The organism is Nocardia sp. NBC_01388 (genome assembly GCF_045040085.1).
Classification (GTDB): Bacteria; Actinomycetota; Actinomycetes; order Mycobacteriales; family Mycobacteriaceae; genus Nocardia.
In genome coordinates this window covers 170,009-285,351 of record NZ_CP109553.1, presented here as the reverse complement: position 1 = coordinate 285,351, position 115,343 = coordinate 170,009, and the positions used below count along the sequence as shown (strand labels likewise).

Genomic DNA, 115,343 nt, shown 5'->3' with positions numbered 1-115,343 from the left:
AGGTCCAGATCATCATTCGGGACTTCCATATCGCGGTGAACCAGTGCACCGGACCAGTGGCGATCCGCCAATACACCTATCTCTACGCCAAGTCCGCCGAAGTGGACGACAGCGGCGCGGTTTTCGGAGATCCCACCTGGTTGTGACACCGAATCGGTTGCCGCACTGGATGAATCGAGGCCCCTCACAAAGGTGAGGGGCCTCGATTCATTCTGCGGTCGCTCAGCCCGCGAGGCAGCCCGGGCCGAGCAGGGCCTTGAGGTCGCCCATCAAGGCCGATGACGGCGAAACTCGCAGGTTGTCAGCCACTTTCAGGAGTGTGGTGCGTTCCCGGGAGCCGACGTGGCGGATGTGGACGTCGGCGGTGCCCGGATGGCTGCTCAGGACCCGCTTGAGCGCGCCGATCTTGTCCGGGGTGCACAGCCGGGTCGGGATGATCACCGACATCGGCTTGTCCACGCCGATGGACGAAAGATCCGGCACGATAAGGTCGTTCGCGATCAGCGAGATGCGGTCGTCGCGCGCGGAGACGCGGGCCTTCACCAGAACGATGGCGTCCTCGGTGACATCCATGCCGTAGACCGAATAGGACTGCGGGAAGAACAGCACCTCGATACCACCGCTGAGGTCCTCCAGCTGCGCCGAGGCCCAGGCCAGGCCGTTCTTATTGACGCGGCGGGTGACGCTGGCGAAGATGCCGCCGATAGTGACCTGCTGGCCGTCCTTGACGTCGCCTTCCAGAATGGTCGGGATCTGCGTATCCGACTGTGCCGCAAGCACATGCTCGACGCCGTTGAGCGGATGCCCGGAGACGTACAGGCCCAGCATTTCGCGCTCGAGGGCCAGCTTGTGCTTGGTCTCCCATTCCTCGTCGGGCACCTTCACATTGAAGACGCTGGCCATCGAATCGTCGTCGTCCAGACCGCCGAAGAGGTCGAACTGGCCGATGGCCTCGGCCTTCTTGGTGGACATGACCGCGTCGATGGCATCGGAGTGAATCAGCAGCAGACCCTTGCGCGGATGCCCGAGCGAATCGAAAGCGCCTGCCTTGATGAGAGATTCGATGACCTTCTTGGAACAGGCGGCGGCGTCGACCTTGTTCAGGTAGTCGGAGAAGTCGGTGAACTTCCCCTTCTCCTTGCGCGCGGTGATGATCGAACCCACCACGGCCGCACCGACATTGCGCACCGCGCCCATACCGAAGCGGATATCGCCACCGACGGAAGCGAATTCGACCTGGGATTCATTGACGTCCGGCGGCAGCACCTGAATGCCCAGACGGCGGCAGTCGGCCAGATAGATCGCGGCCTTGTCCTTGTCGTCACCGACGGAGGTGAGCAGACCGGCCATGTACTCGGCCGGATAGTTGGCCTTGAGGTACGCGGTCCAGAAGGAGACCAGGCCGTAGCCGGCGGCATGCGATTTGTTGAACGCGTAACCGGCGAACGGAAGAATGGTGTCCCACAGCGCCTTGATGGCCGGCTTGGAGAAGCCGTTGGCCATCATGCCCGCTTCGAAGCCCTCGAATTCGGCCTCCAGGACCGAGGCCTTCTTCTTACCCATGGCGCGGCGCAGAATATCGGCTCGGCCGAGCGAGTACCCGGCGACCTTCTGCGCGATCTGCATGATCTGTTCCTGATACACGATCAGGCCGTAGGTATCGCCCAGGATGACCTTCAGGGGCTCTTCGAGCTCCGGATGGATGGGTTTGACCTCTTGCCGCCCGTTCTTGCGGTCGGCGTAATCATTGTGGGCGTTCATGCCCATGGGGCCGGGGCGGTACAGCGCGAGCACGGCGACGATATCGTCGAAGCCGGTGGGCTGCATGCGGCGCAGCAGATCGCGCATGGCGCCACCGTCGAGCTGGAAGACGCCGAGAGTGTCTCCGCGCGCGAGCAATTCGTAGGTGGCGGCGTCTTCCAGGGGCAGCGTGTCCAGGTCGAGATCGATGCCGCGGTTGTTCTTCATATTGACCAGCGCGTCACCGATGACGGTGAGGTTGCGCAGGCCCAGGAAGTCCATTTTCAGCAGGCCGATGGCCTCACACGACGGGTAGTCCCAGCCGGTGATGATGGCGCCGTCCTGCGCGCGCTTCCAGACCGGGATCGCGTCGGTGAGCGGCTCGCTGGACATAATGACCGCGCAGGCGTGCACGCCGGCATTGCGGATCAGGCCCTCGAGACCGCGCGCCGTCTCGTAGATCTTGGCGACGTCCGGATTGGTATTGATGAGCTCCCGGACCTCGGCGGCCTCTTTGTACCGCTCATGCTCTGGATCCATGATGCCGGAGACCGAGATGTCCTTGGCCATGATCGGCGGCGGCAGCGCCTTGGTGATCTGGTCGGCGATCGCGAAACCGGGCTGGCCGAACTGCACACGGGCCGAGTCCTTCAGCGCCGCTTTGGTTTTAATGGTGCCGAAGGTGATGACCTGGGCGACCCGGTCGCTGCCCCACTTCTCGGTGGCGTAGCGGACCATCTCACCGCGGCGGCGATCATCGAAGTCGATATCGATATCGGGCATGGACACGCGCTCGGGGTTGAGGAAGCGCTCGAAGAGCAGCCCGTGCGGGATGGGGTCGATATTGGTGATGCCCATGGAGTAGGCGACCAGCGAACCGGCGGCCGAGCCACGGCCCGGTCCGACGTGGATGCCGACCGAGCGGGCATAGGTGATGAGGTCGGCGACGATGAGGAAGTAGGCCGGGAAGCCCATTTCGATAATGACGTCGAGCTCGAAGTCGGCGCGCGGCATGTACTCCGGCGGAATGCCTCTCGGGAACCGGCGCTCCAGGCCCTTCATGACCTCGTGCCGCAGCCAGCTGCCCTGGGTCTCCCCCTCGGGCACCGGGAAGATGGGCATCCGGTCGCGGTGCTCCCACACCTCGTCGTAGGACTGCACGCGCTCGCCGATGAGTTCCGTATTGTCGCAGGCCCCAGGGACTTCCGCGTCCCAGATGGCGCGCATCTCCGCGGCGGACTTGAGGTAGTAGCCGCTGCCGTCGAATTTGAAGCGCGTGGGATCCGACAGCGTCTTACCGGTCTGGATGCACAGCAGCGCTTCGTGATTGGCGGAATCGGTCTCGTGCACGTAATGGCAGTCATTGGTGGCGAGCGGCGGAATGCCCAGCTCGCGGCCGACCATGAGCAGGCCCTCACGGACCCGGGTCTCGATGGAGAGGCCGTGGTCCATGAGTTCGAGGAAGAAGTTCTCCGGGCCGAAGATCTCCTGCCACTTCGCCGCGGCCTCCAGCGCCTCGCGCTCCTGGCCCAGGCGCAGCCGGGTCTGCACCTCGCCGGAGGGGCAGCCGGTGGTCGCGATGATGCCCGCCGCGTGCTCGGCGATGATGTCGGCGTCCATACGCGCCCACTTGCCGAGCTGGCCCTCGATGGAGGCCAATGAGGACAGCTTGAAGAGGTTCCGCAGACCGGTCGCGTTCTCCGCGACCATGGTCATATGGGTGTAGGCACCCGAGCCGGAGATGTCATCGCTCTTCTGCGACGGGTCGCCCCAGCGCACACGCTTGGTGTTGAACCGCGACTCCGGCGCGATGTAGGCCTCGATGCCGATGATCGGTTTGATGCCCTGCTTCTTGGCGGAGTTGTAGAACTCCGAAGCGCCGTACATGTTTCCGTGGTCGGTCATGCCGACGGCGGTCATGTCCAGCCGCTGCGCCTCTTTGAACAGTGGCGTGATCTTCGCCGCGCCATCGAGCATCGAGTACTCGGTGTGGTTATGGAGGTGAACGAATGATCCCGACACGAAGACACATGTTAGGTCCTGGCACCGACAACAGCTTCCGCGGGCGGCGTGGCGACTTTGCGTGTCGTGGTGGACTTCACTGCGAGCGCTGGGAAACCGGCTCCGGATCGAGGTTTTCGAGCGGGTCGCCCACTTGAGCGCGGGACAGTACCACAGCGGCGACACACATGGTGACCACGGAGATCAGGACGAAGACGGTGCCGATCGGTCCGCTTCGCAGCCGCTCATCGAGCACGGTGATGCCGACAAAGGCCGCGACCAGAGGTTCGGCGACTGTAAAGGCGGGCAGGCAGGCCGCCAGCGAACCGGCCTGATAGCCGACCTGCTGGAGGTAGACGCCGCAGAGTCCGGTCGCGATCAGCAGGTACAGCTCCCAACTGGTGAGGGCATGGCCGATGTTGCGCTCGAACAGCTGGGTCACGTACTCGGTCAGCGCCGCCGAGACGCCGACCAGGGTGCCGCCCGCCGCGCCGAGCATAAGTGCGCGCAGCGCAGAGGTTTTCGCCATGCGGGAGACCACCAGCCCCGCCGCGACCAGCAGGAAGATCACCAGCAGCGGCAGCACCCAGCGGTGCAGTCGCGCATGGGTGAGGCCCGGGGTGGGATCACCCACAATGAGGAACACCGCCAGCGCCATCGACAGCGCCAGTGCCGTCAGCCACATGGCCGGGGTGGTCTTGCGGCCGCTGTAGCGGGCGGCCAGCGGCAGCGCGAAAACCAGGGCGCTCACCAGGATCGGCTGCACGATGAGCACCGAACCCATGGCCAGCGCGGCCACCTGGAAGGCGAATCCGCCTCCGTCGCCGATCATTCCGGCCCACCACCGCGGGCTGCGAATGAGCGAGCGCATGAGGGCATCGCCGTCGGGCACTTCGGAGGCGGCCCGCTGCTGCGCCACGGCCGAGACCGCGAACAACAGGGCCGCCACGAAGGCACAGATCACAGCACCGAGAGGTAGTCCAGACACGACCCCAGTCTGCCGCGCCTCCGGCTCAGGCCGCGCGGCGGCTCGGTACTGCGGTGGTGCGGCGTGTCGCGCGGGCGCCCCGGACCGCCAGCGGCAGCACCCAGGCCGAGGCGATCTGATCGGAGGTGAGAGCGGCCAGCGAGAGCCGATTATGGACGAATCCGACGGAAAGTCCCTGCTGAGGGTCGGCCCAGCCGAAGGATCCGCCCAGGCCGATATGGCCGAAACCGGCGCGGGCGCCCGGCATCGGCAGCGAGTGGTAGCCCATATGCCAGAGCATGGGGAAATAGAAGAGCGCGTGATCGAGGCGGTAGGTCTCGATATGCCGCATGGTCTTGATGGTCTGCGGCGACAGGAAGCGGTGGCCGTTGCTCATACCGCCATTGGCGAGCGCACCGTAGAGGGTGGCCAGACCGCTGGCGGTGCAGACGCCATTGCCCGCGGGGAGCTCGGTCTCCAGGATCGGCGGATTGTCACCGTCGACGAACTCCTCCAGGCCGGGCAGGAACAGGGCGCGGGTCGCCGCACCCAGTGCGCCCGGAAGACCGTAGGCACGGCCCAGGAACAGCGAGACGTAGGTGGTGCCCACGGCGGCGAGGCGGCTGCCCTGCAATTCGGCCGCTGTGGTGGCGGCTCCGGCCGGCGGACGGCCCAGGTGGATGCCGTCGGTGCCGAGCGGTTCGGCGATCTCGGTGCGAAACAGCTCGGCCATGCCGCGACCGGTGACGGCGCGGGCCAGACCCGCCAGCAGCCAGCCGAAGGTCAGAGCGTGATAGGTCGGAATGTTCAGCAGGTGATCGGGTTTCGCGGCGGCGAGGCGCTGCTCCATCAGGCGGTGGTCGAGAATATCGTCCAGGCCGCGGGCGATCTCGGGCAGGCCGGACAGGCCGGCGCGATGGGACAGCAGCTGCCGCACCGTGATTCGCTCCTTGCCATTGGCCGCGAATTCGGGCCAGTAGGCGGCGACCGGGGTGTCGTAGTCGAGCAGGCCGCGGTCGGCGAGACGGTGAATCACCGTGGCCGCAATGCCTTTGGTGGCGGAGAAGACCACGGCGCCGGTATCGGCGCCCCACGCGGTGGCGGGCGCGGCGTCACCGATCCAGGCATCGACCAGAGGCTCGCCGTGCAGGTGCACCGAGAGCGCGCCGCCGGCGCCCGGGTGACCGCCCATCATTCGCGCGAAAGTACGTACCAGGGGCCCGAATTCGGGGGTCGCGAACCCGCCCACACCGGTGGGTAGATCCGCGAGCGCCGGGGCGGTAGCGACATTGCTCACTGATCCAAGGTACGAGGCGCGCAGCACCGAGGGCAATGGGATGACCACGAGAGTTACCGGCCGGGGCCCAGAGGTTATTTACGGTGTCGAATCGGTAATGACGGTGTTACCCGCGCGTACGCTCGGAGAATGCGCGTGCTGCGGTCGCTTTCGCTGGGCCTGTTCGTTGTGGTCGTGCTCGCGGTGGCGGGCTGTTCGAGTACGCAGCCCGCGCAGACGTACGTGACCGGGGACTGGCACGGAAATGTCGAAGTGCCTGGTCAGCCGCTCGCGATCGGCGTCAACTTCACCACCGACGGCAAGGGTTCGATCGAGATTCCGGCGCAGAACGTCTCGCACAGGCAGTTGAGCGCGGTGCGCAATGATGTGGATCAGGTCGAGTTCTCGATCCCGGAATTCCCCGGGCAGCCGGCCTTCAAGGGGAAGTACGACAAGGCCTCGGACAGCATCAAGGGCGATTTCACGCAATCCGGGAAAACCTTGCCGCTGACGCTGGCCCGGGGGCAGGTGGCCGGGGTGGCGCGGCCGCAGGAGCCGAAGCCGCCGTGGCCGTACAAGTCCGAGGATGTCAGCTACCGCAGCGGGAGCATCACCATCGCGGGCACGCTGACCGAGCCGCAGACCGGCGGGCCGCATCCGGCGGTGCTGCTCATCACCGGCAGCGGGGCGCAGGATCGCAATGAGGAAATCCTGGGGCACAAGCCGTTCCTGCTGTGGGCGGACACCCTGACCCGGGCCGGATACGCGGTGCTGCGCACCGACGATCGCGGGGTCGGCGGCACCGGCGGGGATCTCGCCGCCGCCAGCTATCAGGATCTGACCGACGATATCGGCGCGGGTGTGGCGTTCCTGCACGGGCGCTCGGACATCGACGGCAAACGCATCGGTTTGCTGGGACACAGTGAGGGCGGATACCTTGCGCCGCTGTATGCCTCGCGACCCGGCAGCGGTGTGGCCTTCGCGATTCTGCAGGCCGGGCCGGCGGTGTCCGGCGCGGATGTCCTGCTCGAACAGAATCGGCTGATCCTGACCGCCTCGGGCGCCTCGCCCGAAGCCGTGGCCGCGCAGGTCGGCTATATCTCGGGGCTGACCAGCATCATTCGCAATGGTGATCTGGGCGCCGCGAAAATCTATGCGCAGCAGCACAATGACAGCCTGCCCGCCGATCAGCGGGCTTCGGGCGAGACCATCGACACCCTGGTGACGCCATATATGGCCGCGCTCATCAATTACGATCCGGCACCGGCGCTTTCGGCGCTGCGCGTTCCGGTGCTCGCCATGTACGGCACCAAGGATCTGCAGGTTCCGGCGGCGCAGAGCGAAGGGCCCATGCGCAGTCTGCTGGCCGCCGATCCGGATGCCACCGTGCAGGTCTTCGACGGGCTCAATCACCTCATGCAGCCCGCGAATACGGGGCTGCCCAGTGAGTACGCCACCATCGAGACGACCATCGATCCGCAGGTGCTCGGTTATGTCACCGCATGGCTGACCAAACGTTTCCCGCCGCAGTAGCCGCCGGCGCACACGACAATTCATGGAAAGAGTGGTGACGTGGGAATCTACGAGAACCAGGTGCTGCCCCGGATCATCGATCTGTCCTGCGGGGCGAAGTTCCTGGATCCGGTGCGCAAACGCGTCTGCGCCGGGCTCAGCGGGCGCGTGGTCGAGATCGGATTCGGATCCGGGCGCAATGTGCCGTTCTATCCCGCCGTGGTGAAGTCGGTGAGCGCGGTCGAACCGGTGGGACTCGGCTGGAAAATGGCGAGCGGGCGGATCGCGGCGTCCGCCGTTCCGGTGGAGCGGGCGGGATTGGACGGGCAGGCATTGCCGTTCGAGGACAATAGTTTCGAATCCGCGCTGTCCACCTGGACGCTGTGCACCATTCCCGATGTGCACGCGGCGCTGTCGGAGATTCGCCGAGTACTGGTGCCGGGCGGGACATTGCATTTCGTCGAGCACGGGCTGGCGCCGGATCCCGGGGTGCAGGTGTGGCAGCACCGGTTGAATCCGGTGCAGCAGACACTGTTCGGCGGCTGCCAGCTGGATCGCGATATTCGCGGGCTGATCGAGGATGCCGGTTTCGAGGTGCGCGCGGTCGATCAGTTCTACGAGAAGGGCTCGCCGAAGTTCATCGGTGCGCTGTCACTGGGCGTGGCCGCTTCGGCGTGAAAGGCCCACGCCCAGTGCAGCATCAGATGATTACCGCTGCGGCCGGCCACCGTACGGAACGGTGATCAGCTCCATATAGTGGCCGTTGGGATCCTGGAAGTAGATACCGCGGCCACCGTCGTTATGGTTGATCTCACCTTCGGCCCGGCCGTGCGGATCGGCCCAATAGGTGATCTGGTGATCGGTGATCTTCTTATAGGCCGAATCGAATTCGTCCTCGGAGACCAGGAAGGCGTAGTGCGTGGGGTGAATGCCACCGGGCAGATCCGGCGGAACATTCGCGAAATCGAAGGTGACGCCGTTCCCGGCTTGCAGCGGAATGAACGGTCCCCACTCGGCCCCCACCTCCAATCCGAGGATCTCCGCCCAGAATTCGGCGGTTTCCCGATTGGCCTTGCATCCGACAATGGTGTGGTTGAACTGGATAGTTATGGGAATTCTCCTGTGTGAGTGACGATCCCGACCCTGGACCGGTGCAAGTCGGCCGACAGGAGCATCGCCACCCCTCGACGCTAACCACATATCCCCCGATTCGCCAATGTTCCAGTGGCAGGGGTCACAGCGACGCCTGACGGTCGGCGGTACAGATAGTGGCGCTCAGCGGGTCGGTCCGGCGGAGTACTCCTGTTCGGGGCGGCCGGTGCTGCCGTAGCGCAATTGCATGCGCAGGCCGCCGGCGCCGACCAGGGCGGCGAGGTAGCGCTGGGCGGTGGCGCGGGAAATGCCGATGGCGAGGGCTACCTGGGCGGCTGACATGGGGGCGTCGGCGCGTCGAACGGCCTGCAGCACCAGATCTTTCGTGGGTGAGGCGAGTGCGGCAGGCTGCGCCGCGGCGCCGGTGGTGGTCTGGCGCAGGGCCAGCAGGGCGGCGTCCACATCCGCGGACGCGATCTCCGGCGCCGACAGAATTCGCCGGTAGCGGGCGTATCCGGCCAGGCGGGCCGCCAGGGCGGCGTGATCGAAGGGTTTCACCAGGTAGCCGAGAGCGCCTGCGGACAGTGCCGCGCGGACGGTCTCGGATTCGATTGCGGCGGTGAGCATCATGGCATCGAAGCGAATCTCACGGACCAGATCGACACCGGAGCCGTCGGGGAGATAGACATCGACCAGCGCCAGATCGAACGCCGTCGCGGCAATGGCCGCGCGCGCGGCAGCGAGCGTATTCGCGACCGTGCCGACGGTGAAACCCGGTAGCGCCGAAACGATTCCGGCATGCAGGTTGGCCACCCGGAAGTCGTCGTCGACCACCAGTACATTCAGCTCTCCAGCGCCCACGCGGGCTCTCCCTCTGTCAGCACACCCGGCAACCGGGCAATGAATTCCGCTCCCCGCAACGCCTTCTCGGCGGGCACGCCCGGTCCCGCCGGACGGCCCGCACCTCCTGGATCAGCCAGCCGGACATCACCGCCGCGCGCTCTCGCCACCTGCCGCGACAATGCCAGTCCGACCCCGCGACCACCCGGCACACCGTCCTCGGCACGGGTCGAAACCCCTTCGGAGAACACTGAATCCACCAGTTCGGCAGCCACCCCGCCCCCACTGTCGGCGACCGCGATATGCAGCGTCTCCCCCTCCTGAACCAACTCCAGCTCCACTACAGCGAATGCAGCATCGCCGCCAGTAGCGGACTCAAACCCACCGCGCGCGGGCTCGGCATCACGGTGTGCAGCGGGCTCGCCATCACCGGGCGCAACGGGCTCGCCACCACCGGGCGCAACGGGCTCGCCACCACCGGGCGCAACGGGCTCGCCACCACCGGGCGCAACGGGCTCGCCACCACCGGGCGCAACGGGCTCGCCATCACCGGGTGCAACGGGCTCTACGCTCGCGGCAGTCGTGGGGTTCGCGCCCCCGGCGGCGACATGCCCGGCCGCACCGAGGCGGGCGGCTTCGATGGCATTGTCGAGGAGGTTGCCGAGGACGGTCGTGACATCCACGGGGGCTGCGAGATTCGCGTGCACCCAGGTGTTGGGGCCGAGGCGGAGGCGGACGCCCTGTTCGCGGGCGTGCGCGGCCTTGGCGGCGAGGAAGGCTTGCAGGTAGGGGTCGGTCACGGCGTCGATGCCGGGCAGGACTGCGCCGAGGGGGCCGGTGCCCAGGAGTTCGGCGAGGTAGAGGGATGCCTCGTCGGCGCGGCCGGTGTGCAGCAGGCCGTTCAGCAGGTGCAGGCGATTGGCGAATTCGTGGCGCTGGGCGCGCAGCACGGTGCTCAGGGAGCGGACCGCATCCAGTTGGCGGGTAAGGGATTCCACATCGGTGCGGTCGCGGACGCTCAGTACCGCGCCGAGGGGGCGGCCGTCGCGGAGCACGCTGCGGGCGGTCACCACCACGATGCGCTCGCCTACCGCCGCCTGTACCAGTTGGCCGTCGGCGGCGCGGAACGCCTCCAGCACACGCGGAGTCAGTCCGAGATCGTCGATATCGTGTCCGGGGGCGGCCTCGATGCCGAGCAGCCGGCGGGCTTCGTCATTGACGACGGTGACGCGCCAGGCGGTATCGGCGGCGACCACGCCCTCGCCGATGCCGTGCAGTACGGCATCCTGTTCGCGCACCAGTTCCGCCAACTCGGCGGGTTCCAGGCCGAGGGTCAAACCATGCCAGCGACGTGCCAGCAACACCGATCCGGCAATGCCCGCGCACAGCGCCCCGGCGATCAGCAGCCCGGATCGGCGGAGGTCGCGCAGCAGCTGTTCGCGCACCGCCGTCGTCGAGATGCCGACACTGACCTCACCGACCACGCGTCCGGTACCCGGTTGCAGCACCGGCACTTTGGCGCGCACCGATTCGCCGAGGGTGCCGTGTTCGCGAATGACCACCTCACCGCCCGCCAGCGCCTTGGAGGGATCGGTGCTGACCATTTCGCCGAGCCGGGCACGCTCCGGATGCGCCAGGCGCAGGCCCGCGTCATCGGTGATGACCACGAACAATGCGCTCGTGCGCAGCCGGGCGTCAGCGGCGATGCGCTGCAGTGGGCCGTCGGCGAGATCGCTCTGCAGCTGCGGCCCGGGTTGCAACGAGAAGTCGGCATAGTGCTCGACCTCGGCGCGCACATCGGGTTCGGAGGCGACGGTGCGGGCGATGGCGAGGGCGCGCTCACCGTATTCGCCGGACAATCGCTGATTGCCGATATAGGCGAACACGCCGAAAGCCAGGCCGACGGTCACACCCACCACCGCGACCTGCAACAGCACGATCTGGGTCCGGAGGCGAACCGAGCGGGGGCCGAGCGAGAACACGGGCCACAGTGTAGAGAACGGCCCGCAAACGCCTGAGCAGAATGCGCAAAACGGTCGAATCGCCGCTTGTGCGGGTAGCGCGCACAACCACACGCGGTGTGACCCGGGCCACGTAGCTTCTGTCCCATGCCGCAGCACACACCCCGAGCGGCACGAAAGCAGGAGCAAGCGATGACCCCACCGCCCCTCGACCGCGGCGAGCCATTGATCGAACTGCGAGGCGCGACCAAGCGCTTTCCGGGCGCCAATGGCGGCATTCACACCGCGGTGCGCGACCTGAACTTCACGGTCGCCCCCGGCGAATTCGTCGCCGTGGTCGGACCGACCGGCTGCGGCAAGTCGACCACCCTCTCACTGGTCTCCGGACTCGAACCCGCCTCGGCCGGACGCACTCTGGTGCGCGGCGCGGATGTGCGCGGCATTCCGGACGGCGTCGGCTACATGTTCCAGCAGGATGCCGTACTGCCGTGGAAGAGCGTGCTCGACAATGTGGCGCTGGGCCCGCACTTCCGGGGCGCATCGAAGAAACAGGCGCGGGCGCAGGCCGCCGAATGGGTGCGCACGGTCGGCCTCGGCGGGTTCGAGGGTTACTACCCGCATCAGCTCTCCGGCGGTATGCGCAAACGGGTTTCGCTGGCGCAGACGCTGGTGAACAATCCCGAGATCATTCTCATGGACGAGCCGTTCAGTGCGCTCGATGTGCAGACCCGGCAGCTCATGCAGGACGAGCTGCTGCGGGTGTGGTCCGGGACCGATGCGGCGGTCATCTTCGTGACTCATGATCTGGAAGAGGCGATTTCGCTCGCCGATCGGGTGGTTGTCATGACCGCCTCCCCCGCCACGGTGTGCGGCGATTTCACCGTCACGCTGGAGCGGCCGCGCAATGTCGAACAGGTGCGGCTCACCGAGGAGTTCCGCGACCTCTACAGGGAAATTTGGGAAACGCTGCGCGATCAGGTCGAGGCAGCTCGCAGTCAGGGAGCCTCCCGTGTCGCTTGATGTCGTAGCGCAAACCGCCACCTTCACACCGGAATTCGAGACCGAGGCGCAGATTCTCGCGCGGGTCCGCACGCAGGCGCGCAAGGAGAAGATCCGCACCTGGGGGCTGCGGGTACTGCTGATCGCGCTGTGGCTGGGTTCATGGGAGTTGACCGCTTCGCTGTGGATCGACCCGTTCTTCTACTCCAAGCCCTCGCTCATCTGGGATCGGCTCTACGAATGGTTCACCGACGGAACACAATTCGGTTCCATCTGGCTGCAGCTCTACACCACCGTGCAGGAGGCCGTGCTCGGCTTCGTCATCGGCACCGTAGCGGGTGTGGTGCTGGGTGTACTGCTGGGTCGTAGCCGGTACTGGGCGGAGGTGCTGGCGCCGTTCATCAAGGCGCTCAATGCCGTTCCGCGCATTGTGCTGGCATCGCTGTTCATCATCTGGTTCGGGCTGGGGCTCAGCTCCAAGGTGGCGACCGTGGTGGTGCTGGTGTTCTTCGCGGTGTTCTTCAATGCCTTCACCGGCGCCCGTGAGGTGGACGGCAATGTCATCGACAACGCACGAATCCTGGGCGCGTCCAAGTGGCAGGTGCTGACCTCCATCGTGCTGCCGAGCGCCACCACCTGGATTCTGTCCAGCCTGCACACCGCCTTCGGTTTCGCGCTCATCGGCGCGGTGGTCGGTGAATACGCCGGCGCCAGCAGGGGTTTGGGGCTGCTCATCTCCAATGCGCAGGGCACCTTCGACGCGGCCGGGATCTATGCGGGCATGATCGTCATCACCGTGGTGGCGCTGGTGGCCGAATGGCTGATCGGGCTGGCCGAGAACCGGCTGCTGAAATGGCGTCCGTCGCAGGCTGCTTCGGGTCACGGGGTGTGAGCATGAGACATCGCAGAACTCTCGCGCTCGTACTGCTCGCCGTCTCCTCGCTGCTGCTGGTGACCGGCTGCCGTGACTCCCGGTCCATTCCCGTCGCGAACGGGCGGCCGCAGCTCACCATCATGGTCGGCGGACTGGAGAAGGTGATCTACCTGCCCGCCATGCTCACTCAGAAGCTGGGCAATTTCGAACGCAATGACATCGATGTGCAGCTGCTCGGCGAACAGTCCGGGGCGACCGCCGAAACCGCGCTGCTCACCGGCGATGTGCAGGCCGTGGTCGGGTTCTACGACCACACCATCGATTTGCAGGCCAAGGACCAGTGCCTGCGCACCGTAGTGCAATTCGCCGATGTTCCCGGCGAGGTGGAGCTGGTCTCCACGTCGGATGCGGCAACCATCCGCTCCCCCGGGGACTTCAAGGGCCGCAATCTCGGCGTCACCTCACTGGGTTCGTCCACCGACTTCCTGACCCAGGCCCTGGCCGGGCAGGAAGGGCTGGGCACCTCCGACTACACCCGGGTGAAAGTCGGTGCGGGACAGACCTTCATCGCCGGAATGAACCACAACGGCATCGACGCCGGCATGACCACCGATCCGACGGTCGCCAAAATGGTCAGCTCGGGTGACGCTCGGGTACTCGTCGATATGCGCAATGAACAGGGCACCCGCGCCGCACTCGGCGGCCTGTATCCCGCTGCCTCCCTGTACATGCGGTGCCAGACCGTGGACAGCCACCCCGACATCGTCCAGAAGCTGGTCACCTCGTTCGTGCAGACCCTGCAGTGGATCAAAACCCACAGCCCCGAGGAGATCGCCGCCGAAATGCCCTCGCAGTACGCCGGCGGCGACCCCAAGCTCTACGTCCAATCGGTCCGCGATTCCATCAGCATGTTCAACGGCGACGGACTCATGAAACGCGAAGGCGCCGAAAATGTCCTGCGGATCCTGGGCCGGTACTCCCGCAATGTGCAGCCGGTGCGCGACCGCATCGACCTGAACGCCACCTATACGAATCAGTTCGTCGAACGGGCCCTGAAGCCGGGAACGCAGTAGCCGGGTTCGTGGCATTCCGCATTCGTGAGGGGATGCGGAATGCCACCGGCGGTCACACGGTGGAGTCGGAGGCGCTGGTATACCAATCGGTGTGTCGGCTACTTTGTGGCGAATGGGCAGGAATAATTCGGCGGATGGCGGTTAGTCGAAGATTCGTGCTGGCTTTGGCCGGGAGTGTGCCGCTGTACGGGCTGGCCGCGGGGCGGGCGGTGGGTGATCCGGGGCTCACGCAGCCGGGGCGGGCTACCGTGCGGTACACGATGACGGCGTTCACGAATGCGAGTGAATCCGATCTGTATGTGTACGAATCCACCGATGCGACCAATTTTCAGTTGCTGCGGGGATCGGCGTATCAGCCGCCGAGCGGGCTGCTGCGGGATCCGAGTCTGATCCGGCATACCGACGGGCGCTATTACCTCACCTATACGACGGGGTGGGAGGGGCAGACCATCGGATTCGCGCGTAGCGATGATCGGGTCACCTGGACGCACCTCGACGACTACCAGGTCGATGTGGCGGGCGTGACCTCGACGTGGGCGCCGGAGTGGTTCATCGACTCGAATGGCGAAGTCAATGTGCTGGTCTCGCTCTCGGACGGGGTTCGCTTCACTCCGCATCTGATGACCGCCACCGATCCGGGGCTGCGATCGTGGACGCCGCTGACCCCGATGGTGGGACTCGGTCCGAAGGCCGATACCGGATACGGCTATATCGACACCACCGTGGTGCTGCATCGCGGTCAGTACTACGCCTTCACCAAGGACGAGCAGACCAAGTTCGTCGAACTCGCCGTTTCGGATCAGCTGCGCGGGCGGTATTCCTTTGTGCAGACCGGGGATTGGGCGGGGTGGGGATCGCCGCGGGAAGGCCAGTGCGTCATTCCGCTGCCCGGTGGCGGCTGGCGGATCTACTTCGACGCCTATGACGACGGCGAATATCTCTACAGCGACAGCCATGACAACTTCCGCACCTGGACGCCGACTGCCGAACTTCCCGGGCTGTCGGGCACCGTCCGGCATTTCACGGTGCTGCCCGAACACGGCTGACCGTCGATGCGGCCCACGCCGCGTCAGTGCGCGCAGGTGTCAGTGGGTATCGGTAGCGTCTGTGCTGTGGAAACCGGTGAACACATCCAAGAGCTCGCGGACCGCATCGTGGCGCTGCGCGACGGCTATTACCAGGGCGCACCACTGCTCGCGGACGCCGAGTACGACGCGATCGAGGACGAGCTACGCGGTCTGATCGAGGCGCACCCGGACCTCGCACCGGATCCGAATCCGCTGGAGCAGGTCGGCGCGCCCGCGGTGCTGCACGCGCCGATCCGGCATTCGCGCCCGATGCTGTCGCTCGAGAAGTCGACCAAGCCGGAGCAGGTCGCGGCGTTCTTCGGCCGCTTCCCCGGACAGTCGGTGGTGGTGATGCCGAAGCTCGACGGCCTGTCCCTGGCCCTGGTCTACGAGGACGGGCGGCTGGTGCGTGCCATCACCCGGGGCGACGGCACCACCGGTGACGATGTGACCATGCTGGTCCGCGCCCTGGTGGACGGTGTGCCCGAGCGGATCGACGTCCCGGAGCGGGTGGAGGTGCGCGGTGAGGCGGTGATGCTGCGTTCGACCTTCGTCGCCTACAACACGGCGCATCCGGACAAACCGCTGATCAATCCGCGCAATGCCGCGGCGGGCACGCTGCGGGCGAAGGATCCGGCCACGGTCTCCGAGCGCCGGTTGCAGTTCTTCGGCTTCGACCTGGATACCTCGGACGACGGAGCTGCGGTCGATCTCGGCGAGGGTCTGCGGGCGCTGGGGGTCGCGGGCGCGCAGATGCGGCTCTGCGCCGATGCCGAGCAGGCGCAGGCGGCGATCACCGCGATCGAGCAGGGTCGCAATGATCTGGACTACGACCTCGATGGCGCGGTGCTGCGGCTGGCCGATCGAGATGCCTACGCGGCGGCCGGGATTCGGTCGAACTCCCCGCGTGGTGCGCTGGCATTCAAATTCGCCGCCGAGGAGAAGACCACACTGCTGGCCGATGTGGTCTGGGATGTCGGCAAGACGGGCAAGATCGTCCCGGTCGCCTGGCTGGAGCCGGTGTTCGTGGGCGGCACCACGGTCACCAAGGCGACGCTGGCCAATCAGGAGGTGATCCGCGCTCGCGATGTCAGAGTCGGTGACACCGTGCTGGTACGCCGCGCGGGTGATGTGATCCCGTTCGTCGCGGGTGTGCTGGACGCCTCCAAGCGCACCGGCGAGGAGCGCGAGATCGTGCCGCCGACCGTCTGCCCCTCCTGCGGGCAGCCGGTCACCGAGCAGGGCAATAGCCGAGAACTGTTCTGCACCAACGTCGCCTGCCCCGCGCAGACGGTGCGGCGGCTGATTCACTGGGCCTCGCGCGCGGCGGCGGATATCGATGCCATCGGCGGGGTGTGGATCGAACGTCTTGCCGAAGCGGGCATCCTGGAGAACCCCTCGGACTTCTACACGCTGACCAAGGAGCGCCTGCTCGAATTCGACCGCATGGGCGAGGTCTCGGCCGCGCGCATGATCGATTCGATCGACGCCAGCCGCGAGGTCGGCCTGCGCCGCGCGCTGATCGGCCTGGCGATCCCGATGGCCTCCGACGGCACCGCCGCCCGCCTGGCTCGCGCCGGATTCGGCTCCCTCGAGGAGGTCGCCGACGCGGGCGAGGAAAAGCTTGTGGCCGTGGAGGATATCGGCCCGAAGGTCGCCGCCTCCCTGGTCGCCCACCTCACCCGCCTGCGCCCGGAACTCGAGCGCCTCCGCGAGGCAGGCGTCTCCCTGGACGTGCGCGCGGAGGATCTCCCCCCGGTCATCGCCGCCGGCGCGCCGCTGGAGGGCAAGTCGGTGGTGATCACCGGAGCCATCAGCGACCCCCGCTCCGGCGAGAAGGTCGCCCGCCCGACCTTCCAGCGCCTGTGCGAAAAGGCCGGCGCCACAGCGGCATCCTCGGTTTCGGCGAACACCGACATGCTCATCACCGGCGCGGGAGTCGGCGAAAGCAAACTGACCAAGGCGGAAAAGCTCGGCGTCCAGGTCGTCGACCAGGGCGAGATCTGGGACCTGTTGATAGCCGCCATGATCATCTGACGCCGGGGCCCGGATCAGCCTGTGACAGAGGCTGACCGGCGCTCCTCGACCGTCACGCCCACAGCTATTGAGCGCCGTATTCACCCTGCTCGGCCAGTATCGGATCCGGACGAACCCGGCTGCTCGGAGGTTTGCAGCGATTGCCGCTGTTCTGTGAGGTCGGTATAACGGGCGGGCGTGAATGTGCCGAAGTACTCGGTGACGACGTTGCGGGTGCGCCGGGTCGATACGCCCATATCGGTGAGTAGTTCATCGATGTGGTGGATCAGGTGCGGGCCGACGTAGAAACCCTGTGCGCGGCCCGGGAATTCCTCGGCCAGCCAGGACTGCACCCGGTCGATTTCGATGCTCATCGCGTCGGCGCCGGGGAGGGTCAGCCCACCGCCGAACACCTGTGAGAGCCAGTGTGCGGAGACCTCGGAGGTGAGCTGACACGCCGTGGAGGAGGCGTAGCCGACAAAGCCGAGGCGAGGTTCGGTGGGCGGCAGAATGTGCCGATAGAGTCGAAATTGACTGTCTTGCAGCACCGTTGCCAGGAGTTCGGCGGTCAGGAACGGCAGCGTCTGGCGCCACCCGGTGGCGAACAGGACGATATCGGCCTCCAGCCGGTCGCCACCGGTCAATCGCACCGCGGCGTCGTCCCCGAACTCCGCAATGGTGTCGCGGCGCAGGTCGATTCGGCCATGGCGGACCAGATCGTAGAACTCCGAGGTGAAGCCGGCATTCTCCAGCCCGTGTGGCAATCGCTGATCAGGGACGAGAACCGGCGGCATGCGCAGCAGCACGCGCAGGAGCAGTTCGACTGTCCGCCAGAAGATTCGAGTGAGGACTCGACCGCGTCCGTGCAGGAACCGCTCGACCCGATCGCGTCGATGGTAAGGCAGAAACAGCTCGGTCACCCGGCCCAACAGCACCTGATCGGCCGGGACCCGGCCCGGAAACCAGCGCGGCGCCATCCAGTGTGGGGTGCGGAATACGAGTGTGCATCGTTGTGCGTGTTCGGCGGCCCACGCGGCGCAGTCCAGCGCCGACTTTCCGGCACCCACCACAACGACTCTCTTACCCGTGAAGAGAGCGGGACCGGTCGCCTCGCTCGAATGCACTACGGTCCCGGCGAACCTGTCGATGCCTGCGATCCGCGGTATTTCCGGTTCGGAGTACGTACCGGCGCATACCACCACAAAATCGCACGAAAGGTGTTCCCGCCCTTGCGGGCCGACAACGGCCACCGCAAACGCCTGCCCGTGCCGTGCCACCTCGATCACCTCGGTGGATAGCCGGATCAGCGGGTCCAGCTCGAATCGGGCGACGTACGACGCCAGGTAGGCACGCACCTGCTCGGCCGTCGGAAATACGTCCGCGCCGTGTTCGTAGGGATGGTCGGAGAACGCATACGTCTCACGAGAGTTGTTGGTACGCAAACCTGGATAGGTCCGCGACGGCGCCCACACCCCGCCGATCGCCGACTCCTTCTCCACCACCGTCACGTCGAATCCATCGTCGCGCAACACCTTTGCCGTCACCAGCCCCGCAATGCCCGCCCCGACCACGACAACCCGTTTGCACTCGACCGTCACACCAGCCCCCTCGCGTCGAAAGACCCCCGATGCTAACCCGCCGGCGGCGCAAGTTCAGCCGGTTCCCCGGTGGGCTACTCAGAACGTCCGGGCCACGGTGCGGCCGGAGGCGGTCATGGTAGGTGTTGAGCGGCTGAATGTTCTCGACGCGGAGGGCTAGGAGCCCGCTCTGCGATTGGTTTTCGGCGCGCTGGCCAGAGGTTGGTTCATCGGGACGTAGCGCCGACGGTAGACCCGCAACACGACCTCCAGCAGCACTGTCGCCACGACGGTTGCGACGACGCCGGCTACGACCACAAGACGTAGCAGCGGCGAGTGCCATCCGTATACCGACACAATGATCAACACGACAACATACGCGGCAAGAATTCCCGTGTACGACGAAAATCGTCGCCGCCCTGATTGACGCCACCCCATGGGCACCCCACCCGATTTCAGCGAAAGCCTTTGGCGCTCTCGATCTTCGGCAAGAATAAGCCGGCCCACCGACACCGAGGCGCGAATCTCCCACCCCAGACGTTTGCCATCTGCCGGCAGATCCGCAGCCCCCACCATCATCCAAGGCCTCATCCTGCCTGCTGGCCGATTCGACCGCGCCCGCTACCGCCATGAACTACTCGGTCATCGGCGTGTGCGTGCACTGGAACAGCCCGAGTTCACCTCGGCAGTTGATCCTCTGGATGGCGGTACCGGCCGCGTCGAAACGCGCGAGTCGCGGCAGTATGGTGCGTTCGGATGGCCACGAACTGGCTGATCGGTGCTTCTTGGGCCGGCATCGGTGACCTATTTGGCGTCGGTGACTACGGCGATCTGACGGATGAAGGTGTCTTCCACGGCGGAATGGAGGAGGAAGTCGGCGACATTGGCGCGAGAGGTTGAGGGGAAGATCGGCAACTTCGTGGCGTCCGCGAGCGCAACGGTGTTGTAGCGGGTGCTGTCACCGTTGTTCAATGCCCCGGGGTATTCGAGGGTCCACTTCAGATCGCTGGCTCTCAGGAGCACTTCCGATGCGGCTTTGTCTGCGTAGGTTTTCCGAAGCACGGTTCGGAAAATGGGGCCGACGAGGAATGAGGCTTTGGCGAGGGAGTCGCCGACTCCGAACGCAGACAGGATGACGAAACGGTCCACGCCTGATGTTTTCGCGGATGCGATGACTGCGCGGACGGTATCGGTGATCAGCGTCGGGGTCTCACGGGCGTTCTTCACTCCGAGCGTGCTGATGATCGCGTCGTGGCCTCGGGCTGCCGTTGCGATCACAGTGGCGTCGGTGACGTCGCCGGCGACGATTTGAGCGCGCGGATCAATGCCGGCGCCGGCCCGCCGAACCAGGGCGGTGACCTGGTGTCCCTGGTCCAATGCTTTTTTCACGAAGAGGACGCCGGTGCGACCGGTTGCTCCAAGAACAAGAAACTTCACGATACTTCGCTCTCTGCTGAAGGAATGAATGGACGTGCTTGTGTTGCGCCCCAGCGGCATGGGGCCGATTCCCGCCCATGCCGTGCCGGACCCTTCAGGCCGCTGTCGGCGGCGGCCTGTGCGGCAATGATCGGCTCACGTCTGGGCGCCGCGCACTGCGGCGATCGGCCGCGCATCACCGGAACATCGTCAGGATCATCACCCAATTTAGTAACCAAACCTGACTATGTCAAGGCGGCGTCGAAGCCCGTCGGCCGCCGGGTCCCGGAGGCTCGGGGCCAGCGGGAATCGGTGCGAACAGTCGATATGGACGGGCCTACCGCGCGTAGGGGTCGGTGATCTCGCGGAGTTGATCCAGGATCTGCTGCAGCAATGCGAAGTTGCGGGTGCCCAGGTATTCCTTCCACTCCGCGAGGATCTCGTCGCGTGTCGCCTTGGCCACCTGGATCGCCCGCCGGCCACGTCGCTCGATCACGATCAGCCGGGCGCGGCCATCCGCGGGGTCGGGGATCCTGCGGACGTAGCCCAGACTTTCCAGCTGGTCGACCATCGCACTGGCGCTTTGCTTGGTCATTTGTGCCTGTTCAGCGAGGTCCGTGAGGCGCGAACCGTCCTGAGCGATGCGCTGGAACACCCGGCACTGAGTCAGGGTCCAATCGTCGAACCCGGCATCGTGCAGGGCCCGGAAAATCCGGTCCTCGGTGTACCGGTACGGAATGAACAACGACGTCCCCAGATCAACCCACTGCTCGTCGTCCACGTCGCTCCCCAGCTCCATCGCCCGCCTGATTCCGCGAGGTTCACACCCTACGCCGCCGTCGATTCGACGACGGCGCAGGCGTGTGCCGCGGCGCTGTGCACGCTGCGTTCCGCATGTGCCACCCACCCCCCCGGCGACCTCATGCCTGTCACTCTTGTCATCGGTTCGGACATATGACTATATTAGTAATGAAAGCTGACAAATTAGAGAACTGGTGATCTGGTGCTCGCAGACTGGCCGAGGATGATCAGCCGCCGGGTGAGCGGGATCGCGCTCATGCCGTGCTTGCCGACCGCCAGTTCACCCGCGAAACCACCGCGCTCCGCGGCTCACCCAGCTCGCGACCCGCCGTCACAGCCCAGACTCATCCTTTTCAGGGCCAGGGTCAGGTGGTCCGAGCTGGTGCGGCTGGGTCGGACGAATTCGACGTCTCACCAACACCATCACAACCCGCAGTGCGGGCGTTGTGTACCGATAGGGACGGGCTGCGAAGTCGGCGTTATCGTGCATTGCCGGTGACCGAGCAGCGCTCCGCCCGTTGATATTCCACATGCTAGCGCTGGCGGGTTCGAAACGCGCGGGTCGCGGCACTGCAGTCCGTTCGTCCGATCAGGTGAGTAATCACCGATGCGCATCGCCGTCGAGACTCGACCTCGCGGCGGGTGTCGGCCAGCCCCTGAAATTGAGGGCTCGGGAAGGCATAACGTCATCCATGCGCAGGGCGACAGACGGGCATGAGATTGAAAAACGTTTCCCTGCAACAGTTCACGTTCCGTACGGGTGTGGTCGCGGCGGCGATGGTGGCCGCGTGGAGCGCGTTCACCGGGACTGCCGGTGCCAACTCCACCGATCCGGTTGCCCAGTTCACCTCGACCCTCACACGGGTTCCGGGTCCCGACTGTGCCGCGATCATCAAAGCCGAGACCGTGCCGCAGCCGCAGTCCGGCGTGTTCGGTGTCCGGTTGAAGATCACGCAGACCGGGGAGTTCTGCGGGGCATACCAAGTCACTGTGCATTGGCGGAATGACGACACCGGCCAGACCGGTGGGCAGTCACAGCGCGTCGAAGGCACCACGGTGGTCGGCATGCCGGACAATGTGATCACCGGTATGGGTATGGGGCCGGGCGCCGGGAAGGTCGAGGCGACGATCGACACGTACTCCGAGGTCTATCCGCAGAATGTGGATCTCGAGCACATCGCGGGCCACGCGACATTCACGCTGGGCTGAGCGCACTCTGCAGCTGTTGACGCTGGCATGTGCCGCATCAATCGGTGTGGCCGTCTACCTCACCTGAGCAGACCACCCGGCGCCTGGCCGCACCACGAGCAGACCTCCATGTCACCGACTCCGCAATGACATCCTGGAATCGGCAGATGGTGCGTTGCGAAGGCCGAGTGTGGATCAGGCGGATTCGACTGTTTTCTTGAAGATGATCAGGGCTTGATCCATGGTGGCCGTGAAGGCGGTGGCCATGGCGTCGGGCAGGATGTCGCGGCTCCACACGAAACGGGTGGTGTTGTCGCCGTTGGTGTACACCTGCATGACCGCGTTGTCGTGCAGTGGCGTCACGGTCCCGCCCACGACCGAGTAGACGAAGCGACGGGCTTCGTGGTCGACAGTGATAAGTCGTTCGCGGACTACGGTGCCGTGGGCGAAGGTCACCTCGCGGACGCCGTCACTCAGGTCGGTGCTAGCGGTGACCAGGCCGGGGGCCATCAGGAGTGGACCGTCGACGAAATCGGCGACCACCGCCCACACCTCCCGCGACGAAGCATCGATGAGGATCTCTCGGGAGATCGAAGCCATGGCACTGCTCCTTCCACATTCGGAACCGTGATGCGATCATCGCACCCGCGCCAGGGAAGGAGCAGTGCCATAGGAACTTTCGATCAGATGCCTCTCGTTGCGATGTTCTGACGGTCCACTCGAGGTCAGGTGGCTCGTTTTATCCGGCTGCGGGCATCGGCCCAGGAGAGCGGAAGGTCGGCGGAAATTGCTGTGGAGTCGGCGAAGTGCGGATTGCCGAGACGACCGGCCATGTCCTTCAACATGTCCGCGTGCGCACCGCTGTACACGAACCTTTCCATGGCCTGCCTGTCGGACCAGGCGGACAGGGTCCAGAAAGTCTTGGTGAACGGCTTCGCGTCCATTGTGTAACCGGCACAGCCCGGGGCGGACTTCAGTTGGGTACGGATCTTCACCGTCCAACGCAGGAACCGTGGGACATCTCGGTAACGGGTCAGCGGCAAATTGGTGGTCAGAACATGTAACTGGTGTCCGTCAGCGGGTTTGTAGACTCCGGCAGACCAGGGCAGGGCGGGCATCGACGGCCCCTTCCGATCGATATAGGCGGCCATCCGAGCATCCTCGAGTAACGTCGCCAAAATCTCAGAATACTCAGGCGCTCTTCACTCTTCGACTCGAATTCGATGCCGACGCGGTCAGGAAAGCCGCGGCGCGAGCTCCAGGTACACCGTGTCCTCCGGTACGCCGCCGAAGAAGACCCTGTCATAGAGTTGAGGCCACACGCGGTATATCGAGTTGCGAGCCTGCTCGGCACGTGGCCAGTCGGATTCGCCGAGCACGCGCACCGTAGCCCTCACCGCCGGACCGAGCGGCTTCCCCCGCACATTGCAGGGCGCGATCAGCGCATGCGGATTGTTCCGGATCCGCTTGACCTTCCCCGACTTCCGCTCGGTGAAGACATAGGCGAGCCCTTCACCATCGATCCCGAACCAGACCGGCGACGGCACCGGCTCGCCGCTACGCCGGAACGTCACCAGCACCGCGTGCCGGTGCCCGCGCAAACCTTCGAAATCCCCGGCCATCGCGCCCGATTCGGTGATCGAAAACGCGCGCCGATCCCGCAGTCTGTCGTACACCAGATTCATCCCGCTGCCGAAATTCGCCAAGATGCCCATGACTACCACCCTCCGGCACCGTACGTCGTGGCCAGGAACCACGATACGCACGCCGCGCAGTCCCCGGTCGAGTACCGGCCCGCCTTACAGGCGAAGCCGAAGAGTTCGCACTGAGAAATCGCTTGCGACAAACTGCCATTCGGATTGCTGACCGTACGGACCGCAGGGTGCGGCGGAAGATCAACTGCCAGTGTCCATCCGAAGTCGGAGTATCCGCTCATCGGTATGAGCGCGCAACCGGAAGCGCTGTCGGCCAACCAGTTTGGATAACCGACCAGCGCGCGGGTCGCGGCAGTTCCGGATACGCTCGTTTGGGTCTGATAGATCACGTTCAGCAAGGGGGCCGAATGAGCCGGTTGCCGATGTTGTCTGTGGACAGGATTACAGCGGAGCGAGTTCTGCTGCGCAAGGCACAGAACACCGACCGGGACAGACTCATCGAGCTCCGCACCGACCCGCAGGTCGGAGCCTATATCGGGGGCCCGCTCCCACGGCAGCGTGTCGAGCAGTACCTCGACGAGATCGGCGGCGCAGCCAACGCGACGACCACGCCCGGCACCTTCATCATCGCCGACAAGGCCACCGACGACCTGCTCGGGACATTCGAACTCAAACGGCGACCAGCCGACTGGCCAGGCCACGTCACCGTTACCGGTGAAGAACTGGAACTGGGTTACCTGATGCGCCCCGACGCCTGGGGAGCCGGACTGGCGCGCGAGGCCGCCACTGCGGTGTTATGCGCTGCGGCGGAGGAGCTTCAGAACCAGCCTGTCCTTATCTCGACACAGACAGCCAACGAACGCTCGCTCATACTCGCGATTCGTCTGGGCTTCCAGCCGGTCGGCACGTTCGAATGGTTCGACGCCGAGCAGACCCTGTGCCTGGCCAACCTCCACTCGTTCATAGCGTGATCAGTCGATTGCTCCCGCTCGTCGGACTTCTGCCGACCGGTTCGATCAGCGCATTATGCGCGACAGAGTGTGTTGGGTATGCCCTTCCGCTGGAAGCGCACTACTCGTAGAACCGCCGCGGCAGTCAGCGCGCGAGCGAAGAAGGTCCAGTCACCCTTTCGGGGCAGGTCTTTACCGTGGTTCTGATATCAGCCAACGGGCTATGACTGCAAAGTGCTGTCGCACTTGCGATCTCGTGCGTGACTGTCAGGGAGAGACCGAAGTCGACTCGTCAGGGCCGGCGGATTGATCTGTTCGCCCGGGGCGCATTGTTGGGTATCGCTGTACGTTCGGGGTATGGGGAGTTCGACCGGCGTGGGGCGCCGATCACTGAGGTTTCGGCGGTTGTTCGCGATCTTGGTTGGGGTGGTGGTGGCGGGGTTGGTTGTGGGGTTGTTGCCGAGGTGGTGGTGTGGGCGGGAGGCCGGCGAGTGGTTCGACGGGGATGCGGGGCGGGTGCATGGGCTGGCTGAGGAGTTGGTGGCGTTCGAGGCTGACGATGATCAGCGGCGGGCTACCGGGCCGGGGGCGGAATTCGATGGCATGTGGGGGTTGCTCGCGCATCAGATGACGGCGCTGGGGTTGGCGCAGGTGTGTTTGGCGCATCCGGAGTGGCGGCAACGATACGCGCCCATTGTGACTCGGGCGGCGGCGAAGAGTCTGCTGCCGGAGATGCGTGCCGAGTTCACTGCGGCTTGGAAGGGGGATGACGGGTCAGCGGATTTGAGCACTCCGCATGCGCATGCCTATCTCTCGTATCCTGCGCTCGCGCTCGGGATGGCGCGCTTGGTTGATCCGGCGTTTCCGCCCCAGCTGGCCGCACAACAGGACGCCATGATCGCCGCTTTCGAGCGGCAGCTGCTCGCCTCGCCGACCGGGTTGCTGGAAACCCTTCCTGGAGAGGCTTATCCGACCGATGTGGCAGCGGTCGCCGCGGCGATAGCGGTGCACGGCCGCGCGACGGGCGTCGACCACTCGGCGGTGCTCGCGCACTGGGCTCGGCAGGTGCGCGCGGTACAGATCGATCCGGGTACGGGGCTGGTGGTGCAGCGCATGGGTATCGACGCGCATGCGCACGACGCACCACGCGCCTCGGGGACCGGATTGGCGGCCTACTTCGCCGGATTCGCCGATCGGGCGCTCGCCGGTGAGCTGGCGACCGGGTTGTTTCACCAGGAGCGCGGCATCCTCGGCTTCAGTGCGATCCACGAGTACGGGGGCGGCCACAGCGGTGCCGGGGATATCGACAGCGGTCCGGTCATTCTCGGAATCTCCGTCTCCGCCACCAGCTTCGCACTCGCCCCGGCCCGCGCGTTCGGCCACCGCGACCTCTTCACCCGCCTGTTCCGCACCGCCGGCCTTGTCGGCCTGCCCCTGCGCAGCGGCTCCCGCCTGCGCTTCGCCACCGGCGGCGTCATCGGCAACGCCCTCCTGCTCGCCTTCCTCACCTCCGGACCGGAGCTGGCACGATGAAACGCCCCGACACCACCCAACTCCGCACCGTATGGCGACTGATCCGCATCCCGACGCTCCTGGTCGCGCTCTACCTCGCTCTCCGCCTGATCTTGGCGGCACTGTCGCAGCGACACGGATTCGGTTCGCCCGACGGTATGGGCCTGAGTTACCTGACCGTCGCCGGTCTGGCGCTGGCACTGCGCATTGCGCTCCTGGTCATCGTGCCCGCCGTCATCACCTATCGAATTGCGGCATGGGCGGTTACGCGCGTGGCACGCTGGATCGAGGGCGGAGGATTCCGACGGTCAGGCGCGGGCTCGAAGTTGCTGGGCCACAGTCGATTCACTACTTGATCGACTTCATCACCAGATGAAGGGTGGCGAGAACTCCCACTGCGACAACAAGGGGGTAGTGGCCCGAGGACCTGGCGTAGTCGTAGGTCGAGGCGATGACGAGGATCGCCAGGATCAGGAACAGAAAGTGTTTCACCGGTCGCTCCCTTGACTGGACTCAAGGGTACGAGGGGCAGATTCTCTTGTGCCACAGTCGAACTCACCGGAGGGCAGTGGGAGGTAGGCAGAGGGGCAGTGGATTGGCGGCGAATGTCCGAGAAGAGCAGGGGCCGGGCCTGTCGACCTCGGCCTAGCCGGTCGGCTTCGGGCGGGAGCGGCGGAGGGCATCGACGGTGAAGATGGCCAGGGCCAGCCAGATCAGGGCGAAGCCGGCCCAGCGGGAGGCGGGCATGGGTTCGTGGCCTACCGCCACACCCCAGGTGAGCTGGAGGGCGGGGGTGAGGTACTGGAGGATTCCCATGGTGGACAGCGGAACTCGGGGCGCGGCCAGGGCGAAGAAGAGCAGCGGAACGAGGGTGACGGGGCCGGTGATCATGAGCAGGGCGGAGTGGGCGGGGGTGGAACCGAAGGTGGCGCGGCCGGTGACGCCCAGGATGACGACGGCGATTATCGCGAAGGGGGCGGCGGAGATGCCTTCGGCGGCCAGACCGGGGAGTGCGTCGAGGCGGATGACCTTTTTGATCAGGCCGTAGGTCGCGAAGGAGCAGGCCAGGATGAGGGCGATCCAGGGTGGGCGGCCGTAGTCGATGGTCAGGACGATGACGGCGGTCGCGCCCAAACCCAGTGCGAGCCACTGCACTCGGCGCAGCCGCTCACGAAAGATGAGGACGCCGAAGGCAACTGTGACCAGCGGGTTGATGAAGTAGCCCAGGGCGCACTGCACCACCTGCTCGGACATGACGCCGTAGACGTAGACGCCCCAGTTGATGGACAGCGCCAGCGAGGCCGCCGCGGCCAGTCGCCAGGTGCGGGCGTCGATACCGCGCAGTTCGCGGATTCTGCCGGTCACCACCAGAAGCAGCAGGGAGACGACCAGGGTCCAGAGAATTCGCTCGGCCAGCACCTCGGCGGGGGTGGCGAAGGTCAGCAGACCGAAGAAGGCGGGGAACATGCCCCAGACGAAGAAGGCGCCCGCACCGAAGGCCACACCCACTTCCCTGCCGGAGCGGCGCCGCCCGATTCGAGAAGTCACGGCGGCGGGTGTGTCTGACACCGTTCAACGTTAGCTTGCGCAACGACCAGGCGACTATCGGATCGGCCTGCAAGTTCGTGGCCCGCCCGGGTCTGGACTGGCGGAGCGGAGGAGGGAAGAACCGGGTAACAGGGCCACGAACCGCCGGAGCGCAGCGGAGGCAAATTGGACACAGCAAACATCTAGGCTGTGAATCATGTCGATCACCGCGCAGGATGAGAAACCCGCGACCGGACTCACCTCGGCAGAGGTGGAGCAGCGGCGCCGCGACGGGCTCACCAATGACGTCCCGGAGCGGGCCAGCCGTTCGGTGCGAGACATCGTCAAGGCCAATATCTTCACGCGCATCAATGCCCTGCTCGGTGTGCTGTTCATTCTGGTGATCGCGACCGGGTCGCTCATCGACGGCATGTTCGGCCTGCTGATCATCGCCAACAGCGGAATCGGCATCATCCAGGAGCTGCGCGCCAAGAAGACCCTCGACGAACTCGCGATCGTCGGACAGGCGCGGCCGGTGGTGCGCCGGGAGGGCAGAACGCAGGCGATCGCACCGCAGGAGATCGTGCTCGACGACATTATCGAGCTCGGACCCGGAGACCAGATCGTGGTGGACGGCGAGGCGGTGGAGTGCGAACTGCTCGAGGTGGACGAGTCGCTGCTCACCGGTGAGGCCGACCCGATCGACAAAATCGTTGGCGCACAGATCATGTCGGGCAGCTTCGTGGTCTCCGGCAGCGGCGCGTACCGGGCCACCAAGGTCGGCAAGGATGCCTACGCCGCCAAGCTCGCCGATGAGGCCAGCAAGTTCACCCTGGTCAAATCCGAACTGCGCACCGGTATCGACACCATTCTGCGGGTCATCACCTACCTGCTGATTCCGGCGGGCCTGCTGTCCATCTACAACCAGCTGGTCTCCAGCAAGGAGTCCTGGCGGCCCGCGGTCAACGGCATGGTGGCGGCGCTGGTGCCGATGGTGCCCGAGGGCCTGGTGCTGATGACCTCCATCGCCTTCGCGGTCGGTGTGGTGCGGCTGGGGCGGCGGCAATGCCTGGTGCAGGAGCTGCCCGCCATCGAGGGACTGGCGCGGGTGGATGTGGTGTGCGCGGACAAGACCGGCACACTCACCGAAAACGGTATGCGGCTGAGCGAGATTCGCGCCGTCGGCGACGAATCCGCCGACCGTGAAGTGGAATTGAAGCAGGTGCTGGCGGCGCTGGCGGGCGGCGATCCGCGGCCGAATGCCAGCGTCGCGGCCATTGCCGAGGCGCTGCCGGACACCCCCGGCTGGAAGCAGACCGGACTCGCACCGTTCTCCTCCGCCAAGAAGTGGAGCGGCGCGTCCTACGGCGAGCACGGCAACTGGCTGCTCGGCGCACCCGATGTGCTGCTGGATCCGAACTCCGAAACCGCCGCTGTCGCACAGGAAATCGGCGCGAAGGGCCTGCGGGTGCTGTTGCTGGCCAGCGGCGACCGGCCGGTGGACGCCGCCGATGCGCCCGGTGAGGTGACACCCGCGGCGCTGGTGGTGCTGGAGCAGCGGGTGCGCCCCGATGCCAAGGAGACCATCGAGTACTTCGAATCGCAGCATGTCGCCACCAAGGTCATCTCCGGTGACAATGCCGTCTCCGTCGGCGCGGTAGCCGCCTCGCTGGGGCTGGCCGGTGGCGACGATGCCGTGGACGCGCGCACGCTGCCCTCCGATCAGAACGAGCTCGCCGATGTGCTGGAGAGCAAAACCGTCTTCGGCCGCGTGCGCCCGGATCAGAAGCGCGCCATGGTCTCCGCGCTGCAGTCGCGCGGGCACACCGTCGCCATGACCGGTGACGGCGTGAACGATGTGCTCGCGCTGAAGGATGCCGATATCGGTGTCGCCATGGGCTCGGGCAGCCCGGCCACCCGCTCGGTGGCGCAGATCGTGCTGCTGGACAACAGGTTCGCGACCCTGCCGTACGTGGTCGGCGAGGGCCGGCGGGTGATCGGCAATATCGAGCGGGTCTCCAATCTGTTTCTGACCAAGACCGTGTACTCGGTGGTGCTGGCCTTCCTGGTCGGCATCGCGGGCATCGGCTCGCAGATCTTCCACTACAAAGCGATCGGATATCCGTTCCTGCCACGGCATGTGACGATCGCGGCCTGGTTCACCATCGGCATTCCGGCCTTCATCCTGTCGCTGGCGCCGAACAATGAACGCGCGCGCACCGGATTCGTCGGGCGCGTCATGCGATTGGCGATTCCGTCCGGTCTGGTGATCGGCGTGATGACCTTCATCGCGTACCTGATCGCCTATAAGGGACCGGATGCCGGCGACACCGCGAAGGTGCAGGCGGGCACCACCGCGCTCATCACGCTGCTGATCATCGCGGTGTGGGTGCTGGCCATCGTGGCGCGGCCGTGGAACTGGTGGAAGCTGCTGCTGATCGCGGGTTCCGTTGCCGGCTACCTGATTCTGTTCGCGGTGCCGTTCACGCGTCACTTCTTCAAGCTCGATCCGAGCAATATCGCGCTCACCACCTCGGCCATTATCTGCGGTGCGATCGGTGTGGTACTGGTCGAGGTGGCGTGGTGGCTCAGCGCCAAGTTCTACGGCGGTGAGGCGCATCTGCTGCGCGCCTCGGCTCGCGAAAACGACTGATCCCAGCGGTATTCCGCACTTCGGCGGCGGCGCACCCTCAGGTGCGCCGCCGCCGCTGTCAAATCCAAACTGGTCGCATGGTTTGGCTCGCCGGTGAACTACCTTGTCCCGGACGTTCTTTGACCGAAGGGGTACCTTGGCCCCCATGGAGGTCCTGCTGCACCAGATCGACGCGTTCGCCGACGCACCGTTCTCGGGCAATCCGGCGGCCGTGATGCCGCTGCTGTCATGGCTGCCGGATGAACTGCTGCAACACCTGGCCGAGGAGAACAATCTCGCCGAGACCGCCTTCTACACCTCCGCGCTACCGCCGGACGCCGGTGCGCCGCCGGACAACTCGCCCGCCTTCCATCTGCGCTGGTTCACCCCGGCCACCGAGGTGGCACTGTGCGGGCATGCCACCCTCGCGGCCGCCGCGCAGATTCTGGACGATATGCATCCGGGCGCGGATCGCGTGCACTTCTTCACCCGCAGTGGCTGGTTGCGCGTCGACCGGGACCGCGATGATCTGGTGCTGGATCTGCCGGCCGTCCCCTCGGCCGAAATCGACGTGCACGGCGAAGTACCGCACGCCCTCGCCGCGGCCCTCGGCGTGCGGCCGCTGCGCGCCTTCGAGGGCACCGATGTGGTGCTGATACTCACCTCGGAAGCGGAAGTGCGAGAAGTACATCCGAACTTCTCGGCCTTCCCGAAGCTCAACAGAGCCGCCATCGTCACCGCGACGGGTGACGAGGCCGACTTCGTCTCGCGCGTCTTCGCACCGGGCGTGGGCATTCCCGAGGATCCCGTAACCGGTTCCGCCCATGCGCAACTGACACCACTGTGGAGTCGCGAGCTCGGTCGCAACGCCATGTCGGCCCGGCAGCTGTCCGCACGCGGCGGTGCGCTGCGATGCACGCTGGCGGGCAGCCGCGTCCGGTTGGCCGGACGCTGCCGCCGCTATCTCGACGGCGTAGTTCGCCTGCCCGACTGAGGGTTTCGGCGACCGCTCCGCTCAGCGATCGACACCGTCCGCTTCAGCGATCGACACCGTCCGCTTCAGCGATCGACAATGCGCTCGGTGAGCGCCGTCAGATCCTCGGCCCGGTAGCCCGGATACCCGTGCAGCATGGCCCGCCACTGCTCCGGAACGGCCGAGGCGCCCCAGCGCGCACCGAGCAGACCACCGGCGATGGCGGCCGTGGTATCGGTATCACCACCGGCGCGCACCGCGAGTTCCAGTGCGGCGGGCAGGGAATCGGTGTGGGTGATGGCCCACCAGGCCGTCTGCAGGGCGTGCACCACCCAGCCGTTCTTGGGGAAATCCTCGGGCGCACCGGTTTCGGCCTTGTCCAGCAGCGGTCCCCAGAATCCGGCGTCCACCATCGAAAGCGATTGCCGCACACCGTCATAGGTGCCGTACAGCACCGCGTGCCGGATGGCCAGGGTCCACAGCTTGCAAGCCTGCATGGCCTGCATGTCGTAGTGGGTGAGGGAGCTGACCACCGCCGCGGCCTTACCGCAGTGCGCCTCGTCGTCGAGGTACGCCAGCGCCACCGGGGCGGTGCGCATGAGCGACCCGTTACCGGCCTTGAGGCCACCGAGTTCGTGCGCGTGGATCTGCATCTGGCGGCCGGTCGGGCTGCGCCACTGCAGCACCTGGCTGGTCTGCGCACCGACATCGGCAGGCTTGGAATCCCACCAGGTGATGAACTCGGCGGCCACCGCGTCGAGTCCGGGCTCCTCGTGCAGATTCACCGATTCGGCGGCCGCCCGCGCCACCGCGACGGCCATGGAGGTGTCATCGGTCCACTCCCCCGGCGCCCAGTCGAAGGCCCCGCCGCCCTTCATCTCGATCACCACATTCGGACTGGGATGGGTGAACTCGTAGCCCGCGCCGAGCGCATCGCCCGCCGCCGTTCCCAGCAGCACCCCCGCCGCCCGATCCGCCTGCTCCGCCGTCAGTTCCATCCGAGCTCAGCCCCTCTCGATCCGCACGCCTGAAGACCATCCTCCACGACGTTACGACAGCGCGTAGGAGCCCGCCGCTGGCCCCCGGTGTGTCCGGGGACCGCCGGCCGCGCTGCTAGACCTCCAGCTCCTCCTCGATGCCCTTGAGGCGGTGCCGGGCCATGGCGAGATTGGCGCGGCCGCGATCGAGGGCGAGATAGAGGAACAGGCCCTTGGATTTACGACCGGTCATGGGCCGGATGATGTGGTATTGAGCGGAGAGCGTGATGAGAATGTCCTCGACCTCCTCATTGAGACCGAGCTGTTCGATGGTGCGCATCTTGGCGCGCACCACTTCGGTATTGCCGGCGGCGGCGACCTGCAGATCCAGGGCCTTGGAGCTGCCGAGCATGCCGAGCGCCATCCCGCTGTTGTAGTCGACCACGGCTGCGCCGAGCGCACCATCGACAACCATCATGTCCTTCAGCGCAATATCCATGTTGGACATGGCCGTTCCTTTCAATCGGTGTTCTTCTTCGGGGCTTTCCTGGCCTCGTCGGCCAGAGCCGTCAATTGGTCCGCGATGGCGCGCGCCACCGGACGCGACTCCAGGTGCAGGCGGCCCACATTCACCTCCGGGCCCGCCAGCACCGTCAGCGAGGCCGTCCATCCGGCCGCGTAGATCACCACGTATCCGCCGGAGCCGTGCACCACGACCTCGTGGAAGCCGCCGCCGTGCGCCGTGGTTGCCAGCCGGTGCGACAGCGACAGTTGTGACGCGGTGAGCGCGGCCATGCCACTGGGCTCTATGTGCGCCGGTAGATCGTGCGCGATCAGCAGCCCGTCGGTGGATGCGATCAGCGCGCCGGTCAGTCGGGGGACGCTGTCCCGCAACGATTTCAGCTGCGCCAGTAGCATCGTGTTCGGTTCCGGTCCGGACATCGCCACCTTTGTCGACCTTCTTCCCATCAGTTCGCCGAGCCGCTTCTTTCGCGCGCTCACACCAGCTCCTCCAAGGCCGCCTCCCACTTCGTCCGCCGAGCCGTTTCTTTCGTGAAATCGGCTTTCGCGCGCTCACGCCAGCTCCTCCAGTGCCGTCCGGACTCGGACGAGCACTTCGCGGTCGATGGGTTTCCAGCGGTCCGGGGCGGACGTCATGGCAGCCGAACGCACCCGGCGGCGCGGGAGCGGCGCCGGGGGCAGTACCACCCGGCGCTCGGTCCGCACCTCGGAGGACGGCTGGGATTGCGCTGCCGTGGGCGGCTGGAGCTGCCCCTGCGGAGGCGGCTGGAGTTGCAGGAGGGCAGGCCGTTCGGGTGGGGCCTGCGGTGCGGCCGGGGCTTCGATGAGCCCGGCCGCGGTGAGTTCACGCACCGCCGTGAGGCAGCCGAAAGTGGTGCGGCCCAGCTCCCGAGCAATACCGGTGATGCTGCGCTGCGCATCGGCGGCGGCGAGCACCTCGGCCTGACCGCCGGTGAGCACCACCCGCTGCCGCCGGATCCGGCGGGCCGGGATCACCGGCGCGCGGTCGATGAGCGCAATGGGCCACGGGCCCGCCTGCGGATCGCCGCGGCGGGCGCACTCCTGAACCAGGGCGCGGGGCGCGATCCGGCAGACCGGGGCCAGCCAGTGCGCGGGCGCGGGCCGGAATTCGAGGACCTCGGGTGCGGACAGCAGGAAGTAGGCGGCATCGAAAACCGCGATCGCGGCGAGGATTTCGAGTTGCGGGCAGGCCAGCAGCGGACTCGGATCACCGCCGGCGGCGAGCTGCCACTGTTCGGCGGTCGCCACACCCGCCTCGACCACCAGCCGATCGAGCCCAGTAGTCCGGTGGCAATCGGCGCAGGCGATGGCGCCTTCGGTGAAGTGGAACGCGCCATCCCCTGCGCGCAGCACTCCCGTCGAGCCTTCGTCTTCCAATCTCCGCAATTCACTTGCGACTTCAGCGTTCATGCCCGCCCTCGCCCAATTCCGCGAGTATTCCCCGCAGCCGGAATCGGGCCATACCAAGATTGCCGGTCTCATCATCGAAGAGCACGTGCACGAACAGCCGGCCCTCGAAGTCGCCCTTGATCAAATTCAGCAGGTGGTACCCGCCGGTCCCGCAGACGATGATCTCGGAGATGTCATCGTCCTCGCGGCCACTGGCCAGCGCCGGGCAGCCGAGCACCGCGCGCACCACATCGGTGCTAGCTGCGGCGTCTTCATGTTGATCGAGTGGATCCTGCCGTCCCGCACCGGCAATCGCCAAGCCGCTCGCACCATCCACCAGCGTCACACTGCGCGCACCGGGGATATCCATGATGCGCTGCAGGCAGCCGTCAATACCGATCACCGCGCCACCGCTTTATCTAATAAGCCTTTACAAATTCAAGACGCTACACACGCCCGCGACCCGCTGTACGCCGAATGCGCGAGAATTCGGATGGCACACAGCATTTCCCCCGGCTACCGGCCAAGAATACCTTTCGGTATTCAATACCTTTTGGTACAAACAACTTTCGGAATGCAATACTCACCCGCAAAAGATAGCCAGAATGGTCATCCCAGCAAACATGATGCGGGGCGATAGCCGAGACCGCGCGGACTCAGTTGTCCGGCACCGGACCGTCATCCGTGCCGAAGTCGGCGCGGTCCCGCTGCTCGGGCAGCAGCGGGGACAGCGCGAAGACTCCGGCGGCCGCATCGGCGGGCAGCGCCTCGATGGCGCGAACTCCGGCCAGGGCAGCCAGGTTTCGCAGCTGCGGCAGCGTGGCCTGCACCACCAGACCGACCAGACACGAGCAATTGGCCGAGAGCCGCGCATAGGTCACCTGCTGGACGCGCTCGGCTCGGTCGCCGTCGGCGTTCATGGCCCGGACCGTGGCGGCAGCCGCCCGCTGCGAGGCCACGGCGACCGGACCGCCCGCGGGTAGCGGGATCTGCACGATCGGGGTCGCCACCCGATCGATCGGCACATGGTAGAGCGCCTCGGAAACACGCAGATCCCCGGCGAATTCGGGGATGTGATCGGAGCTGACGCCCGCGGTGAAGGAGATCAATGCCCAGTGCGCATCGGTATCGGTGGCCGCCAGCGTATTTCGCGCACGCGCCAGGTACTCGGCAACAGGCTCACTGTTCTCCGGCCCGAGACGATCAGAGGAAATGACCGCCGGGCGGGGCGGAATCGCCCAGCCGAGCAGCACCATCAAGATCACCAAAGCCGTTGCCGCGACCCCGATTCCGAGCCGCCGCCGAGTGGAGTCGCGCGGCGGAATGGTATCGCGCGGCGGAATGGAGCCAACCGCACCCTCCACCTCGCGCTTCGGTGCGGCGTCCGGTCCGTTGTCCACCTCGGTGGCCGACCAACGGTCCGCTGCGGAGTCCGGCCCGAGCGCAGCCCCAGCGCCCGGCCCGTGCGCAGGTTCCGGCCCGCGTTCCGCCGCACTGTCCTGCACGTACTCCTCCTCGTACGGCGACGCCGACTCTGTATTGCTCGTGCCGCTCGCGGCTAGGCGCGCAGGACTTCCAGGGCGTGGGCGAGGTCGGCGGGGTATTCGCTGGTGATCTCGATCCAGCGGCCGTCGGCGGGGTGATTGAAGCCGAGCTGTTTGGCGTGCAGCCACTGGCGTTCCAGGCCCAGGCGTTCCGCGATACGCGGGTCCGCGCCGTAGGTGAGGTCACCGCAGCAGGGGTGGCGGACAGCGGAGAAGTGCACGCGAATCTGGTGTGTGCGACCGGTTTCCAGATGCACGTCGAGCAGGCTCGCGGACTGGAAGGCCTCGATGGTGTCATAGTGGGTGACGCTGGGGCGGCCGTCCGCGGTGACCGCGAACTTCCAGGCATTGCCGCGGGCCCGGCCGATCGGCGCGTCGATGGTGCCGCTGCTGGGATCCGGATGTCCCTGCACCAGAGCGTGATAGCGCTTGTCCACGGTGCGCTCCTTGAAGGCGCGCTTGAGCACCGTGTACGCCCGCTCGGACTGCGCGACCACCATGACCCCGGAGGTGCCGACATCCAGGCGGTGCACGATGCCCTGGCGCTCATGGGCGCCGGAGGTGGAGATGCGGTAGCCCATGGCGACGAGCCCGCCCACCACGGTGGGTCCGGTCCAGCCGACGCCGGTGTGCGCGGCCACGCCGACCGGCTTGTCCACGGCCACGATGTCGTCATCGGCGTAAAGGATCTTCATACCGTCGACGGGAGTCGCCTCGATGGTGAGTTCCCGCTTGGGCTCGGGGAATTCGACCTCGAGCCAGGAGCCCGCGTTCAGCCGGTCGGATTTGCCTGCCGCCACCCCGTCGAGCTGGACCGAGCCGTCCTCGGTCATGGCGACCACGGCCGTGCGCGACAGGCCGAGCAGCCGGGACAGTCCGGAATCGACACGCATTCCGTCCAGTCCGTCCGGCACCGGCATACTGCGGGTTTCCTTCATACGCTCTTCTCCTCCGCGTTGTCGTCCTCCAGGTGCCGGTGCATGCGCGTCCCGTCCGGTTCGAAACCGAACACCGTCAACGCCACCAGTAACACCGCGCCGCAGACGATCGCCGAATCGGCGACATTGAACACCGGCCACCAGCCGACCGCCACAAAATCCACCACATGCCCCTGCAGCGGCCCCGGCGTCCGGAACAACCGGTCGATCAGATTGCCGAGTGCACCGCCGAGCACCAGACCCAGGCCCACGGCCCACGGCAGCGAGCGCATGGTGCGGCCGATCCGGACCACGCCGATCACCACCGCGGCGGCCACCAGCGTCAGCAGCCAGGTCATACCGGTCGCCATCGAGAACGCGGCGCCCGGATTGCGCACCAGCGCGAAGCGCACCGAATGGCCGATCAGATAGACCGGATCGCCCGGGGTCAGCTTCGCGACCACAATCGTCTTGGTCAGCAGATCCAGTCCGAGCGCGACCACGGCCACGAGCAGCAGGGTGCGCAGACGCAGCGGTCGCGCGGTCGCCTCCGGCTCGGCCGAGGCGTCCGGATCAGCGGCGGGGGCCGGCTCCGGCGGGGCGCCGGCGGGTGCGCTGTCGGCGTGCGACTCGTCTGGTTCCTCAATGCCGGATTCGCGCGGCCGGTCGGTACTCACGGGTCACATCATTCCCTATGACTATCCAGCGCCCGATGGCCGGACGGCGCGGCCGCTTCCCAAGCTGATTATCAGGAAGTGGTCGTAACCTGTTCGACGTGACGGTGTTGTCTTCATCCCCCAGCTCGGCGAACGCCACCGCACCCTGTTCCGGCTCACCCGGCCGGCCTCGACCGGGACTGCGCAGCACCCGATCCGGTGTTCTGCTGCTCGTGCTCGCGGTGACGCTCTCCGCCTTCGGAGTCGGCTGCAGCGACCACACCGAGGGCGCCGCCGAATCCGACAGCGCGGAACCGCTCGGCATCGGCAAAGAGGTCACCATGCCCATCGCGGCGGTGACCACCACCATCGTCGATCCGGGCGCCGAACCGCGCTCCGCACTGCGGCCCGCACTCGAACAGGGCACCACCCAGCAGGTGACGCTGCGTACCGACCATCACATCGAACAGCAGATCAATGCGCAGGCGGTGCGTGATTTCTCCCCGCCCGCCGTGACCATTCCGCTCACCGCGCAGGCGGGCAGCGACGGTGTGGAGCTGACCCTCGGCACCGTCACCTCTCCCGATCCGGCGCTGGCCAAGGCGCTGCTGCCCGCGGACGGGTCGCACGCCGGTTTCGATATCAGTGATGTGGGGGCGATCACCGCGCTGCGAATGGCGCCCAAGCCCGCCACCTCCGATGCCGCCCGCGCGGCGCTGGAGCAGGCGTTCTATCAGGCGGTGTACCAGTCCATCGCGTTCCCGGACGATCCGGTCGGAGTGGGCGCGGTGTGGACGGTGCGCCAGCAGGTTTCCGGCAGCGTGCCGCTCGAGCAGGTGACCACCGCGACGCTCACCCGCCGCGACGGCAATCTGCTCACCATCGAGCTCGATGTGGTGCAGACGCCCGAGACCACCGTGTGGCGACTGCCCAATCAGGCCGGGCAGCTGGAGATCGTGGACTACCTCATGCACGGCACCGGGACCATCGATGTGGATCTCGGTCTGCCGCTGCCCGTTTCGGGGCAGGTCGAAGTCGGCGGCAATCAGACCTATCGCGATCCCAGCAGCTCGGTCACGCTGAGCCAGACGCTGCGCACCCAGGTGCAGTGGGGATCCTGACCCGCGTGGCGGCGACGACCGCCGCACGAGCTGCCGGGCATGATGGCGCGGTGATCGCATCCACCACTACACCCCGGCGGCCGCGCGGGCGGACCGCACTCGTTCTGCTGCTCAGTACCGTTGCCGTATCCGCCTGTGGTTCCCACGATTCCGCCGCACCCGCACTGCCGACGCTGGGGCCGACCGTGCAGCCCAAGGCGACGGTCGCGCCCGCGATACCGGATGTGATCACGCTGCGCGCCCAGCTGCTCGATGTACCGCAGCTGCCCAGCGGGTACTCCTCGCTCGGTGATCCGGCGCCGGGCAGCACCACCGGCGCGGGCGCGCGCACTACGCCCGCGCAGTGCGCGAAAGTGCTGGCGCCGATTGCCGAACAGGCGCCGAACGCCGTCACCCGGGCGGCCGCGCAGTACGGCGGACCGGACTTCGACAGTATCGATATCGATTCCGCGGCCTATGCGAACGACGGAGCGGCGCAGGCGTTCTCGGCGGCCCAGACGCTGCTGCGGCAGTGCGGAACGTATTCCAGCACCGATACCGACGGGTCGAAGGTGCAATTCCAGGTCGGCGGATTGAATCAGCCGACCGCCGGGGACGGATCGTTCGGGTTCCGGGTGCACACCACCAGCCAGGGGCTCACGCTCTACACGGCGGTGAGCATCACCGTGGTGGGATCCACCGTCGTACAGCTCGCCATGTCCGGCACGAACGAGCCTGACCCGCAACAGCTCAGCGCGCTGACCGATGCGCAGGTGCACAAGCTGCGCGGCGACGCCGGACCGTAACGTCCGCAGCGGACTGCGCCCGCCGGGGAGCGAAACGTCCGCATACGATCGCGCCTCCGCCATCCGGATACGACCGCGCCCCTGCCATCCGGATACGGCCACACACCGCCATCCTGATACGACCGCGCCCCTGCCATCCGGATACGCCCACACACCGCCATCCTGATACGACCGCGCCCCTGCCATCCGGATACGGCCACGCACCGCCGGCCGGATACGACTGCGCCCCCGCTTCGAAGCGGGGGCGCGGTGTTCCGGACTACTGCCAGCCGGTCACATTGATCGGACCGGGACTGGACAGGGCCGAGCGGGTTTCCGGGGTGACCACCGGGAGCGCGCGGATGGCGGTGTCGTCGATGCGCGAGAACTGTTGCAGCTCACCCCAATCCCGGCGCCAATCCTGGTTCAGATACGTCGCCAGGGTGTGCGGGCGCAGCAGCATGGAGCTCCAGCCCAGCGGGCCGCCGCCCTCATGGCTCTCCCAGGCGTTCGTATCCTTCGCGCCGCCCCGGTCGGGCAGGATCCGGTAGCTCGGCACCTCGGCGATGCCGACCTTGTGGTCGAACGGGCGCTGGCACGGGAATTGCAGGCCGACAGCCCAATCCAGCAGCACCGGCTGCGTGGAACCGATCAGATCCTGCAGGATGCGGGTCTGCGGGACGCGCGGCGGGGTCAGGGCGATCCACTGCTTGGGATCACGGTCCCGATCGGTGGCGACCAGACGGACCACGGTGGCATCGGCCGGAATATCGGTGAACGGCACCCGCAGATTGCGCCAGGTCGGCGACGGGCCGATATCGATCGGCGTGACCCGGCCCTGCGGCTGCGCCTCACCCGCGGGATCGGCTGTGCCGTATTCGATTTCGACGGACTGGCCCGGGGTGACGATGCCGTCCTTGTCGACGGAGCGAATGCGACCGGCGGCGGCGATGGAGATGATGCCGCCGCGGTGGGCGGCATCGGGGAGCCGGTACCAGCCGGTGGTGAGGGAGGCGATGGATTCGCCGGTCCCACTCGAACCCAGCACCGGTACCCGGGCCGGGTCCAGGCCGAACGGCAGTGCGGCAGTGGTGGTTCCGGTTTCACCGGCGGTGGACTTGTTGTTCAGCGCGGTGGTGATGGCGCTGGTGTCGACCTCGTCGTCGGCGGTCATATCGCCGGCGACGCCGGTGGGGGTGAAGCCCTTCGCATCGGCCGAGAAGGTGCTGAAGGCGTCTCCTGTCAGCGGCGCCAGCAGGCCCGCGTTCGGGTCGGTCTCCACCAGGACGTCTCGGGCCAGTCCGCACGGTTCACCCAGTGCCGCAGCCACATTCGAGCGGGCCAGGGAGAAGGCCGGGCCCTGTGCGGCGGCGGCCTTGGCGAACGAGGCGACCTCGAACAGCACCATGAACGCGGCCACCACGGTCAGGGGCGGAATGGCCGTCAGCCGCCAGGCCTGCCGGGAAATGCGATGCGGGGCGGTCGCCGGATCCGGCGCGCGCACATGCCACCAGCCGGCCAGCGCGAGCAGGGCCAGCGCGGCGAGCAGGAAGACCTCGTTCAGGCCGATACCGGCGATCACCACCGGCTTGTCGTTCCACGGAATGCCGTAGTTCGAGACGTACCACCAGCCGTTGATGCTGGAGAAGGTGATGGCCAGCGCGAAGGCGACCACCGCGGCGAAGAGCGCGCGATTGCGGGGTGAGCGCATGACCTTCGGACCCAGCGCCACCGCCGCCAGCACCGCGATCACACCGGCCAGTCCGGCGTAGATGCCGTTGTGGTGTGTCCATTTGGTGGGCGTGGTCATCATCAGCAGGATCACCCCGACGGTGCTGCCGAGCACGCGCCGTGCCGGACCCGAGGCGACGGTGGGAATCCGGCCGCCCTTGCGCAGCAGCACAAGTGCGACGGCCGCGATGCCCAGCCAGAGCATGAACATGCCGAAGCGGCGGGCCACCGAACCGTCGATGGTGTCCATGAACAGGTACTGGTAGCGCAGATATTCGTCCGGCCACTTCACATCCGGGCCGACGATGGAGTGCACCCGCTGCATCTGGAACATGGACGAGAGCGGCTGCACGCCGAACATGGCGACCAGCACCACGGTTCCGGCGGCGACCAGCGGCGCGGCCAAGGTGAGGTACGCGATGAAGCGGGCGCGCACCACGGTGAACACCCCGGCGTTCTCGGCTGTCGGCCTACTCAGTGCGGCGGCCCGGGTATCGAGCACCCGCCACACCGGGCGGATACCGGCCAGCAGTGGTGCGAAACAGATCACGCCCGACGGGCCGACGGTACAGGCGAACGCGCCGATGGCGATGGCGACGCCGTAGGGCAGCAGTCGCCGGGTGGCGATCGAGCGCTCCACCGAGACCCAGGTCAGCAGGACGGCCAGGCCCACCATGGCCTCGGGGCGCAGGCCGTTGTTGTACGGCATCCAGACCGCCAGGAAGCCCAGCGCACCGGTCCACACCGCGACACGATTGCGGCTGATGCGCGCGCCCAGGCGGGGAATGACCTCTTTGCTGATCGCCAGCCAGCAGACGAAACCGGCCAGCAGGGCGGGTAGCCGGACGAACGGGCTCGCGACACTGATCTCGGCGAGGCGGCCGATCAGGTCGTAATACGGTGTGCCGACCGGGTTCTCGGGGACGCCGAAGTAGGCGAAGTAGTTGGCCATATAGCCGGCGCCGATGGAGGTGCGGGCCATGCCGAACTGGTAGCCGTCATCGGAGGTGGTGGAGCCGATGAAATGCCACAGCACCAGGGTGCCCAGCACCGTGGCGTCCACGGCGGTGAAGCTCCACCAGCGCTGCGGGAGGAAGCGGCGGGCGCGGCGGCCGTCGCGGCGATCGAGGCGGTAGAGGGCGAACAGTGCGAGCAGGGTGCCCAGCACGGCCGTCCACATGGCTGCACGCTTCACCAGCGTCGGATGTGCGGAGAAGCGACTGTCGACCCGGGCGGTGACCGTGGTGCCGTCCGGCGCGGTCAGATCGCTGAAAATGCCGACCAGCTGCGGGCGGTAATCACCGGCGAGAGTGACCGGGGTCACGCTGGAACCGGTGAGAGCCAGTGTGGCCTTGGTCATTTCGGTGTGCACGGTGAGCGCGCAACCGGCCGGGAGTTCATCCACCGGGACGCTCAGCAGGGACTGATTGTGCAGTACCGCTTCGAGTTTGCTGGGCGTGGTCGTTCCATCGGCAGCGGTGGTGACCGCGGTCACTCGCGCGACAAAACCGTATCGCTCCAGATTGGGGGCGCCATTGGGACCGGTCGCGATCAGAGTCCCACCGTGCGAACCGAGCTGCGCCACAGCCGAACACGGAATGGTGGCGTCGAAAGTCAAGGGCGCGTACGAGACCAGCGGAGCCTCCACGCTGCGCGCCGAATCACCTTGCGGCCAAGAGAGTGTCGCGGCATCCACCCGCACCGGCAAGAGCGGCACGGCCACCGCGCACACTACGGCGATCAGACCTGCGATCAGGGCGAGCGGCCGTTCCCATCCCCCGGGTCTGCCTCGCACGGTTTCGGGTCCAGCTCGTCCGGCGGAATCCTGCCCCGCCTTCTCCATCACGTCGGTCACGATCGCCGATCCTAAGCGGCGCCCCGCACCTTCCGCTCCACGGTCACCGAACCACCCAAACCTCCCAGGTCACGAGCGGGGCAATCACCCCGCACAGGCGAACGGGCCCGGCACTCCAGTGGAGTGCCGGGCCCGTTCGGGAAGAGTCAGCTGCAGGCCGGGGAGGTCTGGTTCGCGAGCGACAGCGTATTGCAGATCCACTCCTTCTGGACCTTCCACTTGCCGTCTTCGGCCACGAACGGCACCACCATCTGCTGCGGCGCGCCGCCATTGATGGACGCCTGGGCATCGGCGGTGATGGTGCCGTTGCCGAGGTCGGTCACATTGGTGACCGTGATGGTGGCGTTGTTCTGCTTGTAGGCATCGGCCAGCCGGCTCGGGAGGCTCGGGTCCGCCTGCACGCCCTGCATCATGTCCAGCTTCTCGGAATCCGGGATGGACGGATCGAGGGCCTTCTGCAGCTGGGTGTTGAGGTCCGCCGCGGTCGGGGCCGGCGGGAAGTTCTGGGCGGCCGAGGTGCTCGCGGCGCTGGTGGTGTGGGTGACCTTGGTCCCCGGCTTGTCACCGCTGCCACACGCCGACAGCCCGAGTACGGTGACGACGGCCAGTGCGGCGACCGTGATGCGTCCAGTCTTCTGAAGCTTCAACTGCTCGTCCTTTGCGTTCGAGTAGGTCCGTTCGACAACGTGACAGCTACACCCGACCGGCGACGCTGCACGACGACACAGAGGCTACCAACGACATCCGTGCGAAGCCGCCTCCGAACACGCCACGGGGGCACTTTCAGTCCGAATCCTCATAATCGCCGCATTCGTCCCTTACTTCCGGGCCGAAAACCCTTGGTAAGCCTCAGCGCAGACTGTCGAGCGGATCGGCGCGGGTCAGCGCGGTATCGGTGGCCGCGAAGGTGCGCGCCGGACCCGTTCCGGTGGAACGGGTCTCGAATCGGACCGTCACCACCCCGTGCCCGGCGCCCTGCACCCAGCCGTGCCCGAATTCGGTGTGCACCACATCCAATCCGGGATACCAGCTCGCGGTGCCGTAGGAGCGAGCGGCGGGCGGCACCACCGGATCCGGTGCGACGGCCAGTCCGAGCGTGGGCTCCTCGGACACCGATTCGGCAATGGTGTCGACGGTCTGGTCCAGCTCCGGGAACAGCGATTCCTGCCGAATCTCCGACAGTCCGGCGAAACCCACACCCACCAGGCGGATGGACCCCAGTTCCGCCGGATCGATGGCCGAGCGCTGCGCCGCCGCGGTGAGCGTGGCCAGCTCCTCGGTGGCATAGGGCAGCGTGGACGAGCGGGTCACAATGCTCATATCGGCCCTTTTCAGCTTGAGCACCACCGTGCGGGCCGCGCGGCCGTCCGCGATGAGCCGCCGGTGCGCGGACACCGCCATGGCCTCGATGGCCGGGCGCAGCTGAGCCAGCGTGACGATATCGGTCTCGTAGGTGGTCTCGGCGCTGATCTGCTTGGCCTCCGCACGCTCGGCGACGGGCCGGTCGTCGATGCCGCGCGCCAGCCGGTGCAGCGCAATGCCCACGGCGCTACCGAGAATCGAGGCCGCCTCGGTTTCGGGCAGTGCGGCGAATGCCCCGACGGTCTCGATTCCCATTGAGCGCAAACGACTTTCGGCTACCGGGCCGATACCCCAGAGCCGCCGCACCGGGAGCGCGGCGAGGAACTGCAACTGCTCGGCGGGCGAAACCACCCGCACCCCATCGGGTTTCGCCATATCGGAGGCGATCTTGGCGAGCTGCTTCCCGCTGCCCGCACCCACGGAGGCCACCAGACCGGTGCGTTCGCGCACCAGAGTGCGCAACCCTTCGCAGAATTCGAGCACCTCGGCGGCGGTGGCCCCGGCCAATTCGGCGGGCTCCCCGAACGCCTCGTCGAACGAGAGCGTCTCCAGCACCGGAATCCGTGATCGCAGAGCCTCGAACACCTGCCCGCTGAGTTCGGCGTAGACGACACCGCGCGGGGGCACCACCACCCCGTTCGCACCCACCAGGCGGCGGGCCTGATGCATGGGCATGGCCGAGCGCGCCCCGAACACGCGCGCCTCATAACTCGCGCCCGCCACCACCCCGCGGCCGCCCATTCCGCCGACGAGCACCGGCCGCCCGCGCAGCGTCGGGCGGGTCAGCTGTTCGACCGAGGCGTAAAACGCGTCCATATCTATGTGCAGCACCCAGCGGCGAGCACCAGTCCGCTGAACAGGCAGTATTGGCCTGCCCAGCGGGCCGATACGCGTATCCATGATCGGCAATCTACGCTTGACTACCGACAAATCAGATCAGTGTGATGATCGGTCTTTGACGCCGCCCCTCCCAGGGGAGACGGATTCCCGTCACCCATTGATCGGGGCTTTCTGCTTCACTGAGGGCCGCCCGCGCGGAGTAAGCACCGACGAGGACTTACGACTTCTCCGCAGACTGTCACCGTCACGCCCTACGGTCGAAAAGCACGTTAGCGCACTTGTTCGAAGATTCTCAGACTTTCCTGGAATATGGTCTTCACCCCATACCATCCAGGGGACCCCTAGAGGAGTGGTAATGACGATTCGCAAGGCCGTGATCCCCGCCGCCGGCATCGGTTCCCGCCTGCTGCCACTGACCAAAGCGATTCCGAAGGAGATGCTCCCGGTCGGCGACAAGCCGGTCATCGAGCACACCGTCCGCGAGCTGGTGGCCTCCGGGATCACCGATATCACCATTGTGGTGAGCAACGGAAAGTCATTGATCCAGGACCACTTCCGGCCCAACCCGCAACTGGTGGCGCAATTGCGCGCCGACGGCAAGGCCGCCTACGCCGATGTGGTCGAGGAGGTCGGCGAACTGAGCCGCCGCGGCCACATCACCTATCTGGACCAGCACGGGCCCTACGGCAACGGCACTCCCGTGCTGAATGCCGCCCGCAATCTGGGCGACGAACCGATGCTGGTGCTGTGGCCGGACGACGTCTTCGTCGCCGCCGTGCCGCGCGCACAGCAGTTGATCGACGCCTATGAGAAGACCGGCGCACCGGTGCTGGCGCTCATGCCCATGGACCCGTCCGATTCGCAGCGCTACGGCGTCCCGGTGGTCGAGGAGACCGCCGGGGACGGCCTCATGCGCATCAGCGGATTGAAGGAGAAGCCGAAGCCCGCGGACGCGCCGTCGAGCTTCGCCGCCGTCGGTGGCTATGTGGTGACACCCGGCATCATCGCGGAACTGCGGTCCCAGGTGGACAACTGGTACACCCACCGCACCGGCGAGGTGTACCTGACCGATGCCATCAATATCTTCGCCGCCTCGAACCCGGTGTACGGCCAGGTGATTCAGGGGCACTGGTACGACACCGGCAACCCGGCCGACTACCTGGTGGCCCAGTTCGCCTCGGCGCTGGCGCATCCCGAGTACGGCCCGCTGCTGCGGCAACTCGTCGCGGAGTAGGCCCCACCAGCAAAAAGTCACAAATGCGTCAAACAGGCTCCAGCACGCCACGAGCTATTTCGTCAAAACCCGAAACACAGGGGCAACATTTGGCGATCATCCGTGCGGGAGATACTGGCTAGTACGGGAGTTCGGTTTTGCTTTGCGACAGTGCCAATCGGTACAGAGTTGGCACACGGGCGATGGCGCTCGCGGCCACAGCCACCTTCTTCATCGGGTCACTCACTACTCTCACGGCGACGGGTACGGCGCTGGCAGCGCCACCCGACCCCATCACCAGCACCGCAACCCTCGCCGGCACACCGGTTTCCGATGACGGATCCAAGATCTCCGCCTTCGAGGTGCGCGATAAGCACAATCTCACCCTGCACGTGCACTCCGCGGCCATGAACGACGACGTCACCGTGGACGTACAGCGCCCGGCCGACGCCTCCGTGGCCCGGCCGGTGCTGTATCTGCTCAACGGCGCCGGCGGCGGCGAGGATACAGCCACCTGGAAGCGCAATACCAATGCCACACAGTTCTTCTCCGATAAGAACGTGAACGTGGTCATGCCCATCGGCGGCGCCTTCAGCTACTACACCGACTGGCGCGCAGTCGATCCCAAGCTCGGTCTCAATATGTGGAAGACCTTCCTCACCGAGGAGCTACCGCCGCTCATCGACGGCGCGTTGAACACCAATGGATTACGCGCCATCGTCGGCATGTCCATGTCGGGCACCTCGGTGCTGCAGCTGCCGATCGCCAAGCCGGGACTGTACAGGGCGGTCGCCTCCTACAGCGGCTGTGCGCAGATCAGCGATCCGATCGGACGCAATTTCGCGCAGATCGTGGTCTCCATCGGCGGCGGCAATCCGGTCAATATGTATGGGCCGGTGGACGATCCGGAGTGGGCCGAGAACGACCCGTATCTGCACGCCGACGCACTGCGCGGGCTCGACCTGTACATCTCCAACGGCAGCGGGCTGCCCGGGCGGCACGACAATGTCGCCGATACCCGCAGCCTGGGGCCTGCCGACGGCGGCATCATGCAGCAGCTGCTGGTCGGCGGCATTCTGGAGGCGGCCAGCGACTGGTGCGCGCGGAATCTGCAGACCAAGCTGGAGCAGTTGCACATCCCCGCCACCTTCGATATCAATCAGGCGGGCACCCACTCGTGGGGCTACTGGGAGGACGCGCTGCGCGCCTCGTGGCCGGTGCTGGCCAAGGGCCTGCAGCTGTAATCCCTGACAGCAGTGGGGTTCTCACCTACTCGTCGGCGGCGTTGTACCTGACCAAATAGTCCGCCATGCGACCGATGTCCTCATCATCCCAGTCGCGCAACCGCTCCGCGAAGGCCTCGGCCCGGCGGCGCGCGGCATCCCCGGCAACCCTGCGGCCCGCGGCGGTCGCCCGCAGCACATGATTGCGCCGATTGGCCGGGTCCACCTCCCGGGTGAGATAGCCGAGATGTTCCAGGGCCGCCACCTGGCGGCTGACCGTGGACTTGTCGAGATGGAAGTGCCCGGCCAGATCACTGGCGAGGCAGCCCTCGCGTTCGATGACCAGATCCAGAATGCTCGACGCCACCAGCGACAGCTCCGGATGCAGTTCGGCGGCCCGGCCGCGTGCGCGGCGCGAGAAGGCGGTGAGCTCGCGCTGTATGACCTCGATCGCGTCCGCACGCCCCGGGAATGCCGATTCACTCTTCATAGTTGTATAGTACAACCTAGATAGTTGCATTTACCAACCATTTGGAGAGAGATCATGACCTCGGCCCAGATCCGGCATATCGCCACCCACCTGCTGACCCCGCTGCTCATGTGCCTGGGCATGGGGCTGGCCTATCTGGGCGCCTTCCACCAGCCCGCGCCGAATCATCTGGCGATTGCGGTGGTCGGCGATTCGGCGCAGGTCAAGGTGCTGGCGCAGACGCTGAAAGACACCGGCGGCAACGCGCTCGACGTCATCACGCTGCCCAGCCGCGACGCGGCCATCACTCAGCTGCGCAATCGCGATCTCGCGGGCGCCTACGTCCCCGACGCCCAGCATCCCGAGGCACTGGTCGCCAAGGCCGGGTCCGACACCACGGCCATGGCCGCCGAGGCGGTCTTCGGACAGATCGCCGCGAAACAGGGCGCGGTGATGACCACCACCGATATCACCACCGCCGCCTCCGGCGATCCCACCGGACAGGGCATCTTCTTCCTGCTGGTGGCACTGAGCATCGGTTCCTACGGCAGTGTGGCGGCCATCGGCGCGGCCGGCGCGGGCATGTCCATGTGGGCCAAAGGCCTTATCGGACTGGTCACTTCACTACTGGTCAGCCTCATCGGCCTGGCGCTCGCGGGCCCGGTCTTCCATATCGTCGACCATGACAATGCCGCCGTCTGGGCCATGTCGTGGCTCTACTCGGCGGGCATTCTGGCCGTGGGCATCGGTGCGCACACGTTCCTGAAGCGCTGGACCACCCTGGCCATGATGGTGCTGTTCGTGATGCTCAACTTCACCACTTCCGGCGGCGTGTACACCCCGTGGCTGCAGAACGACTTCTTCGGCGCCCTGCACTCCTTCTGGAACGGCGCGGGCTTCGTCGAGGGCGCGCGCAGCCTGCTCTACTTCGACAGCGCGAGTTTCGGCCCCCGGCTCACCAGCCTGTTCGTCTGGTTCGGCGCGGGTCTGCTGGTCATGATCGCCGCCGCCGTCGCCGAGAAGCGCCAGGCAGCGAGCGCGCCCCGGCACGCGGCGGTCGCCGAACCGGTCGCCGAGGCCGAGGAGGAGATGGAGGAGACGGTCGGCGTCTGAGCGGTCAGGGGTGGGTCACCAACTGCGCCAGCGCAATTCGAATCCCCGCCTGCACCGTCTCGTCATCGCCCAGACCCCCGCTGAGGGCCACACCGTCCCGAGTCAGCAATAGTGCGCGCGCCGCGCGGTCCGGATCATCGTGACCGGCGGCGCGCAGCCGTGTGGCCATGAGATCGCGGAACCAGCCGCGGTAGTCGTCGACGACCTTGCGCACCGCATGCTCGGGATTCGGAAACTCCACGGCCGCATTGAGAAATGGGCAGCCCCGGAAGCCGGGACCGCAGCTGAGCTCGCCGAGCCGTTCGAAAATGGTGACGATTCCCTCGGCGCCCGCACCGGGCACCGACTCCAGAACATCGCGCTGCCGGTCGTATTCGCGCACCAGATAGGCCACGACCAGGTCTTCCTTGGTTTTGAAGTGGCGGTAGAAGGTGGCCTTGGCGACGCCGGCCTCCGCGATGATCCGGTCGATTCCCACGGTGTGAATGCCCTCGGCATAGAACAGCCGAGTGGCCGTATCGAGGAGACGTTCGCGGGCTTCGCTCATACCCTTGACTCTAGCAGACAGATCTGTCTACTCTTAGCTCGCAAGTACAGACAAGTCTGTCTAGGAGGACGCAATGCCCGCTCTCTACACCGCAGTAGCCACCTCGGTCGGCCGCGACGGCCGTTCGCTCAGCGACGACGGCGTGCTCGATCTGAAGCTGGCCCGGCCGAAGGCCATGGGCGGCGTCGGCGACGGCACCAATCCCGAGCAGCTCTTCGCCGCCGGCTACTCCGCCTGCTTCGCCAGCGCGCTCCAGGTGGTCGCCAAGCGCAAGAACATCGAGGCCAGCGAGGCCGCGGTCACCGCCGAGGTCACCCTGAACACCCAGGAGGGCGGCGGTTTCGGGCTCTCGGTCGTGCTGCGCGTCGAACTGCCCGAGCACCTGCAGAACGAGCAGGGCCGTGAACTCGTCGAGGCCGCACACCAGGTGTGCCCGTACTCCAATGCCACCCGGGGCAATATCCCGGTGGAACTGGTTGTGGAGTAACAGGATTCAGTAGAACCGGCGGATGGTGTAGATGTCGAACTGCGACAGCGGGGTCAGGCCCACCGGCACGCCCCAGTCGTAGGCATTGAGTACATTGCCGCCGCCGGCATAGATGCCCACATGCGAGGCATCGTCGTTCAGAATGATCACATCGCCGGGCTGCAGCGCGCCGAAGGGGACCTCCAGGCCCACTTCGGCCTGCTGCCAGGTGGTGCGCGGCATATCGATGCCGACGCTGCGGAACGCCCACTGCACCAGGCCGGAGCAATCCCAGGCGTCCGGGCCGACCCCGCCCCACAGGTAGGGCTTGCCGGTCTGGGTTTGCGCCAGGCTCAGCGCGATCATGGCGCGGGGGCTGGCCATGGGCATTTGCGCGGAGCCGCTGGCACTTCCGGAGGCGGAGCCGCTCGCACTGCCGGAGGCCGAACCCGAGGCCGCGGACCCGGTGTCGGCGTGGACGGTTCCCGCCCAGAGCGCTCCCGCCAGCAGCAAAGCCGCCGCTGTCGTCAGAGACGACGCGAACCGTCGTAGCAGCCTTCGTGTCATGCACTCGCCCTTCAGCTCAACGGCGCTGACCGAGGGGAGGACACATAGTTCTAGCAACCATTCCGCATTCAGAACGATCACCAGGGAGACTGCACAGAAACTCTGTAGCCGGTACTACATGTCGTGACGTTCAGCGCTTTTCGTCTGGAACTAGCGAAACAACTCGAAATGGCCGTAAAGCTATACGTTAGCTCTACAGTTGCTGTTCTATCCCATCCGAAACACGCTTCACAAGGGGTTCGCTCCGGGCGAGTCGCGAGACCCACATCACTCCGCCCTCTTCCGAGGGCCCGGAATCAGCGCTCGCCGCGAGCGGCGAAGACTTCCCGGGCGGCGGTGATGGCATTGAGCGCGGCCGGAAATCCGCCGTAGCCCGCCATCTGGGTGATGACCTCCACAGCCTCCTCGCGGGTGCCGCCGACATTCAGCAGCCCGTGCAGGTGCACCCGCAACTGCGGCGCGGCATTGCCCATGACGGTGCAGGCCGCGACGGTCGCCAGTTCGCGGGTCTTCAGATCCAGCCCGCGGCGCGAGTAGACGTCCGCGAAGGCGAATTCGACCAGGTAGCGGGCGAGGTCGGGGGCAATGTCCGCCAGCGTTTCGAAGATGTTATCGGCGGCGTCGCCGTCGACCTCGGCGAGCTTGACCAGGCCGCGCTCGTAGCGCTGCTGCGTGGTCTCTTCGGGGCGAATCTCGCTGTCGCCCAGCGGACTTCCGGCCTCGGGGCGATCGGCGAAGGCGGCGCGGGCGACGGTCAGCCCGTTCAGCGTCGCGGGGAAGCCGGCGTACAGGCCGATATGGACGATGGTCTCCACCACCTCGGCCGGGGTGACACCGACGGTGAGTGCGCCGTCGGTGTGGAAGCGCAGCTGTGGTGCGGCGGTGCCGAGTGCGGTCAGGGCCGCGATATTGATGATCTGCCGCTGCCGCAGGGTCAGGCCCGGGCGCGAGTAGATATCGCCGTAGCCGAATTCGACGACATAGCGGCCGAGATCGGGGGCGATATCGGCGAGGCTGTTCACCACGGCCCGGCCGTTCGGGCCGCCGACCTGATCCAGTACCGCGAGGCCACGGTCGTAGCGGGTGTCGGAGGTCTCGGGAGAGGCGTTCATGCGGGGCTTCTTTCGCAGCATTTGGCGAGACGGTCCGTCTCGTCTCAGTACGCTAGGCGGCGGCCCGGCCCCTGTCAAGACGAGACGTACCGTCTTGTTGTGCGCTACGCTGGGCGCGTGACTCCACCGAATCCGGAACTCCGCAATCCGCGCTCACACCGGGCGATCCTGGATTCGACCTTCGAACTGGCCGTCAGCAAGGGCTACGGCAAGCTGACCGTCGAGGCCATCGCCACCGCCGCCGGGGTGGGCAAGCAGACCATCTACCGGTGGTGGCCGTCCAAGGGCGCCATCGCGCTGGACGCGATCAACGAGCGCATGGGCCACCTCACCGACTTCCCCGATACCGGGGATATCGAGGCGGATCTGCGCAGTCAGACCACCGCGCTGGCCGGACTGCTCAGCAGCGATATCGGCATCGTCTACCGCGGGGTCATCGCCGAGGCGCAGAGCGATCCGCAACTGGCGGCGAATGTGCGCGACGCGATCGTCGGGCCCCGGTCGAAGCTGTGCCGGGACCGGCTCGAAAGAGCCGTCACCGCAGGACAACTGCGCGGCGACATCCCGACCCGCGCCATGGTGCAGCTGCTGTACGGACCGCTGTACTACCGGTTCCTGCTCGGCACCGACGACGTCCAGGACGCCCCGGAGCTGGTGGGCTACATCCTGGCGGGGCTGCGGACGCCTGAGGAGTAAGCCCCCCGTCATCGGAGTAGCACCCCATCATCGGAGTAAGCACCCCGTCATCCCGGCGCGCTTGTGGCCGGGATCCACGGCCGAAGGGTCTCAGCCGATCTCGGTGGATCCCGGCCGAAAGCATGCCGGGATGACGAAGTGCTCCCGCCCGGCACGACGGAGGGTTCCCGCCCGGCACGACGGAGGGTTCCCGCCCGGCACGACGGAGGGTTCCCGCCCGGCACGACGGAGGGTTCCCGCCCGGCACGACGAAGGGGCGAGGCCGGTGTGGCCTCGCCCCTTATGTTCTGATCAGTCGATCAGGCCTTGGTGACGGAAACCTTGACGCCGCCGACGATTTCGGCGGCGTCCGCGCCCGCATCCCCGAAAGTCAGGGTGGTGGCGAGGATTTCACCGGCGATCAGGTCGCGGTGGGTCTGCGCCCACTCCTGGCGGTCGGCGGGGACGTCGAGGACCACGGTGATGCGGTCGGAGACATCGAGGCCATGGGACTTGCGGGTCTCCTGCAGGTCGCGGATGAGGTCGCGGGCCCAGCCCTCGGCCTCCAGCTCCTCGGTGACCACCGAATTCAGCACCACCAGACCGGCATTGCCGGGCAGGGCGGCGGTGGATTCGGGTTCGGCGGCGACCAGGCGCTGGGTGTACTCCTCCGGCAGCAGTGTGATGCCGGCGGCGGTCACGGTGCCGTCGGCGGCCTCGGCCCACTCCCCCGCCTTGACCGCCTTGATGACCGCCTGCACCTGCTTGCCGATGCGCGGACCGGCGGCGCGGGCGTTCACCACGAGTTCGAAGCGGCCGTGCGCGGCCACATCCGTGGTGAGGTCGACCTTCTTGACGTTCACCTCATCGGCGATCAACTCGGCGAAGGGGCGCAGTCGTTCGGCGTCCTCGGCGGCCACCGTCAGCTCCGAAAGCGGCAGGCGCACACGCAGATTCTGCGCCTTGCGCTGACCGAGCACCGTCGAGCAGACCGTGCGCACCTCGTCCATGGCCGAGACCAGTTCGGGATCGGCGGGCAGATCGCTCGCACTCGGCCAATCGGTCAGGTGCACCGAACGCTCACCGGTGAGGCCACGCCAGATGACCTCGGTGAGCAGCGGCAGCAGCGGTGCGGCCAGGCGCGTGGCGACCTCCAGCACGGTGTGCAGGGTGTCGATGGCATCGCGATCCTCCTCCCAGAAGCGCGAACGCGACCGGCGCACATACCAGTTCGTCAGCGCGTCGGCGAAGGAGCGGAATTCCTCTGCCGCGGTGGAGATGTCGTAGACCTCGAACGCGTCGGTCATGACATCGCGGGTGTGCGCCAGCTTGGCCAGGATGTAGCGATCGAGCACATTCGCCGAATCCGTGCGCCACACACCGGGAGTCGAGGCGTACAGCTGCAGGAAGGTCCAGGCGTTCCACAGCGGCCGCAGCGCATGGCTGACACCCTCGCGGATACCGCGCTCGGTGACGATGAGATTACCGCCGCGCAGGATCGGCGAGGCCATCAGGAACCAGCGCATGGCATCGGCGCCGTCACGGTCGAAGACCTCGTTGACGTCCGGATAGTTGCCCTTGGACTTGGACATCTTCAGGCCGTCGTCACCGAGCACGATGCCGTGCGCCACCACCGATTTGACCGCCGGGCGATCGAAGAGCGCGGTGGAGAGCACGTGCAGGTTGTAGAACCAGCCCTTGGTCTGACCGTTGTACTCGACGACGAAATCGCCCGGGCTGTGCGCGGCCACGACGGCTGAGCCGTCAATGGATTCCGTCGCGGTGCCCTCGAACCACTCCTTGTTCTCGAACGGGTAGTGCACCTGCGCGTACGGCATGGAACCGGATTCGAACCAGCAGTCGAGCACCTCGGGCACCCGCCGCATCATCGACTTCCCGGTCGGGTCATCGGGATTCGGGCGGACCAGCTCATCGATGTTCGGCCGGTGCAGATCGGCCGGGCGCGCGCCGAAGTCGCGTTCCAGCGCATCGAGCGAACCGTAGACGTCGACGCGCGGGTACTCCGGATCGTCCGACATCCACACCGGGATCGGCGCGCCCCAGTAGCGATTACGGCTGATGTTCCAGTCGCGCGCGTTCTCCAGCCACTTGCCGAACTGGCCGTCGCGCAGGTGCTCGGGAGTCCAGTCGATCTGCTTGTTGAGCTCGAGCATGCGATCGCGGAACTTGGTGACCGCCACGAACCAGGACGGCACCGCCATATAGATCAGCGGCTGACCGGAGCGCCAGCTGTGCGGGTAGGAGTGCTCGATGGTCTCGTGCCGCAACAGCTTTCCCGCGGCCTTGAGGTCCTTGATGATGACCGGGTTGGCGTCGAAGACCATCAGGCCCTGGTACGGCGGCACCATGGAGGTGAACTTGCCGCCCGCATCGAGGGGCTGCACGATCTGGATGCCGCTGGCGGTGGCGACATCCATATCCTCCTCACCGAAGGCCGGCGCGAGATGCACGATGCCGGTGCCGGAGTCGGTGGTGACGTAGTCGGCATTGAGCACGCGGTGCGCGTTCGGGTGTCCGGCGAAGAAGTCGAACGGCGGGTGGTAGCGCAGATCCGCGAGCGCCGCGCCGGAGTGCTCGGACAGCACCTCGTGCTCCTCGCCGAATTCGCGGGCATAGTGCGAGACCCGTTCGGCGGCAAGCAGGTACCGCTTACCGTCCTGCGCGCGCAGGTGCACGTAGGTGACGTCCGGATGCACGGCGATGGCGAGGTTGGACGGCAGCGTCCACGGCGTGGTGGTCCAGATCAGCGCGTTGGCGCCGTCCAGTACGTGCAGCGGGTGCTCCGCGGGCACCGACAGCAGCATGTCGACGGTGACCGCCGGGTCCTGGCGCATGCGATACGAATCATCGAGGCGCGCCTCCTGATTCGACAGCGGCGTCTGCTCGTACCAGCTGTAGGGCAGCACCCGGAAGCCCTGATAGATCAAACCCTTGTCGTGCAAGGACTTGAACGCCCACATGACCGATTCCATGAAGTCGAGGTCGAGGGTTTTGTAGTCGTTGTCGAAGTCGACCCAACGTGCCTGACGCGTCACATAGGAGCGCCACTCGTTCGTGTAGCGAAGAACCGAAGTTTTGCACGCGGCATTGAATTCCGCGAGACCCATGGCATCGATCTGTGATTTGTCCGTGATACCGAGCTGCTTCTCCGCTTCGATTTCCGCGGGCAAACCATGAGTGTCCCAGCCGAAACGCCGTTCGACCTTCTTCCCGCGCATGGTCTGAAAGCGCGGGATCAAATCCTTGACATATCCGGTCAGCAGATGACCGTAATGCGGCAACCCATTGGCGAAGGGCGGACCGTCGTAGAAGACGAATTCCTCTGCATCGGAACGATTCTCGATGCTGGCCCGGAAGGTGTCATCGGCGGCCCAGTAGTCCAGCACGCGCTGCTCGAGCTCGGGGAAGGACACCTGACCCGAGGAGGCGCCCAGGTCGGCGCGGGGGTAGGCGTTGGGTGTGGGATTCTCGCCGGACATCTCGGCGTCAGCTCCTCCGTGCCAGTGGACCTGCGTGCAGACCCCGGTGGGCACGGGGGCGACGCCGGCGCTGGTGCGCCGAGACCGCGGTACCACCCCGCTTGCCCGGCTGCTGCCCGCTCTCGCGGCAGAGCCGAACCACTCATTGCGAGCTGTGACGGGCTCACCCGTTCGGTTCTACTGGGCGCGAACGCCGTTCTTCCGAAGACTCCCCGGTGATGGCCGGATCGACGCCGTGAAACTACTTCGAGTCTAGCCGGGTAGGTCCAGCGGATATTCCCTGGGCTCGACCACCGGCAAGTAACCGTCAATGCCTGGCGTGCCGCCCACCGGGACGCGATTGCGCGTCATCGGGGTCCTCACGGAAGGAAAGAGCGCTGACCAGCAGCAGCACCGCACCGAGCACGCACACGATAATGCAGGCCCACGCCCAGACCACCGAACCGGTGGTCAGTGCGGTCACCAGCAGGCCGAAACCGACGGCTGCCAGGGCCAATGTCATCACGAGCATGGTCACCACCCCCTCGTATGGAAACGGTGGCGGCGCCGCACAACCCGATCAACGGGCAGCGCAGCACCAGTGGCCGTGCTTACGACTCTACTTGCCGCCCTTGAGCAGTGCTCCGTTGCCCGAGGCGTTGTCGCTGAACTCGCCACCATCGACCGGGACCGCGGAACCACGGTTCTCGAGCTCCTCCAGCTGCGATTCCAGGTAGGACTTCAGGCGCACACGGTATTCGCGCTCGAAGGTCTTGAGCTGCTCGATCCGGCTCTCCAGCACGCTGCGCTGCTGCGTGATGGTGGCCATGATCTCGGTGTGCTTGCGCTCGGCATCGGCCTGCAGGGCGTCGGCCTTCTCCTTGGCCTGGCGCAGCTGGCTGTCCGAACGGGTCTGGGCGTCCGACAGCATGGCTTCGGCCTTCTGACGGGCGTCGGCGACCATGGCCTCGGAACGGGTGCGGGCATCGCCGACCAGTCGCTCCGAATTCGCTCTGGCATTGGCGAGCAGCTGCTCTGCCTCGGTCTTCGCGTCCGAGGTGAGGCGATCGGCCATCTCCTGTGCGAGCGAGAGCACCTTGGCTGCCTGCAGATTCGCGTCCGCACTGGGCGCGACCGGCGGGGCCACCGGCGCGGCGACCGGCATGGGGGCGGGCGGCGGCGGCGCGGCCTTGACCGGCTCCGGCACGACCGGCGCCTTCACGGCATTGACCGGACCGCGATTCTTCTTGGCGTCAGCCAATTCCGCGTCCAACTCAGCAACACGCTGGCGAAGGTCCGCGTTCTCCTCGATGAGGCGTGAGAGCTCCTGCTCGATCAGGTCGAGGAAGGCATCAACTTCATCCTCGTTGTAGCCGCGCTTCCCGATCGGTGGTTTGCTGAACGCGACGTTGTGCACATCGGCAGGGGTCAGCGGCATGGAACGATCCCTTCACGCTTCGTTGGAGATCTAGCGGTAGATCTGGCAAGCATTAGTTCTTCCGGCCATTCTGTCACACCTGAGCTACCGACTGCCCGAGCTGGCCCGTGATCGACATCAAGATGAAGACGATGAAAAGCAGGACCATTATCGACAGATCGAGCCTAATTCCCCCAAGATTCACTGGAGGTATCAAACGCCTCAGTAGTTTCACCGGAGGGTCTGTGATCGTGAAGATCGCCTCGAGGACGATCACAACGAACCCGGTGGGCCGCCAGTCCCGCGCGAAGCTGCGAATGAACTCGACGATGACTCGGCTGATCAGCAGGAGCCAGAAGAGGAACAGCAGTAGGTTCAACACCTGGAACAGGGCCACGACGTTCACTCTGCCTCAGAAACGGTGACGCGCAAAATAGGAACACCGGTCGGACCGGTCACAGTGTGGTTGTGGCAGATCGGACAAGTCGGGCCCGTTATCACGACAAGTCCGGCAAGACACCCTGACAAGTCAGACATAAGAGGCTCCCTCACGGGCAGCGGCACACACTCGGATTGTGTTGGCCCGGAGGCCGTTCCAGCCACAACAGCAGGGCGACGAGAGTCAAGCCCCATGAATTTTGCCGCGACACAGCTCAACTCGCATGTTCGGGGCCCGCCCGGGTCTGGACTGACGTAGCGGGGGAGCGAAGCGGAGGAGCGAAGGAGGGAAGAGCCGGGTAACAGGGCCCCGAACCCGCCGGAGCGGAGCGGAGGCAGAAAATACAGCCTACTTCTGGTTGTAGTAGCCGTTTTCGGCGAGCTTGCGCCGCTCCTCCGCGGAAACGTCCACGTCGGCGGGGGAAAGCAGGAAGACCTTGGTGGCGACCTTGTCGAAGGAACCACGCAGTGCGAAGGCCAGACCGGCGGCGAAATCCACCAGGCGGCGGGCATCGCTGTTGCTCATCTCCACCAGATCCATGATCACCGGGGTCCCGTCGCGGAAACGCTCGCCGATGATGGCGGCTTCGGCATAGGTGCGCGGGCGCAATGTGGTGATCTTGGACAAGGGGCCTCCGTCGTTGAAGATCGCGGACGGACGCGGCGGCTGCTGTTCCAGCCGGCGCTCTTCCATCCGCAGCTCTTCCATGCGCCGCTCGGCCTCCGGGTCCACGGCGAGCGCGCCGCGAGTGGTGCCGCGCACCATGGAGGCGCCACCGCCGCCACCCATGGACGCGCCCATGGACCGAGTACGGCTGGAGGGGGCGGTGTCGATGCGGGTGGGGCGACGCGGCGCGTCGTAACGGTCGCGGTCCTCCGCGTATTCGTCGGAGTACTCGTCACGGCGCGAGGTGGCGCTGTAGGCGGGCTTGTACGGCGCCTTGTAGGGCGGCGGCTCCGCGGCGTACCCGGGCTCGTCGTCGTAGCGCTCGTGCTCGTACCGGTCGTAATCGCGCTCGGTGTAAGGCCGGGGCCGGCGCGGGGCACGTTCGTCGGTGGCGCCGCGGGGACCGCGGTCCTCGACGTAGTCGTCTTCGTAGTCCTCGAGCGGAACCATGCCGAAGTACGCCTTGAACTTGTGCAGCGTGCTCATCTGGTCGACCTTCCTTCGGCCCCGGTTGGCCTGGGGTGTTGTCCTGCTCAGTCCTCGTCCGACACCAAGCATATGTTTCATATGTGACTGATGAGGTTTCTTTGCTACGCCGAGGTTATCGGTCGAGCGCCCATCAAAGCGGTACCGACACGCACGCAGGTGGATCCGTGGCGGATTGCAGCCTCCAAATCACTTGACATGCCCGCCGACAGCTCGCTGGCCTGGGGATGTGCCGACAAAAGTGAAGCGTGCATACGGGCGAGTCGCTCGAACGCGTCGTCCGGATCGGCGTCCAGTGGCGGGATCGCCATCAGGCCTGCCAGCTGCAGTGATGCCGATTTTTCGAGCTGATCGGCGAGGGCGAGCATGGCAGTGTCCGAGACACCTCCCCGGGTGGGGTCGGCGTCCAGGCTGACCTGAATCAGCACGCGCAGCGGGGCACTGCGCTCCCCCGTTTCGAGGGCCGCGCGGACCCCGGCGTCAAGGGTGGTGACCAAGCGGTCGCTATCGACCGAATAGACCGTATTTGCCCAGGTGGCAACGGATTTCGCCTTGTTCCGCTGCAGCCGGCCGATGAAGTCCCAGCGCACTTGCGACAGATGGCGCAGTTGCGCCACTTTGTCCGATGCCTCTTGTTCCCGCGATTCACCGAACTCACGCAGTCCCAGACCATAGAGGATGTCGATATCCGAGGCCGGGTGAAACTTGGTGACCGGGAGCAGCCGGACGGTGTCGCGGGCACGTCCCGCAGCCTCGCACGCTGCATCGATGCGTTCGTTCAGCGTGTTGAGCGCCGCCGACAATTGCGCGATCCGAGCCGAGGATCGGGCGACCGGATCAGGTGCGGATGTGAGTCCGGCCGCACCTGCGGCGGCGGGAAACCCCGCAGAATCGGTTGCCGCACCCAGGTTTTCGGTCATTCTTGGATTCCCTCCGATGACATCCAAATCACACCGGCGAGTCGTCCCGTCGGCGCGCCGCGCCGATGGCTGAACAGTGCTTTGTCCTCGATGGTGCAGCGCGGGTCCATGGCGACACCGCTCACGCCCGCCTCCAGCAGCTGCCGGCGCAGTCCGGCGCGCAGATCCAGACCCGGAGTGCCCCGGACAGTTGTGGTCGCGCTGCCGGGCAGATGCTTCTCCACATCGGCGCGCATGGCGGCGGGCACCTCGTACTGGCGACCGCTCGCCGCCGGCCCCAGGAAGGCGCCGATCCGCTCGACGCGCGCCCCGACGGACACCATCGCCTCGAGCACCTTCGGCACGATTCCGATGCGCGCGCCGATGCGGCCCGCGTGCACGGCGGCGATGACACCCGCCTCGTCATCGGACAGCAGCACCGGCACACAGTCGGCACTCAGCGTCACCAGCGCCAGATCGCGCCGAGTTGTCACCAGCGCATCTGTGGCAGGCACCGCCTCTGCGCGCGGCCCGTCCACGATCTCGACAGTGCGGGAGTGGATCTGCTCCATCCAGACCAGATTCTCCGGCGGCAACCCGAGACTCTCCGCGAGCCGAACCCGATTGCGCCGCACCGCCTCCGGATCGTCCCCCACATGATCACCGAGATTGAACGAGTCGTACGGCGCCTGCGAGAACCCGCCCGCCCGCGACGTCACCACCCGCCTGGTCCGAAAAGTCTGCGCAGTCGAAGTCATGAACCCAAGGGTAGTAGCCACCAACAGGCAACTCCCCGCCCCACCGATCTGGTTCCCGACACTCTCAGCGCACCGCCGCCAGTCCTGCGCGCAGCGTGTCAGCCCTCACCGTTCCGACCCACTACCGGGCGGAATCCACGAAACCTGCTCAAGCACAGCCGGTGTGGATCCCGGCCGAAAACATGCCGGATGACGGGACGACGAGACGGGGAGTGCCCGAAGCTCATCCGATTCGCAATTGCGTCACTGACGATGTGGGCGCAATCACCGGAAGAGGGGCGGTGCGCGAGCTGTAGCCGCGTCGGGTTCGTTTCATCCCAACGCGACAACTGATCTCGTGAGATCGGGGTAACTCACCAGGTACGGGCTAACTCGGCCACCTCAAAAACCGCCGGCCCGCAACGCGAGTCTTCGCGTTGCGGGCCGGTCGGTAAAAGTTCCGGGAGGCGGTACAGCGCTTATTACCTGCGCATGAAGGAGGGGACGTCGACGTCATCGTCGTCGGCATCCGGGGGCTGGATGTGGGTGCGGTTGTTGTGCGCGACCGTCGGATCGACGGAGGGACGCGGGGATTCGTAGGAGGGGGCGGGGCCGCGGCCCGAGGAGGGCGGGGTCTGGGCGACGGGAACCGGGGCCGGCTCCTGGCGCACCGGGGCCGCCGGTTCGGGGGCGCGCGCGCTGGTGAATTCGCTGGCGCGAGTCACCTCTCCCGCGGAGGCACGGGCCGTGCCGAAGGAGGAAGAGGTGGTGCCGGTGCGACCTACCGCGGGCTCGATGCGGCGGGCGGGGCCGCTACCGTCAAAACCCGCGGCGATCACCGTCACTCGTACCTCGTCGCCGAGGGAGTCGTCGATGACCGTTCCGAAAATAATATTGGCCTCGATGTGCGCGGCCTCCTGCACCAGCGAGGCGGCCTCGTTGATCTCGAACAGTCCGAGATCGGAACCGCCCGCGATCGAGAGCAGCACACCGTGCGCACCGTCCATGGATGCCTCGAGCAGTGGCGAATTGATCGCCGACTCGGCGGCCTTCACCGAGCGGCCCTCACCGCGGGCCGAGCCGATGCCCATGAGGGCACTGCCCGCACCGGACATGACGGACTTGACGTCCGCGAAGTCGACATTGATCAGACCCGGGGTGGTGATCAGGTCGGTAATGCCCTGAACACCGTTGAGCAGCACCTCATCCGCCGAGCGGAAGGCATCCATGAGGCTCACCGCCGCATCGCCCAGCTGCAGCAGCCGGTCGTTGGGGATGACGATGAGGGTGTCGCAGGATTCGCGCAGCGCCTGGATGCCCGCCTCGGCCTGATTGCTGCGGCGCTTGCCCTCGAACGAGAAGGGCCGCGTCACCACGCCGATGGTGAGCGCGCCCAGCTTGCGGGCGATCCCGGCCACGACGGGTGCGCCACCGGTTCCGGTGCCACCACCCTCGCCCGCGGTGACGAAGACCATGTCGGCGCCCTTGAGCACCTCTTCGATCTCGTCCTTGTGGTCCTCGGCGGCCTTGCGGCCGACCTCGGGGTCGGCGCCGGCGCCCAGGCCTCGGGTCAGTTCGCGGCCGACGTCGAGCTTGACGTCCGCGTCACTCATCAGCAGAGCCTGCGCGTCGGTGTTGACCGCGATGAACTCGACTCCCTTGAGTCCCTGTTCGATCATCCGGTTGACGGCATTCACGCCGCCGCCGCCGATACCGACGACCTTGATCACCGCAAGGTAGTTGTGCGGGGGCGTCATGGGCTCTCGCCTTCCTTAGATCCAAAAAGCTTGTCGTCTAACAGATGCTCGCCGTACGCCGTGCCGGTGATCTCGAGTTGATAAACTCTCAACCATAGCTTTAGCCTTATGTCAAGTATCCGACTGGGCCGAAACGGTATTCGCAGCCACCGCAATACGTGCGCAGGCGCGCCGAAACGAGAATCAGAATCTTGTGTGATCCACCTCGTTCGACCCACCAGGCATCGTATCTTGGACGGTTGCCCTCCGGAGCCAGGATGGGCTCCGACGGTGACACTCCGGCAAGCCACCCGAAAATTCCGGCGGCCCAATGGGTGTCGCTCACTTTACCGTGGCCAGATTCGGACTCGATACATCGAACACGTTGCCGGGCTGGGTGAGCAGCGGAACGGCCACCGCTGCCTTGCGCTGCGAATCGCCCGCCCCTCCCCACAGCACGGTACGCCCATCCCGCAACTGGAGAGCAATATCCGAAACCGAGCGGGCCACAACCTGTCCCACGCCGAGGCTCGGCGGGACCGCGGACATGACCGCCACCGCCGCCTTGGTCACCGGATCGTTACCGCCGGGATGGTCGGTCACCAGTTTGGGCACGGTGTCCGGAGGCGGTTCGATCGCGAATTCCACACTGTCGGAATCGAGCAGGTGCGGTCCGTCCGGAGCGTCGAAGAAGAGCACGGGCACCCGCTCGACCACGGTCACCTGCACGCTGGACGGGAATTCCCGCTGCACCCGCACGCTGCGCACCTTGGGCAGCTGCGCCACCCGCTCGGCCATGGCGGTGGTGTCCAGGCGCATCATGGACAATCCGTCGGGCACCTGGAGTGCGTCCAGCACTTGGGCTTCCGGCACCGCGTGCAGACCGTCGATGCGCACCGAGCGCACCGCGAAGATCGGGGAGAACCAGGCCGTGAGGGCCAGCGCGATCAGCAGGACGACACCCGCCGCCGCGCCGATGCGGACCCGCCGGGACTGCCAGGCCAGCCGCAGCCGGGAATCGCCGTCCTCGTTGGTGAACCAGCTGCCGCGAGTCCGGCCGCGCCGTAGTCGAGCGCGCCGCGCCGCCGCCCGCGCGGCCGAATCATCGTCGGCGAGAGCGTTATCGGATCGGTCGTCCCCGGTCCGATCGGTGACGCTGCCCTCTCCCCCACCGGAGCGCATCTCCGCTCACCGCCCGTGCGAGGGTCGTGCGCGCAGCCCGTCGAGAATCTGCCCGCCCAGCATGGTCACATCGCCCGCGCCCATGGTGATCACCACATCGCCGGGCCGCGCGAGAGCTGCCACCTGGCGGCCCACTCGCGACATATCCGGCTGGTAGTGCACGGGTTTGGTGACGGCATTGGCCACCAGCGCGCCGTTCACCCCGGGTAGCGGCTCTTCCCGCGCGCCGTACACATCGAGCACCACGACCTCGTCCGCGAGGGACAGGGCGGTGCCGAACTCGGTCGCGAAAGTGGCGGTGCGACTGTACAAGTGCGGCTGGAAGACCACGATGACCCGGCCCGGCCGCGAGCGGGCGCCGTCGCGAGCCTCCTGTGCGACCAGTTCCGCGGCCGCGCTCAGCACCGCGCGCACCTCGGTCGGGTGGTGGGCGTAGTCGTCGAAGACGCGTACACCGTTCTCCCGGCCGGTGAGCTGGAAGCGCCGGTGCACGCCGCCGAAACCCTCCAGGCCCTGGATGATTTCGCCCATATCGGCGCCGGCGGCGCGGGCGGCCAGCAGCGCGCCCAGCGCGTTCAGGGCCATATGGCGACCGGGCACCGAGAGCCGCAGGGTGCGGGCGGCCGGTTCGTCGGAGAGCTGGAAGACCGCGACGCCGCCGACATCGCGCGGCTCCCAGGACAGCAGCTGTGCGCCGATGGTCAGTCCGGGGGTCGTGAAATCGCCCGAGCCGTAACCGATCACCTCGATACCGCGCGGATTGTCGCCGAGCCGCGCGAGGGTGCGCTCGGCCAGGCCGAACGAGCCCGCGTCGTCGAGGCAGACGATCAACCGGCCGCCGGGCTGCAGGCGGTCCGCGAAATCGTCGAAGACCTGGGTGTAGGCCTCATCGGTGCCGAAGTAGTCCAGATGATCGGATTCGATATTGGTGACCACCGCGACATCGGGTGCGTACTGCAGCAGCGAGGCATCGCTCTCATCGGCCTCGGCCACGAAAATGCCGCCGGTGCCGTGGTGGGCATTGGTGCCCGATTCGTTCAGCTCACCGCCGACCGCGAAGGACGGGTCCGCGCCGGTGTGCTGCAGCGCCACCACCAGCATGGAGGTGGTGGAGGTCTTACCGTGGGTGCCGGAGACCAGCAGGGTCTTGTGGCCCTGCATGAGCTCGGCCAGCACCGCCGGGCGCAGCAGCACCGGCAGTCCCCGCCGATGCGCCTCCACCAGTTCGGGATTGGTCTTGGGAATGGCGGCGTAGGTGGTCACCACGGCGGTCGGGCCGCCGGGCAGCAGGTCCAGGGCGCCGGCATCGTGGCCGATGCGCACCTGGGCGCCACGGGCCCGCAGCGCCAGCACGCCCCGGCTCTCCTTGGCGTCCGAACCGGACACCATGCCGCCACGCGAGAGCAGGATCCGCGCGATGCCGGACATTCCGGCGCCGCCGATGCCGATCATGTGCACCCGCTGCAGCAGTTCGGGTAGGTCCGTCTCCTGTTCGACGATCACGTTTCGGTTGTCCGCTGCTTCACTCACGACCTGCCACCTCCCACACAATGCGCGCAACCTCGTCCGCGGCGTCCCGATGCCCGGCGCCGGCCGCCGCGCGGCCCATGGCCGTCAGCCGCTCGGAATCCAGCAGCAGCGGTATCACCTCGTCGATCACGTATTTCGGAGTCAGCTCCGCGTCCGCCACGATTCTGCCACCGCCCGCGGCGACCACCGGCCGCGCATTGAGTTCCTGCTCCCCATTGCCGTGCGGCAGCGGCACATAGAAGGCGGGCAGGCCGACCGCGGACACCTCGGCGACCGTCATGGCGCCGGAGCGGCAGACGACGGCGTCGGCGGCCGCGTAGGCCAGGGCCATCTGCGACAGGTACGGCACCGCAACGTATTTCGCGGGTTCGTGCAGGCCCGCAAGAGTCAGGGTGTTCTTGGGGCCGTGCGCGTGCAGCACCGAGATCCCGGCGGCGGTCAGCGGCGGTGCGGCGGCGGATACCGCCTCGTTCAGACTGCGCGCGCCCTGTGAACCGCCGAACACCAGCAGCACCGGCCCCTCCGCGGGCAGGCCGAAGTGCTCGCGGGCTTCCGCTCGCAGCGCCGCCCGGTTCAGGGTGGTGATGGCCGAACGCACCGGAATGCCCACCACCTCGGCATCGGCGCGGCCGCGCGAGCGCACCCCCGAGTTCGGCGCTGCCGCCAGCACTCTCGTGGCCAGGCGCGCACCGATCTTGTTGGAGATGCCTGCCATGGCATTGGCCTCGTGCACCACCACGGGCACCTTGCGCCGGCCTCGCCTCGTCATTCCGGGGGTGAGTCCGCGGCCGGCGGCCAGGTAGGCGGGCAGCGCGACATATCCGCCGAAGCCCACGATCACGTCGGCTTCGACCGCGTCGATGACCTCGCGGGTGCGGCGCATCGAGGCCAGCACCCGGCCCGGCAGTCGCAGCAGATCGGCGGTGGGCTTGCGCGGCAGGGGAACCGGCGGAATCAACTCCAGCGGATAACCGCGTTCGGGGACCAGCTTGGTCTCCAGGCCGCGCTGGGTGCCCAGCGCCGTCACCCGGATGGCCGGATCCCGCCGCCGCAGCGCGTCGGCCACCGCCAATGCGGGTTCGATATGCCCTGCGGTGCCACCGCCCGCCACGATCACCGAGAGCGGCCGCTCCACTGTCACCTCGAATGTCCCCTGTCCCTATCGTGTTTCGTCGGATAGCTGGGCTCCCAGGCCCGCGTGCTGCGCCACGATTCGGTGGAGCGGCTGGTGCGCCTGGCGGTATCGGAATCTACGGACCGCCGCGCCGCCGCATCACTGCCACCCCGGCCGCGGCCGCTGGGCGGCAGGGCGCGGCGCTGCGGGGCGGCCTTGACGCCCGCCTTGGGCTTGGGTTTCGGCTTGGGCTTCTTGCGCGCCCGGGCGGCCTGCGCCCGTGCGGGCGAATACATTTCGGGCACCGGCAGTCGCAGCAGCCGGCTGAAGCGCCCGTCCTGTCCGGCCTGCAGCGCCGCCACCGCCTCCGGTTCGTGCCGGGCGGCATTGGCGATGATGCCGAACATGAGCAGCGTGATGGCGAGCGAGGAACCGCCCGCCGAGACCAGCGGCAGCTGCAGACCGGTCACCGGCAGCAGGCCCACCACATAGCCGACATTGATGAACGCCTGCCCGGTGATCCAGGTGGTGGCCGAACCGGTCAGCAGCCGGATGAACGGATCCGCCGACCGGGTCGCAATGCGCAGGCCCGCGTAGACGAACAGCGCGAAAAGGCCCAGCACCAAGGCACATCCGAGGAAACCGAGCTCCTCGCCGATGATCGCGAAGATGAAGTCGTTGTGCGCGTTGGGCAGATAGCTCCACTTGGCGCGGGACTGACCGAGGCCGCGCCCCCAGATACCGCCGTCGGCAAGGGAGTACTTGGCCTGGCGGGCCTGATAGCCGATGCCCTGCGGATCGCTGCCGGGGCTGAAGAACGCCCGCATGCGGTCCGAGCGGTAACCGGCCGACAGCGCCAGCACACCGGCCGCCACAGCGCCCGACACCGCGATGGTGACGAACATGCGCAGCGGCAGCCCGCCGAACCACAGCAGCGAGGTGAGCACGATGCCCAGTGCGATGGTGGTCGACAGGTTCGGCTCCAGCACGACCAGGAAGCACACCAGCAGGCCCGCGGGCACCAGCGGCATGAGCAGGTCCTTGTACCCGGCCTTCTCGGTCTGCCGCGAGGCCAGCAGATGCGAACCCCACACCACCAGGGTCACCTTGGCGATCTCGGACGGCTGCACCGAAACGAAGCCGAGGTCGAACCAGCGCTGCGAACCCTGCACCTTGGTACCGACGCCGGGAATCAGCACCAGCACCAGCAGCAGCACCGACAGCGCGAAGACCGGGAACGACAGCCGCCGCATCACCCGCATCGGAATCCGCAGCGCGATATAGAACAGCACCGCGCCGAAGGCCGCCATCGCCACCTGCAGCATGAACAGCGAATACGCGGATTTGCCGTCGGCATAGGACTCGACGCTGGAGGCGGAGAGCACCATAACGAGGCCGAGCAGGGTGAGTAGGACCGCGATCGCGACCACCAGGTGGAACGAAGCGAGCGGGCGGGCCAGCCAGGCCACGAACCACGCGGCCCGCGGTGCGTCCTTGGCCCGCCGCGGTGACTCTTTCGCGGCCCGCCGCGGTGACTCTTTCGCGGCCCGCCGCGGTGACTCTTTCGCGGCCCGCCGCGGTGACTCTTTCGCGGCCCGCCGCGGTGCCGTCATTCCGTTCTCCCGATGTCCTTTTCGTCCAGGGCCTGCACCGCTGCCGCGAAACTTCGCCCACGATGCGTGTAGTCGGCGAACATATCCAGAGAAGCTGCCGCCGGAGCCAGCAGCACGGTGTCGCCGCGGGTGGCATACCCTGCGGCCACTCGAACCGCGCGGGCCATCACCGCTTCGGGTTCGACTTCGGCGAAGGGGTCACCCATCCCTGCATCGTCCCCCGAATTCAGCTCCACGACGGGGACATCCGGGGCGTGTCGCGCCAGTGCGGCGGCGATCACCGCGGCGTCCGCGCCGAAAACCACGGCGGCGACAAGCAGTTCGCGCACCTCTTCGACGAGGTCCTCGACGCTGGCGCCCTTGAGCTGACCGCCCGCCACCCAGATCACCGACTGGTGCGCCATGATCGAGGAGCGCGCGGCATGCGGGTTGGTGGCCTTGGAGTCGTCGACGAATTCGACGCCGCACAGTTCCCGCACGAAGGCAGCGCGATGCGGGCCCACCTTGTGCTCCTGCAGGCCCTCCTTCACGAACTGCGGAGCCACATCGATGGATCGGGTGAGCGCGGCCGCCGCGAGGGCGTCGGCCACGCCGGCCGGGCCCTGCGGGCTGATATCGCCCACCTCGGCCAGGATGGCGGCCTTGGTGAAGGCGCGGTCCAGGAGTTTGCCGTCCACCACGCCGAGTTCACCGTCGGCGGGAACGCCGATGCGGAACCCGACGGTGCGGCGCGCCTTGGACTTTCGCGCCAGCGCGGCGGCGACCTGATCGTCCAGGCCGACCACGCCGACCCGTCCGGTCAGCGCGCGCGCCTTGGCCGCCGCATAGGCGTCCAGGCCGCCGTGCCAATCCAGGTGATCCTCGGCCACATTCAGCACCACACCGGCCTCGGGCCGCACCGACGGCGCCCAGTGCAGTTGGAACGAGGACAGTTCCACCGCGAGCACCTGCGGACCGGGACTGCGCCGCAACGCATCCAGAATGGGCAGGCCGATATTGCCGCACGCCACACTGGGAATGCCCGCGGCGCGCAGGATGGAATGCGTCATCTGCGTGGTGGTGGTCTTGCCGTTGGTACCGGTCACCACCAGCCACTTGCGCACCGGGCCGTAGATGCGGGCCTGATCGACCCACCAGGCGAACTCGACATCGCCCCACACCGGAATGCCCTCGGTGACAGCCGAAGCCAGCACCGGGGAATCCGGCCGCCAGCCCGGGCTGGTGATCACCAGCGCGAACCGCTGCAGCGCATCGGGTTCGAGGAGATCGGCGGAAGTGGCTGTCGCCACACCGAGTTCGGCGGCCTCGGCCAGCGCCTTGGCCCCGCCGTCGGTGACGACCGGCCGGGCGCCGATGTCCTGGAGCGGCTCGACCAGCGAGCGCCCCGACACCCCCCAGCCGGCGACGAGAACGTCACGACCACGCAGGAATTCGAGCATGGGGCCCGGCGAGCGCAGGACCCTCGGAGAATGTTCGACCATCAGTTCACCCGACCGCAGAGAGGTAATCGCTGTAGAACAGGCCCAGACCGATCGCCGACGCCATACCGGCCAGCAACCAGAACCGTATGATCACCGTCGTTTCCGCCCACCCGCTCAATTCGAAGTGGTGATGGAACGGCGCCATCTTGAACAATCGGTTCCGCGTGGTGCGGAACACCGCCACCTGCAGGATCACCGAGGCCGCCTCGGCAACGAACAGCGCGCCGATGACGATCATCAGCAGTTCGGTGCGGGTGGTGATGGACAGACCCGCGAGCAGACCGCCCAGCGCCAGCGAACCGGTATCGCCCATGAAGATCTTGGCGGGCGCGGCATTCCACCACAGGAAGCCGATGCAGGCGGCGCCACCGGCGGCGCATACGAGCGCCAGGTCCAGTGGATCACGCACGTTGTAGCAGCCCGCCTCCGGATGCGTGGAGCAGGCATTGCGCCACTGCCAGAAGGTGATGATCATATACGCGCCCAGCACCAGGCTGATGGAACCGGCCGCGAGACCGTCCAGGCCGTCGGTCAGGTTCACCGCATTGGACCAGGCCACCACGATCAGCGAGACGAACGCCAGGAAGATCACCACGCCCATGGACACCGTGGTGATGTCGCGGGTGTAGGACAGGTGCCGGCTGGCGGGCGTCAAACCGTTGGCGCCCTTGAACTGCAGCGCCAGCACACCGAAGATGATCGCCGAGGCCAGCTGCCCGATGTACTTGCCCGCGGCGGTGAGGCCGAGGTTGCGCTGCTTGCGCAGCTTGATCATGTCGTCCAGGAAGCCGACCGCGCCGAGCGCGGTGGCCAGGCCCATGACCAGCAGACCGGACGCGGACGGTCCGGGCTCGCCGTAGCTCATCGAGATCAGGTGCGAGCCCAGGTAACCGGCCCACATGCCGATGATGATGGCGACGCCGCCCATGGTGGGGGTGCCGCGCTTGGCCTTGTGGCTCTCCGGGCCGTCGACCCGGATCTCCTGGCCGAAGCCCTGTTTGGCGAACCAGCTGATCACCGCGGGCGTCAGCAGGATGGAGACGGCGAGCGCAATGGCCGCCGACAGCAGAATCTGAGTCATTGCGCGGCCTCCTGCTGTTTCTCCGCAGTGGTCACCGAAGGCTGCTCCGCAGCGGTCACCGAAGGCTGCTCCGCAGCGGCGGCGAGCAGGTGCTCGGCAACGGTCCAGAGCCCCACCGACTTCGAGGCCTTCACCAGCACCACATCACCCGATTCGAGTTCGGCATCGAGAATCTCGATGGCGGTCTCGAGATCGGGAACCAGTATCGACTCCGCACCCCATGAACCTTCCATCACCGCTCCCTGATGCATGCCGTGCGAGGGCCGCCCGGTGCCGACCACTATGAGCCGGTCCACGTCCAACCGCACCACGAGCCGGCCGATGCGGTCGTGTTCGATCACCGATTCATCGCCCAGTTCGCCCATTTCGCCGAGCACGGCCCAGCTGCGGCGGCGGCCGACCTCGCGGCCCTGCCCGTCGGCGCCGGCCGAGCGGGCCATGGTGACGAGCGCCTTGAGGGCCGCGCGCACCGAATCCGGATTGGCGTTGTAGGAGTCGTTGATGACGGTCACGCCGTCGGGCCGGGTGCGCACATCCATGCGGCGGACCGAGGCGGCGTTCGCGCCTTCGAGCGCATGGGCCACGGTCGCCAGATCGGCGCCGTGATTCAGCGCCACCGCGGCGGCGGAAAGGGCATTGCCGACCTGGTGCTCACCGTGCACCGCGAGCCGCACCGGAACGCTTTCGCCATTGTGGTGCAACGTGAATCGCGCCCGCGCCTGCTCGTCCATGGTGACGTCGGTGGCGCGCACATCGGCATTCGAATTCGCGCCGACGGTCACCACCCGGGCCCGCGTGCGCCCGGCCATCGCGGCGACCAGGCGGTCGTCGAGGTTCAGCACCGCCAGGCCGGAGGCCGGAAGCGCTTCCACGAGTTCGCCTTTGGTCTGGGCGATGACTTCCTGGCTGCCGAATTCGCCGAGGTGCGCGGTGCCGATATTGAGCACCACGCCGACATTCGGCGGGGCGATCTCGGTGAGCGCCTTGATATGTCCCGGTCCGCGAGCGGAGAGCTCGAGGACCAGGAAGCGGGTGTTCGCGTCGGCGCGCAGGGCCGTCCAGGGATGGCCGAGTTCGTTGTTGAAGGAGCCGGGGGGCGCCACGACCTCGCCCAGCGGGGCCAGCACCGCCGCCAGCAGATCCTTGGTGGAGGTCTTACCGGAGGAGCCGGTCACACCGACCACGGTCAGATTGCCGGCGGCCGCCAGCCGGTCCACGCTCGCGCGGGCCAGCTTGGCCAGGGCCTCGAGGACCGCGGCGCCGGAACCGTCGGTGTCGTGCGCCAGCGCGATGGCACGGCTGGCATGCGGCTGCGGCGCGACCACAACGGCCGGAACGCCCACCGGTCGCGCGGCCAGTACGGCGACCGCACCCGCGGTCACCGCCCGGGCCGCGAAATCGTGGCCGTCGGTGTGCTCTCCCGGCAGTGCCAGGAACAGATCACCGGAAGAGATTCGGCGCGAATCGAATTCGGCCGCTCCGGTGACCGATACGTCGGGGTCGGGGATATCGTGCAGCGTTCCGCCCACGATCTCCGCGATCTCCCGCAAAGTCATCTCGATCATGAATGCGTCAGGTCCCTCGTCCTTCGCGACAAGGCCGCCGCGAGCACCTCGCGGTCGTCGAACGGATACTTCACTCCCGAAATCTCCTGCCCTGTCTCATGTCCCTTGCCCGCGATCAGCACCACGTCGCCGGGGTTCGCCCAGTCGACGGCGGCGGCGATGGCGTCGGCCCGGTCCCCGACCTCCCGGACCTGTCCGCGTTCACCCGCCGGAACCTCATCGGCCCCGGCGCGGACGGCGGCGCGGATGGCCGCCGGATCCTCACTGCGTGGATTGTCGTCGGTAATGATCAGCAGATCGGCGCCGCGCGCCCCGGCCGCACCCATGAGCGGGCGCTTGCCGGCATCGCGATCGCCGCCGGCGCCGACCACCACCGCCAGTCGGCCCCTGTCCTGCTCGGCGAGCAGCGCACGCAAGGTCGCCACCACCGATTCGATGGCCGCGGGCTTGTGCGCGTAGTCGACCACGGCCAGGAAATCCTGTCCGCGCTCCACCCGCTGCATGCGCCCGGGCACATCCACCTCGCCCAAAGCCGCTGCGGCACCGGCCACATCGGCGCCTGCCGCCGCGCACACCGCGAGTGCGAGCAGGCCGTTGGCGATGTTGTACGCGCCCGGAAGTCGCAGGCGCACATCCAGATTCACACCGGGACCGGTCGCCTCGAACTGCTGCGAGGCCGCACCCCGGGTGGCCGCACCGGCGACCCAGTCCGCGCCGACGCCGGGGCGGGTGGTCACGGTCACGATCTCCGGCTGCCCGTTCGCCATGGCCGCGACGGACACGTCTCCGGCCAGCCGGGTGCCCCACTCGTCATCGATGCAGATCACCGCCTTGGCGGCGGGCACCACGGCCGAGTCGTCCGGAACGAACAGGCGGCGCTTGGCCGCGTAGTAGTCCTCGAAATCGGTGTGGAAATCCAGGTGGTCCTGCGAAAGATTGGTGAACGCACCGACCGCGAAACGCACCCCGTCCACCCGGCCCAGCGCGAGCGCATGGCTGGAGACCTCCATGACCACCGCCTGCACACCCTGCTCCACCATGACGGCGAACATGGCGTGCAGCTGCGGGGCCTCGGGGGTGGTCAGCGCCGACGGCACCCGGACGCCGCCGATGCGGGTCTCGATGGTGCCGAGCAGCGCGGTGCGGAAACCGGCGGCCGCCAGACCCGCCTCCACCAGATACGCGGTGGTGGTCTTGCCCGAGGTGCCGGTGATGCCGATGATGCGCAGCGTGCGCGAGGGATCACCGTAGAGCGCCGAAGACAATTCGCCGAGCACCGAACGCGGCGCATCGTGCACGAGCACCGGGACCTCGATCGCGCCGATGAGCTCCGCGCCCGCCGGATCGGTGAAGATCGCGACCGCGCCGCGCTCCACCGCGGCCCGGGCGAACCGGGCGCCGTGCGCATGCGTGCCGGCCAGACCGGCGAACAGATCACCCGGCAGCACCGCATTCGAGCGCTGCTCGATTCCGGTCAGCTGTATCTGTGACTCGGCGCCGGTGAGCATTCCGGCCGAACCGGCCGAGCGCGCGCCCGTCAACTCCGCCACCGTGCGCAGGGTGGTCACCGGCGGTGCGGCGGGCCGAAGTACCTGCGGGCTGGACTGCGCGGGCACGAAGCTCCTCTCCGGGATGTGGTCATAGCTGAAATCCGACGATGGGACTCGGATCGACGAGTCAGGTTACCTGTGTTCGAAAGCCGCGCGATCGGCACGGCGCAGTTCGGTCACCCGCCCGTGCGCGCGCCGGGAGCGGTCTGCGTCACCGCCATCGTCTACCTGCTCTAACTCGCCTGCAGAATCAGTGGTTTGGCCGGTGGTGACGGCGGCACCCGATCACGCTGCAGCGCCCAGGACGCAATGCTGTGGAACAGCGGCGCAGCCGATCCGCCGCCGCTGCCGTCGGAGCTGCGCACGGGTGCGTCCAGCATCATGCCGATCACATAGCGCGGGTTGTCCGCGGGCGCCATACCGGCGAAGGTGATCCAGTAGCGGTCGTTCGAATAGCAGTGGCACTTCTGGTCGATCTGCTGCGCGGTACCGGTCTTGCCCGCCACCTGATAACCCTCGATGGCGGCCTGGGTTCCGGTGCCGGTCTGGTTGCCGCCCTGTGGATCCTTCTGCACGATGGCCTGGAACATCTGGCGCAGTGTCCGCGCCGTCTGCGGGCTGACCACCTTGACGCTGTCGGGCTGATCCTCTTCGATGCGGGTGCCGTCCGGAGCGATCCTCGCCTTCACGATGCGCGGCGGAATGCGCACGCCGTCATTGGCGATGGCCTGGTACATCGAGGTCATCTGCAGCGTTGTCATCGAAAGGCCCTGGCCGATGGGCAGATTCGCGAAGGTGGAGCCGGACCATTGATCACGCGCCGGCAAGACGCCCGCGCTCTCGCCGGGCAAGCCCACACCGGTACGCTGACCGACCCCGAACTTCTTGACCATGTCGTACCAGCGGTCCTCGCCGACCCGCTGTGCCAGCATCAGCGTGCCGACGTTCGAGGATTTACCGAAGATGCCGGTGGTGGTGTAAGGCGCCACACCGTGCACCCAGGCATCGCTCACGGTGACACCGCCCAGGCTGATACTGCCCGGAACCTGGTGCACCTCATCGGGAGTGGTGAGACCGTATTCGATGGCGGCAGCGGCGGTCACGATCTTATTGACCGAGCCCGGCTCGTACACTGATTGCACCGACGGGTTGCCCAGATCGGACTGCGACCAATACTGCGGGCCCAGTGCGGGATTGAAGGTCGAATCGTTCGCCATGGCCAGCACCTGGCCGGTGTGAGCGTCCAGTACGACGGCCGACGCGGCCTGCGCCCCGGACATCTCCTTGGCCTGCTCCACCTGCTGCTGCACGTAATACTGCAGGTCCGAATCCAGGGTCAGCTCAACGCCGTAACCGTTCACCGCCGGTACCTGGTCACGCCAGCTGCCCGGAATGACGGCGCCGTCGGAACCGCGGTCATAGGTCATGGAACCGTCGGAGCCGGCCAGACTCGCATCCATCGCCGACTCCAGGCCGATCTGCCCGTGCCCGTCCCACCCCGTCGCGCCGATGATATTGGCCGCAAGCGAACCACCCGGGTACTCGCGCATATCCTGCCGCTCGGTCCCGACCTCGGGGTACTGCAGGCTGATATCGGCCGCCACCTGCGGGTCGACATTGCGCACCAGATAGGCGAAGGGATCATCGCTGCGCAGCTTGGTCAGCAGATCCTTCTCCAGCGCGTCATTGCCCAGCTTCTGGTGAATGTATTTGGCAATGGCCTGCAATCGATCATCCGGATCGGGAGCCGAGGGATTCTTGGTCTTCGCGTCGGCCAGCTCCTTGCGCACCTTCACCGGCTGAAAGGTGAGCGCCTTCGCGGCAATGGTGAAAGCCAGCGATTTGCCGTAACGGTCGGTGATCGGACCGCGGGTCGCGGGATCGGGCAGCTTCACCGTGCGCTGACTGGCCGCCTCTGCCGACAGGTTCGGCGCGGACCAGGTCTGAATCCACAGCAATTGGGCGGCGGCCACCAGCAGCGCGAGCAGCATGACGAACCGGCCCACCCCGAATCGGAAGCGCGTCGAGGCGTCCATTCCCGCAGCGGCACGCGGTCTGGACGTGCGGCCCGGCCCGGAACCGGCACGGCCGGAGCCGGTTCGGCTCCGGCCGGCAGCCACCCGCCCCCGGCCGGAATCACGACCGCCGCGCACCGCGCGGGAAAAACTCATCGAGGCGTTCCGTTCGGCGCGGCCTGCAGAGCGGGGGACTGCGGCGCCTGCGCTGTCGTGGGCGGGGCGGACGGCGGGTTGGGCGTCGTGGTCACCGGGACCAGCCGCTCGCCCTGCGCCTGCACCAGTTTCGGCGGCTGCGCCAACGGCACCGCCGGAGTGGTGTTCAACGGCGGGGCCGGGGAGCCCTGTGCGGGAATCGGATTGCCGACCACCGTCACCGAACCGTCCGGGGCGACCAGCAGGCGGGCCGGATCCTTCGCGGGGATCATGCCCAATTCCGCTGCGCGCGCGGCCAGGTCGGGCGCCGAATCGGCCGACTCCACCTCACGCTGCAGCGCCGCCCGCTCATCCGAGAGCTGCTGATTGACGCGCCGGGCATCACCCAGCTGATAGCTGTCCTCGGTGGAACGGGTGGTCAGCAGCAGCGTCACCGCCAGACCGCAGCCCAGCAGCGCGATAATGGTGGCCACGAACGACATCCGGCCGCGCGGCACGGATTCGCCGGTGCGCCGCAGCAATTGCGGCAGCTCGGTGCGCTCGCGACTGCGACGGCGCGCGTAAGCCCGTTGCGCCGCACCCGATTTCACCTGCTCCGCCGCCTGCGCCCGACGAGCCCCCCGGCCCGTCGCCTGCGCCCTGATCGTCGTCATAGGGCCGCCCCTTCGCACGCCGGGCGCACGTGTGACCTCCGAGCCCGAAACCTCGCTGTATATATGCGGGCGTGAGCGGAGCCCTCCGTGGTTACGCTCCGCTGCCGCCTCCGGGCTTGACCGCTCACGCCTGCTCCTCCCCAACGATCCGTTCGGCTGCCCGCATGCGCACCGGAGTGGCCCGCGGATTGTCTTCGATCTCCTGCTCGGTCGCCTTCTCCGCACCGCGGGTCAGGATCTTGAATTCCGGTCCCATGCCGGGCAATTCCACGGGCAGGTCCAGCGGGGTCTTCGAAGCGGCACGCTTCGCCAACTCCGACTTGACCACCCGGTCCTCGAGAGATTGATAGCTCATGAACACGATCCGGCCACCGGGCGCCAGCGCGTCCAGCGCGGCCGGCACCGCCGCCTCGAGGGATTCGAGCTCCCGGTTCACCTCCACCCGCAGCGCCTGGAAGGTGCGCTTGGCCGGATGTCCACCGGTACGGCGGGCCGCGGCCGGGATGGCGTCGTAGAGCAGCTCCACCAGCTGCGCGCTGGTGACGAAGGGGGTTTTCTGCCTGCGGCGCAACACTTCCGAGGCGATCTTGCCCGCGAAGCGTTCCTCGCCGTAGACCTTCAGCACCCGGGCCAGATCGCCGTGCCCATAGGTATTGAGCACATCGGCGGCCGTGGGGCCGGTGCTGGAGTCCATCCGCATATCGAGCGGGGCGTCGATGGAGTAGGCGAAACCGCGTTCGGCCTCGTCCAGCTGCATGGAGGAGACACCGAGATCCATCAGAATCGCCTGCACGCTGCCGCGAGGCGGCAGACCGGCCTGCTCGAGCGCGGCGGCGATGCCGTCATACGTGGTGTGTACCAGCGTGATCCGGTTTTCGTAGGGGCGTAGTCGCTCCCCCGCCAGCTCGAGGGCCTCGGTATCGCGATCCAACCCGATCAGGCGAATATTCGGATAGGTACGCAAGAAGTGTTCGGCATGGCCACCGAGTCCGAGTGTGCAGTCGAGGTAGACGGCTCCATCGACGGTATCCATTGCGGGACCGAGGATTTCGTCTGCGCGATCGAGGAGAACCGGGACATGGCGGGGACCGTCACTGCCTGGGTGCACCTTCGACCTCCCGGACCTCACATTTCGTCGCACGGCCACTGACGGGTCGCTTGCGATCGGACTCTGCACTGACAGTGAACTCTGCACTGAACGGTTGTATCTGCACTGATCAGTGGGTGGCCAATGCCCCGTGGTCTCTGACCGAAGCACGGCACCTGGCGTTGGGGAAGTACGTCAGGGTCCGCGTCGGGCAGAGGCCGCAGGGCACTCGCCTCGCTGTGGGCGCTTAGAAGATCTCGCCCAGCGACTCATCTCCAGCCTGCGAGTAATCCTCCTCATGCTCGGCGAGGTAGGAATCCCACGCCGCCTTGTCCCATATTTCGAGGAAGTCGACCGAGCCGATCACCACACAGTCCTTGGAAAGGCTTGCGTAGCGACGATGCTCAGCCGACAACACGATGCGGCCCTGTGCGTCCGGACGCTGCTCGTCCGAGGAGGCAGCCAGGGCACGGACGAATGCGCGAGCCTGCGGATTGCTTCGAGACGCGGCCGCAGCCCGCCGCGCAAGCGCGGTGAACTCGTCCTTCGGATATACGGCAAGGCTGTGGTCTTGACCCTTCGTGACCATCAACCCTCCCGCCAGCTCGTCCCGGAACTTCGCAGGCAACGTGAGTCGCCCTTTGTCGTCCAGTCGAGGGGTATAGGTACCGAGGAACAAGCCGCGACACCTCCTACCGAATCACCCTTCGACTGTTCGGTCTCCTGTAGTGCGCGCTCCACATTACCCCACTTTCCCCCACTTTCAATCGAAAGCGGCGGTGATCTCAGTCCCCGCTTGGCGAACTTCGCAGGTCACACCAGCTATCACCGTGGTGGGGAACTTTCGCCCCAGTTCCCCCGACACGCACGGCTCGCGGCGGAGGGCACCCGACAACAGTTAGCAAACACGCAGATAGCGCCCATTTCCGGCGAAAGTGGGCGCATATGGTGGACCGCGGTGGGTGAGGGTGGGGAGGGCTGGCGGGGCATGGACACGCCGCAGAACTTCCACGAGAAACGCCGTGACGCCACACCTCAAATCGGTGTGGCGCCACGGCGTGTCGCGCTTGTTTCAGTTAGCCGATTCAGCTGCCCGCCGGAGCGGAGCAGACCGATCAGTTGTCCTGCTCGAACCGGCGGCGGAACCGGTCCTCCATACGAGATGAGAACCCGCCCGACTTCTTCTGTCGACCCCGGCCGCCGCCGGGGTTGGCGCCCGCCGCAGGACTGCCTTCACTACCACGGCCACCCTGGGAGGTCATCCCACGGCCACCGGACAGCAACAGCACACCTGCGCCGAACATGACAATGAATCCGATCAAGCTGATGATCGGGAAGTCGCCCAGCTTTATGGGCGCGGCGATGCCTGCCACGAGCAGAAACAGACCGAGGACGAACAAAGCCGCCGACTGTAATCTGCGCCGGCCGGTGGCGGAACGCAGGCGTCCGCCCCGAACCGTCGAGGCGAACTTGGGGTCCTCAGCGTAGAGCGCGCTCTCGATTTGTTCGAGCATGCGCTGCTCGTGCTCGGAGAGTGGCACGGTACCTCCCCCGGCACTAGGTGGTGGCGGTCGCCTCCGGGTAAGCGACAGATAGCCGACGTTGGCGGCTGTCTGCCATTAATAATACGAGTTCGATCAGAGAGCTACCACCTACTCGCCGATACTCAGGCCAGCATTCCGTCAACCCACCCCGTACCGGGACGCAATCGTGACGCTGCGGCCAGCAGATCTTCGACGTCATGCAGGAATGCGCCTACCCGCGAAGAGAACTCGTCGGCGCGTTGATCATCGATCGGCCGGGGCAGACCGGCCTCCAGCGCGGCCCGGGTTTCGGACTGGCCGGTGAAGTAGTCCGCCCACATCACGAATTCGGGGGCGGCGGCCTGCATGAGCACCCAGGCATTGCGGGAACGCGCACGTGGCGCACGGTCCGCGCCGGTCAGAGCCAGCACGGCACCGGCTCCGCGCAAGGCGGCCAGATAGGCCGTGCGGAACCGTTCGGGCGGGTCCTGCTCCCCCGCCGCCTGCATGAGCAGACCGTCGGCGCGCCGCAGGAGTTCACCGGCACGCCCCGGATGGGCCGGACGTTGGTTGCTACCGGACATCGGGTACCTCCCCACTCGCATACCCGGACCACCATGAAGATCGAACAGGCATTCGAAGGTTTCAATTGAGTTGAATATAAAGACAGCCACCGACAAGTTCCGACGCTCGACCGTGAAAGCAACGCGGGACGGGATCGGCGCTATCGTCGGACCCACCGCCCGCGCTAACGAGAGCTGCGCCTGCCCGATGACCGCCGTCACCCCCAACACCACGCCCGCGCCCGTTGTCGTCGATCTCTCCGCGGCGACCATGCGCGCCCGGCTGCACGACGCCCTCGCGGTGTACGTCGCGGCCATGGACTACCCGCGCGGCACCGAACATCAGCGCGCACCCATGTGGGCCGAGCACACCACCCGGCCCGGCTGGCAGTCCGTGGCCGCGGTCCTACCCGACGAGGACGGGCGGCTCGACCTGCGCACCGCGCCCATCGTCGCCATCGCCTACGGGTATCACGGTGCACCGCACCAGTGGTGGCATCAGCAGGTGTACAGCGGTATGCGGCGCACCGGCTGGCCGGAACACGCTGCGCGCGAACTGCTCTCCGATTACTTCGAATTGACCGAACTGCATGTGCATCCCGCCGCACAGGGGCGCGGCATCGGCGAGATCCTGCTCACCCGGCTGCTGCAGAACCGGCCGGAGCGCAGTGTGCTGCTGTCCACGCCGGAGGTCGATGCCGAGTCCAATCGCGCCTGGCGGCTCTACCGCCGGCAGGGATTCGGTGATGTGGTGCGGCATTTCATCTTCTCCGGTGACACCCGCAAGTTCGCGGTGCTGGGGCGGCGGCTGCCGCTGTGACGGTGGTGATCATCGGATCCGGTCACAATGCGCTGGTCGCGGCCTGTTATCTGGCGCGGGAAGGGCATGCGGTCGAGGTGCTGGAACGCGATACCGTGCTCGGCGGCGCGGTGTCGACGGTGGAGCGGTTTCCCGGGCATCAGGTGGATCGCGGGTCCTCGGCGCACATCATGATCCGGCACACCGGGATCATCGAGGAGCTCGAACTGGAGCGCTTCGGGCTGCGGTATATCGATTGTGATCCCTGGGCTTTCGCGCCCGCGCCGCCCGGGACCGACGTGCCGCCGATCGTGTTCCACCGTGATGTGGAACGTACCTGCGAGTCCATCGCCGCGGCCTGCGGGGCCCGTGATGCTGCCGCGTATCGGAAGTTCGTGCAGGTGTGGGGGCCGCGGACCGCGCGCGTCATGCGGTCGTTCGCCGGTACGCCGACACCCGGGCGGCTGCTGCGGTCGTTCTGGGGGCTCGACGCGCAGGGCGGCGGGAGCGTGCTGTCGCGGGAGTTCCTGCAGAGCGGAGATGCGCTGCTGGACAGCTACTTCGACAGTGAGCGGCTGAAGGCGGCGCTGGCCTGGTGGGGCGCGCAGTCCGGGCCGCCCATGTCCGAGCCGGGATCCGCGCCCATGGTCGGGTTCGCGGCGCTCATGCATACGCTGCCGCCCGGCCGGGCCGTCGGCGGCAGCGGCGCGCTGGCCTCGGCGCTGGTGGCGCGGCTGCGGGCGGACGGTGGTGTGGTGAGTCCGGGCGATGCCGCCACCTCGCTGACCCGGTCCGGTAAGGGCTGGCGGGTCGGCACCGCGAGTGGGCGAGAACTGTACGCGGACACCGTGATCGCGGGCTCGCACATTCTCACCACGCTGGATCTGCTCGCGCAGGGCGGATTCGACGCGGACACCCTGGAGGATTGGCGGCGGCGCATCCGGGTCGGGCCCGGCATCGGCATGGTGGTGCGCGCGGCCACCACCGCGCTGCCGGAGTATCCCGGTGCGAAGGTCTCCGAATCTGCCACGGGCCTGCAACTTCTCGTCACCGATCGCGCTCGGCTGCGCCGCGCGCACGGCGCCGCGCTCGCCGGTGACCTCCCGCCGCGCCCCGTGGTGCTGGCCATGAGTTTCACCGCCCTGGACCCCAGCATCGCCCCGCCCGGCGAACACCAGCTTTCGCTGTGGGCGCAATGGCATCCGTACCGGCTCGCCGACGGCAGCTCCTGGACCGAGCGCGCCGAACATGAGGGCGATCGCATCATCGCCGAAGTCGACGCGCACGCACCGGGTTTCGCCGGCACCGTCCGCGACCGCTTCGTCCAGACCCCCGCCGATCTGGAACGCGAAATGGGCCTGCTCGGCGGCAATGTCATGCACATAGAAATGTCCCTCGACCAGATGTTCCTCTGGCGTCCCCTCCCCGAACTCTCGAACCACCGCGTCCCCGGCGCCCCCGGCCTCTACCTCACCGGCGCCTCCACCCACCCCGGCGGCGGCGTCTCCGGAGCCAGCGGCCGCAGCGTCGCCCACCTCGTCCACCGCGACCTCCGCCGCCCCCGCTTCAAATTCCCTCGCCGATGAGCATCGATCCAGCACTCGCGAAACGACCCACCGCGCCGGCGTGGAAACCCGCCACTCGCCCCGCGCCGAAAACCCCGGCGACGCCGGGATCGACCTCGGCAGCAATGGCATTCATCGTCCGAGCGGGGACGACCCCCGTCGAATCGGCGGCAATGACCCGCGTCATACCGGCGTGCCGGTGGCCTGGATCCATCGCCGATTCCCGTCGGCTGCATGCCGGAACGGCGAAGTCGGAATGACCGAGACCGTGAATCCGGTGCTGGGCACACGCAAGCGGGGTGCACAGCGGGCGTTGATTATCAGCGCAGCACCCGCGGTGTTGTTGGTGCTGGTGCAGATTGCTTATCCGCTGACGCAGGGGGTGGCGCGGGATCGGGTGACCGTGGCAGTCGTGCTGTTGTCCGCCACTGCGGCGCTGGTGCATGCGGGGTTGACGCGTGGGGTGCGGTGGGCGGCTGGGCTGGTGGTGATCGTTTCCGGGATCGGGCTGGTCGCTGAGATCGTGGGGACCACGACCGGGGTGCCGTTCGGGAGCTACGAGTACGCCGATGGGCGGCTGGGGACTGCGGTGGCGGGGGTGCCGCTGGTGGTGCCGCTGGCGTGGACCGGTGGGGTGTATCCGGTGTGGGTGGCGGTGCGGTCGTTGGGTTCGCGTGCGGGGGTTCGGGTTTCGCTGACCGCGCTGGGGGTTGTGGGGTGGGATTTGTTTCTGGATCCGCAGATGGTGGCGGATGGGCAGTGGCGGTGGAGTTCGGGGCTGCCGGGATTGCCGGGGCTCGGGCAGATTCCGTATACGAATTATCTGGGATGGTTCGCGGTGGCGCTGGTGATGGCGGGACTGCTGGAGCTGTGGGATCGGACGGCGCCGGACAGCGGTGCGGCGCGGGTGGTGCCGGTGGCGGTATTCCTGTGGACCTGGCTCGGTTCGACATTGGCGCACGCGGTGTTCCTGGGGTTGCCGGTGTCGGCGGCGTACGGGTTCGCGGGGCTCGGAGTGGTGGGATTTCCGCTGGTTCGGGGGCTCCGGGCCCGTCGAATCACACTGCGGCCCCTGGGCCATGGCACGATGTGACCGTGCCGAGTCCGATCACCCCCACAGCAGACGACACGCTCGAGTCCGCGGCACCGCCGCCGTCGCCGGTCCGGCGATCGCGTCGGTGGGTGCGCGTATCGGCAGTCCTGATCTTCGCGGCCCTGGCCGTCATGCTGACCGGATGCCTGCGTGTGCAGGTATCGATGGGCGTCTCCTCCAACGACCGGGTGTCCGGCCGCATTGTGGCCGCCGCCGTCCCGCAGAACGACAAGGACAAGGGCCCGCAGCTCAAGGCCCCCGACGCGCTCGCCTCCAAGGTGCGGGTGGACCCGTATTCGCAGGACGGATACGTCGGCAGCCAGGTCTATTTCGACGATCTCACCTTCGGTGAGGTGCAGCAGCTCGGCGGGCTCTCGGACCAGACCCAGGGCATGTTCAACCTGCAGTTCAACCGGGTCGGCGATCTTGTCACTCTCACCGGCCGGGTGGATCTGAAGAGTCTGCCGCCGCAGGGCTCCGATGTGCAGTTGACCGTCGCCTTCCCGGCGCGCATCGCCACCACCAACGGCACGCGCGAGAGCGATTCCGAGGTGAGCTGGAAGCTGCCCGCCGGTGATGTCACCTCGCTGCACGCCGAAGTCGGCTATGCGGACCCGAATACGCGATCCTTCGCGGGCTGGGCCGGGATCGTCGGTGGTCTCACCCTCGCGGTGGCGGCCGTGGTGGCCGTGCTCGCGTACATGACCCGCAATCCCGATCCGCCGGCGTACGTGCGCGCGGCGCGCTGGATTCGCAACAGCCGCAATACCCACGTGTGATCCTGCGCCCAGGGGAATTCGCGGTCCGGGCCGGAACCGCGATCGCCGGACTGGGTGCGGTGACCGCACTGCTGAATCGAATCACGCTGCGGCAGTTGCGCGGTGGGAGTACGACGGTGACCGAAGCGGTCACCGTCTGCGTTCCCGCCCGCAACGAGGCCGATCGACTGCCCGGACTGATCGCGGATCTTCGTGCGCAGCAGGGTATTCCGCAGCTGCGGGTGCTCATCCTCGATGACGATTCCACCGATGACACCTCCAGTGCGGCGCTCGCGGCTGTCGGCGTTGACGAGCGATTCACGGTGCAGCGCAATGAGATAGCACCCGCCCCTGGCTGGACCGGCAAAAATGCCGCCTGTGCGCTCCTGGCCGAACTCGCGACCGTCCAGGCGCCCGGTGCCCTCGTTTTCCTCGACGCGGATGTGCGGCTGGCCCCGGGGGCGGTGGCCGCTGCGGTCGCCGAATTGCGGCGGGCACAGGCGAGTTCGCTGTGCGCGTGGCCACGACAGCGGGCCCGGACCGCGACCGAGCGCCTGGTGCAGCCGCTGCTGTGCTGGTCCTGGGCCGGTACCTTGCCGCTGATCCTCGGCAATCGGAGTCTGCGGCCGTCGACGGCGGTGGCCTGCGGGCAGTTCCTGGTCTTCGATGCCGCCGACTACGGCGCGCTCGGCGGGCACGCGGTGGTGGCGGACCGGATCACCGAGGATCTGGCCATCGCCCGCGCCCTGCGGCGGTCCGGGCGACGCACCGTCCTGGTCGCCGGCGGGCAGCTCGCCGAGACCCGGATGTACCGGGACGCAAAGGAACTCGAACAGGGCTACAGCCGGTGGCTGTGGACCGCTTACGGCGGCCCCGCGGGCAGTGTCGCCGTCGCGGCCTTACTGGCACTGGGCTACTGGGTGCCGCCCCTCGCCGCGCTGACGGGACGGGGACGGACGCGCCGACTGGGACTACTGGGATACGCCGCCGCCGTCACCGGCCGCCTGCTGGCCCGTTCGACGGAGAGCGGCGGCAGCCTCACTCCCACGGATGCCCTTGCAGCCCTGGCACATCCGGTCGCCATAGCCGCCTATCTGCGATTGTCAGCGAAGTCACATCTGGCCCACCGCCGCGGCACCCTGTCCTGGAAAGATCGGGCCCTCAACAACACTCGCTGATCAAGGCACGGGTGTGACACCGACGGTCGGGAAGAAGAAGCAGGACCGGTTGCCATTGTTGACCACCCCGAATACAGCGGCCAGCACGGTACCGGAACCGGTGTTCACCGGGACCGCGCGCACACCGCCGGTCGGCAGCGAGCCGGCGAAGATGTCGTGCACCGCCTGCGCCACCATGGGCCGGAGCTCGCCCGGAACCTGCGGCGGGATCATGGCATCGAGCACATCCGACAGCGAGCCCATGGGCGTGAACCCGCCGTGACCCGTGGTGAGATTGAGCCAAGCCACCTGCATACCCGAGGTGTCCGTGCCGTCCTGGTTCAGGCCGTACGGGACGAAGGCGAACATGGTCTGGCCCGCCTTGACGGCCGAAAGATCCAGTCCCGGAATGGAAAACGCGAGCTTAGGCCACGGGCCGGGGATGGCGCCCGCAATGGCGGGGGCGAGTCCGAGGGTGGTGCCGCCCACGCAGAACGGCGCCGCGGTCGGGTACATGAAGGGCTCGACGCCCAATTGCTGTAGCCCGTCCAGGGTTTGGCTGTAGGCGGCGAACCAGTCCGAGGGTGCGGCGGCCTGTCCGGCACGGGCGATGGCGGAGACGAGAGCGGCCGTGGCGTGCGGGTCGAGCCCATTGGCCATGGCGGCCGCGGCGCCCTTCGCCAGCGCGATATTGATCCCGTCCGCCGGAGCACTCCCGTCGGCGGTCGCGGCTGCCGGAGGATTGCCGGGGAGATCGGGCGCGGCGTGCGCCGGACCTGTCGCAGCCAGCACCGCGCAGGCGCCGACCGCGCCTGCGATGCGTACGAGGTTGTGCAACATGGGCATGAGCGTCTCCTCAACATCGCGGTCGAGGTCGCACGTTACTCCGCTGACCAGTGCATTCCAGACATTTGACCCGGCAAGCCGAAGTGGGCCCCAGGCGCGCCCGACTGCGGATCAGGCGTTCGCCGGAGCCGCGGAGACGGTGTAGCCGAGGTTCGCCAGCACTTCGCTGGTGGTCTTGGCGAAGTTCAGGGTGATGAAGTGCAGGCAGGGTGCGCCCTCGTCGATGAGGCGCTGGGCCATCTCGGTGGCGATCTCGATACCGGCGGCGCGCACGGCGGCGCGGTTCTCCTCCGGACCGTCACCGGCCGCCAGGCGCAAGCGCCGCAGTACCGATTCGGGCAGTTCGCGGCCCGAGAGTTCGACGGCGCGCTCCACCGTGCGCAGTGAGGTGATGGGCATGAGCTCCGGAATGATCGGCTTGGCGCCGGCGACCGGATCGATCGCGGCCACCCGGTCGCGCAGCCGGAGGTAGTGCTCCGGATCGAAGAACATCTGGGTGATCGAATACTCCGCGCCCGCACGCAGTTTCGCCACCAGATGCGCGGTGTCCTGATCCAGATCGGTGGAGCGCGGATGGCCCTGCGGGAACGAGGCCACACCCACGTGGAAGTCGCCGAGATCGCGCACCATGCGCACCAGCTCCTCGGCGTACTCGACACCCTCGGGATGCTGGATCCACTCACCGAGCGGATCGCCCGGCGGATCACCGCGCAGCACCAGCAGATTGCGAATACCCGCATCCGCGTACGCGCCCACGATCGAACGCAATTCGGCAATGCTGTGATCCACGGCGGTCAGATGCGCCACCGTCAGCAGCGTGGTCTCCTGCGCCAGCTGACCGGTCACCCGCACCGTGCGATCACGGGTGGACCCGCCCGCACCGTAGGTCATGGACACGAACGCCGGATGCAGCCGCTCGAACTCCCGGGCCGCCCGCCACAACCGCGCCTCGGCCGCCGCATCCCGCGGCGGATTGAACTCCACCGAGAACGGCACCGACCCATCCGGACGCGGCCCGAGCTGCTGGACTATGGAGCGAGTTCCGGACCCTTGCGGTGTGCGGGAAACTCGGCCAGGGGTCGAATATCCCCGTACATTGTCGAAACTCACGCCCCCAGTTTAAGGGCACAACCCCCACCACCTCCCCGGACCCGACCGCACCCGCCGCGCCGCACCACTATTTCCCGCACCGCCACGGAAAATGCGGCCCCCGGAAGTCCGGCGAATTCCAAGTCTCCCAACGCAACGACAGATTTCGCGACCTTCGGGGTAACTCCCCGGGTACCCCCAAAACCCAGACCCCACCCAACGTCACCACGGGTGCACGGCCGGTCGGGCACCTCGCCGCCCGCCAAATTCCGGAGAGGCGGCACAGCGCACGGCCCGTCGGGCACCCCGCTTGCCCGCCGGATTCCGGAGAGGCGGCACAGCGCACGGCCCGTCGGACACCCCGCTTGCCCGCCGGATTCCGGAGAGGCGGCACAGCGCACGGCCGGTCAGGCAGCCTGCCGCCCGCCAAAGTTCCGGAGAGGCGGCACAGGATAGAGTCGTTGCCGAACCCCCTGGCCCCGCGTTGATCGTGGTTTCGCGGCGCCGGCTGTTCCCGCGAACGCGTCGCGCCCGAGAGTGCGGCACACACCTCAGGAGGATCCCCTGTCCGCCGGACCCGGTACCCCGACGCGCCACCCGGTCGGCGCGGGATCAATCGTCGCCGCTGTCGAGGAGCGACTCGCTCATTTCTTCGTCACTCGCCGCGAGTACATCGCGCCGCTGGGGCCGGTGGTCATCGACGCCGCGCGGGCGCTCGAGGATTTTGTGCTGCGGGGAGGTAAGCGCACCCGGCCCGCCTTCGCCTGGACCGGCTGGCTCGGCGCGGGGCACAGTGCCGACGATCCGGAGGCGGATGCGGTGCTGACCGCCTGTGCGGCACTGGAATTGGTGCAGGCGGCGGCGCTCATCCACGACGACATCATCGACTCCTCGCGGACCCGGCGCGGATTCCCCACGGTGCATGTGGATTACGAGACCCGCCATCGCGACGGTCGGTGGGCGGGCGACTCCGCGCACTACGGGGCGAGCATTGCCACCCTCATCGGCGATCTGGCGCTGGCCTGGGCCGATGACATGACCCGCGATGCCGGGCTCGATCCGGCGGCGCTGCACCGGTTCGGCCCGGTGTGGGCGGCCATGCGCACCGAGGTGCTCGGCGGGCAGATGCTCGATATCCACGGCGAGGCCGGCGGCGACGAATCCGTCGAGGCGGCGCTGCAGATCAATCGCTTCAAAACGGCCGCGTACACCATCGAGCGCCCACTGCACCTGGGTGCGGCGCTCGCCGACGCCGATCCGGAACTGATTGCCGCCTACCGCGAATTCGGCACCGATATCGGCATCGCCTTCCAGCTGCGTGACGACCTGCTGGGCGTATTCGGCGACCCGGCGGTCACCGGCAAACCCTCCGGCGACGATCTGCGCGAAGGCAAGCGCACCGTGCTCATCGCCGAGGCCCTGCGCCGCGCCGACCTCTCCGATCCGCCCGCCGCCGCACTGATCCGCACCAGCCTCGGCACCGATGTCACCCCCGGCGAGGTCACCGAATTGCGCCGCATCCTCACCGATCTCGGTGCGGTGGACGCGGTCGAACAGCGCATAGCCGGCCTCACCGACCAGGCCCTCACGGCGCTGGATGCCAGCACGGCCACCGCGGATGCCAAGCGCCAACTGCGCGCCATGGCACTCGCAGCCACCGCACGGTCTTACTGACCACATGGCGGGATGCGATCTGAGCACGGGATCGACAGTGCCGCTCGACATCTCGCCGCGACCAGTGTCATTCGCCATCCCGCCACGATTTTCGCCCAGACGCACTGTTCCTCCCGGCCGGAAGCATGCCGGGACGACGAGAAGCGGTCCCGACGAGAAGACCACGGCGCGCTGTACCGACCAGGAAGTTGTTGTGGCATGAAAACGGTTGCGGGGCAGACCGATCGGGTTGTGGTTGTGGGCGCGGGGTTGTCCGGGCTGGCGGCGGCGCTGCATCTGGTGGGGGCCGGGCGGCGGGTGACGGTGCTGGAGCGAGCCGATCATCCGGGTGGGCGGGTCGGGTTGTATCGCGGGGACGATTACGAGATCGACTCCGGGGCAACGATTCTGACCATGCCGGAATTGATCGACGAGGCGCTGGGGGCGGTCGGGCACACTCGGGAATCGGTGGGTTTGGAGATTCTCGCCATGGCCCCGGCCTATCGGGCACGGTTCGACGACGGGTCTGTCGTCGGCGTGTATTCGGATCCGGCCGAGATGACGGCCGAGGTCACTCGGGTGCGGGATGCCGCTGCGGGACAACGGTATCGGCGACTGCGCGGGTGGTTGCAGGGCATCTACGAATCCGAGTTCGCGCAATTCATGGACACCAACTTCGATTCACCGCTGGATATGGTGCGCTATCCGCACAAGCGCACCGCACTCCTGAAGCTGGTGCGACTGGGCGGTTTCGGGCGGCTCGGACCCCGGGTGCGCACGCTCATGGGCGATGAGCGGCTGGCACGACTGTTCAGCTTCCAGGCCCTCTTCGCGGGCACAGCGCCCGATCAAGCGCTCGCGGTGTACGGCGCGATTCCGTATATGGACACCTGCCTGGGCGTGTACTACCCGGTCGGCGGCATGCGCGCGATCGCCGACGCCCTCGCGCGCGCCTTCACCGCGGCGGGCGGCACCCTCGAATTGCGCACCGAGGTCACCGGAATCGACTACACCGGCCGCCGCGCCACCGGCGTGCGCACCGCCGACGGCCGCACCCTGCCCTGTGATGCCGTAGTGGTCACCGCCGATATCGGCAGCCTGGAACGCTTCGGCCTGCGCCGCCGCCGCGGCCTGCGCGCCTCCCCCTCCGCCGTGATCGCACACGGCACGGTTCCGGCCGAGATCGCCGCGACCTGGCCGGTGCAGGCCCACCACACCATCGACTTCGGCCGGGAGTGGGACCGCACCTTCACCGAGATCGCGGCGCGGCCGGGGTGGCGGGGTGGGAGCGCACACGGCAACGGCAAGCTCATGAGCGATCCGTCACTGCTGCTCACCCGGCCCGCACTCACCGACCCGAGCCTCTACATCGACCGCGCGCAACAGCGCATCGACGCCGCCGGGCACCTCACCGGCACCGTCCGCCACGAACCGCTGTCACTGCTGGCCCCCTGCCCCAACCTCGATGCCGCACCGCTCGATTGGGACCGGCTCGGCCCGTTCTACCTGCGCGAACTCCTGCAAATCCTGGAAGATCGCGGGTACCAGGGCATTTCGGAGCATTTCCGCATCGACCACCTGGACACGCCGCAGACCTGGAAGGACCGGGGCATGCTCGCGGGCACCCCGTTCTCGGCCGCGCACCTGTTCCGGCAGACCGGCCCCTTCCGCACCCGGAACCTGGTGCGCGACCGGGATAATGTGGTTCTCGCCGGGTCGGGTACCGTGCCTGGCGTAGGCGTACCCACCGTGCTGCTGTCCGGGAAACTGGCCGCGACACGCATCACAGGTGATCTGCGACATGCCCGGGCTGCAAGCTCACCTGCCGGGGCGGTAGCACTGCCGCACAACCACTAGACTGACCGGCGTCCTGAACCTAGCGGCGGGCGCCGCCGACCTTTCCGGGGGGAACGACCACCGATGCCGACCCCCGATATGGAATTCACCACGACTATCGACCCGCTCCCCGTCATTTCCCCCGGCGCAGTGTCGCATTCCCGAATGCGCAATGCCGGCGATTTCGCGCGCAGCCCCGAGGGTAAAGCCGCACTGCTCGGCTTCTTCGGCGCACTCATGATCACCTTCGGCGGTTTCGGCGCGGGCAGTGTGCGCCGCAACGATCCGCTGCTGGAGACCGCACATCTGTCCTGGCTGCGCTTCGGCCACGGCTACGCGCTCTCGACGGTGTTCGTGTGGATCGGCGTGCTGGCCATGATCACCGCGTGGGTGCGGCTGGGCCGGGCCACCATCGGCACCGTCCCCCATGCCTCGGTGACGCTGAACGAACTGCGCGCCATCGTCGGCATCTGGATCTTCCCGCTGCTGTTCGCGGTGCCCATGTTCTCCCGTGACGCCTATTCGTATCTGGCGCAGGGCGCACTGCTGCGCGACGGCTTCAATCCGTACCAGGTCGGGCCGGTGGTGAATCCCGGTGTGCTGCTGGACAATGTGAGCCCGGTGTGGACCACCACCACCGCGCCGTACGGGCCGATCTTCCTGCTGCTGGCGCGCGGCATCACCTCCATCACCGGAGAGAATGTGGTGGCCGGGACCATCGCGCTGCGACTGGTCATGCTGCCGGGGCTGGCGCTGATGATGTGGTCGGTACCGCATCTGACCAAACATCTGGGCGGTAAGCCGACCACCGCGCTGTGGCTGGCGGTGCTCAATCCGCTGGTGCTGATCCATCTCATCGGCGGCGTGCACAACGAGATGCTCATGGTCGGGCTCATGGCCGCCGGTATCGCGCTGGTGCTCGAACATCATCACGTGGGCGGCATCGTGGTCGTCGCCATCGGCGTTGGCGTGAAAGCGACGGCGGGCATAGCCCTGCCATTCCTGGTGTGGATCTGGATGATTCACGAACGCGAACGCCGCGCCGCCCAGGGCGAGGCCGAACTACCGCATCCCGCGGTCATGTTCGCCAAGATCGCCGGACTCGGCGTGGCGGTGTTCTGCGCCGTATTCGTAGCCGCGTCGGCGCTGGCCAATGTGGGCATCGGCTGGCTGACCGCGCTGTCCGGCTCAAAGAAGATCATCAACTGGCTGTCGCTGCCGACGATCATGGCGCACATGGTCACCTGGGTGACTCCCCTGCGCATGGAATCGGTGCTGTCGGTGACCCGCATGATGTGCGCCGGTGCGCTGGTCGTGGTGCTGGCGTGGACCTGGTGGCGCTTCCGGCACACCGAACGCGAAGCGGTGCTGGGCATTCTCATCGCCTTCGTGGCGATCGTGATCCTGTCCCCCGCCGCACTGCCCTGGTACTACTCGTGGCCGCTGGCGCTGGCCGCCGGATTCGCGCTGTCCACCACCACCCTGCAGTGGCTGGTGGGGCTGTGCACCTGGCTCATGCTGGTATTCCAGCCGGACGGGTCCATCGGCCTCTACAACTTCTGGCATGTCGCGCTGGCCACCTTCGCGGCCGTGGTCGCGGCGGTCTCGCTGCGCACCGTCGATCCGCTCAAGCTCAGCGCGCATGTGCCCCAGCCGGCCAACATCGGCCCGCCACCCACCCCGGCATGAGTTCGGCCGAACTCGCACTCGCCTACCGGGACTGCCGCCGCATTGCCGCCGAACACGGCCGCACGTACTTCCTCGCCACCCGGCTGCTGGAATCCGAGCGAAGACCTGCCGTGCACGCGCTCTACGCGTTCGCGCGCATGGTGGACGACATTGTCGACGACAGTGCGGCGGTGACGCGGGCCGAATATTCGGCGGCGCAATTGGATCGGATCGAGCACGAACTGCGCGGGCGACTGGCGCAGGCGCCCGCCGAGTCCACCGCGGACCGCATCCTGCTGGCCGTCTCCGACACCATCCGGCGGTATGACATTGCGGCCGAGCACTTCTGGGTATTCCTGGACTCCATGCGCATGGACATCCCCGGCAGTCCGCAGTACCGCGACCGGTACCCCACCATGGACGCGCTGCGCACCTACATGCGCGGCAGCGCCGCCGCCATCGGCCTGCAACTGCTGCCGGTGCTGGGCACCGTCGTCCCGATCACCGAGGCCGAACCCGCCGCCGCGGCCCTCGGGGAAGCCTTCCAGCTCACCAATTTCCTGCGCGATATCGCCGAAGACCTCGACCGCGGCCGCCGCTACCTCCCCGCCGACGAACTGGCCGCCTTCGGCGTCGACGACGACCTCCTCCAGCACTGCCGCAAAACCGGCCGCACCGACCGGCGCGTCCGCCGCGCCCTGGCCCACCTGATCGCCGTCAACCGCGACATCTACCGCACCGCGGTCCCCGGCATAGACCTGCTGACCCCCCGCGTGCGCCCCGCCATCCGCACCGCCGCCACCCTCTACAGCGGCATCCTCGACGAAATCGAACGCACCGACTACGCCGTCTTCACCCGCCGGGCGGCAGTCCCCCGCCATCGCCGATTACGGGTCGCAGCAAGGGAGTTCGCGCTCGCCTAGGCCGGGCGAACTCGGATACCCACACATCGACATCGGGCGAATCGACACTCCCGGTCACTGCACGCACCAGTACCTCGTCAGTGCCTCGTTACCCGGCGGGACAACTGATTTCGCGCCGCCAGGGGTAACTCCCCGGGTACCCCCGAAAGCCGACCCCCGCCACACCGCCGGCCCGGTGCGCAACGCAGGGAACCTCCCGACGACCGGCAAAAGGTGCGGGGAGGCGGGTCAGCGAGGCGGGTCAGCGAGGCGGGCTAGCTCAGAAGGGGTCGGCGGCTGCGCGGCGGATTACCTCACGGGCGAGGTCGCCGTGCAGGGCGTCGATGGGGCGGCCGGGGAGGGAGTCGTCCTCGGTGTAGATCCACTCGAGGATTTCCTCATTGGTGTAGCGGCTGTCGCGCATGACCGTGATCAGGGGGGTGACATGTTTGGCGATCGCGCCGGTGGAGTCGAAGAACTCCTCGGGGATGCCGATCACACCGTTGCGGCGGACCGCGATGAGCTGGTGCTCACGCAGCAGTGCGTGCACCCGGGTCACGGCCATCCCCATCAGCTCGGCCACATCGGGCAGAGCGAGCAGGGTCACCGAATCCGGCAGGACATCATCGCTGTAGGGAATGGCACTCACGGCCGTAACGGTAGTCGGTCGGGTCGCTACGGACGCATCACACCCCGACCCGACTACCATCGGGTGAGCCGCACAGGGCGGATCGGAAGTCGGAAGGGTTGCTGTTGATCGGCCAGATGCTGGAAGGGCGCTACCGCATCGACGCGCCGATCGCGCGCGGCGGCATGTCCATGGTCTTCCGGGGAGTGGACACTCGCCTGGATCGACCGGTCGCCATCAAGGTGATGGACCCCAAGTTCGCCCATGATCCGCAATTCCTCCAGCGGTTCGAACTGGAGGCCCGCGCGGTCGCCAAGCTCAAGCATCCGGGTCTGGTCGCCGTGTACGACCAGGGCGTGGACGGGGATTACCCCTTCCTGATCATGGAGCTCGTCGAGGGCGGCACGCTGCGCGAGCTGCTACGCGAACGCGGACCCATGCCCCCGCACGCGGTACGCGCGGTTGCCGAACCGGTGCTGGCCGCCGTCGGCGTCGCGCACGCGGCCGGGCTGGTGCACCGCGATATCAAACCGGAGAACGTGCTCATCTCCGACTCCGGAGAAGTCAAGATCGCCGATTTCGGCCTGGTGCGCGCCGTGGCCTCGGCGAATATCACCTCGGCCAGCGTGATTCTCGGTACCGCGGCCTATCTGTCGCCCGAGCAGGTCACCAGCGGCAGCGCCGATGCGCGCAGCGATGTGTACTCCGCCGGCATCCTCATCTTCGAAATGCTCACCGGGCGCACCCCGTTCAACGGCGACAGCTCCATTTCGATCGCACTGCAGCGGGTCGAGAAGGATGTGCCCAGCCCCGGCCGGCTCATCGGCGGCGTCCCACCGGAATTCGACGAACTGGTCGCACACGCCACCGCGCGCGAACCTTCGCACCGATTCGCCGATGCCACCGAGATGGCGGGCGAATTGCGGCGCATCGCACGGGAACTGCAGCTGCCGGACTACCGCGTGCCCTCGCCCACCGAATCCGCCGAGCATGTGAGCGCCCGCTACCAGGTCGCGCCCGCAACGCCCCCGCCCGCACGGCAGGCGCCCGCGCGCCACACACCCGCCGCGACCGAGGCGACCACCCGGATTCCCGCCGATCCGCCCACACAACATATGGCGCAGCAGCAGCACACCCGGGTCATGACCGCGGCGCGCGAGCTACCGCCCGAGTACGCACCGCCCCCGGGACCGCCCGGCAGAGAACGCAATCCACGGTCGGACCTGATCGAGAATCGCGGCAAATCCCGGCGCACCGTCTTCATCTGGCTCGGCATCGTCATCACCCTCGCGCTCCTGCTCGGCATCGGCGGCTGGTGGCTGGGGGTGGGCAGATACTCGGCGGTGCCGTCGATCGCCGGGCTCGACAGCGGGCGCGCGGTCACCACCCTGCAGGACGCCGGTTTCAAGACCGAGACCAGGCAGAAGGCCTCCGACATCATTCCGGCCGGCAATGTGGTCGGCACAGATCCGGCCGCCGGAACGAAAGTCGTCAAGGGCTCGACCGTCGCGGTCCTGGTCTCCAGCGGTAAGCCGAAGGTCCCGGAAATCACTGTGGGACAAGATGTTGCCAGTGTCGAGAAGGCGATCAAGGATGCCGGACTGATCCCCGTCGAATCCGGGGACGTCGGCAGCACCGCCCCGAAAGGCACTGTCGCCAAGGTCGATCCGGCCCCCGGCACGATCCTGCCCGCCGGCGGCAGCGTGAAGGTGTACCGCAGCAAGGGCGTCGTCTCGGCCAGGGTCCCCGATGTGAGCGGTAAGACCGAGGACGAGGCCAAGGCGGTGCTGCAGAAGGCCGGAATCACCGTGCAGGACACCAGAGCCGAGTACAACGGGAAGGTCAAGGCCGGGCAGGTGATCGGCACCGACCCGGCCGCCGGCTCCACCGTCGACTCCGGCACCGTCACCCTGATCGTGAACAATGCCGTCGAAGTCCCGAATCTGCTCGGCTCCAGCGTCGCCGGCGCCCGCAGCAAACTGCAGGCCCTGGGTCTGCAGGTCACAGTGCGTCAGCTGGCCAATAACGACGGTTCGATCGTCATCTCCCAATCCACCGCTCCCGGCGGGAATGTGGAATCAGGATCCACCATTACGATCGTCGCACTGCCTTAGCAATCTTTCGCTCTGCCATTACCCGCTCGGCCATTACCCGCTCGGCCATTACCCGCTCGGCCATTGAAGCGAATAGCGCCGAAAGAGAGGGGCCCGGAACTGCTTTCGCAGTCCGGGCCCCGCGCGTCCGGTAGGTTCAGCGCAGCATCTCGGCGACGAGGAACGCCAGCTCGAGCGACTGCTGAGTGTTCAGTCGCGGATCGCACGCGGTCTCGTAGCGGTTCTCCAGATCCAGATCCGAGATGTCCTGTGCGCCACCGAGGCATTCGGTGACGTTCTCACCGGTGAGCTCGATGTGCAGGCCGCCCGGATGGGTGCCGAGCGCATGGTGCACCTCGAAGAAGCCCTGCACCTCATCGACAATGCGGTCGAAGTGCCGGGTCTTGTAGCCGTTCGAGGTCTCGTGCGTATTGCCGTGCATGGGATCGCACTGCCAGATCACCTGATGACCGGTGGCCTGCACCTTCTCGATGATCGCGGGCAGCACCTCGCGCACCTTGCTGTTGCCCATGCGCGCGACCAGGGTCAGGCGGCCGGGCTCATTGTTCGGGTCCAGGCGCTCCACGTATTCCACCGCCTGCTCGGGGGTGGTGGTGGGCCCGATCTTCAGGCCGATCGGATTGGCCAGCAGTTCGGCGAAGGCGATATGCGCGCCGTCGAGCTGACGGGTGCGCTCACCGATCCACAGGAAGTGCGCGGACAGATCGTAGAGCAGCGGTTCACCCGTGGTGGGGTGCTCGCTGAGCCGCAGCATGGCGCGCTCGTAATCGAGCACCAGCGCCTCGTGCGAGGCATAGAGCCGCGCGGTCGACAGGTTGGGGTCGTTGACGCGACAGGCCTTCATGAACGACAGCGCACGGTCGATCTCGGTGGCCACGGTGTTGTAGCGGGCTCCGGCCGGGGACTGCGCGACGAACTCCCGATTCCACTCGTGCAGATTGTGCAGATCGGCGGTGCCCGCGGAGGTGAGCGCGCGCACCAGGTTCATGGCCGCCGACGCATTGGCGTAGGCCCGCACCAGACGGGACGGATCATGTTCGCGCACGGCCGGATCCGCGACCAGGGAGTTCACCATGTCACCGCGGTAGGAGATGAGGCCCAGCGCATCGGTATTGGACGAACGCGGCTTGGCGTACTGGCCGGCGATGCGTGCCACCTTCACCACCGGCAGGCTCGCACCGTAGGTGAGCACCACGGCCATCTGCAGCAGCGTGCGGATATTGCCGCGAATATGCGGCTCGGTATTGTCGGCGAAGGTCTCGGCGCAGTCGCCGCCCTGCATGAGGAAGGCCTCACCGCGGGCCACCTCGGCCAGGCGTAGCTTCAGCTCCTCGACCTCGGCGGGCACGCAGATGGGCGGCACGCTCTCGAGCACGGTGCGCATCTTGGCGGCCTGCTCGGGATCCCAGTCGGGCTGCTGCAGGGCGGTGCGGGACAGTGCGTCGTCGAGGCGTCGACGCAGCTCTGCGGGCAACGGCGGAAGTTCCGGCAAGCGATCGATCGGTACGTCGACGGTCCAGTTCACTCGTTCAGAATACGGATCGGTACAAACCGTGTGGACTACACCCAGGGCTGGAATCGCCGACACCGCGTGAACCCGATCTCACCCGGCCCTCCGGCCACCGCCGGACACGCGGAACATAGGCTGGACGCCCGGAGGATCCACCCGGATCGTCCCCCGACCACCGACGTCGACGGCACAGTCCCGTGGCGGCGCACCGAGGAGAGACCGATCTCGTTGAGATATTTTTACGATTCGGAATTCATCGAGGACGGTTCGACCATCGATCTCGTCTCCATCGCGGTGGTGTGCGAGGACGGCCGCGAGTACTACGCGGTCTCAACGGAATTCGATGCGCGCAAGGCCGGGCCGTTCGTGCGCCGCAATGTGCTGCCGAAGCTGCCGCCGCCCGCCTCCCCGCTGTGGCGCAGCCGCGAGAAGATTCGCGAGGACCTCTACCGCTTCTTCCTCCCCCGCCCCGGCATCGAACCGGAGCTGTGGGCCTGGGTCGGCGCCTACGACCACGTGGCCCTGTGCCAGCTGTGGGGTTCGATGGTCGATCTGCCCAATGCCCTGCCCCGCTACACCAATGAGCTTCGGCAGCACTGGGTTCAGCACGGCAGCCCCGCGCTGCCGCCGATTCCCAAGGATGCGCACGACGCGCTGGCGGACGCCCGGCACAATCTGGCGAAGTTCGAGGCCATCGAATCGCATCGGCGCATGCACGCCTCCTGATCACGAGCAGCGCCTCCTGATCACGGGCACAAATGATGCGGGCCCCGAGAGACAGTGTCTCTCGGGGCCCGCGTTTCGGCTGCGGTGACTCAGCCGGCCATGGTCTGGGGAATGCGATCGGCCTCGGGGCGGGCGTCCGCGGGGACGCTCTTCTTGAGACTCGAGGCGTAGACGTCCACGTACTCCTGGTCGCCCATCCGCATGAGCTCGTACATGATCTCGTCGGTGACGGCACGCTCGACGAAGCGGTTGCCGCCCATGCCCTCATAGCGCGAGAAGTCGATGGGCTTACCGAATTTCACGGTGACCTTGCGCGGACGCCAGCGGAACGGTCCGGGCGGGCAGACCCCGTCGGTGCCGATCAGCGCGACCGGGATGACCGGGACACCGGTCTCCAGCGCGAGGCGGGCCACACCGGTCTTGCCCTTGTACAGGCGGCCGTCCGGGGAGCGCGTGCCCTCCGGGTACAGGCCGACCAGGCGGCCTTCGCTGAGCAGCTTGCGCGCCGAATCGAGAGCGCCCTCGGCGGCGGTCGCACTGGAACGATCGATCGGGTACTGGCCGGCGCCGGAGAAGAAGAATTTCTGCAGGCGGCCCTTCAGGCCCGGGGTGGTGAAGTACTCGGCCTTGGCCAGGTACGTAATGCGACGCGGACTCGCCAGGGGGGTGAACAGCCAATCGGTGAACGAGAGGTGGTTACCGGCCAGAATTGCGGCGCCATCGGGTGGGATATTTTCCACGCCCTCGACCTTGGGCCGGTTGACGAGAGAGATAAAAGGCCCCACCAAGACGAACTTCAGCAGCCAGTAGAACATTGCGTCCTTTCCCCTGTTTCGATACCCGGGACCGGCCTCGTTGCGGGCACCACACTCACCAAGCCACCCTACCGCTGAGACCTGGTAGTGACCAACCGCACCCTGTCTGATGTGTCCGGTTAATCCAGTATTTACGTCGCAGGAACCGCATCTCGCGACGCTTCGAGCGCGGCACGCGCCAATTCCGCCGCGCCGATCATCCCCGCGGCCTCACCCAATTGCGCGGTCCGAATCCGCGCGAGCCGCCGATGCCGGGCGCCGGTGATGGAGGCCGCGTAATGCTCCCGGGCGGCATCGAGAAACAGTGGCGCCGAACTGCTCACGCCACCGGCCACCACGATCAGATCCGGATCGAACAGATCGCTGACGAAGGCCAGACCGAGCCCGAGCCAGCGCGCGAAATCGGCCATGACCTCTTGAGCGAGTGGATCGCCGTCCTGTGCCGCGCCCGCCACCCGGCGACCGGTGAGCGAACCCGGATCCCGGCCCGCTTCCCGCGCCAGCACCGTGGAGCGCCCGGGATCGGTGGCCAGCATCTCCAGCGCGGTATCCACCAGAGCCGTACCGCTGCAATACCTTTCCCAGCACCCGCGCTTTCCGCAGGCACAGGCCCGGCCGTTGGGCACCACCGTCAGATGGCCCAGTTCCGGTGCGACGCCGTAACTGCCGCGATAGAGCTGACCACCGGTCAGCAGTGCCGCGCCGATGCCGGTACCGATGGCCACCAGCACCACATTGCGCCCGCCCGCCGCCGCACCGAACCGGTACTCGGCCCACAGCGCGGCATTGGCGTCGTGTTCCAGAATCACCGGCAGGCCCAGCCGATCGGTGAGCCGCTGCGCCACCGGCGCGTCCTCCCACGGCAGATGCGGGGCGAAGCGCACCGTCGCGCGATCCTCGTCGACGAATCCGGCCACGGCCAGACCCACCGCGCCGATGGCGTGCCTGCCGCACAATTCCCGCACCACCCGCGCCAGCCCGTCCTCCAGGGACCGTGCCGACTGCGGTGTGGACGCGGTCACCGTATCGAGGACCTCGCCCGCACCGTCGACCACCGACGCGCGAATATTGGTGCCGCCCACATCGATTCCGACAGTCAACGGCACCTGTGCACCGCCCCTCATGCCTTGATGGTCACATTGATCGGCACGTACCCGGCTCGTGTCGCCCCCCGTCCGCTGCGGGCGGCCTGATCGCCACCGTCAGCGCCCGGTGAGCCACCGGCCCGCGTCGAGGCCTTGTCGCCCGGCCGCCGCGCGGTGCCCGGACCGCGGCCGAGTGGATCGGCCACCTCCGGACCAGGCGCGGTGCCGTGCACCTGCGCACCGGATTCGGCGTCAGTGCCGGGAGTTCCACCGGAACGGCTGCTCGCGGGCGGCGCGCCACGACCGCTCGCGCCCTGCACACCGGCGCCGGCGCGGACATCCGCGCCGTCCTGGGCACCGGCCCGGCCGCGCGCATCGGCGCTGCGCCGGGCACCCGCCTCCGCGCCGGGAGCGGCACTGTCCGCAGCACCGCTGTGCCGGGCTTCTCCGGTATCCGCAGCGGCGGGTTCGCCCGCGGTACGGGCGCGGCGCTCGGCGGCGACACCCGCGGCACCCGCGGCGAAGCGGGCGATCAGCCCGGCGAGTGCGACGCTCGGGCGAGTATGTCCGCCCGGCGCACCAGGACCGGACGCATCGGACTCCGCAGCGGGATCACTCCGGGAGAAGTCCTCGGGCGCGTCCGGGCCGCCGGACGAATCGCCATGCCTGCCATGGGTATCGGAGTCGTGGCCGAACGAATCATGAAGCCAGGCTTGGTATTCCGGCGACTCCGGATCCAGATCCGGCGGCAGCACCGGTTCCACGGGCACCCCGGCGAGCGCCTCGCGCAGCACGGTCACAATGGCGGTGCCGTGATCGGCGATGGCCGCGACCACATCGTGGTGCTCACCGCGCACCACCGCCGCGGCCGCGCACACCGGGCACCAGGCGCAGCTGGACCACTGGGTCCGGCCGTCGGCGGCGGTGCGCCGCAGGACAGGTTCGACCCGCTCGAGCACGGCTTCGGCCAGCAGCCGCAGCTCCTCGGCGAATTCGCTGAAATTATCGTCCGGATGTCCGGCGCGCGGATGATCGTGCGGGGCGGTCATTTCGGCCAGACCTGCGGGTCGGGCCGGAATCTGATCACCAATTGGTCGCCGTCGAGTTCGGCGGCGTCGACCGTGCACCGCCGCAATACCGGCGCCAGTCGCAATCGGCGCCTGACCCCGTCCGCTCCCACGATCAAATCGTCCTCCACTCGTCCCAGCTGCAGGGTCGACGGATCGACCACGGGTAGATGCATACGCATGGCGAACACCGAATGCACGCCCGCGCCCGCCTCGAGCCGCACCACGGGCCCGGCTGAGACAGACAGCACACCATCCACATCTGTGCCAAGCATAGGGACAGGACCCGATCCGACCCAGTTACCACTCGCATCGACCGCGTAGGACAGCGCGGTCAATGCGCTCAGGCCCACCGGTTCGGCCCCGGCATGCGCTACGACCTGCACCTGCACACCGCCCATGCGCTCACGAAGGTCGGCGACCACATCTGTTTGCTCGGCACGGCGGTTGAAGTACCACTGCACGGCGGGATGAATCGGACCGCCGTAATCGGGCGGGGGGACCTCGGCCAGGACCTTGTTCACGAGCACGGCGTCCAGGCGCAGGCCGAGCAGCGCGGCCGCCGAACGGACCCGGGCGGATTCGGCCACGGCGACCTGCTCGGCCGCGGTGACCAGGCGCGCACCGGTGCGCGCGCGATCGGCGATGAGGTCGCGGGCGGCGGTGACGGAGGCGACGATCTGCTCGACGGTCACCGCGAGGACCGCGCGGCGCAGATCGCCGCCCACCGCGGTCAGGGTGCGGGAATGCGCAGGCCAGACGCGCTCGAGATAGCCGAGCAATGTGTCTGGGGCAGTGAGGATGCGGAGCATATCGGCCGAGGGCGGGCAGTCGAGAATGATCACGTCCCACCGCGCGGTCTTGGCGAATTCGGTGATCTCGAGCAGCGCGAGGAGTTCCTGGACGCCGGGCAGACCGGTCAGCTCGGCGGGATCGAGCGCGCTCAGATCGACGCCGTGATCATGCCCCGCGCCGGACAGCATGAGCAGTACCGTGCGGAAGCGATCCTCCAGCAGCGCAAGGGAATCCACCTCGATCACATCGAGGCCGGGTTGCACCGCCGCCACCCCGGGCACACTGCCGGGCTGATGCTGGAACCGGAATCCCAGTGCGTCACCGAGGGAATGCGCCTGATCGAGGGACGCCAGCAGCACCCGCTGCCCGGATCGCGCATAAGCGAGCGCGGTCGCGCATGCCAGCGTCGTCTTGCCTACCCCACCCTTGCCGACGAACAGTTCCACACGGGTGGGTCGTTCGGACCTGCTCGCGGTCAGCCTTCGACCCGTTTCTTGAGTTCTTTCAAGGCGGTGTCGGTGATGACCTTCTCCGCCTTGCGTTTGAACATGCCGATCATCGGGATATTCAGATCGACCGTCAGCTCGTACACCACCTCGGTGGTGCCGTCGGGCTGCGCGATCAGCTCATAGGTGCCGTCCTGCGCCTTCTGCAGTTCACCGCTGGCCAGGGTCCAGCTGACCGCGCGGCCGTCCGGACGCCAGGTGTAGGTCAGCGTGTAGGTGTCCTTGACAACGCCGGCATCGAGGACGAAGCGCGCGGTGCGCGCCCGGCCGTCAGGGTATTTGTCGAGCACCTCGACCGAGCGGGCCGCGGCGACCCATTCCGGATACGACTCCAGATCGGCGATGACGGCCATTACGCGATCCGAGGGGGCGTCGATCACGATCGACCGTTGAGTTCGATCGGCCATGGGTGACAACGCTTCCTTTCGAAGGGCTGAATACGTCTACTGCGGAATTCGTCTACTGCGGAACGAACGATGTCTACTGCGCGGCGGCGGGCGCGACCCCGGCCTTGCGACCTGCTTCCAAGCGGGCCTTGACCTCGAAGGACATCTTCTTTCCGGCGACCCGGTGGGTGCGATTGACGGCCAGCAGATCACGCGCCGACAGGCCCTCGATGCTGCGCGGCTCGGCATGCATGAAGTAGTGCAGGATGACGCCGTCCAGCATGGGCTCCAGCCAGACCTCCATGGTGCCGGTCGCCGCGCCGCTCACCGTCCAGCGAATGCCCTTGTCGCCCCGGTCTTCCCGCACCTGCAATTGCAGGTCCGGCCACCAGCGGCGCCAGCGGGCACGATCTGCCAGCATCTCGCCCACGGCCACGCCGGGCGCGGCGACAAAGGTCTGGTCGGCAACCTGGATACTGCTCACGCGCAGAGCCTAACCCAGAGGATGCGTGCGTCCGATTTCGGCGGGGAGTACCGGGGGCCGCGCCCGTGCGGCATGGTCGGCGCCGGAATCCGGGCAGCGGCCGCAGATCCCGGACATAAGCACGCCGGGATGACAGGGACAGCGGCGCCAGGACGAAGTGGGTGACGAGGTTCGGCCAACGGGGTGACCGAGGTTCAACCGACGGGGTGACCGAGGTTCAACCAACGAGGTGACCAGGGTTCAACCAACGAGGTAACCAGGGTTCAACCAACGAGGTAACCAGGGTTCGGGCAACGGGGTGATCTGGGTTGGGACGACGGGGTCGACTCAGTTCAGACCGGCGGCGGGCATCGAATGCACTGGTGGATCCAGCAATTCGCGTAGGCGGGCGCCCATTCGATCCCAGCGCCACTGCTGCTGCACCCAGGCGCGCCCGGCCGCGCCCATGCGGGCGGCGGCATCGGGATCGGAAAGAATATCGACAATGGCGTCGGCAATGGAGTCGGTGGAGCGCCCATCGACAACCCGGCCGGTCTCGCCCTCGCGCACCGTCTCCGGCGCACCGCCCGAATTGCCCGCCACCACCGGAACACCGGTGGCGGAGGCCTCCAGGAACACAATGCCCAGGCCCTCCACATCCAGGCCGAGACCGCGGGTGCGGCACGGCATGGCGAAGACATCGGCGATGGTGTGGTGCGCGGCCAGTTCCGCGGCGGGGACGCGGCCGGTGAACACCACATCGTCCGAAACGCCCAAGGCTTCCGCGAGAGCGTGCAGCTTCTCCTCGTACGGGCCGCCGCCCGCGATGACCAGGACCGCGCCGTCGATGCGGTCGCGAATGTTCTTCATGGCCACAATGAGTGCGTCCTGCCCCTTGCGGGGAACCAGCCGCGACAGGCACAGAATGGTGGGCCGCTCGCCCAGGCCGTAGCGGGCGCGCAATTCGGCGCGGGCGGCCGGATCGGGCTTGAAGACCTCGGAGTCGACGGCGGGCGGCAGATATTCGAGCGCGGCGCGCGGTCCGAACGCGGCGGAGAACCGGCGGCGCGTGTACTTGCTGACATAGGTGATGACATCGGTGTTCTCGCCGATGGCCCGCAGCGCCTGCCGCGCACCGGGCAGCATGGACCAGCCGACCTCGTGCCCGTGCGTGGAGGCCACAATGCGCTCGGCGCCGGCCCGGCGCAGCACCGGTGACATGAGCGCCAGCGGCGCGGCCGCCCCGAACCACACCCGATCGCACTGCTCATCACGCATCAGCTTGCTCGCGCGGCGCGCCACCAAGGGGGTGGGCAGCATCAGGGTGGTGGGATGACGCACCACCTGAAACGGCTGATCCGCATCGAACTTCCAGTGACTGTCGCCCTTCCAGCGCGGGGCGTAGACCACCAGTTCATCGGGGGGCAGCTGCATGGCCAGCGCATGCACGTAGGACTGGATACCTCCCGGTCGTGGCGGGAAATCATTGGTAACCAGCAGCGTTCGCCCCATGCCCTCAACCTACTGCACCGGCGCGCGGCGCTCCCCCCAGCCTGAAACCTCGCACCCCTGCGGCATGCGTGTCGGAGATCAGGCGCCTTCGGCGGTTCGGGTGGTGATCCAGGAGTGCCAGCGCGCGAGGAAGTCCGGGTAGGCGGTGGCCAGCGTGCCCCGGAAGATCGCCTCCACGGCGGCTTGATCCTTCGGCCCGCTCGCCAATTGCCGGTAGAGCGAGAGCAATTGGGGCTCACCGTACTGATCGGCAATGAAGGCGCAGGCGGACCAGGCCTGTTCGTAGGCGACGGCCGCATCGGCGCTGGCGGGTGCGAAGATCGCATCCGAGGGCAGATCCGCGGGGATATTGCCGGAGCGGGCGCGCGCGGTCAGCGTGGGCGCGATCTCGGCGACGGGAGTGTGCATTCCGCGATGCGCGGAGTATTCGGCGAAACCCTCGAGCATCCACAGCGGGGAACCGTCGACCGTCACCGCGCGGGTGGCCACATGGGTGAGCTCGTGCCGCAGCACCGAGCGCAGCCCGTCGGCCCCGAGCCGGCCGGCGGCCTCCGGGCCGAAAACCACACGCTGACCGGTGGGCGCGGTGCCCGGACGGAAGACATCGGACACCGTGGAGGCCGCCACGGAAGCGGGCACGTCACCGGTGGCATGGGTGAGCGCCGCGAATTCGGCTGGGCTGGAAGCGACTACGACGACCGGGGCCTGAGACCAGTCCGACCCCCAGAGCGAACTGACCGCGGCCGTCGCCGCCGCGAGCTCACCGGCGAGCACATCCATATCGCCGCTGTGCGCCGGATGACCGAGCACCACCCCGACCTTGCCGGACCCGGTTGTCACCGGTGCGGCGATCACGCTGCCGTAGGAGTCCATGATCCGCTTCACCCCCGGCACCTGCGGATCCGATGCGACCAGGGTGTCTGCGCCCGGAACCACCGCGCGCAGCTTGGGGAGCACCGAATTTGGCAGCATGAGCAGCGCGCCACACGCCGCGGTCAATCCGGTCACCATCACCAGGGTCAGGCAGAACTGGAAACGGCGCTTGGCCGACAGCCAGCCGCGAACCTGCCGCAGTGCGCTCATAACCACCTCGGGGTGAGTGTCAGAACCGGCGCGCCGAATGGAATGGCGAGGATGCCATCGGCGCCACCGCTACCGGGACACCGAATGTGGAGGCGTGCAGCATCAGGCCGTTGCCCGCGTAGATGCCGACATGCGAGATATCAGAGTAGAAGAAGACGACGTCGCCGGGCTGCAGGTCCTTCTCGTCGACGGGTGTGCCGTACGTGGACTGCTGCTGACTGGTGCGCGGGACATCCTTGCCGACCTGATGGAACGCCCACTGCACGAGTCCGGAGCAGTCGAACTGCTCGGGACCGGTTGCGCCCCATACATAGGGAAAGCCGATGCGCGTGAGCCCGGCGGCGAGCGCACTGGTGCCACTGCCGGGAACGAGCCCGCGCAGCAGGCTGTCTCGATCGAATCCGGGCGGGAACGCGGATCCGGCGAGCGCGGAGCGATCGCTGGCCGAGAGCTGACCCCAGGCGGCGATGACGCTCGCCATGGAACCCTGCAGCGATGCCCGTTTGGCCTCGAGGTCGGTGCGTACGGCATCGGCCTGGGCGCTGGCGGCACGCGCGATATCGGCGGCGCTGCGGGCGGCGGTTTCGGCGACCTTGGCCGCATCGCTGACCTTCTGGAATTGGCCCAGTTGATCATTCGTGCGCGCGCCGACCAGATCCACGATGGACATCTGGTCCAGAAGTTGCTGCGGCGAGCTGCTGACGAGCATGGCCGTGAGCCGGTTGGTGCGACTGCCGAGCAGGGCCGAACTGGCGGCGCGGTCGATCACCGGCTGATAGCTCTGGATCTCGATCCGCGCGGCGTTCAGGGCGCCCTCGGCGATATCGGCCTTGGCATCGGCGGCATCGGCGGCCGCGACCTTGGCGTCGAGATCGGACTGTGCGTTCAGTGCCTGCTGATTGAGCTGTTCGGATTGATGCGACAGATCGATCAGGCGCTGCACCGCTTCCCCGGCTGATGCCGGTGCAGCGACCGGATCGGCCGTCGCGGGCCCTACGCCGCAGGTACAGACCAGGAGTGCGCCCGCCGTGAGCGTCGCACCCACCAGTTGCTTCGTTCTGAGAATCGTCGTGCTCTGATTCCGCTGCTGCACTGCCACCGTCGGCCGTTTCCCGTTCTCTTACCCCGAGCTGGAAAGGAAGGTCTCGATAAGGTTACGAAACGGCGACCGCTCGTGTCCAGCAGGCCACGAATTCATTACGGTCGCCGTCTCGCGCGCAGGTCGGTGACCTGCGGTTGTATCGCTCAGATCCGTTTCAGATTCGTCGGGCGCCCGCGAACGGCATCGAGGAGATCGGCGCGACCTTGACCGGCTGGCCGGCGGTGGAGGCGTGCACGACATTGCCGTCGCCGACGTAGATGCCGGAGTGGCTGCCGCCGTAGAAGGACACCACATCACCGGGCTGCAGGTCGCCCTCGGAGATCGGGGCGCCGGTGTTGAGCTGCTCGTAGCTGGTGCGCGGCACATCGATTCCGGCCTGCGCGTACGACCACTGCACCAGACCGGAGCAGTCGAAGGCGTCCGGGCCGGTGGCGCCGTACACGTACGGGTCGCCGATGCGGCTCATGGCGGCGTCCACGACCCGCTGACGCGGGTTGGCCTGCGGGGCGGCGGGGGCGGGCACACCCGGGAGCACGACGCCGGGGATGGGCGGCAGCTGCACCGGGATGGACTCCGGAACGCCGGGAATGCCGGCGGGAAGCTCAATCTGGTCCGGCACGTCGAAGTTGCCGATACCGGGGATGGACACCGGCTGCGCCGATGCGGGAGTGGCGGGCAGCAGCAGCGCACTCAGCGTGGCAGCGCCGACGGCACCGGCCGTGAGGGCCCGCTTGACGGTCTTGGTCGCCATGGTGAGGTACTTCCAATCTGCCCCGCGACGCCGCACCGGTTTGGTGGGTCGGACTCCGCGAGGTCTCAGGAAGATTACGAGCCGATAACGGTGCTTTGTAAAGTCCGGCCCAACGGCGGATGGCTCGAAATTGTTACGCGTCACCATTTCGCTGCGACAAACATCACAGCAATCACGAAACGATAACAGCGCCGTTTTCGCCGGGAGCGTCCGAACCGCTACCCGCCGGTAGGGAGTGATCGAAAACAGTCCCCTCTTGCAGGGGCGATTCGATATAACACCAGTTCAGAAGCGCCTCACTCGACCAGGCCCTGACCGGCGGACTTGCATTCGGCCGCAAGGTGACCCTTACCGCGGCAGCATGCCCGAGGTGCCGACTCGAGATGATCTTGACCGTCGCCCGAATTGATCCAGTTTATGAATCAATGTGACCCTGACCACATTTTTGCATATTCGTGCAATTCGGGGATTTCATCTCGGGTATCTCGATCAGATATCGAGACATTCTTCCTCGAACCGCGGCGCTGCCGGTGCGCGACACGCCGCCGATCCGCTGCGCCGCTCCGGGAGCGGCTCACTCTGTCGGACCCACGCCCTACGCTGCGGATCGTGTCCGGACAGCTGGCCTTCGATGAGCTCGAAACACCGCTCTATGACACGACGTTCGTGGTCGTGGATCTGGAAACGACCGGTACCAGCCCCGAGGGCGACGCGATCACCGAGATCGGGGCGGTGAAGATTCGCGGTGGGGAGGTGCTGGGCGAGTTCGCCACGCTGGTGAACCCCGGCTACGCGATTCCACCGCAGATCGTACAGATCACCGGGATCACCACCGCGATGGTGATGGATGCGCCGCGCATCGAATCGGTGCTGCCCGGATTCCTGGAGTTCGCGCGCGGGACCGTCCTGGTCGCGCACAATGCCCGCTTCGATACCGGGTTCCTGCGCGCGGCGGCGGCCCGCAGCGATATCCCCTGGCCCGCCTTCCAGGTGCTGTGCACGGTGCAGCTGGCCCGGCGGGTGCTCGGGCGTGATGAAGCGCCCTCGGTGCGGCTCTCACTGCTCGCGGAACTGCTCGGGGCGCAGACCCGGCCGACCCACCGCGCGCTGGACGATGCGCGCGCCACCGTGGATGTGCTGCACGCGCTCATCGCCCGCGTCGGCAATCAGGGCGTGCACAGCCTCACCGAGCTGCTCGACTATCTGCCGGAGGTGACTCGCCGCCAGCGTTCCAAACGGACACTCGCCACGGATCTTCCGGCCACCCCCGGCGTGTATCTCTTCCGTGGCCCGTCGGATGAAGTCCTCTATATAGGAACCGCGGTGAATCTTCGCCGCCGTGTCCGCAACTACTTCACCGGTTCCGACACCCGTCCGCGAATGCGCGAGATGGTCCAATTGGCCACGCGCGTCGATCATGTCGAGTGCGCGCACGGTCTGGAGGCGGGTGTGCGCGAGCTCCGCCTGCTGCTCGCGCACACCCCGCCCTACAACCGCCGGTCCAAATTCCCGCAGCGCGCCTGGTGGCTCACGCTGACCGAGGAGCCCTTCCCCCGCTTCGCGGTCTCCCGCACTCCCACCCGGGATGCCCTGGGCCCCTTCACCTCCCGCGCCGAGGCCGTCGAGGTCGGCGTCACCGTCGCGGAGCATTCCCGCCTGCGCACCTGCACCGCCCGCATCCCGCGATCCGGCCACCACGATTGCCCGCCCGCCGTTGTCGGCGGCTGCCCCGCGACCGCCGAAAACAGACCCCTATATATAGAGGAGTACGCGCAAGCCCCCGAGGCGGTGCGCGCACTCTTCTCCGGCCGCAGCGACGACATCCTGCACGCGATCGAGTCGAAGATCGAAACCCACTCCGCAGCAGAACATTTCGAAGCCGCCGCCCGCCTCCGCGACCGCACCGTCACGGTGGTCCGCGCCCTGCGCCGCACCCAGCGCCTGGCCGCCCTCACCCGCATCCCCGAACTGATCGCCGCCCACCCCGACGGCGCCGGCGGCTGGCACTTCGCGGTCATCCGCCACGGCCGCCTAGCCTCCGCCGGCAACGCGCCTCGAGGCGTCTCCCCCATGCTCACCGTCGACCACCTCGCCGCCGCCGCCGAAACCGTCATCCCACCCCGCCTGAATCCCCCACCCCGAACCCGCACCCCCACGCCAACTCCCGGCACCCCACCAGCGGCCGACCTGGATGCCGAAGCGACCCCCACTCCGGTCGCCTCCGACGACCCCGCCTATCCCCCACTGCACGGCGCCCTCCCCGAGGAAGCCGGGCTCCTCGTCCGCTGGCTGGAACAACCCGGCACCCGCATAGTCCGCACCACCGACGGCTACCACGAGCCCCGCCTCGGCGCAGGCGCCTGGCTCGCCTGGATGGAGCGCGCCGAAGCCGCCGCCAGCGCAACGATCGACGATCCCTCACCACCCACACCCCACCGAGAATGACGACCTGCCAGAGGCGCGAATGCCGTGCGCATCAGGCGCATCGGCCTATCGAACGCCACGACCGCCTCGGCCTGGAACTCACACCGACTGACCGACTTCACTCCGGCCGGCCTGACGCGGTCTCGATCGATCGCTCACGTCATGGTCGACGGCTGTGCCGTTGTGGATCTCCCCCGGGATGCGCCATTGTCCGCGAACGGGGAAGGCCCCGAGTCGAATTCGACTCGGGGCCTTCCCTTTACAGCGGGGTGTCTCAGTGGCTGTCGTGCACGCCGCTGTCGACGTTCTCCTGATGGCTCGCGAGGGCCTTGAGCATCTCGTGCTCTTCCTTGTGCGCGTTCGCGACATTGTCCAGCTGCTGCTGGTGCGGGTCGGCGAACAGGAAGGAGCCGGTGCCGGGCTTGCCGGCGGAGCCGAGCTTGACCATCTTCTTGGGCACCGTGGCGCCCTGGTACTCCAGCGGAATGGCGTGGCCGTGCGAATCGACCGGTCCGAGCGGCTGGTGCACCTCGATGTACTCACCGTGCGGCAGACGCTTGATGACACCGGTTTCGATGCCGTGCTCGAGCACGTCGCGGTCGCTGCGCTGCAGGCCGAGGCACAGGCGGTAGGCCGCGAAGTACGCGAGCGGCGGCGCCACCAGCAGGCCGATGCGGAAGATCCACGTCGTCGCGTTCAGCGAGATGTTGAACTTGAGCGCGATGATGTCGTTGACACACGCCAGGGTCAGCACCAGGTAGAAGGCGATGGACATGGCGCCGATGGCGGTGCGGACCGGCACATCGCGCGGACGCTGCAGCAGGTTGTGGCGCACGGTGTCGCCGGTGAGCCGCTTCTCGATCCACGGGTACATGACCAGGACGGTGAAGACCAGGCCCATGATCAGCGCGACCCAGAACGCGGCCGGCACGGTGTGGCCCCAGAAGTAGAGCTCCCACGGCGGCATGAGACGCGCCATGCCGTCGGTCCACATCATGTAGAAGTCCGGCTGCGAACCCGCGGAGACCTGAGACGGGTTGTAGGGACCCAGGTTCCAGATCGGGTTGATCTGGAACACGCCCGCCATGATCGCGACGATGCCGAGGGTGAAGGCGAAGAACGCGCCCTGGTCCGCGGCGAACACCGGCACGATGCGCGCGCCGACGACATTGGTTTCCTTGCGGCCCGGCCCGGGGAACTGCGTGTGCTTCTGGTACCAGACCAGCGCCACGTGTGCCGCGATGAGCGCCAGCAGAATGCCCGGAATCAGCAGCACGTGCGCGATGTACAGGCGCGGAATGATGATGTCGCCCGGGAAGTCGCCGCCGAAGATCAGCCAGTGCATCCAGGTGCCGATGACCGGAACACCCATGGTGATGCCACCGAACGCCGCGCGCAGACCGGTTCCGGAGAGCAGGTCGTCGGGAAGCGAGTAGCCGAAGAAGCCTTCGAACATGGCCAGGATGAGCAGCAGCGAGCCGATGACCCAGTTGGCCTCACGCGGCTTGCGGAAAGCGCCGGTGAAGAAGATGCGGAACAGGTGGATGATGATCGACGCCGCGAACAGCAGCGCCGCCCAGTGGTGCACCTGGCGCACGAACAGACCGCCGCGCACCTCGAAGGAGATGTTCAGCGCGGTCTCGTAGGCCCGCGACATGGACACGCCACGCAGCGGCTGGTACGAGCCGTTGTAGACGGTCTCGCTCATGGACGGGTCGAAGTACAGCGTCAGGTAGATACCCGACAGCAGCAGGATGATGAAGGCGTACAGCGCGATCTCACCGAGCAGGAACGACCAGTGGGTCGGGAAGACCTTGTTGATCGATCGCTTTACGAACGCGGCAGCGTGATACCGCTCGTCGAGTTCATCAACTTGGCTCATGAACGACGCTCCCAGTAGGCCGGTCCGAGGGGCTCGATGAAGTCGTGCGCGGCGACCAGGTAGCCCTCGGAGTTGACGGTGATCGCCAGCTGCGGCAGCGCGCGGGCGGCGGGACCGAAGATCGGCTTACCCCATTCGACCGCAGAGAACTGCGACTGGTGGCAGGGGCACAGGATCTTGTTGTCCTGCTGCTCGAAAAGCGAGGTGGGGCAACCGAGGTGGGTGCAGATCTTCGAGTAGGCCCAGTAGTCGCCGTAGTTGAAGCTTTCCTGGCCCTTGCGCTTGATGGCGGACTCGGAGTCCTTGGTGCGCAGGCGAATCAGCATGACCGCGTTGCGGATTCCACGCAGCGACTGCAGCGTCTCCTCCTCGTCGCCACGCCATTCTTCCTTCCAGGGGAAGACGGTTTCCATGGCGCCGGCGTCGAGATCCTCCGGCTTCACCAGCACGATATCGCTGGGGCGGCCGGTGTCGCGGCGCAGGTAGACGGTCTGGCCCGGGTAGTCCGGGGTCCAGCCGGAGACCCACAGCGGCGACTTGTCGCCCTTGGCCCACGGGTTCTTGATCATGCCGCCGGCGAAGACGAACAGCGCGCCGATGCCGAGCAGGCCCGCGCCCGCACCCGCGGTGCGGGTGATGAGCTTGCGGCGGCCGAGCGTGGAGGTCTCCACCGCGTCGGACAGCTGCGCGCCCAGGGTGCGGCGGTTGACCTCGGAGGAGCGGCCATCGTGGCGGTCCTGGATCGAGATCTCGGCCGGGATGAACTTCTTGCGGATGAGCACCACGGCCACGCCGATGGCCAGCACCGAGATGCCCAGGGTGAGGCCGTACAGCGGGGTGGTCAGCGTGTAGGCGGCATTGCCGTCTTCGCCGCGCCCCTTGTACTGCCAGGGCCAGAAGAGGAATACGCCGATGAGCGCGGCCGCCGCGATGCCGGAGATGGCGAACCACAGCGCCACCTGGCGCTCGGCGCGCTTCTCGGCGCGGGTGCCGGGGACGGGCCAGCGCGGTGCGCGGTAGGCCACGTCGACGCCGTCGAGCTTGGTACCGAGTTCGACGAGCTCGTCACGCGACATCGCGTCGAGCTGCTCATCCGTCGGTTCCCCGGTGGGGTTGTCCCCCATGCTGTTTCGCTCCTGTTCACTCATGGCTGCGCCCTCCGGATCATGACCCCGGGCCCTCCGTGGTTACGCTGCGCTGCCGCCTCCGGGCCTGACGTGGTCATGATCGTGATCCGATCCACATCGCCGATCCGACCAGCGCCACGATGCCGACGATCCACATGACCAGACCCTCGGTCGCGGGACCGAAGCCGCCGAGGCCGTATCCGGCCTCCGACGGGGTCCGCATGCGATCGGTGATGTACCCGACGATGTCCTTCTTCTCCTCCGGCGTCAGCTGCCGATCGGAGAACTTGGGCATGTTCTGCGGGCCGGTGAGCATGGCCAGGTAGATCTGCTGATTGGTCGCCTTGTCCAGCGGCGGCGCGAACTTACCGGAGGACAGCGCGCCGCCCTTGCCGGTGAAGTTGTGGCAGGAGGCGCAGTTCATGCGGAAGAGCTCGCCACCGCGGCCGAGATCGGCTCCGGCGGTGAGGGAATCCTGTGCGACCTCGCCGTTGCTGTCGCGCACCACGGTCGGACCGCCGCCATTGGCCTGGATGTAGGCGCCGAGGGCGTCGGTCTGGTGTGCGTCGAACTTCTCGGGCTTGCGCACGATCTGCGCTTCGTTGCGGGCCGCGGGCATACGTCCGGAGGAGACCTGGAAGTACACCGCTGCTTCGCCGACGCCGATCAGGGCGGGGCCGCGATCCTGGACACCCTGCAGATTGGCACCGTGGCAGGTGACGCAGGAGGTGTCGTAGATCTGCTTGCCCTCGCGGATCAGCGCGGACTGGTCTTCGTTCGCCGTGGCGACCTGAGCCGTCGGCGTCAGGGCCGATGCCGCGAAGCCGGCTCCGACGAGGCCCATCAGAAGAACCAGACCGCCGGCGATACGCCGGCGCACGCGGCGCTGCTTACGCGTCTTGGTGGCCTCGCCCGAACCCGATGCGAGGCTCGGATCTGGCGCTGACGGGGGAGATGAACTCATCTGTGTCCCTTTGGAGTAGACGGAACCGACTTGTACAGAAGTTTCTTGCCTACGGCGGGCTGTGCCGTGGAGCTCAACCGCGCTAGCGGATGAAGTAGATCGTGGCGAAGAGGCCGATCCAGACGATGTCGACGAAGTGCCAGTAGTACGAGACAACGATCGCTGCCGTGGCCTGCGCCGGGGTGAACTTACTCAGCGAGGTACGGATCAGCAGGAAGACGAAGGCGATGAGACCGCCGATGACGTGCAGGCCGTGGAAGCCGGTCGTGATGTAGAAGACCGAGCCGTACACGGTGCTGGAGATGGTGGTGCCTTCACGAACCAGGTTGGTGTACTCGTAGCCCTGACCGGCGACGAACATCGCGCCCATGATCAGGGTGACGGTGTACCAGCGGCGCAGGCCGAACACGTCGCCGCGCTCAGCCGCGAAGACGCCCATCTGGCAGGTGAAAGACGAGGCGACCAGGACGGCGGTCACCGGCACGGCGAGCTTGAGGTTCAGCTCGGTCGGCTCCATCGGCCATTTGCCGTGTGCCTGCGCGCGGGCGACAAAGTACATAGCGAACAGGCCGGCGAAGAACATCAACTCGCTCGACAGCCAGATGATGGTACCGACGCTGACCATGTTGGGCCGGTTCAGCGAATGCACTCGCTGGGTAATGGCCGATCCTGGGGTCCCTACTGCGGTCGTCACGCCGGTAAGTATGACTTGTCGTAGTACGACAGGAGTAGCGGGGTACGAAACTTCGTCGTACGTGTCGGAAACCGCAGGGCGAGCGACCCTCTCGACAGGGGCTCGGCGTGTCATGGAGCAGCCTAGATTGTGCAGGTAAGAGGAAGCTGAGCCACTTTTGGAAGGTGAAATGAACGCGAAGTCACGGTGGCTGCGGCGCTTTCGGCGCGCCGGGCCCGCGCAACTCGATACCGGGCGCGGCGACCTGGTGGTGGTGGCGTCGAGTTTCGATGACGCGGAAGCATGTTCGGCTGTTCTGGGCCGCGCGGAGAACTGGACTGCCGACCAACCTGCGGTTTTACGGCACCACCTGCGGGTTCCCGCAGAGCAGCGGAATGCGGTGCAAATCATTGCCGAGCGGGAAGGCTATGAAACCCTTTCGCAGGCCGATGCCGAGATGCTGATCCTGCAACGCGTCCGGGTCATCGATGCCATGCACTGCGCCCAGGACCACGCCCGCATGGTCGCGCTCGCGCACCGCCATGACGGTGTGGCACTGGGCTGGGATGCCCTGCAGCCACCGGGAGAAAAGAAATAGCCCCCGCGCACTAGGCTTGGCAGCCATGAGCGCGCGCAGCTGGCGAGAAATCCTCGGCATC

At 67.2% G+C, this 115,343-nt stretch carries 106 protein-coding genes (2 of these 106 running past the window's edge); 35 read left to right on the top strand and 71 right to left on the bottom strand.

The genetic code is table 11. The features are described 5' to 3' along the window. Positions 1 to 146 carry the 3' end of an MspA family porin gene (locus tag OG716_RS01300; protein ID WP_405135893.1) on the top strand. Its footprint begins 487 nt before the window's first position, so 146 of the gene's 633 nt are visible here — the last part of the coding sequence; its start codon lies beyond the left edge, outside the window; its stop codon occupies positions 144 to 146. Positions 147 to 222: 76 nt separating this feature from the next. Here OG716_RS01300 and dnaE read toward each other — a convergent pair whose 3' ends face one another. The 3 genes from dnaE to OG716_RS01285 all read right to left on the bottom strand — a co-directional run bounded on the left by dnaE (position 223) and on the right by OG716_RS01285 (position 6,005). Then, on the bottom strand, positions 223 to 3,762 hold the full coding sequence (gene dnaE, locus OG716_RS01295) for a DNA polymerase III subunit alpha (protein ID WP_405135892.1): 3,540 nt from the start codon (positions 3,760 to 3,762) through the stop codon (positions 223 to 225). Positions 3,763 to 3,838: 76 nt separating this feature from the next. After that, entirely contained in the window at positions 3,839 to 4,729 is an 891-nt protein-coding gene (locus OG716_RS01290) for a DMT family transporter (RefSeq protein ID WP_405135891.1), read from the bottom strand. Between the two features lie 25 nt (positions 4,730 to 4,754). Then, a complete protein-coding gene (locus OG716_RS01285) occupies positions 4,755 to 6,005 on the bottom strand; it encodes a serine hydrolase domain-containing protein (RefSeq protein ID WP_405135890.1) in 1,251 nt (416 codons plus the stop codon). A gap of 129 nt (positions 6,006 to 6,134) precedes the next feature. Here OG716_RS01285 and OG716_RS01280 point away from each other — a divergent pair, with 129 nt between their 5' ends. Both OG716_RS01280 and OG716_RS01275 read left to right on the top strand, forming a co-directional pair. Next, entirely contained in the window at positions 6,135 to 7,517 is a 1,383-nt protein-coding gene (locus OG716_RS01280; RefSeq protein ID WP_405135889.1) for an alpha/beta fold hydrolase, read from the top strand. Between the two features lie 39 nt (positions 7,518 to 7,556). Next, entirely contained in the window at positions 7,557 to 8,174 is a 618-nt protein-coding gene (locus tag OG716_RS01275; protein ID WP_405135888.1) for a class I SAM-dependent methyltransferase, read from the top strand. Between the two features lie 30 nt (positions 8,175 to 8,204). Here the strand turns inward: OG716_RS01275 and OG716_RS01270 are convergent, their stop codons facing one another. From OG716_RS01270 to OG716_RS01260, 3 genes are all read right to left on the bottom strand, one after another. Continuing rightward, positions 8,205 to 8,696 (bottom strand): VOC family protein, encoded by a 492-nt coding sequence (locus OG716_RS01270; RefSeq protein WP_405135887.1) that lies wholly within the window; start codon positions 8,694 to 8,696, stop codon positions 8,205 to 8,207. A gap of 75 nt (positions 8,697 to 8,771) precedes the next feature. Further along, complete coding sequence (locus tag OG716_RS01265; protein WP_405135886.1) at positions 8,772 to 9,449, bottom strand: response regulator; 678 nt, start codon at positions 9,447 to 9,449, stop codon at positions 8,772 to 8,774. Further along, a complete protein-coding gene (locus OG716_RS01260; RefSeq protein WP_405135885.1) occupies positions 9,431 to 11,410 on the bottom strand; it encodes an ATP-binding protein in 1,980 nt (659 codons plus the stop codon). Before OG716_RS01260 ends, OG716_RS01265 begins: the two co-directional genes overlap by 19 nt. 171 nt (positions 11,411 to 11,581) lie before the next feature. On the opposite strand from OG716_RS01260, the gene OG716_RS01255 reads away from it, so the two are divergent. The 5 genes from OG716_RS01255 to ligA all read left to right on the top strand — a co-directional run bounded on the left by OG716_RS01255 (position 11,582) and on the right by ligA (position 17,439). Further along, entirely contained in the window at positions 11,582 to 12,409 is an 828-nt protein-coding gene (locus tag OG716_RS01255) for an ABC transporter ATP-binding protein (protein WP_405135884.1), read from the top strand. After that, positions 12,399 to 13,280 (top strand): ABC transporter permease, encoded by an 882-nt coding sequence (locus OG716_RS01250; RefSeq protein WP_405135883.1) that lies wholly within the window; start codon positions 12,399 to 12,401, stop codon positions 13,278 to 13,280. Before OG716_RS01255 ends, OG716_RS01250 begins: the two co-directional genes overlap by 11 nt. Before the next feature lie 2 nt (positions 13,281 to 13,282). After that, on the top strand, positions 13,283 to 14,335 hold the full coding sequence (locus OG716_RS01245) for an ABC transporter substrate-binding protein (protein WP_405135882.1): 1,053 nt from the start codon (positions 13,283 to 13,285) through the stop codon (positions 14,333 to 14,335). Positions 14,336 to 14,469: 134 nt separating this feature from the next. Continuing rightward, positions 14,470 to 15,381 (top strand): glycoside hydrolase family 43 protein, encoded by a 912-nt coding sequence (locus OG716_RS01240; protein WP_405135881.1) that lies wholly within the window; start codon positions 14,470 to 14,472, stop codon positions 15,379 to 15,381. Positions 15,382 to 15,447: 66 nt separating this feature from the next. Then, complete coding sequence (gene ligA, locus OG716_RS01235) at positions 15,448 to 17,439, top strand: NAD-dependent DNA ligase LigA (RefSeq protein ID WP_405135880.1); 1,992 nt, start codon at positions 15,448 to 15,450, stop codon at positions 17,437 to 17,439. A gap of 80 nt (positions 17,440 to 17,519) precedes the next feature. Here the strand turns inward: ligA and OG716_RS01230 are convergent, their stop codons facing one another. The 4 genes from OG716_RS01230 to OG716_RS01215 form a co-directional block, all read right to left on the bottom strand. Continuing rightward, entirely contained in the window at positions 17,520 to 19,016 is a 1,497-nt protein-coding gene (locus OG716_RS01230) for a flavin-containing monooxygenase (protein ID WP_405135879.1), read from the bottom strand. 156 nt (positions 19,017 to 19,172) lie between these two features. Beyond that, entirely contained in the window at positions 19,173 to 19,574 is a 402-nt protein-coding gene (locus tag OG716_RS01225; protein WP_405135878.1) for a hypothetical protein, read from the bottom strand. 225 nt (positions 19,575 to 19,799) lie between these two features. Beyond that, complete coding sequence (locus OG716_RS01220) at positions 19,800 to 20,432, bottom strand: NAD(P)-dependent oxidoreductase (RefSeq protein ID WP_405135877.1); 633 nt, start codon at positions 20,430 to 20,432, stop codon at positions 19,800 to 19,802. A 316-nt stretch (positions 20,433 to 20,748) separates the two neighbouring features. After that, a complete protein-coding gene (locus OG716_RS01215; protein ID WP_405135876.1) occupies positions 20,749 to 21,192 on the bottom strand; it encodes a MarR family winged helix-turn-helix transcriptional regulator in 444 nt (147 codons plus the stop codon). A 734-nt stretch (positions 21,193 to 21,926) separates the two neighbouring features. On the opposite strand from OG716_RS01215, the gene OG716_RS01210 reads away from it, so the two are divergent. Further along, entirely contained in the window at positions 21,927 to 22,421 is a 495-nt protein-coding gene (locus OG716_RS01210; RefSeq protein WP_405135875.1) for a hypothetical protein, read from the top strand. Between the two features lie 174 nt (positions 22,422 to 22,595). Here OG716_RS01210 and OG716_RS01205 read toward each other — a convergent pair whose 3' ends face one another. The 3 genes from OG716_RS01205 to OG716_RS01195 form a co-directional block, all read right to left on the bottom strand. Beyond that, the gene (locus tag OG716_RS01205) at positions 22,596 to 23,000 is read right to left on the bottom strand and encodes an SRPBCC family protein (protein WP_405135874.1); all 405 of its coding nucleotides are present in this window, start codon (positions 22,998 to 23,000) and stop codon (positions 22,596 to 22,598) included. A gap of 125 nt (positions 23,001 to 23,125) precedes the next feature. Continuing rightward, complete coding sequence (locus OG716_RS01200) at positions 23,126 to 23,551, bottom strand: hypothetical protein (protein ID WP_405135873.1); 426 nt, start codon at positions 23,549 to 23,551, stop codon at positions 23,126 to 23,128. 84 nt (positions 23,552 to 23,635) lie between these two features. Then, positions 23,636 to 24,106 (bottom strand): PPOX class F420-dependent oxidoreductase, encoded by a 471-nt coding sequence (locus OG716_RS01195; RefSeq protein ID WP_405135872.1) that lies wholly within the window; start codon positions 24,104 to 24,106, stop codon positions 23,636 to 23,638. A 356-nt stretch (positions 24,107 to 24,462) separates the two neighbouring features. Here OG716_RS01195 and OG716_RS01190 point away from each other — a divergent pair, with 356 nt between their 5' ends. The 3 genes from OG716_RS01190 (at position 24,463) to OG716_RS01180 (ending at position 26,873) form a co-directional block, all read left to right on the top strand. Beyond that, the gene (locus OG716_RS01190) at positions 24,463 to 25,026 is read left to right on the top strand and encodes a GNAT family N-acetyltransferase (RefSeq protein WP_405135871.1); all 564 of its coding nucleotides are present in this window, start codon (positions 24,463 to 24,465) and stop codon (positions 25,024 to 25,026) included. Positions 25,027 to 25,545: 519 nt separating this feature from the next. Further along, a complete protein-coding gene (locus tag OG716_RS01185; RefSeq protein ID WP_405135870.1) occupies positions 25,546 to 26,538 on the top strand; it encodes a hypothetical protein in 993 nt (330 codons plus the stop codon). After that, positions 26,535 to 26,873 (top strand): hypothetical protein, encoded by a 339-nt coding sequence (locus OG716_RS01180; RefSeq protein ID WP_405135869.1) that lies wholly within the window; start codon positions 26,535 to 26,537, stop codon positions 26,871 to 26,873. The genes OG716_RS01185 and OG716_RS01180 overlap by 4 nt, the downstream gene beginning before the upstream one ends. On the opposite strand, the gene OG716_RS01175 is transcribed toward OG716_RS01180, so the two are convergent. Both OG716_RS01175 and rarD read right to left on the bottom strand, forming a co-directional pair. Beyond that, complete coding sequence (locus tag OG716_RS01175) at positions 26,866 to 27,009, bottom strand: hypothetical protein (protein ID WP_405135867.1); 144 nt, start codon at positions 27,007 to 27,009, stop codon at positions 26,866 to 26,868. The genes OG716_RS01180 and OG716_RS01175 overlap by 8 nt on opposite strands. Before the next feature lie 153 nt (positions 27,010 to 27,162). Further along, positions 27,163 to 28,086, bottom strand: coding sequence for an EamA family transporter RarD (gene rarD / locus OG716_RS01170; protein ID WP_405135866.1), 924 nt, complete (start codon positions 28,084 to 28,086; stop codon positions 27,163 to 27,165). Positions 28,087 to 28,261: 175 nt separating this feature from the next. Here rarD and OG716_RS01165 point away from each other — a divergent pair, with 175 nt between their 5' ends. Next, complete coding sequence (locus tag OG716_RS01165; protein ID WP_405135865.1) at positions 28,262 to 30,697, top strand: HAD-IC family P-type ATPase; 2,436 nt, start codon at positions 28,262 to 28,264, stop codon at positions 30,695 to 30,697. A 145-nt stretch (positions 30,698 to 30,842) separates the two neighbouring features. Then, entirely contained in the window at positions 30,843 to 31,670 is an 828-nt protein-coding gene (locus OG716_RS01160) for a PhzF family phenazine biosynthesis protein (protein ID WP_405135864.1), read from the top strand. A gap of 65 nt (positions 31,671 to 31,735) precedes the next feature. Here OG716_RS01160 and OG716_RS01155 read toward each other — a convergent pair whose 3' ends face one another. The 8 genes from OG716_RS01155 to lspA all read right to left on the bottom strand — a co-directional run bounded on the left by OG716_RS01155 (position 31,736) and on the right by lspA (position 37,696). Beyond that, a complete protein-coding gene (locus OG716_RS01155; protein ID WP_405135863.1) occupies positions 31,736 to 32,647 on the bottom strand; it encodes an ADP-ribosylglycohydrolase family protein in 912 nt (303 codons plus the stop codon). 115 nt (positions 32,648 to 32,762) lie between these two features. Further along, on the bottom strand, positions 32,763 to 33,134 hold the full coding sequence (locus tag OG716_RS01150; protein WP_405135862.1) for a hypothetical protein: 372 nt from the start codon (positions 33,132 to 33,134) through the stop codon (positions 32,763 to 32,765). Between the two features lie 11 nt (positions 33,135 to 33,145). After that, positions 33,146 to 33,568, bottom strand: coding sequence for a roadblock/LC7 domain-containing protein (locus OG716_RS01145; RefSeq protein ID WP_327140936.1), 423 nt, complete (start codon positions 33,566 to 33,568; stop codon positions 33,146 to 33,148). Between the two features lie 132 nt (positions 33,569 to 33,700). Then, the gene (locus OG716_RS01140; RefSeq protein WP_405135861.1) at positions 33,701 to 34,579 is read right to left on the bottom strand and encodes a hypothetical protein; all 879 of its coding nucleotides are present in this window, start codon (positions 34,577 to 34,579) and stop codon (positions 33,701 to 33,703) included. Beyond that, entirely contained in the window at positions 34,569 to 34,961 is a 393-nt protein-coding gene (locus tag OG716_RS01135) for a hypothetical protein (protein ID WP_327140938.1), read from the bottom strand. Before OG716_RS01135 ends, OG716_RS01140 begins: the two co-directional genes overlap by 11 nt. A gap of 253 nt (positions 34,962 to 35,214) precedes the next feature. Further along, positions 35,215 to 36,063, bottom strand: a complete 849-nt coding sequence (locus tag OG716_RS01130) for a hypothetical protein (RefSeq protein ID WP_405135860.1) — start codon at positions 36,061 to 36,063, stop codon at positions 35,215 to 35,217. Between the two features lie 53 nt (positions 36,064 to 36,116). Further along, positions 36,117 to 37,040 carry an RluA family pseudouridine synthase gene (locus OG716_RS01125; RefSeq protein WP_355128748.1) on the bottom strand — a complete coding sequence of 308 codons (924 nt, stop codon included), beginning with the start codon at positions 37,038 to 37,040 and terminating at the stop codon, positions 36,117 to 36,119. Further along, on the bottom strand, positions 37,037 to 37,696 hold the full coding sequence (gene lspA / locus OG716_RS01120) for a signal peptidase II (RefSeq protein WP_405135859.1): 660 nt from the start codon (positions 37,694 to 37,696) through the stop codon (positions 37,037 to 37,039). Before lspA ends, OG716_RS01125 begins: the two co-directional genes overlap by 4 nt. A 98-nt stretch (positions 37,697 to 37,794) precedes the next feature. On the opposite strand from lspA, the gene OG716_RS01115 reads away from it, so the two are divergent. Next, complete coding sequence (locus OG716_RS01115; protein WP_327140942.1) at positions 37,795 to 38,796, top strand: hypothetical protein; 1,002 nt, start codon at positions 37,795 to 37,797, stop codon at positions 38,794 to 38,796. Between the two features lie 5 nt (positions 38,797 to 38,801). Beyond that, positions 38,802 to 39,581 carry a hypothetical protein gene (locus tag OG716_RS01110; RefSeq protein WP_405135858.1) on the top strand — a complete coding sequence of 260 codons (780 nt, stop codon included), beginning with the start codon at positions 38,802 to 38,804 and terminating at the stop codon, positions 39,579 to 39,581. A gap of 259 nt (positions 39,582 to 39,840) precedes the next feature. Here OG716_RS01110 and OG716_RS01105 read toward each other — a convergent pair whose 3' ends face one another. The 3 genes from OG716_RS01105 to OG716_RS01095 all read right to left on the bottom strand — a co-directional run bounded on the left by OG716_RS01105 (position 39,841) and on the right by OG716_RS01095 (position 45,408). Continuing rightward, positions 39,841 to 43,134 carry an arabinosyltransferase domain-containing protein gene (locus OG716_RS01105; protein WP_405139447.1) on the bottom strand — a complete coding sequence of 1,098 codons (3,294 nt, stop codon included), beginning with the start codon at positions 43,132 to 43,134 and terminating at the stop codon, positions 39,841 to 39,843. 158 nt (positions 43,135 to 43,292) lie between these two features. Beyond that, on the bottom strand, positions 43,293 to 43,793 hold the full coding sequence (locus OG716_RS01100; RefSeq protein ID WP_355128756.1) for a hypothetical protein: 501 nt from the start codon (positions 43,791 to 43,793) through the stop codon (positions 43,293 to 43,295). 202 nt (positions 43,794 to 43,995) lie between these two features. Then, positions 43,996 to 45,408: a DNA polymerase IV gene (locus OG716_RS01095; protein ID WP_405135857.1), complete on the bottom strand. Its 1,413-nt coding sequence runs from the start codon at positions 45,406 to 45,408 to the stop codon at positions 43,996 to 43,998. 295 nt (positions 45,409 to 45,703) lie between these two features. Here OG716_RS01095 and OG716_RS01090 point away from each other — a divergent pair, with 295 nt between their 5' ends. Both OG716_RS01090 and OG716_RS01085 read left to right on the top strand, forming a co-directional pair. Beyond that, the gene (locus OG716_RS01090; RefSeq protein ID WP_405135856.1) at positions 45,704 to 46,582 is read left to right on the top strand and encodes a UTP--glucose-1-phosphate uridylyltransferase; all 879 of its coding nucleotides are present in this window, start codon (positions 45,704 to 45,706) and stop codon (positions 46,580 to 46,582) included. A 182-nt stretch (positions 46,583 to 46,764) separates the two neighbouring features. Further along, a complete protein-coding gene (locus OG716_RS01085) occupies positions 46,765 to 47,805 on the top strand; it encodes an alpha/beta hydrolase (protein ID WP_405135855.1) in 1,041 nt (346 codons plus the stop codon). Positions 47,806 to 47,830: 25 nt separating this feature from the next. Here OG716_RS01085 and OG716_RS01080 read toward each other — a convergent pair whose 3' ends face one another. After that, the gene (locus OG716_RS01080; RefSeq protein WP_405135854.1) at positions 47,831 to 48,274 is read right to left on the bottom strand and encodes a MarR family winged helix-turn-helix transcriptional regulator; all 444 of its coding nucleotides are present in this window, start codon (positions 48,272 to 48,274) and stop codon (positions 47,831 to 47,833) included. 54 nt (positions 48,275 to 48,328) lie between these two features. On the opposite strand from OG716_RS01080, the gene OG716_RS01075 reads away from it, so the two are divergent. Further along, positions 48,329 to 49,366, top strand: a complete 1,038-nt coding sequence (locus OG716_RS01075) for a hypothetical protein (RefSeq protein ID WP_405135853.1) — start codon at positions 48,329 to 48,331, stop codon at positions 49,364 to 49,366. A 4-nt stretch (positions 49,367 to 49,370) separates the two neighbouring features. Here the strand turns inward: OG716_RS01075 and OG716_RS01070 are convergent, their stop codons facing one another. Beyond that, a complete protein-coding gene (locus OG716_RS01070) occupies positions 49,371 to 49,913 on the bottom strand; it encodes a TetR/AcrR family transcriptional regulator (RefSeq protein ID WP_355128770.1) in 543 nt (180 codons plus the stop codon). A gap of 73 nt (positions 49,914 to 49,986) precedes the next feature. Between OG716_RS01070 and OG716_RS01065 the strand changes: the two genes are divergently transcribed. Then, positions 49,987 to 50,400 carry an organic hydroperoxide resistance protein gene (locus tag OG716_RS01065; protein ID WP_297621796.1) on the top strand — a complete coding sequence of 138 codons (414 nt, stop codon included), beginning with the start codon at positions 49,987 to 49,989 and terminating at the stop codon, positions 50,398 to 50,400. A 6-nt stretch (positions 50,401 to 50,406) separates the two neighbouring features. Here the strand turns inward: OG716_RS01065 and OG716_RS01060 are convergent, their stop codons facing one another. Together OG716_RS01060 and OG716_RS01055 are read right to left on the bottom strand one after the other, a co-directional pair. After that, complete coding sequence (locus OG716_RS01060) at positions 50,407 to 50,946, bottom strand: NlpC/P60 family protein (protein WP_355128774.1); 540 nt, start codon at positions 50,944 to 50,946, stop codon at positions 50,407 to 50,409. A 296-nt stretch (positions 50,947 to 51,242) separates the two neighbouring features. Next, positions 51,243 to 52,058: a carboxymuconolactone decarboxylase family protein gene (locus OG716_RS01055; protein ID WP_405135852.1), complete on the bottom strand. Its 816-nt coding sequence runs from the start codon at positions 52,056 to 52,058 to the stop codon at positions 51,243 to 51,245. Between the two features lie 117 nt (positions 52,059 to 52,175). On the opposite strand from OG716_RS01055, the gene OG716_RS01050 reads away from it, so the two are divergent. Then, positions 52,176 to 52,754, top strand: a complete 579-nt coding sequence (locus OG716_RS01050) for a TetR/AcrR family transcriptional regulator (protein ID WP_355128778.1) — start codon at positions 52,176 to 52,178, stop codon at positions 52,752 to 52,754. Positions 52,755 to 53,053: 299 nt separating this feature from the next. Here OG716_RS01050 and ileS read toward each other — a convergent pair whose 3' ends face one another. From ileS to OG716_RS00940, 22 genes are all read right to left on the bottom strand, one after another. Further along, positions 53,054 to 56,233, bottom strand: coding sequence for an isoleucine--tRNA ligase (gene ileS, locus OG716_RS01045; RefSeq protein WP_405135851.1), 3,180 nt, complete (start codon positions 56,231 to 56,233; stop codon positions 53,054 to 53,056). Positions 56,234 to 56,540: 307 nt separating this feature from the next. Then, positions 56,541 to 56,744 (bottom strand): hypothetical protein, encoded by a 204-nt coding sequence (locus OG716_RS01040; protein ID WP_327146645.1) that lies wholly within the window; start codon positions 56,742 to 56,744, stop codon positions 56,541 to 56,543. A gap of 87 nt (positions 56,745 to 56,831) precedes the next feature. Then, complete coding sequence (locus OG716_RS01035; RefSeq protein WP_327140957.1) at positions 56,832 to 57,650, bottom strand: DivIVA domain-containing protein; 819 nt, start codon at positions 57,648 to 57,650, stop codon at positions 56,832 to 56,834. A gap of 73 nt (positions 57,651 to 57,723) precedes the next feature. Beyond that, a complete protein-coding gene (locus OG716_RS01030) occupies positions 57,724 to 58,026 on the bottom strand; it encodes a YggT family protein (RefSeq protein WP_297629014.1) in 303 nt (100 codons plus the stop codon). 390 nt (positions 58,027 to 58,416) lie between these two features. Then, positions 58,417 to 59,220: a cell division protein SepF gene (locus OG716_RS01025; protein ID WP_355128783.1), complete on the bottom strand. Its 804-nt coding sequence runs from the start codon at positions 59,218 to 59,220 to the stop codon at positions 58,417 to 58,419. 104 nt (positions 59,221 to 59,324) lie between these two features. Continuing rightward, complete coding sequence (locus tag OG716_RS01020; RefSeq protein WP_405135850.1) at positions 59,325 to 60,023, bottom strand: YggS family pyridoxal phosphate-dependent enzyme; 699 nt, start codon at positions 60,021 to 60,023, stop codon at positions 59,325 to 59,327. 113 nt (positions 60,024 to 60,136) lie between these two features. Then, positions 60,137 to 60,877, bottom strand: coding sequence for a peptidoglycan editing factor PgeF (gene pgeF, locus OG716_RS01015; protein WP_355128787.1), 741 nt, complete (start codon positions 60,875 to 60,877; stop codon positions 60,137 to 60,139). Between the two features lie 461 nt (positions 60,878 to 61,338). Next, positions 61,339 to 62,613, bottom strand: a complete 1,275-nt coding sequence (ftsZ, locus tag OG716_RS01010; RefSeq protein ID WP_327140962.1) for a cell division protein FtsZ — start codon at positions 62,611 to 62,613, stop codon at positions 61,339 to 61,341. Between the two features lie 321 nt (positions 62,614 to 62,934). Then, the gene (locus OG716_RS01005; RefSeq protein WP_405135849.1) at positions 62,935 to 63,774 is read right to left on the bottom strand and encodes a cell division protein FtsQ/DivIB; all 840 of its coding nucleotides are present in this window, start codon (positions 63,772 to 63,774) and stop codon (positions 62,935 to 62,937) included. Positions 63,775 to 63,780: 6 nt separating this feature from the next. Next, positions 63,781 to 65,226, bottom strand: coding sequence for a UDP-N-acetylmuramate--L-alanine ligase (gene murC / locus OG716_RS01000; protein ID WP_405139445.1), 1,446 nt, complete (start codon positions 65,224 to 65,226; stop codon positions 63,781 to 63,783). A gap of 70 nt (positions 65,227 to 65,296) precedes the next feature. Then, positions 65,297 to 66,445, bottom strand: coding sequence for an undecaprenyldiphospho-muramoylpentapeptide beta-N-acetylglucosaminyltransferase (gene murG / locus OG716_RS00995; RefSeq protein WP_405135848.1), 1,149 nt, complete (start codon positions 66,443 to 66,445; stop codon positions 65,297 to 65,299). Beyond that, a complete protein-coding gene (gene ftsW / locus OG716_RS00990) occupies positions 66,442 to 68,031 on the bottom strand; it encodes a putative lipid II flippase FtsW (RefSeq protein WP_405135847.1) in 1,590 nt (529 codons plus the stop codon). The genes murG and ftsW overlap by 4 nt, the downstream gene beginning before the upstream one ends. After that, a complete protein-coding gene (gene murD / locus OG716_RS00985) occupies positions 68,028 to 69,470 on the bottom strand; it encodes a UDP-N-acetylmuramoyl-L-alanine--D-glutamate ligase (RefSeq protein WP_327146647.1) in 1,443 nt (480 codons plus the stop codon). Before murD ends, ftsW begins: the two co-directional genes overlap by 4 nt. A gap of 46 nt (positions 69,471 to 69,516) precedes the next feature. Next, positions 69,517 to 70,593, bottom strand: coding sequence for a phospho-N-acetylmuramoyl-pentapeptide-transferase (gene mraY / locus OG716_RS00980; RefSeq protein ID WP_297610214.1), 1,077 nt, complete (start codon positions 70,591 to 70,593; stop codon positions 69,517 to 69,519). Beyond that, positions 70,590 to 72,158 (bottom strand): UDP-N-acetylmuramoyl-tripeptide--D-alanyl-D-alanine ligase, encoded by a 1,569-nt coding sequence (murF, locus tag OG716_RS00975; RefSeq protein WP_405135846.1) that lies wholly within the window; start codon positions 72,156 to 72,158, stop codon positions 70,590 to 70,592. The genes mraY and murF overlap by 4 nt, the downstream gene beginning before the upstream one ends. Beyond that, on the bottom strand, positions 72,155 to 73,774 hold the full coding sequence (locus tag OG716_RS00970) for a UDP-N-acetylmuramoyl-L-alanyl-D-glutamate--2,6-diaminopimelate ligase (RefSeq protein WP_405135845.1): 1,620 nt from the start codon (positions 73,772 to 73,774) through the stop codon (positions 72,155 to 72,157). Before OG716_RS00970 ends, murF begins: the two co-directional genes overlap by 4 nt. A 167-nt stretch (positions 73,775 to 73,941) precedes the next feature. After that, on the bottom strand, positions 73,942 to 75,744 hold the full coding sequence (locus tag OG716_RS00965; protein WP_405139443.1) for a peptidoglycan D,D-transpeptidase FtsI family protein: 1,803 nt from the start codon (positions 75,742 to 75,744) through the stop codon (positions 73,942 to 73,944). Between the two features lie 131 nt (positions 75,745 to 75,875). Continuing rightward, complete coding sequence (locus tag OG716_RS00960; protein WP_405135844.1) at positions 75,876 to 76,532, bottom strand: hypothetical protein; 657 nt, start codon at positions 76,530 to 76,532, stop codon at positions 75,876 to 75,878. 124 nt (positions 76,533 to 76,656) lie between these two features. Further along, on the bottom strand, positions 76,657 to 77,661 hold the full coding sequence (gene rsmH / locus OG716_RS00955) for a 16S rRNA (cytosine(1402)-N(4))-methyltransferase RsmH (RefSeq protein WP_405135843.1): 1,005 nt from the start codon (positions 77,659 to 77,661) through the stop codon (positions 76,657 to 76,659). 205 nt (positions 77,662 to 77,866) lie between these two features. Then, positions 77,867 to 78,298 (bottom strand): division/cell wall cluster transcriptional repressor MraZ, encoded by a 432-nt coding sequence (mraZ, locus tag OG716_RS00950; protein ID WP_355128804.1) that lies wholly within the window; start codon positions 78,296 to 78,298, stop codon positions 77,867 to 77,869. A gap of 436 nt (positions 78,299 to 78,734) precedes the next feature. After that, the gene (locus tag OG716_RS00945; protein ID WP_405135842.1) at positions 78,735 to 79,160 is read right to left on the bottom strand and encodes a DUF3040 domain-containing protein; all 426 of its coding nucleotides are present in this window, start codon (positions 79,158 to 79,160) and stop codon (positions 78,735 to 78,737) included. A 125-nt stretch (positions 79,161 to 79,285) separates the two neighbouring features. After that, positions 79,286 to 79,726 carry an SAV_6107 family HEPN domain-containing protein gene (locus OG716_RS00940; protein WP_327140971.1) on the bottom strand — a complete coding sequence of 147 codons (441 nt, stop codon included), beginning with the start codon at positions 79,724 to 79,726 and terminating at the stop codon, positions 79,286 to 79,288. A 187-nt stretch (positions 79,727 to 79,913) separates the two neighbouring features. Between OG716_RS00940 and OG716_RS00935 the strand changes: the two genes are divergently transcribed. After that, a complete protein-coding gene (locus tag OG716_RS00935; RefSeq protein WP_405139441.1) occupies positions 79,914 to 80,525 on the top strand; it encodes a GNAT family N-acetyltransferase in 612 nt (203 codons plus the stop codon). Beyond that, complete coding sequence (locus OG716_RS00930) at positions 80,522 to 82,090, top strand: phytoene desaturase family protein (RefSeq protein ID WP_405135841.1); 1,569 nt, start codon at positions 80,522 to 80,524, stop codon at positions 82,088 to 82,090. The genes OG716_RS00935 and OG716_RS00930 overlap by 4 nt, the downstream gene beginning before the upstream one ends. Here OG716_RS00930 and OG716_RS00925 read toward each other — a convergent pair. Beyond that, positions 82,071 to 82,283 carry a hypothetical protein gene (locus OG716_RS00925; RefSeq protein ID WP_405135840.1) on the bottom strand — a complete coding sequence of 71 codons (213 nt, stop codon included), beginning with the start codon at positions 82,281 to 82,283 and terminating at the stop codon, positions 82,071 to 82,073. The genes OG716_RS00930 and OG716_RS00925 overlap by 20 nt on opposite strands. Before the next feature lie 42 nt (positions 82,284 to 82,325). Between OG716_RS00925 and OG716_RS00920 the strand changes: the two genes are divergently transcribed. The 3 genes from OG716_RS00920 (at position 82,326) to OG716_RS00910 (ending at position 85,098) form a co-directional block, all read left to right on the top strand. Beyond that, positions 82,326 to 83,162 (top strand): carotenoid biosynthesis protein, encoded by an 837-nt coding sequence (locus tag OG716_RS00920; RefSeq protein WP_405135839.1) that lies wholly within the window; start codon positions 82,326 to 82,328, stop codon positions 83,160 to 83,162. A gap of 131 nt (positions 83,163 to 83,293) precedes the next feature. Then, on the top strand, positions 83,294 to 83,941 hold the full coding sequence (locus OG716_RS00915; protein ID WP_405139439.1) for an LppM family (lipo)protein: 648 nt from the start codon (positions 83,294 to 83,296) through the stop codon (positions 83,939 to 83,941). Next, positions 83,938 to 85,098 carry a glycosyltransferase family 2 protein gene (locus OG716_RS00910; RefSeq protein WP_405135838.1) on the top strand — a complete coding sequence of 387 codons (1,161 nt, stop codon included), beginning with the start codon at positions 83,938 to 83,940 and terminating at the stop codon, positions 85,096 to 85,098. The genes OG716_RS00915 and OG716_RS00910 overlap by 4 nt, the downstream gene beginning before the upstream one ends. On the opposite strand, the gene OG716_RS00905 is transcribed toward OG716_RS00910, so the two are convergent. Together OG716_RS00905 and OG716_RS00900 are read right to left on the bottom strand one after the other, a co-directional pair. Continuing rightward, complete coding sequence (locus OG716_RS00905) at positions 85,099 to 85,923, bottom strand: hypothetical protein (protein ID WP_405135837.1); 825 nt, start codon at positions 85,921 to 85,923, stop codon at positions 85,099 to 85,101. It lies immediately after the preceding gene. A gap of 111 nt (positions 85,924 to 86,034) precedes the next feature. Beyond that, entirely contained in the window at positions 86,035 to 87,033 is a 999-nt protein-coding gene (locus OG716_RS00900) for a methylenetetrahydrofolate reductase (RefSeq protein ID WP_405135836.1), read from the bottom strand. Between the two features lie 516 nt (positions 87,034 to 87,549). On the opposite strand from OG716_RS00900, the gene OG716_RS00895 reads away from it, so the two are divergent. The 4 genes from OG716_RS00895 (at position 87,550) to OG716_RS00880 (ending at position 93,092) form a co-directional block, all read left to right on the top strand. Beyond that, positions 87,550 to 88,686 (top strand): polyprenyl synthetase family protein, encoded by a 1,137-nt coding sequence (locus OG716_RS00895; RefSeq protein WP_405135835.1) that lies wholly within the window; start codon positions 87,550 to 87,552, stop codon positions 88,684 to 88,686. Between the two features lie 198 nt (positions 88,687 to 88,884). Continuing rightward, positions 88,885 to 90,522, top strand: coding sequence for a phytoene desaturase family protein (gene crtI, locus OG716_RS00890; protein ID WP_405135834.1), 1,638 nt, complete (start codon positions 88,885 to 88,887; stop codon positions 90,520 to 90,522). Positions 90,523 to 90,666: 144 nt separating this feature from the next. After that, positions 90,667 to 92,190: an alpha-(1->6)-mannopyranosyltransferase A gene (locus OG716_RS00885; protein WP_355128975.1), complete on the top strand. Its 1,524-nt coding sequence runs from the start codon at positions 90,667 to 90,669 to the stop codon at positions 92,188 to 92,190. Continuing rightward, positions 92,187 to 93,092, top strand: a complete 906-nt coding sequence (locus OG716_RS00880) for a phytoene/squalene synthase family protein (protein WP_405135833.1) — start codon at positions 92,187 to 92,189, stop codon at positions 93,090 to 93,092. Before OG716_RS00885 ends, OG716_RS00880 begins: the two co-directional genes overlap by 4 nt. 259 nt (positions 93,093 to 93,351) lie before the next feature. Here the strand turns inward: OG716_RS00880 and OG716_RS00875 are convergent, their stop codons facing one another. After that, entirely contained in the window at positions 93,352 to 93,720 is a 369-nt protein-coding gene (locus tag OG716_RS00875; RefSeq protein WP_355128820.1) for an Rv2175c family DNA-binding protein, read from the bottom strand. A 104-nt stretch (positions 93,721 to 93,824) separates the two neighbouring features. Here OG716_RS00875 and pknB point away from each other — a divergent pair, with 104 nt between their 5' ends. After that, on the top strand, positions 93,825 to 95,813 hold the full coding sequence (pknB, locus tag OG716_RS00870) for a Stk1 family PASTA domain-containing Ser/Thr kinase (protein ID WP_405135832.1): 1,989 nt from the start codon (positions 93,825 to 93,827) through the stop codon (positions 95,811 to 95,813). Positions 95,814 to 95,949: 136 nt separating this feature from the next. Here pknB and OG716_RS00865 read toward each other — a convergent pair whose 3' ends face one another. Next, positions 95,950 to 97,338, bottom strand: a complete 1,389-nt coding sequence (locus tag OG716_RS00865; RefSeq protein ID WP_355128822.1) for a class II 3-deoxy-7-phosphoheptulonate synthase — start codon at positions 97,336 to 97,338, stop codon at positions 95,950 to 95,952. A gap of 213 nt (positions 97,339 to 97,551) precedes the next feature. On the opposite strand from OG716_RS00865, the gene OG716_RS00860 reads away from it, so the two are divergent. Then, entirely contained in the window at positions 97,552 to 98,049 is a 498-nt protein-coding gene (locus OG716_RS00860; RefSeq protein WP_405135831.1) for a polyadenylate-specific 3'-exoribonuclease AS, read from the top strand. Between the two features lie 89 nt (positions 98,050 to 98,138). Here OG716_RS00860 and OG716_RS00855 read toward each other — a convergent pair whose 3' ends face one another. From OG716_RS00855 to OG716_RS00810, 10 genes are all read right to left on the bottom strand, one after another. Next, the gene (locus tag OG716_RS00855; RefSeq protein WP_355128826.1) at positions 98,139 to 98,864 is read right to left on the bottom strand and encodes a lysophospholipid acyltransferase family protein; all 726 of its coding nucleotides are present in this window, start codon (positions 98,862 to 98,864) and stop codon (positions 98,139 to 98,141) included. A gap of 131 nt (positions 98,865 to 98,995) precedes the next feature. Then, the gene (locus tag OG716_RS00850; protein WP_297609056.1) at positions 98,996 to 99,988 is read right to left on the bottom strand and encodes an ROK family protein; all 993 of its coding nucleotides are present in this window, start codon (positions 99,986 to 99,988) and stop codon (positions 98,996 to 98,998) included. Continuing rightward, the gene (locus tag OG716_RS00845) at positions 99,985 to 100,998 is read right to left on the bottom strand and encodes a hypothetical protein (RefSeq protein ID WP_405135830.1); all 1,014 of its coding nucleotides are present in this window, start codon (positions 100,996 to 100,998) and stop codon (positions 99,985 to 99,987) included. Before OG716_RS00845 ends, OG716_RS00850 begins: the two co-directional genes overlap by 4 nt. Next, a complete protein-coding gene (locus OG716_RS00840) occupies positions 100,995 to 102,257 on the bottom strand; it encodes an ArsA family ATPase (protein WP_355128830.1) in 1,263 nt (420 codons plus the stop codon). The genes OG716_RS00845 and OG716_RS00840 overlap by 4 nt, the downstream gene beginning before the upstream one ends. Before the next feature lie 29 nt (positions 102,258 to 102,286). Next, positions 102,287 to 102,724 carry an SRPBCC family protein gene (locus tag OG716_RS00835; protein ID WP_405135829.1) on the bottom strand — a complete coding sequence of 146 codons (438 nt, stop codon included), beginning with the start codon at positions 102,722 to 102,724 and terminating at the stop codon, positions 102,287 to 102,289. A gap of 73 nt (positions 102,725 to 102,797) precedes the next feature. Next, on the bottom strand, positions 102,798 to 103,187 hold the full coding sequence (locus OG716_RS00830) for a polyketide cyclase / dehydrase and lipid transport (protein WP_355128832.1): 390 nt from the start codon (positions 103,185 to 103,187) through the stop codon (positions 102,798 to 102,800). Positions 103,188 to 103,514: 327 nt separating this feature from the next. Beyond that, complete coding sequence (locus OG716_RS00825; RefSeq protein WP_355128834.1) at positions 103,515 to 104,678, bottom strand: glycosyltransferase family 4 protein; 1,164 nt, start codon at positions 104,676 to 104,678, stop codon at positions 103,515 to 103,517. Positions 104,679 to 104,756: 78 nt separating this feature from the next. Then, complete coding sequence (locus tag OG716_RS00820; protein WP_405135828.1) at positions 104,757 to 105,761, bottom strand: hypothetical protein; 1,005 nt, start codon at positions 105,759 to 105,761, stop codon at positions 104,757 to 104,759. A gap of 19 nt (positions 105,762 to 105,780) precedes the next feature. Further along, positions 105,781 to 106,806 carry an NlpC/P60 family protein gene (locus OG716_RS00815; RefSeq protein WP_405135827.1) on the bottom strand — a complete coding sequence of 342 codons (1,026 nt, stop codon included), beginning with the start codon at positions 106,804 to 106,806 and terminating at the stop codon, positions 105,781 to 105,783. 211 nt (positions 106,807 to 107,017) lie between these two features. Beyond that, positions 107,018 to 107,614 carry a C40 family peptidase gene (locus OG716_RS00810; RefSeq protein WP_405135826.1) on the bottom strand — a complete coding sequence of 199 codons (597 nt, stop codon included), beginning with the start codon at positions 107,612 to 107,614 and terminating at the stop codon, positions 107,018 to 107,020. A gap of 579 nt (positions 107,615 to 108,193) precedes the next feature. Here OG716_RS00810 and OG716_RS00805 point away from each other — a divergent pair. Next, the gene (locus OG716_RS00805) at positions 108,194 to 110,059 is read left to right on the top strand and encodes a DEDD exonuclease domain-containing protein (RefSeq protein ID WP_405139436.1); all 1,866 of its coding nucleotides are present in this window, start codon (positions 108,194 to 108,196) and stop codon (positions 110,057 to 110,059) included. Between the two features lie 253 nt (positions 110,060 to 110,312). Here OG716_RS00805 and OG716_RS00800 read toward each other — a convergent pair whose 3' ends face one another. The 4 genes from OG716_RS00800 to OG716_RS00785 all read right to left on the bottom strand — a co-directional run bounded on the left by OG716_RS00800 (position 110,313) and on the right by OG716_RS00785 (position 114,705). Beyond that, entirely contained in the window at positions 110,313 to 111,920 is a 1,608-nt protein-coding gene (locus OG716_RS00800; protein ID WP_355128844.1) for a cytochrome bc complex cytochrome b subunit, read from the bottom strand. Continuing rightward, on the bottom strand, positions 111,917 to 113,068 hold the full coding sequence (locus OG716_RS00795; protein ID WP_355128846.1) for a ubiquinol-cytochrome c reductase iron-sulfur subunit: 1,152 nt from the start codon (positions 113,066 to 113,068) through the stop codon (positions 111,917 to 111,919). Before OG716_RS00795 ends, OG716_RS00800 begins: the two co-directional genes overlap by 4 nt. Positions 113,069 to 113,141: 73 nt before the next feature. After that, positions 113,142 to 114,011 (bottom strand): c-type cytochrome, encoded by an 870-nt coding sequence (locus OG716_RS00790; RefSeq protein ID WP_405135824.1) that lies wholly within the window; start codon positions 114,009 to 114,011, stop codon positions 113,142 to 113,144. A gap of 82 nt (positions 114,012 to 114,093) precedes the next feature. Continuing rightward, complete coding sequence (locus tag OG716_RS00785; protein ID WP_327141000.1) at positions 114,094 to 114,705, bottom strand: heme-copper oxidase subunit III; 612 nt, start codon at positions 114,703 to 114,705, stop codon at positions 114,094 to 114,096. Between the two features lie 169 nt (positions 114,706 to 114,874). Here OG716_RS00785 and OG716_RS00780 point away from each other — a divergent pair, with 169 nt between their 5' ends. Both OG716_RS00780 and trpD read left to right on the top strand, forming a co-directional pair. Then, complete coding sequence (locus OG716_RS00780; protein WP_405135823.1) at positions 114,875 to 115,282, top strand: hypothetical protein; 408 nt, start codon at positions 114,875 to 114,877, stop codon at positions 115,280 to 115,282. Positions 115,283 to 115,307: 25 nt separating this feature from the next. Then, positions 115,308 to 115,343 carry the 5' end (the start) of an anthranilate phosphoribosyltransferase gene (trpD, locus tag OG716_RS00775; protein WP_405135822.1) on the top strand. The gene runs 1,020 nt beyond the window's last position, so only the first 36 of its 1,056 coding nucleotides appear in the window; it begins with the start codon at positions 115,308 to 115,310; the stop codon falls past the right edge of the window.

Bases quoted from the DNA above. Each gene is read 5' to 3' on its own strand.
- OG716_RS00850 (WP_297609056.1), bottom strand. From the start codon at position 99,988: ATGAGGGGCGGTGCACAGGTGCCGTTGACTGTCGGAATCGATGTGGGC.
- OG716_RS01025 (WP_355128783.1), bottom strand. From the start codon at position 59,220: ATGAGCACGCTGCACAAGTTCAAGGCGTACTTCGGCATGGTTCCGCTC.
- OG716_RS00855 (WP_355128826.1), bottom strand. From the start codon at position 98,864: ATGTTCTACTGGCTGCTGAAGTTCGTCTTGGTGGGGCCTTTTATCTCT.
- OG716_RS00825 (WP_355128834.1), bottom strand. From the start codon at position 104,678: ATGGGGCGAACGCTGCTGGTTACCAATGATTTCCCGCCACGACCGGGA.
- OG716_RS00845 (WP_405135830.1), bottom strand. From the start codon at position 100,998: ATGACCGCCCCGCACGATCATCCGCGCGCCGGACATCCGGACGATAAT.
- OG716_RS01200 (WP_405135873.1), bottom strand. From the start codon at position 23,551: ATGGCCGCCTATATCGATCGGAAGGGGCCGTCGATGCCCGCCCTGCCC.
- OG716_RS00960 (WP_405135844.1), bottom strand. From the start codon at position 76,532: ATGACGACGATCAGGGCGCAGGCGACGGGCCGGGGGGCTCGTCGGGCG.
- OG716_RS01075 (WP_405135853.1), top strand. From the start codon at position 48,329: ATGACCTCGGCCCAGATCCGGCATATCGCCACCCACCTGCTGACCCCG.
- OG716_RS01055 (WP_405135852.1), bottom strand. From the start codon at position 52,058: ATGAACGCCTCTCCCGAGACCTCCGACACCCGCTACGACCGTGGCCTC.
- ftsW (WP_405135847.1), bottom strand. From the start codon at position 68,031: ATGACGGCACCGCGGCGGGCCGCGAAAGAGTCACCGCGGCGGGCCGCG.
- OG716_RS01080 (WP_405135854.1), bottom strand. From the start codon at position 48,274: ATGAAGAGTGAATCGGCATTCCCGGGGCGTGCGGACGCGATCGAGGTC.
- OG716_RS01150 (WP_405135862.1), bottom strand. From the start codon at position 33,134: ATGTCCAACATGGATATTGCGCTGAAGGACATGATGGTTGTCGATGGT.
- murD (WP_327146647.1), bottom strand. From the start codon at position 69,470: ATGCTCGAATTCCTGCGTGGTCGTGACGTTCTCGTCGCCGGCTGGGGG.
- ileS (WP_405135851.1), bottom strand. From the start codon at position 56,233: ATGTCCGGCGAGAATCCCACACCCAACGCCTACCCCCGCGCCGACCTG.
- OG716_RS01145 (WP_327140936.1), bottom strand. From the start codon at position 33,568: ATGTCCGGACCGGAACCGAACACGATGCTACTGGCGCAGCTGAAATCG.
- OG716_RS01225 (WP_405135878.1), bottom strand. From the start codon at position 19,574: ATGATGGTGGGGGCTGCGGATCTGCCGGCAGATGGCAAACGTCTGGGG.
- OG716_RS01240 (WP_405135881.1), top strand. From the start codon at position 14,470: ATGGCGGTTAGTCGAAGATTCGTGCTGGCTTTGGCCGGGAGTGTGCCG.
- OG716_RS01060 (WP_355128774.1), bottom strand. From the start codon at position 50,946: ATGACACGAAGGCTGCTACGACGGTTCGCGTCGTCTCTGACGACAGCG.
- OG716_RS01180 (WP_405135869.1), top strand. From the start codon at position 26,535: ATGAAACGCCCCGACACCACCCAACTCCGCACCGTATGGCGACTGATC.
- OG716_RS00920 (WP_405135839.1), top strand. From the start codon at position 82,326: ATGACCGAGACCGTGAATCCGGTGCTGGGCACACGCAAGCGGGGTGCA.
- OG716_RS01005 (WP_405135849.1), bottom strand. From the start codon at position 63,774: ATGCGCTCCGGTGGGGGAGAGGGCAGCGTCACCGATCGGACCGGGGAC.
- OG716_RS01210 (WP_405135875.1), top strand. From the start codon at position 21,927: ATGAGATTGAAAAACGTTTCCCTGCAACAGTTCACGTTCCGTACGGGT.
- OG716_RS01280 (WP_405135889.1), top strand. From the start codon at position 6,135: ATGCGCGTGCTGCGGTCGCTTTCGCTGGGCCTGTTCGTTGTGGTCGTG.
- murC (WP_405139445.1), bottom strand. From the start codon at position 65,226: ATGATCGGCATCGGCGGCGCCGGAATGTCCGGCATCGCGCGGATCCTG.
- OG716_RS00800 (WP_355128844.1), bottom strand. From the start codon at position 111,920: ATGAGCCAAGTTGATGAACTCGACGAGCGGTATCACGCTGCCGCGTTC.
- OG716_RS01065 (WP_297621796.1), top strand. From the start codon at position 49,987: ATGCCCGCTCTCTACACCGCAGTAGCCACCTCGGTCGGCCGCGACGGC.
- OG716_RS00925 (WP_405135840.1), bottom strand. From the start codon at position 82,283: ATGGATCCAGGCCACCGGCACGCCGGTATGACGCGGGTCATTGCCGCC.
- OG716_RS01255 (WP_405135884.1), top strand. From the start codon at position 11,582: ATGACCCCACCGCCCCTCGACCGCGGCGAGCCATTGATCGAACTGCGA.
- mraY (WP_297610214.1), bottom strand. From the start codon at position 70,593: ATGACTCAGATTCTGCTGTCGGCGGCCATTGCGCTCGCCGTCTCCATC.
- OG716_RS01090 (WP_405135856.1), top strand. From the start codon at position 45,704: ATGACGATTCGCAAGGCCGTGATCCCCGCCGCCGGCATCGGTTCCCGC.
- OG716_RS01165 (WP_405135865.1), top strand. From the start codon at position 28,262: ATGTCGATCACCGCGCAGGATGAGAAACCCGCGACCGGACTCACCTCG.
- OG716_RS01095 (WP_405135857.1), bottom strand. From the start codon at position 45,408: ATGGATACGCGTATCGGCCCGCTGGGCAGGCCAATACTGCCTGTTCAG.
- OG716_RS00790 (WP_405135824.1), bottom strand. From the start codon at position 114,011: ATGAGTTCATCTCCCCCGTCAGCGCCAGATCCGAGCCTCGCATCGGGT.
- OG716_RS01040 (WP_327146645.1), bottom strand. From the start codon at position 56,744: ATGCTCGTGATGACATTGGCCCTGGCAGCCGTCGGTTTCGGCCTGCTG.
- OG716_RS00880 (WP_405135833.1), top strand. From the start codon at position 92,187: ATGAGTTCGGCCGAACTCGCACTCGCCTACCGGGACTGCCGCCGCATT.
- crtI (WP_405135834.1), top strand. From the start codon at position 88,885: ATGAAAACGGTTGCGGGGCAGACCGATCGGGTTGTGGTTGTGGGCGCG.
- OG716_RS01160 (WP_405135864.1), top strand. From the start codon at position 30,843: ATGGAGGTCCTGCTGCACCAGATCGACGCGTTCGCCGACGCACCGTTC.
- OG716_RS01190 (WP_405135871.1), top strand. From the start codon at position 24,463: ATGAGCCGGTTGCCGATGTTGTCTGTGGACAGGATTACAGCGGAGCGA.
- murF (WP_405135846.1), bottom strand. From the start codon at position 72,158: ATGATCGAGATGACTTTGCGGGAGATCGCGGAGATCGTGGGCGGAACG.
- OG716_RS00780 (WP_405135823.1), top strand. From the start codon at position 114,875: ATGAACGCGAAGTCACGGTGGCTGCGGCGCTTTCGGCGCGCCGGGCCC.
- OG716_RS01270 (WP_405135887.1), bottom strand. From the start codon at position 8,696: ATGTGGTTAGCGTCGAGGGGTGGCGATGCTCCTGTCGGCCGACTTGCA.
- OG716_RS01085 (WP_405135855.1), top strand. From the start codon at position 46,765: ATGGCGCTCGCGGCCACAGCCACCTTCTTCATCGGGTCACTCACTACT.
- pgeF (WP_355128787.1), bottom strand. From the start codon at position 60,877: ATGACTTCGACTGCGCAGACTTTTCGGACCAGGCGGGTGGTGACGTCG.
- OG716_RS01245 (WP_405135882.1), top strand. From the start codon at position 13,283: ATGAGACATCGCAGAACTCTCGCGCTCGTACTGCTCGCCGTCTCCTCG.
- OG716_RS00810 (WP_405135826.1), bottom strand. From the start codon at position 107,614: ATGGCGACCAAGACCGTCAAGCGGGCCCTCACGGCCGGTGCCGTCGGC.
- OG716_RS00820 (WP_405135828.1), bottom strand. From the start codon at position 105,761: ATGAGCGCACTGCGGCAGGTTCGCGGCTGGCTGTCGGCCAAGCGCCGT.
- OG716_RS00940 (WP_327140971.1), bottom strand. From the start codon at position 79,726: ATGTCCGGTAGCAACCAACGTCCGGCCCATCCGGGGCGTGCCGGTGAA.
- OG716_RS00835 (WP_405135829.1), bottom strand. From the start codon at position 102,724: ATGGCCGATCGAACTCAACGGTCGATCGTGATCGACGCCCCCTCGGAT.
- OG716_RS00885 (WP_355128975.1), top strand. From the start codon at position 90,667: ATGCGCAATGCCGGCGATTTCGCGCGCAGCCCCGAGGGTAAAGCCGCA.
- OG716_RS00795 (WP_355128846.1), bottom strand. From the start codon at position 113,068: ATGAGTGAACAGGAGCGAAACAGCATGGGGGACAACCCCACCGGGGAA.
- OG716_RS01125 (WP_355128748.1), bottom strand. From the start codon at position 37,040: ATGAAGGAAACCCGCAGTATGCCGGTGCCGGACGGACTGGACGGAATG.
- OG716_RS01070 (WP_355128770.1), bottom strand. From the start codon at position 49,913: ATGAGCGAAGCCCGCGAACGTCTCCTCGATACGGCCACTCGGCTGTTC.
- OG716_RS00905 (WP_405135837.1), bottom strand. From the start codon at position 85,923: ATGCCCATGTTGCACAACCTCGTACGCATCGCAGGCGCGGTCGGCGCC.
- OG716_RS01140 (WP_405135861.1), bottom strand. From the start codon at position 34,579: ATGAACGCTGAAGTCGCAAGTGAATTGCGGAGATTGGAAGACGAAGGC.
- OG716_RS00915 (WP_405139439.1), top strand. From the start codon at position 83,294: ATGCTGACCGGATGCCTGCGTGTGCAGGTATCGATGGGCGTCTCCTCC.
- OG716_RS00965 (WP_405139443.1), bottom strand. From the start codon at position 75,744: ATGGACGCCTCGACGCGCTTCCGATTCGGGGTGGGCCGGTTCGTCATG.
- ftsZ (WP_327140962.1), bottom strand. From the start codon at position 62,613: ATGACGCCCCCGCACAACTACCTTGCGGTGATCAAGGTCGTCGGTATC.
- OG716_RS01035 (WP_327140957.1), bottom strand. From the start codon at position 57,650: ATGCCGCTGACCCCTGCCGATGTGCACAACGTCGCGTTCAGCAAACCA.
- OG716_RS01105 (WP_405139447.1), bottom strand. From the start codon at position 43,134: ATGGAGAAGGCGGGGCAGGATTCCGCCGGACGAGCTGGACCCGAAACC.
- OG716_RS01155 (WP_405135863.1), bottom strand. From the start codon at position 32,647: ATGGAACTGACGGCGGAGCAGGCGGATCGGGCGGCGGGGGTGCTGCTG.
- OG716_RS01205 (WP_405135874.1), bottom strand. From the start codon at position 23,000: ATGGCTTCGATCTCCCGAGAGATCCTCATCGATGCTTCGTCGCGGGAG.
- OG716_RS00935 (WP_405139441.1), top strand. From the start codon at position 79,914: ATGACCGCCGTCACCCCCAACACCACGCCCGCGCCCGTTGTCGTCGAT.